This is a genomic window from Candidatus Eremiobacteraceae bacterium, assembly GCA_035710745.1.
GTDB lineage: Bacteria > Vulcanimicrobiota > Vulcanimicrobiia > Eremiobacterales > Eremiobacteraceae > JANWLL01.
On the sequence record DASTCX010000003.1, the window covers coordinates 1 to 115343 of the forward strand.

Consider the following 115343-nt stretch of genomic DNA (forward strand, 5'->3'; position numbering starts at 1 on the left):
AGCGGTCGCACCGGCGTCAAGCTCGTGCAAAATCCCGATGATCTGCTGCTCGCTGAATCGCTTCTTCATGGGCGTCTCCTCCAGGTGAGTACGCCCAGAAAATCACAGTCTCATTCGGCCCGAGTCTCGGGGGTCAGCGCAGCCGCAATCGGATGAGCTGGATTCCACCATTGAGACGGCTGGGCTAGAGACTCTTGAGTACAGCAAGCGGTGGGGGCAGTATCGTCTCAGGCTGACTGCTGACGACATACGCAAGAAGCCAGAGGTCCTTAGAGACCTCATAAGGATGGCCTACGAGCGACGCTCCGCCAATTGAGGCGCGTCGAGACGGTCATGGTAGTCAGGGGATAGTGCCCGCTCGGCTGGATCTGGCTTAAGTCGAGGACGGCACGTTTGGGCGAAACACCAACCGCCTAAGAACCGCGTCCATTGACTCGGCAGTGACGACCGCGAATAAGCATTTCCCGCTGCTTCCTGTTGCCCAGACGTTTCCAAGCCTGGACTTTTCCAGCGTGTCCGTTGATTCCATGTCACTCCTGCGTTTATACTCAACGACTAAGATGCGCTCATCTTTTAGGCGGGCGACAAAATCAGGGAAGAACTTGTCCGTCGATGTTTGCAACCAAAATGAGGTTGAGGACCGCCTAGAAAGATTCCGAACCCAAGTATCGACCTCGGCCATTGAGTCAATGAGGCAGGCGCAGTCGAATTCCTCACCGTTCGACCCTAGTTCACCAACCTTTGGATAAAAATGAGATTGAAAGACGTATCGACCTTCATAGAAACTTGTGGCCGGATAAAAATCGACTTCCGGCCTATACTCAAATACCACCTTGCTGTCGACTGCAATGTTTTGGCTGTCTTCAATCAGGCGATCCCAACGGATCTTTCGGGCGTTGCTCCTCAATCTATCAAGTACTCTAGCCACAGACGACCTGAGACGAAACCGATCAGTAATAAGTCGCTCTAGCGAAACGCCTTGACGTACGAGAGTTAGGTTCAGGGTGGAATTGATAAGCGATACCGCTTGTTCGCGGGGCAAGTCGGGATGAGAAATTGAGCGATCAATCCAGAGTGCCAGATCGCGAAGGCTCCAGTTGGGGACTCCCTCGAGCAACGATTGTTGGTAAGCGAGGTCATCCGACAAGGATCTAATGCTTATGCGACCTTCGTTCCCAACATCTATAGTACCGGTCCCCCCCTGCGCACCACTAATCGACAGCTCTTCCGAAGCCACGGCGACTAAGGTTTCATCGGAGATGTCGCCCCAAGCTGCCTGAAGTAAGCTATCATCGAGAACGTGCCGACCACTCCCTAACTCAATTGTCAATTGCGGAATAGTGACTGGACGCCTTGGCTCCACTGAGGTCGTCGGCGTGCCGGTAGCCCTAAGCCTGGCGCAAAGCTCATCGACTAGCTCTCGATCTTGAGGTGACGTAAACGAATTCCTAATATGTTCTTGTTCCCATTCCGTTGGCGTGGTTAGCAAAGTAAGCGTCAAGTCAGCGGGGTTAAAATTGATGCTACTCCTAACGGAGGCAGGTAAGGACGAAAAGATAGGCGGTTGCGAAACCTGGGTAGTTCGGTCCCGTATCTGCTCAGGGGTCAATTGCAATGGGCTTGTGACAAGTACTTGCTGCGCAAGGAATCTCTCGAATCCATTTTCTACAAGGGCATCGGCTAAAGTGTTTGCCGTGTTTGAGAAAGAATCCGACGTTGCTATAGCGTAAGCTCTACACAGCTCAGGGTGAGCCTGCGGTCGCCCATAGGGCATTCTAAGCACCCTGCCAAGTATTTGTTCCACAGCCGTTGCTGAATTCAAATTCGCAACGGTGAATAGCACGTACGCGAACGAGCAGTCCCAACCTTCGGCGAGCGCTTGAACCGTCACGATGTAGCGAATGTGGCAATCAGACGAGAACAAGTCGATACCCGTGACTTCATGCACGCTTGATGTTTGCTCCGCGACTTGTTCCCGAGGTACAGCACAATCAGATACTAAACTGTTGATTATCCTTTCTACGGTGACGTTCGTGCCTGACTGAGATCGAGGCTGTGCTTGAATCAAGAGTATTGGTCTTACATACGAAGAACGGTCTTGTGACGCAGAGATGCTCTCAAGACGTGAGCGCAGCTGAACGGCTTGCGCAAGACCTGCCTCCCATGATGCCTCCGTGTGAAGCTGAATAGGAAGCTTGATCATTCCCTCAGATTTCAATTCGAGAGCTGATACGTGCCACAAGATGTTGCTTGCGAACGAGTTCCGCGTGGGATCGTGAGTGGTTTGAGGCGTCGCTGTGAATTCAACTATACTTATGGGTCTCAACCGGGCTATTGTCTCGAACGACAAGGGCGTTCGGGCATTGTGAGCTTCGTCGACAATCACTAGCGGGCGATGAAGGCGCAGCACATTGCAGAGAGATGCGACCGGCGTTTGCTCAGATGTAAGCTCAAGCGCTTCTATGAGCTCAGGTCGTAGCCTTTGGAAGTGTTCGAGCAAAGCGCCATTCTCTTGATACACGCGTCGACCGTCAGTATCGGTGACGCGGAGACTCGCGAGTGTCGCTACGACCACCGTAAGTCTGTTCTCTAGGATCGCTCTTTCTACGGCTAGCGCCTCTCTGATGTCCAAAACCGTAACTCGGCTCGGATACGCCCTCTCCAGGACAACCCGGTAGGGGTGGGTGGGATTCCGGAGGGAACTCAAAGTCTGTGTGCGGATCGCATTCGAGGGGACAAGCCAAACTACGACGCAAGTTCCCGCGCCGAGTACCTCAGTGCCGACGGTGACGACCGTATTGGCGGCCATAAAAGTCTTGCCGCCTCCGGTGGGCACGCGAAGACATACATAAGGGATCTCTGGGAGATCGGGTATCGCAATAAATGGAACGGCGGCTCCCGTTAGAGCTTCGGTTGTTTCACTGAACGCTCTCGCGGCGTCACCGGACTGCACGAACGACGTGAAGTACCGTGTCACCGCGCTCATCGCCTCTTGCTGGTATTGTTTCAGCTCAAACATCACAGATCAGTGATTGACCAAAAAGTCATATGGCAACTGTCGAAAGGTTATACCCCTACTCTTGAGGAGTCGTCCATCAAGATGACACGCCTCAGCGTAGACGACGTGCGAGGTCGCTTCTTCTCTCAGCATGCCGAGTGAATCTAGATCAAGAACGAGTCGCTCTCCCTTGGAGCCAGGCCTAGGACTGCAGAGATAGTACGCCACGCCGTCTGCGGTGTCTAAGTACTCATCCGAGGAAATCGGACGCGTTATCGACCTTCTCGTTTCGAGATAATACACGTACTGCGCTAACTGTTCCCGGGATACTTTCGAGTTGAGGTCTCCATCCTCGGTGAGGAGGCGCTCTCCCAAGGTTGCGCAATTAATAGACCCGCCCAACCCTGGTACGTGCTGGCCGGATCGCGTGCTATAACCACTCATCACATTACGCAGCCGTGGTACCGTAACGTTCTCAAAAATGTGAGGTTCTAACTCAACGAGTACAAACCGGCGAGTTCCTCCGTCTTCACTGTTGAGCTTCAAAACAGCATGACCGGTCGTGCCACTTCCCGCGAAGGAGTCCAAAACGATAGCGGTTGGATCGGTCTTTGTAGCTGCGCGTACAAGGTAATGGATAAGGCTAACTGGCTTGGGATAGGGGAATGCTTGCCCCTGTTCTACCCCGAGTATTTCTGAAAGTTCGCGCGAAGCGTCTTCGTTCGTCCCAATGCCAAGTTTTGTCCCAAGCACGTCTAAGAGCTCCTCGCGAGCGACTTCGGAATCATCTACGTTGGCATCTTCGTCGAGCAACGTTCTTGGTCTCTTGAACTTCTCAGCCTGATTCCAGCGCAGCGCGTTAAACCCAAACTCATTGGAGAGCGTGACCTTCGTCCCTAGTGTAATCTCTTCGTCTAGTTTCTCTTGAGTCCAGACAAAATTTGCACGCGCCCTAAAGGCGCAGGTTACGATCCCGCCCTCGATGACGAGCTCGTCTAGAAACTCAACTGCCGTGCCGCCTTCGCCGCGAATGCCGGGTGCATACTTACCGTCGCCTAAGCCACCGCGAGCGCTTCCATTCTTCCTCGCAACGATCAGGTTAGCCGGGAACGTCAACGTCTTGCTCGCGTTCGTACGCTTTACGAGCGGTTGAAGTTTGTCAGAATATGCCGGTTCCCCAAAAAGGCTCGTATCTTGAATCTCCTTCGCGTAGGCGAAAACGAAGTCTGTCATCTTGCGCATCGTGCCGGAAAGGTGACTTCCCTTTTTCTTACGCACCCAAGTTAGAATTCCGATCCGATTGCGCTCGAGAAAGATTTCGTCCATGAGGTTTGCAAGATGACCAGCCTCATTTTCGTCAATGGTTACGAAGATCACGCCGTCATCGCTCAAAAACTCACGAAGCAGCCGCAACCTCGGATACATCATGCAAAGCCACTTGTCGTGCCTTGTAAGATCTTCGCCGACCGGCCCGACCACCTGCCCCAACCAACGACGGATCTCAGGTGAGTTGACGGCATCATTGTATATCCACTTTTCGGTTCCAGTGTTATACGGCGGATCAATAAATATGCACTTTACGCGCTTCGCCAAATAGGGCAATAAAGACCGCAGTGCGATGAGATTGTCCCCTCGTACGACAATGTTGCCTCCAACAGAGCTATTACCCGCCAACCCAGGCAACCAGTCGAGGAGCTGGAACGGCACATCCTGGTCGTGATGGATGACCGCGTCTTTCCCAATCCAATCCAACGAAGGCATTGCTTTACCCCGTCCGGGTGGAATGCGCTGACAGAAAGTCTATCGTTGCAACATCAATAGTGAACAAGGCGGGCCACGACCTGCGCGTTGCGATGGCTAATTGCCGCCGATTCAGCGACCGACGGCCCGTCTCATCGCGGTAAGACTCGGTTTTGACTGGAGCCACGGCGGCGGATCGACAAGGATGTCGGCACTCAGGTTTCAGTGTCTTCGACCTTCCCCGCAACTAATAACCGAGCCTCCGCGGCTAACCAAGACGGCAAACTGATGAAATTTGTGCTTTAACTGTTGGGTCTTGCGCCTTTCTTGGCGGTACCGGCCATATCGTGCGCAGCCCGTCGGGCATCCGGGATACCAGGCGATAAACGGCGTTGCGAAATTAGGTTTGCAAAGCGCTCCGCTGACTGTGTACTAACGCGCCTTAAATTCTGATCCTCATCGAGATTGATGTGGAATAACCCAAAGTCGCTGTTGTTGTCAAAGGGAAGACCCCATTCACGGTTTGACGTGATGCTCCAGCACAGGTAGGCGATGATCGGAGCACCGCGGCGCCAGGCGTGTTCGACCTGCTCGATGTGCGCGTTGAGATATTTGGCGCGCGAGAAGCCATCGGCTGACGTCACACAACCGTTCTCGATGACCATGATCGGCTTGCCCGGGAACTGGTCTTCAGCTTCCCGGATAAGGCCGTCGAGCACGCCAGGCCAGACGGGCGCCATCGCGTAGTGACATTCAGCAGCGGCCGACAGTCGTTGCAGCTCGCCTGGCCAGATCGAAGAGATTCCCCAATAGTAGTCGAGGCCGACATAGTCGAGCGTGCCGACGCATTCGGACGGGCACAAGAACTTCGGTAGCTTTCCGGCCATTCCGAGGTTCCACCAATTTGTGCCTACGAGCGTTCCGAACATCCCAAGTGACTTGCGGAAATCGTCGAACGCGCCTAGAAGCGAGCGCGTCGCGTTCCACCTATGATCGCCGGTGAGCTCAACAAAGCGGACTTTAGCGTCGCCAGCGCCGAAGATTCCTCGCGCGATGACGCGAGCCAGGTCCGGCTCTAGCCCACGATAGCCGCCGGCGCCGTCGGGCATGCACAAGCCCTCGACTCCTGGCCGTATGCCGACGCGAAGCACGCCTCGCTTGCGGATCATGTCGATCGTTCGATCGAGGTCGGGCACGCCGGATGGGCCATGGCTAGGTGGCGCCTCGTCGCCCGGTCCGGTCAATGCGGCCATATCGGTCATCCCGATCGTCTTGCGGTTCACGCCGCGCGGCAGCTCCGGATGCTTTCTCTTGTACTCCCTCAAAGTGCGGTCGACTGCGTTGAGCAGCGTCCGGCTCCCTAGCGCCATGACGATACCAATGGGCCAGCGTCGGCCGAAAACCGGCGTGAGCACGAGTCCGTCCGAGGCGTAGGGCTTCAGGAAGAGATCGAGATCGAAGACGGCATCGAGCTTGCCCGCCCGTAGCGCCGCGACCGCCGATGCCGGATCATCGAAATACTCGACGTCCGCAGCGGTGAAGAGCCCCCCGCACGTCGAGGCGGTGACCGCCTCGTTGATGACGCCGACACGGGCCTTCCATGTCTGAAAATTCGCCGGCAGCGCAAGCGATGACGCGTGGAGCAGAACGGGACTCGCCATCGCGTACGGCTCCGAGAAGAGCACCTTGCTCATCCGCTCCTGCGTCATGGCCACCTGCGCGATGGAGATGTCGACCGAGCCCGTGTTGAGGATCTTGTGTTGCGACAATCGCACCGCTTGCTTTATCGCCTGCTCGGGCGATTTCAGATGCGTCGCGTTCCGATCGACCAGTCGCTGAAGCCAGCGTGGCAAACCCAGCACGAGCGGATTTGATCCGACCTTCGCCCGCGGATGCAGCACCTGAATCGCCGCCCGAGCGCGCGCATGCGCGCGAAAGAGATTTGGGATCAGCTTTAACACGGCTTCCATTTGTTGCTCGCCGGTCGCATACGGCGGCAAGCCCGGCGGCACCGGATACGAGCGCATCCAAAAACCCTTGATGTAGCCGTAGACGAGTTGGTTCGGTTCGTTCAGCGTCACGTAGTAGTCGATGAGATCACCGAGCCGCCGCGCGACCTCCGACGCGTACTTCTCCATCCGCGCGGGAAAGCCCGCATCGAGCATGCCCGCGCCGTCGCCCGCCGCCTGCACCCAAAGCGGCCACGTGTTGTGATGAAGCGTGACGACCGTCCACATGTCAGCGTCGCGCATATACTGCAGCACGTCGCGGTAGTGCGCGAATGCGGCGTCATCCCAAACGCCAGGTTCCGGCTGTAACCGCGCCCAGGAGAGCGATAGCCGAAACGCGCGGCAGCCTAAACCTTTCGCGAGATCGACGTCCTCGCGATAGCGGTTCCAGAAATCCGTCGCCTTGCCGCGCGGCACGAGGCCTCGCACCCGTTCCCACACGTCGCGGATATCATCCCGACCATCATACGCCTCGCACTGATGGTCGGCTGTGGCTACCCCGAAACGGAAATGCTCGCGCATCGGCGACCGACCTTCGCCGGAAAGGCTGCGCGTCTTGCTGGTTTGGAGAGGTCGCGGCGGTCGACCGTTAAGGTCGAGCGCTCCAACTTCGAACATGGTTGAGTGATAGAGCGGGCGAACGGCTTTGCCATGAGATTCACGGGCAAGACGTGCATCGTCACGGGTGGCGGATCGGGGATCGGCCGCGCGACATGCCTTCAGATGGCCGCCGAGGGCGGCAAGGTCGTCGTTGCGGACCTCAAGCTCGACGCAGCTCAAGCAACTGTGGACGACATCACCAAGGCTGGCGGCACAGCGATGGCCGTCGCAGTCGACGTCGGCGACTCGGCGCAGGTCCAGCAGGTCATCGCCAAGGCCGTTGCCGCGTACAATCAGATCGACGTCATCGTCAACGACGCCGCCATGATGACGTTCACGCCAATCGTCGACATCGCCGAAGCCGACTTCTTCCACGTGGTCACCACGAACCTCGGATCGGTGTTTTACTTCAGCAAGTACAGTGCGCCGCGTATGCCGGCCGGTTCCGTGATCGTCAACATCAGCTCCGTCCACGCGCATCAGACGACGCCGAACGTCGTCCCCTACGCGGCGAGCAAAGGCGCGATCGAGGCGTTCACGCGCGGTTTCAGCATCGAGATGCTCTCAAAGGGTATCCGCGTCAACGCCATCGCACCGGGCGCGGTCGACACGCCGATGCTCTGGAACAACCCGAACGTGAAAAGCGGTGCCGAGAAGATCGAAGGCGCGATCGGTAAACCGGAAGACCTTGCCAATGCGATCTGCTTCATCGCTTCAGACGACGCGAAGTTCATCAACGGCACGACGCTCGTCGTCGATGGCGGCCGCCTCGACACGCTCTAGGTCGCGAAGCTACCTCGGATTTACGCCCCTCGCTTTCGCCTTAGGCGCGGTCTATACGCGCGCTTCAGACGATCGAGGGCGACATCAAGGCGCCGAGCCGCCTCCGGCAGGCTCACGTCGAGCTGGCGGAGCGCGGATTCAACCGGCGCCCACCGAACCTTGGATGCTTGCGCACGGAGCGCTCGCTCAGCGATCTCGAGTGACTCGAGATCTCCCCAGTGCAAAAACGCGGCTATTCGGTCCGCGATCGCATCCTCAAACTTATAAACCGTCACGGGCCCATGAGGCGTTTTCACCGTGACAAAGGTTGTCACGGGCCGCCGGTCGATGTAGGGCGTGTCAGCGACGAGGTCAAGGGTAAATGGCGTGTCGTCGTGCACGAAGTCTCGGCCCGAAGCGGAAAAGCCGAGGGGCGCGACAGCCTCTGCGAATGCGCGCCTCGTCGTGCCGCGGAGGGCCGCGAAGTCGATATCCTTGGATGTGTAGACATCGGGCGCGTGCAAAGTCACGGCGCTTCCCCCGACGACGGCCACCGGAATGCCCGCATTTGCCAATGCTCGGCTTGCCTCAGCAGCAACCTCGGACAGCGAAGCCCCCTTTAGGCTCAAAGAGCTTTCCCCATCGCGCGCGGGCGTCGACGTATCGCTTTCCACATGCGCGCATAGTCGGGTCGATCGCCCATCTTGAGAAGTAGATCCAAGAGACGCTCGTATTCCGGGTAGCGTCGATTGAGCTCTGCAGTGCGGATGGTTCCGACACGGCGCGTCTGAACAGCGCCGGTCAGCTCGAGCGACGCGAGCGCCCGCTGGACCTCGATCGGCCGGCGTTCGATGACGCGTGCGATTTCGGATACATACGTCGATCCAAGCCTCGCAAGCGCTACGAGGGTATCGGTCCTCGCCTTCGATCCGAACAACTTGTCCACGGCCCTAGGATAACATAAATGTAGCTGTATTGCTACATAACCGTTATATCGTCCGGGACGCGGTGGGCGCGACTCTCGCAAAGATCGAAACGACGCTGGAGCAGGTCCTCGACGCAGTTACGCCTCGAACCCGCTCTTCCGAATCGCCGGGTCACCCCTAAATTCGCTGGATTAGGTACCCGCGGCAGATCCGAATCGAAGCACGTACTTGATGATGAGCCGATCGAGGGTCGCCGCCGCTGACGGCGAGCCGTAATTGATGTAGAGGTCGCCGCTACCAGTCCGTGTGTGGAAGCCTGCCGCCAGGTTCGTTCCGGTTTGCGTCGAGAACCCGCCCAGGCCATTGATGCCTCGCAACGATAGCGTTAGATTCGTCGACGGCCCCACGTTCCAACCGAGCGAGACGCGTCGCAGCCATTGCGAGTCGAGACTGCCGGTCGAAAGCCCGCGCTCGTATGAACCGTCGTATTCCAAGCCGAGCGTGTAGCGCGAGCCGAGCGGCTGCGAGGTCGTCGCGCTATATAGATGAAGCCAGTTGCCACCGAACGACCCCCAATTCACGAGCACGTCGAACGGCTTGGGCGTCCCATCACCAAACCCGAGCGGTACGTACATGAGGTTGAACGGCACGTTCGAACCGTCGGTATACGTCGGATAGCCGCTGAAGAAATTGCCGCCGTAGCCGCGCAGCTCGCTCGTCGACGGTCCGATCCCGTTGATGGAAAGCCCGTTCTTGAAGACCGCGCTGAAGAAGATGTTCGAATCGGCCTCGTGCACGGCGCCGCTGCGGTCGAGCAGCCGATCGCCCTGGAAGAACATGCTCCAGCTCTTCACGCCGGGCGTGCTGCCGTTGAAATTGACGTAGCCCGTCGGCCCGCGGATGTCGGAGATCGTCGTGAATCCATCGATCGGATCGTAGTTGGGTCCCACGTCGGCGTATTGCGCGATGATCTGGTAGTCAGGCTTTTCTAGATACACCCAGTCGTTCGTCGATTGCGTGACGCCTTGCGGCACCCACGAGCCGCTCTCATCGGCGCCGTTGAGCGACCACACGAATCCGCTCGTCCGATTGAGGCCTCGAGCTCCGACCTCTTCGGTCGAATCGGTCCCCGCGATGCTATGGTGCGCGAGCACGCCATCCGCCCAGTACATGAACGAGCGATCGTCCGTCGCATGCTTGTAGCCGAAAGCCTGATCGTCGAACGTGTCGCCCGTCAGCTGATCGTAGCCGCGGAACGAGAGTAGGCCGAAACTTTGGAGGCCGAACGTCCCTTCGATCTTCGCGCCGCGGTCGAACGGTCCGATGCTGGGCGAGTAGAAGACCTCGTCTTTCGGCGCGTTGAAGTCCGTGTAGCCATCGGGGTTCGGATCGACGAAAGCGGCGCCTTCGGCGAAGAACGGCCGGTACTCGGTCAGCTGCCGAGCGAATTCTTGCGGCGCGATCGTCTGCTGGTCGATTTCGACGTTCGAGAAATCCGGATTCGCGGTGCCGACGAAGTTGATCGTCGATGTCAGCGGCACGCTCGCGTCGACGCCGGCCGAGCGCGTATGCTCGGGCTGGAACGTGCCGTTGGCTTGCTGGTAGAGTCCGCGATCGACACCCGCACTCGTCAGGCCATACACCTCGAGCCTCGGCTTCGGTCGTGCGCCGACGTTGCTCGCGAGCGTGACGCCCGTGACGTGCGGCCAAAAACGCAGGTCAGCGAAGGACGGCCAGGCGGCCCCGACCATGTCTATCATTATCGGATCGAATGCCCAAGAGATGTGCTCGCCTTTCGCGGCGATACCGCGGAAGAATCCTATGCGCCAATTCTGCCCCGCACCCGCATGCAGCCGCATGGAACGAAGCGGGATGATCATGACCGCCCGCCACGTCTTGCCCTGCACTGCCGTTACGACTTTCCAATCCGGCCGATAGCGCACGTCTTCGGTCGATTGTTGGTAGCGGATGCCACGCGGCGTCGTCTCGAAGAGGTACGCTTGCGAGCCGTTGCCGCTCGTGTCGATCCCGACCGCGACGAAATCGTCGACGCCGAAACCGACGTCGTTCGCCGTCTGCGTGGCGACGATCGGTTCGGACGATTGCGGCACGACGAATCCGACATACACGTTCGCGTCGTCGTAGAGTATGCTCACCTGTGGCCCATCAGCCGGCTGCCGGGTCGTCACGTTTTCCCACTGTCCGACGACCGGCACCGCGCCCGCTTGCCACGCTGGGTCGGTCATCGACGGGTCGGCGCTTAGCGGATGCGGCGCGCGGACGAGCTGAAACGAATATGAGGATGTGGCGGCGGCATGCGCCTCAGCGGTAAATCCCAGCAAGATCACAGCCACCGCGAAAAGCACGGAAATCGGTCTCATGGGTGGAGTATCGCGCAGGCAGCCCTTGCGCGTCTTCAGAACCGCCATCAAAATCCTATGATGGGCTTCGGATGATGATCGTATACCGGATCGGGCCCTTCGAACTCCAAGCGGAGCGGTTGGTCGCAACTTGCGACGGCGCGGCACTCGGCTTCGGCCCCAAAGTCGCCGAAACGCTTCTCGCGCTCGCCGAGCAGCCAGGTCGCACCCTTTCGAAGTCTGAGCTCCTCGACCGCATTTGGCCCGACCGCTTCATCGAAGAGGCGAATCTCGCTCAAAACGTCTACGTCATCCGCAAGGCGTTCCGGGCACACGGTGTTCCTGATGCTATCGAGACTGTTGCGCGCTACGGCTATCGCCTGACCGTTCCGATCGTCCGCGTGGCGCACGTAGCGCCGGCGGCCGAGGCGGTGCGGTCGTCCGACTACACGCGACCTCTCCGACACTTCGCGAACCGGATGGTCGTTATCGCCGGTGCCGCCTCCATGATAGCAGCGGCCCTCTTCATCACCGGGAGCGGTGCGCTCGACGGTCGCGCAGCGTCGCAAAAGCATCTCTCGACTCGCGGCGCGCAACTCTACGCGATCGGCACGTACTTCTGGAACGAGCGGACGCGCGACGGCGTCCGCAAGAGCCTGACGTATTTCGCACAGGTCGTCAATAGCGATCCAACCGATCCGCGCGGCTACGCCGGTCTCGCCGATGCGAACGCGATGATCGGCGCGTACTGTTACGGCACGCACGGACCCTCGGTCTACTTCGCGCGCGCAAAGGCGTACGCGAACGAGGCTCTCGCCCTGGATCCGGATTCGGCGGAGGCGCACGCGGTGCTCGGTGTGCTCGCGCTTCAAGACGCCGACACGCGACGCTCGGCCGCCAAGCCGCCCGAGACGCAGGCGTCAGAGAAACAGCAGGCCATGTCCGAGCTGGAGCACGCGATCGCGCTCGACCCCAACTACGCGCCGGCACAGGAGTGGTACGGGATCGCACTCGTTGAAGAAGGCAAATTGTCCGACGGGATCGCGCACTTGAAGACGGCGTCAGCGCTCGATCCGCTTTCTGTTTCGACGACGGCGTGGCTCGGCGCAGCGGCCTATGAAGAGCATCGCTTCGATGACTCGATCGCGTACGGACACCAGGCGCTCGAGTTATCTCCGAAACGAGTCGATGTGCTCGGCATGCTCGGCAAGGCGTACGAAGCGAGAGGCGACATCGATCTAGCTATTGCGTCCTTCAAACGCTACGCCGCAGTCGATCCGTACTATCGGCCGGAAGCAGCTGCGCTGCTATCGCGCGCATACGTGCTCGAACGACGGGTGCCGGTGGCGCGCGCGGAATTCGCATTCGCATTGGCGCACGCAGACGCGACCAACCTCGCCGACCTCGAGGCCGCGGCCGTTGCGCTCGGCGATCGAAAGAGCGCCGCGGATATCCTGCGCCGCACGCACGGGCATTTCTTCAACCTGGCCTGAGGCTGGTCCAGCCGAACACCGCGCCAAGTCCCCTCAAACGCTCAGTATCAACCGACATGCGCCTTCCCTAGGGTCATGCCACGAGCGTGACGCTTCCACGCCGCGGAGCCTGACCGGGACCAAATGACTACGCCGCTAAGAGGGCGGCCTCTCAGCAAGACGAGAACTCAATATCGGACCTTCTAGTCATCATTCTTTCGTCAGAAGGCTGTTGCTTTATGTTCGGTCGACGTCGCATCGGTTCTATTGCAGCCGTTGTCTTTTTCATTGGCGGCGTTCTGTCGGCAAGCGTGCGGCCGGCGGAAGCGCAGCCCTACCTGGGCACAGTCAAGGCGATAAACGGCGACTACTACGGCGTTCAAGCGATCACGTACGATCCGATTAAGAAGCACATCTTTGCTCAATACCTTCAGTCGGGTGAATGGGTCGTCGCTCGCATCACTCAAGCCGGCATCGCGACACCCCTCGTCGTTCTGCCATTTTCGGTTTTCGATCTCGCTTTCGACAGTCAGACCGGCAAGGTGTACGCCGGATACGGTTGCGAGATCATCCAGATATCAGCCGCAAACGGCGCGACGACGGTACTGGCCGGCAGCACCACGTGCGGTACAGCCGACGGTAAAGGGCCGCTGGCGCAATTCCAAAAGCCGAACGGAATCGCGGTCGATGGCACAAACGGTGATCTATACGTCGCCGATAGCGATCGCGTTAGGAAGGTCACTCCCCATGGCGTCGTGACTACGCTGACCGCCCCCGGCAGCATCGGAGGCGGCAACTGCCAGCCTTTCAATCGCGGCTTCCAAGGCGTCGCCTACGATGCGCTCGACGGAAACCTCTACGTCGCCGACTCGTGCCCGAACATCATCCGGCGAGTGACCGTCACAACGGGGCAAGTCACGAACGCCTACGGCCAGTGTTTTCTCGATCAGTTCTTCGACTGTGAAGCGTTGTCGCGCGACGGAACAGGCACGAGCGCGCTGTTCGCAAGCCCTAGCGGGATCGTATACAGCGCCATCGACCAGGCACTTTACGTTGCTGACGCTCTGAACAACCAGATCCGGCGAATTTCGCCGCAGGGCGTGGTGACGACACTCGCCGGCAGCGGACATGCCGAGTTCGCGAACGGCATCGGCAATCTCGCGTCGTTCGACGAACCCGACGGTGTCGCGGCCAGTGCGAACGGCGTGCTCTACGTCGCGGATACCATCAATCAATCGATCCGCACCGTCGCGAGCACTGGACCGACGCCTCCGCCTCCGCCGCACAGCTTCAGGCTGATGGACGTTCCCGACATCGGAGCTCATCCGTACGGCATCACGTTCTCGACCGACGGCTCACTTTGGTACACGGAGACCGATTTCGCCAAGGTCTTGAAGATCGATACTACGGGGATGCAGCACTCGTTCACGCTGCCGTCCGGAAGCTTCCCTCAGGACATCGTCGGTGACGCGTCGGGCAACGTCTGGTTCGATATCGGTCTCGGCCCACCGCCGTTTTCGCCGACACCGTCGATCGGCGTCATTCGGTCCGACGGCACCATGAACACATACAGCGTGCCGGGCGGTGTCGACGTGACGTCGATGACCCTCGGGCCTGACGGCAACATCTGGTTCGTCGCATCGAACGTCGACCTGCTTGGATTCATAACGGGCACCGGAACGGTAACCGAGTTCACCGTCGATCCGGCGAATTACATCTCAGGCGGCTTGTCCGGCGATATATGGACGACAGGGACGGGTTTCATCGAGCGCTTTTCGACGAGTGGCACGCTGCTCAAGAAATACGTCACGAACCAGTTTCAGATATCGGAGTTCAACCCGATCGCGCCCGGGCCAGTCGATCGGATGTGGTTCGCGCAAGCGGTCGACGTCGGCGAAGTCCTCAAATCGACGGTCGCGACGTTCCAACTGCCTCCGCAACCGCAGCCGTTCGGTTGGGATCCGCAGGGCGTCGTTGAGGGCTCGGACCGAGCCGTGTGGTTCACGTCGGGCTCGAGCGGCGACCTCGGCCGCATGACCTCGACAGGAGTTTTCAAGGCGCTCGAGATTCCCGCACCACGATCCTCGCCGACCCGGATCGTCTTGGCGCCCGATGGTTCGCTTTGGTTCGTCGACTTCGGCGCGTCGAAGATCGGACGGTGGTTCTGATGGCTGTCAATAGGCAAAAGGTTGCCGGCGCTGCGCTCGTCGCGGTACTGCTCTTGACGGGATCGGCTGCATCTGCGAGGCTTTCGCCTCGCGGGCAGGTATTGCCGGCGTTGATGCGCGTATCGGCCACGGTCGTACGCGCGCGTCTCGTGCCCGATGGATATTCGGCAATCATCAATCGAAGCGGGACCGCTTATCAGGGCAAGGTCACGACCATTCCGGGTGTCTTCCAAGGTCTCGGACCGGTCGCGTCAGATCCTGACACGGGTGGCCTCATCGCGACCGTGTCCGGCTCACCGACGATATTGGAACTCGTCGCCCTGAACGGCAAGACGTCGCAGATAACGACGTTCAACGGTTCATTCCCATTCATGGTGTACGACCAAGGCTCGCAATTGATCTACGCGCCGGAAGGCTGTACGGTCGTCACCGTTTCGCCGAGCACGGGCGTCATCTCGACGCTCGCGGGCAGCTCGACGTGCGGCACGAACGACGGCCAAGGAGCAAACGCGCAATTCCAAGGTCCGACCGGCATCGCGCTCGACGGCACGAACAAGATCCTCTACGTCGCCGACAAAGATCGCATCCGATCTGTCAGTGAATCCGGTCTCGTGAAGACAGTCACGGCGCCCGGGTCGATCGGACCGCCGAATGGGTTGTTCTGCTTCGACGGCCCGAGCCTCTTAGGGCTGACGTTCGATCCCGACAATGCGAAATTGTATCTCGCCGACACGTGCTCGGAACTGATCCGTCGGATCGACCCGACCCACGGAAGCGTTGCGACGCTCGCTGGGCAATGCATCTTGCTCAACTCGGCCGAGTGCGAAGACCTATACCGGGATGGGCACGGGACGTCGGCTTTCTTCTCCTTTCCGTCCGACATCACGTACGATCACGCCGACGGCTTTCTTTACGTTTCGGAATACCACAACAATCTGGTCAGGCGCGTGAGCACGACCGGAGATGTCACGACGCTCGCGGGAAACGGCCACAACGAATTTCGTAACGGCGTTGGACCGAGCGCCGCATTCAACGCGCCGATCGCGATCGCGGCGAACGTCGACGGCACCATAGCCGTCGCCGACGTGAGTAACAGCGCCATTCGCCAAGTCGTCGCCGACGGTCCGACACCTCCGCCGCCGCCGCACGGCATGACCTTGCTCGATCCACCGACCCCAGGGGAAGCGCCGGTCGGCATCGCTGCGGCTCCGGACGGTTCTATGATATACACGGCGCCGGCATCTCATATCCTCGGCCGGATCGCGACGAACGGCGCGATTACCGAGGTGCAATTGCCTTCGAACGTGTCACCGGGGATGGTCGCCGTCGACGCCGCCGGCGATGTGTGGTTCACCAACAATCTCTTCATCGGCGAATACACCGCGGGCGGCACTTTGCTGTCGTTCCCGATCCCCTCCGGCAACAGCGCATCGGACATCGCGATCGGAGCCGACGGGAATCCATGGTTCGTCGCAGGTCAGTCGATCGGTGTCGTGATCCCATCCGGCTCGGTCGTTCAATACTCGATCGACGCCGCGTCGTCGCTCGCCGCAGGCTTTTCCAGCGATCTTTGGACATTGGGAGCAATCCAGTCCGTCGGCGGTTTCGTCGACCGCGTGTCGACCCAAGGCGCCGTGCTGCAGCGCCTGGAGTTCCAAGATATCACGATCGGACCGATCGCGAGGGGCCCCGGTAACAAGATGTGGATTGGCCAGGCGGGCGCGATCGGCGCCATCTATCCGCATAACATTCTGTTGTATCAACTGCCGATCTCCCCGTACGCGAGCGGTGAGTGGGGGCCGCTCGGGTTGGTCGAGGGTCCCGACAAGGCGCTCTGGTTCACCGCGAACCTGCCGGGTTACATCGGGCGAATGACGTCTCAGGGTGCGTTCACGCCGCACGAAATACCGGCGCCTCGAACGGCGCCCGAAAGCATGGCGGTTGGCGCGAACGGCGCGATCTGGTTCACGGATCCAGGAGCGCTCAAGATAGGCAGGTGGTTCTGATGCTCCGCCAAACGATGGGCGTCGCACTCGTGTGGTTTGCGATCGCTGTCGTGCCGCAATTGGCGCCTGGTCCTGTGTCGGCGCACTTGCTCGGTCTGCACACGCCCGCAGCGATACAGACGCACCCACAGCGCGTTCCGATAAGAGTCGCGCCGATCGCCCGTCGGAGCCCCGGTACGACGGACGCCGGAACCGTCACGACGATAATCGGCAATACGAGCCAGTACCTCGGTGCGGCCTATGACCCCCAAAACAAGTCATACTACCTCATCGCGGGAGAGATCCTCGATCAGCTCTCCAATGGCCAGATCTCACGGCTGACGAATTTCTTCGCCTACAGTTCTCCGACGTCAATAGTATGGGACTCGCATAGCGGCGTCATGTACGTCACCATCCCGTTCCTCTACGAGATCCTCCAGGTGACGACAGGCGGTTCCATCTCACTATTGGCCGGGGGCACGCGGGGCACGAACGATGGCACCGGCGCGGCCGCTCAGTTCGTGGACCCGGGGGGTATCGCGCTCGACAGCATTCACAACGTCCTATACGTCGTCGATAACGATCGCCTTCGCGCCATCACTGAATCGGGTGTCGTCACAACGGTCGGACCGCTCGGGTTCTTCAATAACATAGGTGTCGCTAGCGTCACCTACGACAGCACGAACGGCGACGTCGCGATAGACTCTGTCGCTCTTGACGACATCATTTTGTACCAGCCGGTGACGAACACGTACAAGACGCTAGCAGGACGATGCATTCCCGCACAGTTCCCCAACAATTGTCTGCAGCTGCACCAGGACGGTCGAGGCAAGAAAGCGCTCTTCGCATATCCTTCGTCGATCACGTACGATGCTGGTTCAGACTCCTTTTATATCGCGGATTGGTTCAACTACGAAGTCCGTAAAGTTGATGCGAGCGGGAACGTGACGACGTTCGCCGGGAGCGGTGCGCCGATCATTCAGGATGGCATCGGCCTTGCGGCGAGCTTCGGCGGTCCGGACTGCACGACCATCAATTCGGACCTCGACGAGCTATTCGTTTGCGACTACGGCGCTCAACGTCTTGCCACGCTCTCCGGACCGCCGGCGCCCCCGCCGTCGAACGCGATTGCTATGCAGCCGACGAAGACGCTTCTTTCGTCGCCCAGCGGCATCACGTCCACGAGCGACGGAAGCGTTTGGTACGGCGAAGGCGGCCCGGGTTACATCGCGCGCATCTTCCCGACGGGAAAGACGACCGAATTCGCACTACCGGCCCGCTACGCGGAGCCGAACGACTTGGCGACGGACAGCGCTGGCAACATTTGGTTCGAGGACGCCTATGCGCCGAACAACTTCGGCCAGCCCACCTCATTGTCGATAGCGCGGATGCGCACGAACGGCGCGGTGAGCGAGGTACCCTTGACCGGGACGTGCGGCTTTGCCCCGCAATCGGCTTCTTCGCTGACGCCCGATGCGACCGGCGACATTTGGTTCGCATCGAATTGCCCGTCAGCGCTCGGCCAAGTCACTGCGCAGCTGAAGGTAAGGCTGTTCTCACCCACAGGTTTGAACTCGATTGTGATCGCGCCAGACGGCACGCTCTGGGGCGGCGCTCAGGACGAGATATACCACTTCAACTCCGACGGTTCGATCCGCGCGACGTACACCGGTCTCGGTTTGGACGCGGGGATTGCTTGGGGCTCCGATGGCAGTGTTTGGTTTCTATCAAACGGCCGCAACGAGATCGGAACTCTCAACCCGTCAACGGGCGTAGTAGTCGAGTTCCAGCTGCCTCCGTGCGGATGCAACGGTAACGTGCGCGGTCTTGGCGACCTAAAAGCGGGTCCTGACGGCGCGCTCTGGTTCACCGAGGGCTACATATTTGGATCGTCATGGTTCTACGGCGGCGTCGGTCACGTGACCACTGCGGGGACGTTTACCGAGTTCCGAACGTATGAACCGCGAAGTCAGCCGACGGGTCTGACCTTCGATCTGTCGGGCAGGATGTGGACCGCCGACGGCGGCGCGAACAAGGTCGGTCACCTATAACCGCAGCGTTGAATAGGCCGATAACCTATCCATGGAACCTTCGCCCTCCGTAGGCCTTGGCGTTCAGAGATACGTCGACTCGCCGGTCTTCATCGATATCGTCCTCGCGCTATTCGGTTTCGCGCTCGCGTTCGGCGCGTGGTCGAAGTATATAGAGCCCGACCATAACCTCATCGTCGTCGGCGGGCTCATCGTGGGCGCGCTGCTTTGCCTGGTCTCGATCTTCGCTCAGAAGCGGCGCACTTTTGCTTTTGACGCAACGGCGCGAAAGTTGGAGTGGACGTCACATGGCCTTCGCGAACGCACGGGCGGCACGGTCGACTTCAACGACGTCCGCATCACGCTCGATCCGTCGATCGATGAGTCGCATAAGGGCTACCGCATCATGATCAATACGCCGCAAGGGTCTTGGCCGCTCACGACTGGCTACGATGCGAACGAGAAGAATGTCGAAGCAAAGGCGACTCAACTTCGGTCCCTATTGGGCCAAAGCTCGGAAACGCTGCTCGACGACAGCGTCGCCGAGCTGAAGAAGCAAGGGAACCTCCTATCCGCCGCGACAATCGTCGGCCGTCAGCGCGGCGTCCCCACGGCTCAGGCATTCGGGGACCTCACCCAAGCTCAGGGGCCTGACATGCGCCAAACCTAGAAACGCACCCGTCATCAGTCGTCGCCGCCGAACGAAGCAATCACCTCGATCAGTCCGACGATGTGGCTGATAAAAACGTCCAGTTCAGTTGCGGGTATCCAGTACTCCGTATGGATCCTCGCACCGACTTGTTGCGGTACAAAGCGCCTAATGTAGTCCGTGTCGATGGAGAAGCTGGCGACGAACCCCTTCTTGCCGTCGCGCGCGCTCCAGTCGCGCGCGATCTGCCGAGCGTATTCCTCAGTCAAAACCGGGTAAAAGATCGGCTGCTCCGATAGGCGCGCTCGAAACCGACGCCACTCAGCTCGCTCGATAAGTCGAAGCTCCGCCTCGCCTACTGGGCGATAGAGGACGATCATAGGTCGCATTCTCGTTTTGTCTTCGCGTCAGGACGAGGTCCCCTTACCCACCCTCATCGCTCAAGATCGGCACCTGGTAGTACTCGGTCACGGTGACCGTCCTCAGTTCCCAGTACGGCGCATACGCGGTACGGTAGGGGAGTCGAACCCCTCGTGTCGCGCTGACACGACCAGGAGAGCAGTTTTGGGCTCTGCTCGTGCCCTTGATGCCCGCATCTCGATCGACTACCAACTCGTCCACTTTAGTCTGTCAGTTCGGTCGACCAGTTCAGTTCCTGAATCAAAGCATCGAGCTGACGATGCTTGCGCGACAGGTCGTCTGCGCGCTTCAAGATAGCTGCCGCGTCAACCGTCCGCACGACTCGGATTTCCGAGCGCATGTAGCGCTGCTGCGGCTCCGCGGCCGCCTTTGCGATGCCCTGCAAAGCGCCACGCAGCGCCAGGTACGCATCACGCTGAGCGAGCGCGTCCGCTAGAACCGAGCCATCGGACAGGCGAGTCGCCACGTTCGTACGGTTGATACGCTGGATCAGATCGGTCGTCTCGCCTCGGAGACGCTCGATTTCAGCGATCAATTCGTTCGAATCGTCAGGCGGCTTCGTGCCTTCCTGGATCTGCGCGCTCGCTACTGCGCGAACCCGCAGCTCTTCGATCTTGCGCAGATTGTCCGAACGCAGCTTTAGCGCTTCGCCTAGCTTCATATCACTAGCACCTCTCAAAGAAAAATTGGCACCCTCGGAGGGAATCGAACCCACACCCATCGCGTTCGTAGCGCGCCGCTCGTCCTTCGAGCTACGAGGGTACGCTTTAGTGGCGCCGGAACCTGCGATCGAATCAGGCTCTCGCGGGTTTCAACCGCGCGCTCTACCACCTGAGCTATTCCGGCAAAGGTCGAAGCACGTGCGTCTCGTTCGTGATGACGGAGCCGCCAAGGTGCGGTGACGCAAACCAAGAGTAGATCTCCTTCGTTCGCGGATCTGCCTGGAACGCCGCGAGGCTGGCAGCCGAGTCGAAGATGAGCATGCACTCGGTGTTGTTGGCACCGACATATCGTGGTGACAAGCCGCCCTCGTTCAGCGTCGACTGGAGCGGACGCGTCGCGTAGTTCACTAAGCCGCTGGCGACGATGCACAGCGCCTCGAAACATTCGGCGATCTTTTGCGGCGGCTGGTCGTAGAAGCGAATGACCAACCAATGCTCCGCGACCTTTGACTTTGACACTTTCTCCTGTCCATGTATTGAGACTCAGTCCCGCGCGGTTCCGACCCGCGTTCCCCGCGTTGAAGGCGCAGGATCCTAGCCACTAGACGACGGGACCCTGGTGCCCGCGGAGGGATTTGAACCCCCACCTCGCTCGCGCGAGACTGCGTTCTGAGCGCAGCGTGGCTTCCGGTTACACCACGCGGGCGACTTGGTTGGAGAAGCGAGATTCGCACTCGCGGCCTCGTCGATCCGAACGACGCGCTCTGCTAAGCTGAGCTATTCCCCATCATGGCGCTCCGGACGGGTGTCGATCCCGCGGCCTCCCGCTCGACAGGCGGGCGCTCCACCGTTGAGCTACCGAAGCACGTTTCTTTAGTTCTTTGGAGGTCAGGGCCGGACTCGAACCGGCGATCGGTGGGTTGCAGCCACTTGCCTTTCCTCTTGACTACCTGACCAATCGTTGTCGTCGTCGTCATTGGCGGAGAGCGGAGGATTCGAACCCCGCGCCCTTGCGGGCGCCACGAGTTTTCGAGACTCGGTGCCGACCCGTCGGCGGCACTCTCCGAATCGCCGAGCTTCGTTCGGCCTACTACATCCATATTGGTAGCGGACCTCGGAACCGCCCCGAGCCATCCGGCTTATGAGACCGGCGTCGTATCATCTCGTCCGCCTCAATGGCCCATCGTGAACCCCCGGGCCTCCGATTTTCGCCGGCGCTTCCCGCAAAGACGCCGGGCGGGTTCGTGTCGGTTGCGCGACCTTCGCAGTCGCGCTGAGCAATGTTGGCAGGCCGTGAGGGATTCGAACCCTCGTGCGCGAGTTTTGGAGGCTCGCCTGATCCCCGAGCCCGACCTACGTTTGGAGCGATCGGCGGGATTCGAACCCGCACTGCCGCGTTGGTAGCGCGGCGGTCTTCCGCACGACGTCCGATCGCGTCAGCTGCCCCGGAGCGATTCGAACGCTCATCGTCGCGCTTAACAAGCGCTCGCATTGCCGCGATTATGCTACAGGGCATCACTGGTGGAGGTGCAGGGAGTCGAACCCTGATCAGCTGTTTGCAAGACAGCCATCCTACCGTTGAACGAAACCCCCGTGTACCAGAGTTGGGGCGAGCATCCGGTATCGAACCGGAACCTGCGCGGTCACATCGCGTCGTGCAGCGCCACTACACCATGCCCGCCACGTCGTCGTCGATCGTCGTAGTCGTCGTCTTTGGAGCCGCCACCTCGACTTGCACGAGGCTGTCCGCATTACGAGTGCGGCGCGTCGCTCTCTACGCTTTGGCGACCGATCTACCCGAGGAGGGATTCGAACCCCCACGCCGCTGTGTGTAAGACAGTTGCACGACCGTCGTGCTGCTCGGGTCCATGGGTGGGGCAGGATTCGAACCTGCGCGGCGCATCGCGCAACGGGGTTACGGCCCGCCACCATCACCTCTCGGTCACCCACCCATCGTCGTCGTGCGTCGTCATCCTTTCGGGATCGTCGGAATCGAACCGACCGCCTTCGCCATATCAGAGCGACGCTCTGCCTTCTGAGCTAGATCCCAACATCGTGCCCTCGCCAGGAATCGAACCTGGAACCATCGGCTTAAGAGGCCGTTGCTCTACCTTGTTGAGCCACGAAGGCGTGTTTGAATAGACCGAGGCCTCGGTCGTCTCCGACCGAGGCCTCACATCGACTGTGATGATCCCGAGTAGGAGCTACGTCACCTTCGCGCCGCCGACGAACGGCAACGCGGATCCAAGCGCTGCGACGTCGCCGCCGCGCTCGATCATATTATGTTCTGTATATAGCCGTTTCACCGTGGTATGCTCCTTAGAGAACAAGCGAGGGCTATTGTACACGGACGTCAAGCCCATTGTCAAATGAAATTTCGACGAGCGAGCTGGTCGTCAGATCACGGTAGCGTGGTCAAAAATGCCAGGCGTGAAGAGCCGACATTGTTACGATCCCGATCAAGGTGTTGTAAACGATGTGCAGTGTGATACTAGCAGTCAATGACCTGCGCCAGATGAACAATAAACCTTGAACTACACCTAGGGTCGCGGCGGTTGCCATCGAGCTAGCGCCTCCCACCCAATGAGCAAGTGTGAATACGAGGATGCTCACTCCGAGCGCGATCGGCGCTCCGGTGCGCTCAAGCATACCGCCGAGAAGAAGGCCGCGGAATTCGATCTCCTGCGCTAAGGGCGAATATATCCCGGACACGAACAGCAGCCAAATCCTGTCCTCAAAATCGCCCGATTCGAAGGCCTCCCTTATCTGGTTGACCTGTGTCGGTGGAAATATTCGCACAACTTCAGGACCAACGAACAAAAAGAACACTGCGGCGCCCACGACACCGAGAAGAATATCACGGAGCGTCGGCTTTGTCAGCCCGAGATCCGCGAAACCGGCGCCGAGGTAGCGCCTTGCAACAAACCAGATCATCAACAATGCGGCGCTCTCGCGTAGCGCTACAAGTGTCGCAAGCTCCGATGCATTGAACGGATGTCCGGGCAGCACGCCGACGTAGCCTACCGCAATCCGGTCGACCAACAAAGAAAAGACCAGCACCGCAAGGCATGATGCGAGCCAAGCCGATTCAGTCCATCGCGGCCATGCCTTGATAAGCTAATCCTTCGAGACTGCGGCGCGCGTCGAGTCTTAGTCGACCGTGAGATCGAACACGGTTTAGCGCGCGATATGTCTTGTTCCTAGGCTTCCTGGGCTACGCCGTCCGTAGCCGGTGATGCCGTCTCTCTAGTCCGAACATGTTCCGGCAGGAAGCCTATGCCGATCGTACGCGCGGGAATTGCGCGCAACACAGGCAGTAGGTTGAACAGCCGGATGAACCACGGAAGCGACACTTTCTCCGAGCTGCCAAGAACGCGGTTGAGGATCCGCTCTTGCAAGAACACCTGAAGGGCCTGCGTTTGCCGCGTCGGGCGCTCGCGCCGTTCTTGAACCCGCTGCAGGTCGTTATCTGACGCGGCGCCTCGGAGCAACGCCGGAGTCAAAAGGTTTGAGGACGCCACCGCGTCTTGGATCGCGAGATTGATCCCGATGCCGCCGACGGGAGACATCGCATGGGCCGCGTCACCGATGAAGAGCAAACCAGGACGATGCCATTGCTTGAGCCGGTTCACCGCGACGGTCAAAAGCTTGACATCATCCCAGTCCTGGAGTTCGCCAACGCGATCGGCGAGATATGGTGCGATGCGCCCGATGCTATTGCGAAACGAGTCGAGCCCGCGACTCCGGATGGTGTCGAACCCGCCTTTCTTAATGACCATCGCGCACTGATAGTACTCGACGCGGTCGATCGCAACGAGGATTCCGCCGGCGACGACGTTGCCGAACGTGTCGCGGGGGTCGCCGGGACGCTTCGAAAGCCGAAACCATAGCGCGTCGATCGGCGCGCCGATATCGATGACCTCGCCGCCGCATTGCTCCCGGAGCGTTGAAGTCCGTCCGTCTGCGGCGACCGTCAAGTCGGCTCGAACGTGCAGCTCACCTTCCGGCGCCTGCGCGACGATGCCCTTGACGATGCCGTCCTCGGTGATGAGCGATCGAGCCTCGGTTTCCATGAGGAGATGGAAGCTCGGATATCGTCGACCGTGCTCGGCGAGGAAGTTGAGCAGATCCCATTGCGGCACGAACGCGACGAACTTGCACGGACCTGGTACGTAACGGAGATCCGCGAACGTGACAACGTCTCCCGACACGTTGACAGAAATCGTGCGGACCTCTGAGTGCCGCAGCTTGAGAAATTCGTCGAGCAGCCCGAGCTCCTGGAGCACCGCGAGCGTTGACGGATGGACCGTGTCGCCGCGAAAATCGCGGAAGAAGTCTTTGTGCTTCTCGAGGACGACGACGTCGATGCCCGAGCGCGCGAGCAGGTAACCGAGCATGACACCAGCCGGGCCGCCGCCCGTGATGCAGCACCGCGTTGCGAGTTGATTCATATTGATCGCGTATTTTTTTGCGCTGAGCGACTCGCCTGCCACTTTACAAAGGAGAGAGAACCCCGGTCATGCGCGGGGTTCTCTCGGGGTCACGATTTAGCTGCGGTCACCGTAGCGCAACGGTCTGCTGCGCCTCGAAGACGACCTGCGAACCCTGCGTCAGCGAGACGTTAGTCTTCTTGTTCGAAGCGTAGAGCGCGCCTGCGACCAAGCCGACCGCGCCGCCCGCGTTCGATTGGAAGACCGCCTTGCCGACCCAGTTGCCGACGAGCATGCCGGCCAGCGCCGATGCCGCGACGTTCGTCGTGTTGTCGTGACGCTGTGTCTCCTGCGTCTGCACCATCAGGATCGGGTGTCCGGTTGCGCCGTTCGCCAGCGCGATCTTGTCGATCGCAAATGCGAGCTCAGGATTCGTACCCTGGCCGGCCGGCACGACGTTCGTCACGTGGCCGGTGAGGGTCGCATTCGCGAATTGCCCGTTGCTCTGCGGATACGGCGCGACGACGGTCATGGTGAACCGCTGGCCGATCTGGGCGCTGCCCGAGTCGATCGTCTGGTTCATCTTCGCATCGACCATCGATCCGCTCGCGAGCGAAACGACACGCGGAGCCGATGCGACGGCCGGCGTCATCGTCGGCGCCAACAGTAGCGCGGCGACCGCCGCGCTCATCGCGATTCTTGCTCTGGTGTTCATAAGCGATATCAACCTCCGTTACCCTACAGATAAGGGTACCCCTTAAGCTGCATGACCGGCGCCGTTCCGGACAGCGATAGGGGACATCGGTCCCGGAGGGCAGGCGGTCCCGAAGAACGCGAATATCGGTTATGTGTCGCGGGCACGAAAGAGGCATGCCGAAGAAACATCGATATAGCGAAAAGGAACATCGACAAGTCGAGCACATCAAGGAAAGCGAAGAAGCGCGCGGCATGTCGGCGGATGAGGCCGAGGCGATCGGCTACGCGACGGTCAACAAGCAAAATCCATCACGCCATCGCTACACCGCGAAGGAGAAGCGGCAGGCCGAACACATCGCCGAATCCGAGCGCGCTCGCGGCAAATCGGCGACCGAAGCGAAGAGCATCGGCTACGCGACGGTCAATAAGCGCGGTTCGTAGCGCGCCTTAAACGACGAGCCGGCCGCTCGAAGCGGCCGGCTCAAACTGACCCTACCTACCTATCACCTCCTTCTCATCGGGATCTGCAGCAGCGGTGCGCCGACGAGCCCGAGCCAAAGGATGTCGATCAGGGGAAATGCGCCCGTCAACATGTCACGCTGCCTTTCCGAGACGGCGCTGATACAAGTACGACGCGCAGAGCAGCGCAACGCCGATCGCCAGGAACGAAAGGATGCGATAACCGACGTCGACCGCCGCCAGATCGAGCAGCGTCAGCTTGAGCGCCGCTAACGCGTACAGCGCGAGCCCCTGCCAACGGACGTATGCGGCATCTCGACGCAAGCCGCTCACGACGAGCACCGTAGCATACACCGTCCAGAGCACCGTCAGCGCGAGCTGCTGCGCAGAGATGCCACCGATCGACATCGCTGCAGCGATGCCGCCCGGAGCGAACGCGTCGTTGATCTCGAGCGACAGCGCGAAGACCGCAAGCGCGTTCGTCATCGTTTCGACACCGTGGTAGAAGCGTAGCTCATTCGGTTCAAGGTTCGCTTGGAATCGGTGCGCGAGCCAGCATACAGCCGCGAGACAGATCGCAAGCGTTCCCAGCGTCTCGAATCGTGGGTTGAGGAACAGATGCCCGCCGCTCGGCCACGCGGCCTCGAGCGCGAGCAGCGACAGAGCGAACGCGCTGATCCCGCCGACTCGCATCAACGTCATCCGCGCCGCGAGCCCCGTACCGGCAAAGGTGAGGCCCTCGACCGCCCACGCGGCCGCGAGACCCGCATCGCTCAGCCGGATCGGCAACGCCGCGGCAGCGAGCGACATGCCGAGCACCGCGCAGGCCGGTCTCGCTGCGACGGCACGTACGCCCGGCTCGATATTCGGTGTCGCCGGCAGTATGCAAGCCATGATGACTTGGATCAATCCAAGCACAAGCATGACTGCCATGCCAGCCGTTCCATGTATCGGATGAGCGAGCGCGCACACGACGAGGACGAACCAGCCGCCATTGATCGCTGCAAGGCCGAGGACATCGAGCGCCATCCGCCCGGACTTGAAGATCGAGGCGATTTGGAACGCGAGGAACTCTGCGTAGAGCGCCGATGCCATGAGCAGTACGATTGCGAACGACGGCTGATCGTTCGATCTGAAGTACCACACGAACTCGTAGGCGATCGTCATGATGCCCGCGAGCGGCAGGGACCGCCAACCACGGCGGAGCGAGACCCAATACAACGCACCGTTGAGCGCGAGCAGATACGCGAACAACGTCGTCGTCTGATCCAGGCCGCCGACGAGGTATGGCGTCGCGTAGCCGCCGCCGAGCGCCAACAGCGCAAGGCGTTGTGAATCGCGGCGCAGTGCCGTTCCGATGAGCACGACTGTCAATCCGCACATGGCAGTAGCCGCGACCCACGAGGGGACGAGATGATAGATGCCCCACGCCGCGAACATCGCGAGATAGAGCGTACCCGCTCCAATCGCAGCGATGCCTTCAGAAAAGTAGACATGGCCGCGTCGGAAGAGTTCCCTGCTATATAAGAGCATGCCGATGCCGGCGGCGATCGCTATGAGCTCTCTCTGTTCGGGTCCGATCCATTTGCGCTCGCTTGCGTAGGTGATGAAGAATCCGGCAGCGGCGATCATCGCGACGATTCCGCCGATGTTGAGCCAGCGTGCACCGATGATCGACTCGATATCAGGCCGGCGCTTCTCGGTGAGTGATTCCATCGTGCATCCCTCCTATGACTTTCCGAACGGCAGCGAGATCCAAAACTCCCGCAGCTCGTTGGCTCGCTCGTAGGGATCACAGCCATTGTATTGCTGGTACGTAGGCGCAAGCGGCGCACTCAGCGACATCGCTATACCGAAATGGAAGAGGGCCGGTAGAACGATCGCCAGCCCGACACCGATCGCAAATTTTATGGCCGTAAGCATTGAGGTAACCCCGCCTTTCCTGTCCGGCGGCGCCAAGCGCGGCGCCGGCGCTTATAATGGTAAGCGCCGGGCGCCGTGCGGACGTCCGAAGGACTACGTATCCTGCGGGCGGATGTCCCGAATCGGGCCGAAGTCGGCGGGCTTAGGTCAGGCCAAGCCGCGAGATCATAGAGGCTGCCCGCGTCCGCGATGAAACGCCAAGCTTCCCGAGTATCCGATCGACGTGCGTCTCGACCGTACGAACGCTCAGCGTCAGCTTGTCGGCCATTTCGCGGTTGGTCAAGCCCTCGGTCAGTAGCGCAGCGACTTCGATCTCACGCGGAGTCAGCCCGTGCGTGTCGACAGATGGAGACGGTGGGCCAGAGATCTCGGCGACTTGGTCAAACTCGGCGAGAGCGCCGAGCGTCGCCGGGAAGCGCGCCCTGAGTTCCGAAAAGTCGTCGGATTTGAGCTTGCCGGCGATCGATGGCCGCCCGCGAGCGAGCGAAGCGAGCATCGCGAGGATGACGATCGCTTCGAATCGCGGACCGCGGCCGCAGAGCTTCGAGAGCGTGCGAGCCATAAGGGTCAGGGTGACGTTCAATTCGCGCACGGGCTCGCTCGCGATCACCCGCAGCGCTTCCGCTGACGCCGCGAGCGCTCCCAAGTCGTGACGTCCTGCGAGCATCGCATCGAAGTGCGTGTCCTTGGTGTCGTCGGCCGCGCGGTCCATGAGCCTGATGCCGCGGACAAGGGCCAGCTCGGCGCGCCCAAGCGCAAGGGCCGACGCATCGGCGCCATCGACGATCACGGCAGCCGCGATCGCTCGGTCAGCGTCGATCACTGGTGACGGATCGACCGCGCCGGCGAGACATGAATAGAGGGCAGTGTCCGCGCACAAAGCGGCACGTTGCACAGGCGTCATCGCGGGTTCGCGGTGCTTGCCGGCCTCCGCGAGTGCCGAGACCGGATCACCGCGTAAGAACGCGACGCGATTATCGAGTACCACGGTCGCCGAAGCGAGGCGATCGCGATCGACTCCATACCACGCGCGGTCGGCGAGGCGGCGCACCGCGGCGACGGCCTCCGCACACCGATCGAAGTCGCCGGCGTTAAGCGCGGCCTCGGCGAGGCAGGCGTACGCGGATGCCAGTTCGGTCGGGAGATCGAAGTGTACGCCGAGCCGCACCGCAGCCGCTGAGTAGTCCGCGGCAGCGGCGACATCGCCTCGGAGCAAAGCCATTCGCGCCGCCCAGGCCAAGAAATACGAGCGAACGACGCCGTGGTCGCTCCTCTCGAGGGCCCCAAGTGTGCTGCCGATCAGATCTTCGGCGCCGGCGAAGTCTCCGAGAGCGGTGCGCGCGTAGGCGAGCAGCATCGAAGCGTCGACTCGTTGGCGAATGTCGGCAGTCGGGCCCAGAACGTCGAGAGCCCTCTCCGCAAAATCGCGCGCTCCGGTGAAGTCGAAGTGGATAGCGCGCACCCAACCAGCGAGGATAAGAGAGAACGCTTCGATCGCGCCGCCGAAACCTTGCGTGTCGGTCAGCAGTTTGGCGATCGCTCTTCCGTCAGCACGGGCGTGCGTCGAGAGTTCATCTTGCATGATGAGCTGGCGTAGGCGCAACGTGAGTGCCCGATCGTGGGAGCCCGTGGCGTTCTTCAGCGCTGCTTCGAACAGGCCGGACGCGCGCGCGTCTCCGCGTTGGCGCGCGATAATCCCGTCGAGCAGCCCACAGAGCGCGCCGAAGGACCCATCGGCAGTGCGAAGGTCGGCGACGAGCGTCGCCACGAGATCACGCCGCCCGGCGGCGATCAACGATTCGCCGTGCATTCGGAGTACGTCAGCGATCGAATCGGTCGCATGTGCGAGCGCGAACTGGTGGAGAGCGGCGACGACCTCGTGTGTCGCAAGCAGAAAATCGCCCGCCCACCTTTGACGCTCGACAAGTGCGTCTGCTCCCTTGTCGGCTTCCAAACGTCTGGCGAGAGCGTCGCGCAAGAGCGGGTGGACGCGATAGACCGAACCTGGTACGACCGCATCGACCATGACTCCGCGCTTTTCGAGATCCTTGACGAGAAGAGTCGCCTCAGCGATGCGTCCGGTACGTTCGAGCGCATGGACGGGTAGGTTTTCGAGCGCGCATGTCTGCTCGAGAAATGCGACGAATGGTTCGGGCAGCCGATTGATGTTCTGCTCGAGCAGATATGCGGATATGGCGGTGAGGCGGCCGTCGCTGCTCGGTGTCGGGCGCGCACCCGACGTCAACGACAAGGCGATCCCGGCGGGCCATCCTTCGCAAACGTCGCACAGCAGGGCGGCGTTCTTGTCGTCGATCGTCTCTCCGCGCTTGCGAGCAAGTTCGGAAGCGTCGGCGGGCGCGAAGACTAGATCCTCGGTCGAAAAGACGGCAGCCTTGTCCCCTGCGAGCCATCGGGCGACGCCGATGTCAGGTAGCGCGCGGCCGATCAACCAGAAGTACGGATTGGCTCTGTCCGCCCGAAGCGCGCCGATGATGAATCCCTTGAGGGCCGGATCTTCGGCGAGGAGTTGGATGTCGTCAAGTACGACGATGAGCGGTGCGCGATTCGATAATTCGCGCGCGAACTCGGCGCCGATACGTTGAGCCCACGGATCGACCTGTTCTGCGGTTTCCGGTCGTTGGCTGCCCATCGAACTGACGAGGCGCGCCGCGTCAGGATCGCCGGTAGTCTCACGGACGACGGCGACGAGCGGAGAAAAGAAGTCGCCGACATGCCACGCTTCGCATTGGTACCACGCTACAGCAGTACTGCTTTCGCTCAATGCGACTGCGGCCGCCGCAGACTTACCGTAGCCGGGCGGCGCTTGAATGACGACGAGAGGCTTGTCCAGCGCACGCGTCAGCCGATCGGTCAGATCGTTTCGCCGGATGAGGCCGCGCAGAGCTGGGATCGGCATCTAGCACTAGGAGTCCACCGAGGGCCGAGCCCGGACCTTCGAGACGGCATACCGCAAAGACGGGTATCTACCGTGCGGAGAGGACGAAGGGTGCGGCGTAGACCCGCGAGCCGCCGGTGAACTCTACCCACACCTTGTAGAGCCCGGGATGGGGAAGCACGATGTGGACGGGCATCGTCGCGGGTACGGCCGCCGATGCGGGGAGACCCGACCCACTCGCCACATGCGCGCCCGACATCATCGAATCCATATCCATCGCGTGGATGTGCGTGTACGAAAGATCTGCCGCGCCGATCGCGACGATGTGCGCGTACGCGCCAAGGTACGGATGCAGATCCGACGCAGGTTCGCCGTCCTTCATGATCGAGATGAGCATCGGCGTGTCGACGCTCGCTTTTACGCGGTCGGTACTGAGACGAACGACGTAGTCGCCAACCGTCGCCTTGTCGATAGGCGAGAACCGCCGAGACGATGTCGCCGGCCGCGCGTCGCCGACGGGAACATCGAAACGGAAAACCGCGTGACCGAAGCCTGCGGGGTCTGTGTCGGCATATAAATGGTAGACTCCAGGCCCCGGAAAGGTCGTCGTGATCCGGAAGGTCCCGGCACTGTCGAGCGTCGGGTGGATATGCATGAACTGCGACAAGTCCTCGCTGACGATGATCAAGTGTATCCGCTTCTGCATGTCGACGTCGAACGAACGCACGCGGGCGCCCGTATGCACGCCTTGCTCCTCGATCGCGAGTGACCGAGTAAGACCACTACCTCCAACGACCACGGTTGCTCGAAGCGCCGCCGCGGCCGGCGTCGCTGACACCCCGTTATACGTCGTCGCATCGTCCGCTGATGCGCGCGTCACAGCCGCCAACGCGAAAGCCGCGACGCAAAGCGCGGCGGTCTTGAACGGAAGTTGCACTTTCATCATCATTCTTTCGCGCAAGCGGCGTTAGCGGCGGAGGCCTTGCGCACTGCTTCCCAAGAAATCACTGCCTGAGATGACGCAGCCGCTCGAGCCAGGTCAGTTCTACGGCGAGACACACTCGATCCGCATCGCCGACGCAATCCTCTCGGAGGTGACGCACAGACAGCCTCGCACGATCGAGGAACACTTGCATGCGCTGCCGTTCTTCCTCCTCCTCCTCGACGGATCGTACCAAGAGACATCCAGCGACATTACGATATCCTACACGCCACTGACCCTCGGCTTTCACAACAAGATGATGTCGCATTCGGACGCGATCGGGCCCAGCGGCGCGCGCATGTTCACGATCGAGCTGGGCAAGACGTGGGAGGAAGCGATCGCGTTCTACGGCCGGATGCCGGCCCACATCTTCGAGCTCCATGGCGGCGAGCCGCTCTGGCTCGCGCTTCGCCTCTACGGCGAACTCGGGAAACCCGCCGACCTCGCGTTCTTCACGATCGAATCACTGCTCTTCGAACTGTGCGCCTACTTGAGTCGCGCAGGTGGTGACGACGTCAAGGAGCCCGAGTGGCTTGTCGACGTCGTCGACGAATTGAACGAAAGGTTTCGCGACAAGCTCGAGCTGCGGTCGCTCGCGAACGGTGCGTCGGTGCACCCGTCGCATCTCGCGCGCGCGTTTCATCGCTTCAAAGGACGGCCGATCGGCGACTACGTCACGGGGCTGCGCGTGCAATACGCGGCTCGGAACATCGCGGAGGGGAAGGCGTCGTTGCGCGAGATCGCGGCGGATGCGGGCTTTTCCGATCAAAGCCACATGACGCGTCTGTTCAAAGAGTTCACTGGCATGGCGCCGGCCGAATACCGGCGATATATCCCGACGCACAAGCTCGACCAGACCTAGCGTAAGGCCGCGCCGGTCGACCGTCAAGGTCGACCGCTCCGTCTATTTCTGCGCCCTGACGTGGGTTGCCAGCGCGAGCGCGTCTTCCGGCGACCAGTCGCTCGTCTTGAGGACGCCCGCGACGTGTCCGGTCGCGTCGATGACGAAGAGCGGCTCGTCTTGTTCGAGCTTCCGACGACGCGACGCGCCAAGCGTCTTCGCGAGCAGATCTATCTGCCGCCGGTCGCCCGTGAGGAACGACCACAGGCGCGGATCCGATGCGAAGAGCTTGGCGTAAGCGCTAAGGCGTTGCGGCGAATCGCGTTCCGGGTCGCGCGTGATCTCGAGCAAACGGTAGCCGCTCGCCGGTAGATGTCGCTGTAGATACAGAAACTTACCGGCGACGGCCGTGCACGTGCCTTGCGCGGAGTCGGTCGAAGAGAAGAAGCTGATGAGAACGACTCGCCCTTTCAGTGCGGCGAGCGGCGTCAGTACGCCGCGTTCGTCGATAAGCGTCACGTTCGGGATGAGCGGTGCGGACGTCGGGGGCGCCGCGGCTTGGGCCTGGGCCGATCCGTTGATTGTGAAGGCGGCCATAAGAATCGCGATCACACTCAGAACGACTTCACGACGACGGGCACGTCGACCCAACCCGCGTGCGCGAAATGGAGTCCGATCGTGAAGTGGTCGCCGACACGAAGATCGTGCTTCAGCCCGATGAGCATGATATGGTAGCCGCCGGACTTGAACACGACTGTCGCACCCGCGGGAATCGCGAGCGACGGGATGTGGCGCATCGCGTCGCCGCCGTCGACATGGTACGTCTCGTGCACTTCGGTCGCATCGGCGACGTCGGAGCGCGCGCCGTCGAGCGCGTCGTCAGACGCTCCCGCATTGGCAATAGTAAGGAAGACAGCGCCCATGTCATTGGCTGGACGCGAGAACGCACCGCTGACGGAAATCGAAGCCGAGCTCGACGGAGCAGCCGCGAGGACGGCGACAGTGACGAGGGCGGAGACGGCCATCGAGGCCGTGCGGATGACAAAGCGCTTCATTGATATAGCTTTCTCAGGTGAGCGGCAATGGTGGCCGGAGACGTGTGCCAATCGTCGATTGTCCGGACGACACCGGTCTTGTCTATCATATATATGTAGGAACTGTGCGCGAGCAGGTAGCCGGCGGCACTTCCTTGGTTGGGTAAACGGGTGAACCACACATGGTACCCCTTGTAGATCGGCGCCAACGTAGTGCTCGCTCCGTCCAGGCCCATGAAGTACGGGTCGAACAGCGTGACGTAGTTGCGGAGCGTCTTGAGCGTGTCGCGTTCGGGATCGTCCGTGATAAACGCGACCTTGATGTCGCGGTCCGCCGTCGGTCCGATTTGTCGTAGCGCGCTCGCGATCGCGGCGAGGGTCGTCGGACAGATATCGGGGCAGTGCGTGTAGCCGAAGTAGAGCACCGTGACGTGTCCACGTTGGCCCGCGAGCGAAAACGAGTGCCCCGACTGATCCGTGAGCGTGAAGTCCGGCGCGGCGGCATTGAGGAGCGCGCTGATCGCAGCGGCGGCGGCGAAGATGATTGCTGTCATTGCTACGCCGGCCGTGCGGTCCGCACGTGCTCCATGTAGAAGGCGACCTGATCGGCTTCTTTCTTGCCGTTGTAGCGCTCGATGACGCGAAGAGCGAGATCGATGCCCGAGGTCAGGCCGCCCGCGCACGAGACCTGTGGGTTCTCGACGAACCGAGGACCACGCACGAGGTGGATGTTCGGAAATTCTTTTGCGAAGTTGTCGTAATAGTCGTGATGCGTCGTGGCATACTGGCCGTCGAGTAGGCCGGCACGCGCGACGATGAACGCGCCCGTGCAAACGGACATGACGACATCGGCGCCCGGGGCGACCTTGCGCAACCATGTGAGCGCTTCCGGCGGGGCTTTTTGAGCTCCGACGACGACGACGTTTGGTTGCGGGGCGGACTCGAACGTGTACTCAGGCACGATCTTCAGGCCGTTCGTCGCGGTGACCGTATCAAGCGTTTTCGAGACGACATGCGTGTCGAAGCCGTCGTCTTGGAACGTCTCCCACGGACCCGCGAAATCGATGACCGTCGCCCTGTCGGAGATAAGGACGGCTACCTGGATGTTGCCCGTAGCTGGCTTCTTCAGGGGCTTGCCGAGCAGCGGCGCTGTGTTATCGGTTGCACCCATGTCGAGTCCCGCGAGTCCGACGACGCCGGCCGCGGCTGCGAGCACTTGCGATCTTTTCATGAAAAAGCACCTCGACGCTAGTATCGCACGTCGCCGCCCACGATTCTTGAACGTGCTTTGCATGCCGCGGTCTTACACGAAGACGCGAGGGAGCGGTCAATCACGAAGAGGTAAGGGGAGCGGTCGAGATTCATCTCGACCTCCGCGACCTCGCATTGCGAGAAGGGAGCGGTCGACCTTTACGGTCGACCGCCGCGGCCTTGCAATTGAGGAAGTGTGGTATGCCGAGCGAAGCTCGGCCTCCGTTCGGTGCTACCGCCCCGTTTGCGGCAGCCCCGCTACCGAGATCGGAATCTCGATCGAGTTGTTCGCCGCGTCGGCTAAGACCATAGAGCAGCGACCGCTCGCGATCGGTGAGACTCGCAGCGCGGCGCTTCGTCGACTCACGTCGACCGTCCGAACGCTCACGATCCCCGCGCACGTGCCCGACCGATGGACGGCGCCGATACCGGTCGCATCGTAGAGCGAAACATATCGATCGAATTGTGAGCCGAGGCCGGCGAACGTCAAGGAATCCGGTGCGTAGTCGATCGGACGCGGCGAGGCAAGCACGACGGGTGCCGGCGACGGCGCGGGCGGCTTGACGCTTGCGGCCTGCCAGACGGTGCCGTTCCTGAAATGGACCGACGCGACGCTGCAGTCGAGGGCGACGTGCGAGAGGAGCGGCGAGAACATGAGGTGGCCGCTACCTTCTCTATAGTGATGCGTGATCTCGATTCCGGGCGTGAACGTACCGACGTCGCGGATCATTCCCGACTCGCTGCCTGCTACGACTTTGAAGTTGATGAGATCGGCGGTCAGTGTGCTGTCGTTGGTGAACTTGAGGTAGACGCCGGCCGATTCGCCCGCGACGTCGTTGCCCGAATAGAGCAGTTTGCATTCATCGATTTCGATCGGCGGTCCGACTGCGCCGGTCGGCGTCACCGGAACGGCGATGGTCGGATCGGCGCTGCCGCATAGCGGAGAACCGATCACCAATGTCGCCGCGATGGCGCCAGCAAACAGGAAGGGTCGTCGTACGCGGTTCATGTGCGCGCTCCTCATCGACATCCCACCGTTGTCGCTTACTAGCGGATGAACGCTTGCGATGCGCCGAGCGGTTCCAGAGTCCCATCACACAACCCACAAAATCTCATATGAGAATGCGGTTTTTCGAAGGGCGCTCGGGTACAAGGTTGTCGAAGGGCGCCGCAGTGGCTTAGTCGTGGAGGTTTTCAGGATGCGAATCGGCTTCGCGGTCGTCGCCGTCCTTGGGTTGGGCCTCATGGGAAGCCGGCCGCTAGCGGCCGACATCACGGGGACGTCCTCAACGGGCACGGTGGTGGTTCAGCTCGATCAGATGTCGAGTTCCGGTCAAACGGGTACGGCCACGCTGACGTCGACGATCGACAACAAGACACAGGTGACAATCCAGCTCACGGGCGAGCCTCCGAACGCCCAAGAGCCCGCGCACATCCATACAGGGAAGTGCAAGAAGCTCAACCCGAAGCCGGCGTATTTGTTGACGAACGTCGTCGGCGGTACGTCGACGACTACCGTCAACGCATCGCTGACGTCGTTAGAGGCGGGGCGGTTTTCGGTGAACGTGCACGAGTCGACTCAGAATTTCGGCACGTATGTCGCTTGCGGAACTATTCCAGCCGGCTCTCAGGCACCGCCGGCAGGTGGCGCGACGCCAACCCCGGCGCCGATGTCGACGTATAGGCCGCGCTGGTAAGGCCGCGGCGGTCGAGATAAATCTCGACCGCTCCCATTCCTAGTGTAAAGGCCGCGGCGGTCGAGATAAATCTCGACCGCTCCCCATCCCTAGTATAAGGAAGAGTCTTAGTCCGGACGCTTTTCGGCGGGGTGGGTGGCGCGCTCGGCTGCGGCCTGCCCATCACGGGTCCAGTCGTCCGATGCATTCCATGCGAGAAACGACGCGGTGTCGTTGACGCGCGGGAACGGCTCGTCCGGCACCGGAACGCCGAGGAAGTCGCAGAGCGGCGCCCATCCCTCTTTCACGCTGTAGACGAACAGGCGAGACGGCGGAACAGTCTTGCGCACTTCATCGTTGTGGCGTTCGAAGACCTCGAGCGCATGCTTCTTATCCAAAAAGCGTCCGCCGAACGTCTCTTTGAGCACGATCTTCCGCGTCATCGCGCGATGCCGGCGCTGCCACTCGGGCGCGTCCGGCGCTACCGGCGTCGTGATGCGACCGTAAATCGTGTCGCTCACGCTCTTGTACCAGCTCTCCGGATCGCGGATCGAGAGTACGACCTTGGCCTTTGGGTAGTGTTCGATGAGCTCGCGCCAATAGTGGACCGCGGGCCAGTCGACGACCGATCGATAACCATCGAACACGCTGTAGTCGACCGAACCGCCATGGCACGCTTTATACCACGCTTCGGCATGCGCGGGATTCTCGATGACCTCGACCATGTGATAGCACGGGCCAAAGCCGAGACGGTCGAGCGCCGTCTTGAGCGAAAGCGTTCCGGTTCGGCCAAATCCTGCGCCGATGACTTGCATATCCACGTCGCGGCTGTTCTATGACACGGCGGCGTTGTTTGCCTTTGGTATCGCTACCCCACGGCCGACCGGGCGCAGGCTCGAGGATTGTAGCGCGCCCCGCAGCGGGGTAGATGAATGACGTACCCACTCTCTGGAGGTCTCCATGAAGCGATCAACCATTGCGATTCTGCTCTTCGCGATCGCGCTCGCAGCGGTTCCGCGCCTCGAATCGATGGCCGCGTCCGCCCCCGCGCCCGCGCCGGGCACGATCGTCGTTCCCTTGCAAGCGATCGGCGGTTCGAACCAAACGGGTTCCGCAACGCTCACGAGCGCCGGTAATAAGACGAACGTCGTCATCGCGCTCAACGGTGTCGCGGCGGATGCGGTCGAGCCTGCCCACATCCATCAAGGCACGTGCGCGAAACTCGATCCGAAGCCGACCTATCCGTTGACGTCCGTGGCCGGCGGCCAATCGGCGACGACGCTCAACGTGCCGCTGAGCGCGTTGCAGACAGGCGGATTCGCCATCAATGTCCACCAGTCGATGACGAATATCTCGACGTACGTCGCCTGCGGCAACATCCCCGCAGCCGTCACGACACCGACGCAATCGATGGGGGCGCCGACGCCGATGCCCACGTCGCCTCCGAGGTAAAGAGCAGCCCGCACCAAGCAGTACGGCCGGCCTGTCCGAAGCAGCCGGCCGTACTCATGCTTTACGCCTCGGTGATGTGACGTGATGCGAAACCGTGGGAGGAACCAGTTAATGCAGATCGAGCCGACCTGGCGACCGTTCGACGGTCCAGCCGATACGCCGAGGTCGAAACTTCCCGATTCCGCCTTCGCATTTCCCGCCGAACGTTCGGAGCCCTTGACGAACGCGGCCCACGTGCGCAGCGCGATCGCGCGCTTCGGTCAAGTCGACGGCGTCACCGATGCCGAGCGCGACGTCGCTTTCAAGAACATCGAAAAGGCGGCAGCGTACTACGACGTCGTCCTGCGGACTGACGACTGGCACGACCTCTAAGCGGGATCGTATCTTTCCAGCGACTCGTAGCCGCGATCGCCGAATGTTATGAGGCGCGGTACGTCTTCCGAATGCCACACCATGACGCGCCCCGCTAGACGCTCGTCGGTCGCCAAGCGATAGACCGCGTCCGCGACGTCATCGAGCGGGAGCAGCCGTGACGGAACGACCTGCGCCTTGCGTTCGTCCGGCGAAAGCGATTCCCAATATTCACGCGGTCCGGTCGACGCGATCCAGCCGGGCGCCAGGCAATTCAGTCGGATGCGATCGCTCTGCGCCAACCACCAAAGGCCGCATGTCAGTCGCATAAGCCCGCCCTTCGCGGCGTCGTACGCCGCGACGTCGGCCATGACGTCGCCGCCATATGGCAGCGAAGAGATCGAGGTCATGTTCACGATCGCTCCGCCTCGGCCGTGAGCCCGCATGGCGTCGATCGCGTGACGGGTAAGAAATATCGGACCGAGGAGATCCGTCTCGACCGTCTCTCGCCAATATTCGAGCCGATCTTCGGGATGGTACGGCGCCGACGCGTTGTTCACGAGAACGCGAAGCGGACCGAACGTTTTCTCCGCTCGCGCGATGAGATCGCGGCAACTATCATCGGATCGGACATCCGTCGTGTCGACGACCGCGCGGCCGCCTTCGCCCGCGATGCGCTCAACAGTCGCCCGCGCGCCGCCTTCGTTGACGTCACATACGACGACCGCGGCGCCTTCACGCGCGAAGCGGCATGCGATAGCGCGACCCGAGCCGTCGCCCCCGGCGCCGGTGACGATGGCCGTCGCGTCACGAACATCCATGGTCATGCCGTCAAGCCGCGCTGATAGACCGCGACGTCGATATAGCGATCGAACTTGAATCCGACGGCCTGCAGCAAGCCGGCTTCCTCAAACCCTAGGGAGCGGTGGAGCGCTATGCTCGCCGGGCTCGGCAGCGAAATGAAGCCGATGGCTTGTTTGAACCCCTTAGCGCCCGCCGATCCCAGCAGCGCCGCGTAGAGTTGTCTCCCGTAACCTTTGCCGATCTCATCGGGGTCGACGTAGACGGTCGATTCGACCGTATGGCCGTACGCCGGGCGGCTCCGGAAGCTTCCATAGTATGCGTAGCCGGCGATCCGCCCGTCGACGTCGCCGACGAGCCAGTCGTGACGTTCGAGCCGTTCGCGCATACGCGAGGCGATCGTCGACGTATCGACCGGCTCGGTTTCGAACGTGGACGTCGAGCTGACGATGTAGTAGTTGTAGATGGCGGCGACCATCCTGGCGTCGCTTTCGGTCGCACGCCGGATGATCATCGCCTCGGGCGGCTCAGCGGCCGTAGCGGCCGACGAGAACGGCCTTCTCGAGCACGTGGTCCTTGATCGCGTCGTCGAGCTGCGGTCCGTCGAAATCGCCCTTCGGCATGAAATCGAGCGCGTAGAGCGTGAATATGTAGTGGTGCGGCGTGTCGCCGGGTGGCGGACACGGGCCGGTGAAGCCGGTCTTGCCGCGTCCATTCGTGCCATCCATCCCTGCATTTTGGACTCCGGCGACAAGCGACGAGACATCCGGCGAAATGTCGTACAGCACCCAGTGCCAAAAGCCGGCGCCTTGTCTGGCATCGGGATCGAACACCGTCAACGCGAATGACTTCGTCTTGTCCGGCGCGCCCGTCCAGCTCAATTGCGGCGAGATGCTTTTCCCGTCGCACGAGTACACTTGTGGGATCGTCGCACCGTCGTTGAACGCATCGCTCTGCAAGGCGAACGTCGTCTTCGCGCTTGATTGGGCGAGCGAGAGGGCGATAATTGCGAGCGCGGCCGCGATCGAGATCGTCATTTGCTTCATGTCGGAAACCTCGCAGCGGCCCTTCGACGCGACGAACCGCATTCCCAGGCCGCTCCTCGACGCGAGGTGAACGCAGGTAGCCGGAGGTTGAATCGCTCTATGCGCGTCGGCGTCACGGGAGCGTCCGGATTCATCGGCCGCGCGGTCGTCGCGGCCTTACGTGCGCGCGGCGACGTCCCCATCGTTTTCACGCGCTCGGCTGAAAATCCAGCGAGCAAGCCGGTAGAGGCTGGCGCGCAAACACGCTTTTTCGACGTCGGTGATCCAAACGCAGATCCGAGCGCGCTCGAGGGACTCGACGCGATCGTCCATCTCGCCGGCGAAAGCGTCGACGGACGTTGGACGGAGAAGAAGAAGCGCGCGATCTACGACTCGCGCGTCAAGGGCACGCACAATCTCGTCGCCGCCCTCGAAAAACTCGAAAAGCGACCGCGCGCGCTGATTGCGGCGTCGGCGACCGGCTATTACGGCGATCGGCGTGACGAAATACTCGATGAACAAAGCGCCCCCGCCAGCGATTTTCTCGCTCGCGTTTGCGTCGACTGGGAGCGGGAGACACGCGCCGCGGGTGCGCTCGGCATCCGCCAGTGCAGTTTGCGCACCGGCATCGTACTCGGCCAAGGCGGCGCGATGGGGAAGCTGCAGCCGATATTCTCGCTCGGCGCCGGCGGACCGATCGGCAGCGGACGTCAGTGGATGCCGTGGATCCACATCGACGATCTCGTCGCGATGTACCTGTTCGCACTCGATCGCAGCGATATCGCCGGAGCGATCGGCGCGGTCGCACCGGACTACGCCTCAAACGCGCGCGTCATGGCCGCGTTGGCGGGTGCCCTCGGGCGGCCGTCGTTCGCGGTCGCGCCTGCGTTCGCGTTGCGGCCCGCGCTTGGCGAATTCGCGGAATCGATACTCGCGGGTCAGCTGCTGATGCCGCGCCGCGCGTCCGAGCTTGGGTTCGCGTGGCGTCACCCGACGCTCGAAGCGGCGATGGCCGATGCGCTAGGCGGTGGTTCGGGGCGAAAGGCTGCCCTGCACGTCTTCGAATCCGAGAAGCGCATCGCGTCCCCGTTGGAAGAAGTTTTCGCATTTTTCAGCGAAACCCGCAACCTCGAACGCTTGACGCCGCCGGAGCTCAAGTGGCGGATCCTGAGCATTGCATCGACGATGCGGCTCGGCACAACTGTCGACTATTCGCTGCGGGTGCACAGCGTGCCGATCAAATGGCGATCGCTCGCGACGGAATGGGTTCCGGACCAAGGCTTCACGGACGTGCAGGTGCGCGGCCCCTACCTATGGTGGAAGCACGTGCATCGGTTTGAAAGGGAAGGGAGCGGTACGCTCGTGCGGGATCGGGTGGAGTATGCGCTGCCGTTGGCGCCGCTCGGGGAAATCGCGCGGAGCCTCGTGCGCCGCGACATCGAATCCGCCTTTGCGTTCCGACGTCGCGTGCTCGGAGAGATCTTTCCTGGTTAGGCGCCGATACGGACGCCCCAGCCTTCAAATCCGCTCGACGGGTCGTTGGACACGATGACGGTCGGGTGGCTCACCAGCAAGAGCATTTGGGTGGTCATGATCATTTTCGTCCTCCGATTAAGTATATCGCGTATCGCTCGATTTGTTTCAGGTGCTGCGACGACTTTCGGCACTCGCGGAAGCCTCGGCGCCGCGACGTTTCTCGCAGTTTCGCTTGCGTTTGTGACCGCGCTAACCTCGGGCTGCGCGTCGTCGGGCGGGGGTTCTAGCACACCTTCCAACGACAAGGTCATCATCATCGGCGGCGATTTCGCGACGAGCGGCGCCGACACGACTGCGGGCGTTCCGACCGAAGATGGCGCTTTGCTCGCGATCGAGCAGGAAGCGAAAAAGGGATTGCCCGGCGGTTACCTCTTGCGCGCCCAGATGCTCGACGACACGGTCAACGGCGTCCACAACGATGGGCAGGGCGTTCGAAACGTGCAGTCATTGATCCAGGATCCGCGCGTCCTCGCGATCGTCGGCCCGCAGAATTCGAGCGTCGCGCGCGCCGAAATACCGGTCGCGAACGCGGCGAAGATCGCGCTCGTGTCGCCGACGACGACGTCGGTCGGCCTCACCGATGATGCATCCGGCGCCGCCGCGTTGCGTCGCACGAACCCGGCGTATCGCACGTTTTTCAGAACCGTGCTGCGCGACGATCTGCAGGGCTCCGCCGACGCGGACTACGCGTATAATGTCCTACGCGCGCGGCGCGCTTACGTCATCGATGACAACGAATCGTACGGGCTGGGCATCGCGGACGTCTTCGCATCGGCGTTCACACGGCTCGGCGGGACCATTCTCGAGCGTTCGCACCTCACGGCGCAGCAGCAAGATTTCGTTCCGTTGCTCACGCGCGTCGCGGGTAGACATCCCGATCTCATCTATTTCGGCGGCGTCGTCGCGAGCGGCGCGGGCGAGTTGCGACGTCAGATGGTGCAGCTCGGGATGACGTCGGCGTTCATGGGCGGCGACGGAATCAAAGAGGACGGGTTCGTGCTCGCGGCCGGCAAGTCGGCCGACGGCATTTATTGCTCCGACGGTTCGCCGAATCTCAACGCGATGCCCGAGGCAGCGCAGTTCTTGAAGGACTACTCGGCGCGTTTCCCCGGTCAACTCCTCGGAACGTACTCGGCGAATTCGTACGCAGCAGCCGAAATCGTCGTCGAGTCGATCCGAAAGCTCATGGAGTCGAACGGTGGCGTGCCGCCGACCCGCGAGCAGGTCGTCGATGAGATCGCCCGCTCGACGACGCCGGACACACCGCTCGGCTCCATCGCGTTCACACCGCAGGGCGACGTGACGACGCCGGTCGTCAGCTTCTGGACCGTGCGGAACGGGAAGTACGTCTTCATCTCGCAGCAGCGTAAGGTGCTGCGTTGACGGCCGACGAGCTAACGGCCGCGCTCGCCGGCACCGATGTGGAGGCGACGATGAAATCGCTCGGCTTCACGACCGAGTTCGTCGCGAAAAACGTCATGTCGGTCGACGGCCCGGTGACCGTCGCGCAGGTGGCGATGCTTTGGATGGGGATGCCGAACAAGCACGACCGCAAGCGAACGCGTCAGTTGCTCGACGCGCTCACCACCGCCGGCCTCCTGACGAACGCGTCGGAAGACACCTACCTAAGAAAATAACGCGCAACGTTTTTTGCGAGCGGTCGAGATTTATCTCGACCGCCGCGGCAATGCCGCTACGTCGGTCGATCCGACAGCAGTCGCTCGATGTTCTCGAGGCGCGAATCGATGGTGCCGAGCAGCGCGGCCGAGCTGGATTCGCGCGCCCCATTTCCAAGACCGTCGAGCGCCGAACCGACGCCGTGAGCGAATTCCGAGAGCGCCTCGATCTCATCCGGCGAGTACGCCTCGCCGCTCGCTCGCTCGCCGAAGAGAAGAACGCCGACGAGATGCCCGCGCGCGACCATCGGCACCGCTAGATCACCGCGCATCTCGGTCGTATACGGGTGCGGATCGAACGGCTTATGTCTCGCCTTGAGGGCAAGTATCGCGGGATCATTCTCGTCGACCGCGCCTGGAACGTCGCCGAATCCACGAGCCGCCTTGTACAAGTCGTTGTCGAGTACGAGAAGCGCGGCGTTACGCGCGTCGGTGTGCGAACGGATCTTGTCGACCGCCTGATCGAGCAGGACCTCGCGTTCGGTGACGAAGGCCGCTTCGTGGGAGAAATCGCGAAGCGCACGTTCGTCGTCGTAGCGCTTTCGGAAGAAGACTGCATCGACGAACGAGTCGACTCGACGATGGATGAAGTTCATCGAGACGCCAAGGACGAGAGCGAGCGCCGCGTTTGCGATGAGACCTGGGGCATGGCTGGCGCCGGCGACGGTCAAGCCGAGAAGCCACTCGAGGAGGACGAACGCGGCGACGACGATGAGCGAGACGATGCCGAAAACGAGCGTCCGACTCAACAAGAAACCGGCGTCCAGGACTCGTCGCTTGAGCAAGGCGTACGTGACGAAGAACGCGCCGGCCAACAAGAACACGTCCGACATGATGGCAAACGTGATGTTCCAGACCCACGATTGGGCGAAGGCCTGGAGGTTCTGCATGAGCTGGCTTCCGACGAGCGAGATCGGGACCGGAAGCAGGAGCCAGGCCGCGCGGGGCTTTTCGAGCTTCGGCGAGCTCCCGACCGCGGCGCAAGCGATGATAAGTACGAGGAGGGCCACACCGATCGCGGCGTTGGACATGATCGGATTGATCCAGGCAAACGTGCCGGGGTCGACCAGGAGCGTGACCAAACCGAAGTCGCACAACGCGACAGCGCCCACCATCGAGCCGATGGCGGCATAACCGGTCCACTGAAGCACCGCGCGCCAAGGCGATCGCGCACCGATCCGCGACGCCAACCAGACGATGAGCGCGAACGACGTGAACCACAAGAACCAGATCGCCGACCAAGCGATGAGGCTGATAGCCGGGCTAGGGAATGAGACGTCCGGCGTTTCGGTCATCCCCACTCCGACCGACGTCAAGACCACGGCGAGAACGCGGCCCTCTAGCGACCACCAGCGCCGCGCGGCGATGAGCGCCACACAGCCAAGACACCAGAGGCACGTCACCATCGGAAGAATGATGGTCGCGAGCTTGAGGCCGTTATCACCCGCCGGACTCGGCACGAGCGTCGTCGAAATCCGCTTGCCGCCACGGATGGCGATTATTTTCAGAGGCTCGGTGGTCACCGGCTGCGCCATCATGTAGACGCGCGTGGCGAAAGGTTGTTCGCGCAAGTCCACACGGTCGCCAGTTCGGAGGCCCGCACGTTCGGTTGCACCACCCGGTTGGACTTGCACGATCGTTTCGATGTACGCCATCCCGGGAGTGGTGACTTGGCCGCTATCGTAAAACCCGTAGATCTGTCGGCCTCCTAAGCCGAGGTCGCCGATCGCTACGGTCATCACGTCGATCCCGAGCAGTGCACAAAGAGCGAATAACGCCCACTTCCAACGAGTATCGTGAGCGGAGCTCTGAGCGCCCGCCGGTCCGACAGATGACATGGTGTTCGCTACTCCGGTAGGCGGTTGCGTCCCTCCGGGCGTGACTCTACGACCGCCGAGGTTCGCTCGGCCGGTCGAGCTAAAGCTCGACCGCTACAGAAGTCCTATTTCTTGATCCAGTCGGCGGCGTTCCAGGTCGGCGAGAACGGCGTCGGCTGAACGCCGGTCACGTCGTCGCGCACCGCAAACCCGTACGTGGGAGCATACAAGAAGAGGTACGGCAGACCGCGCGCCATCCGCTCCTGGACTTCCTTGTATAATGAAGCGCGCCGAGTCTGGTCCGAGCTTCCGAGCGCCTTCGCCTCGAGCGCATCGATCGCGGGGTCGCAGTAACCGGCGAAATTCGAAATGCCGCGGCAGGTGACCAAGTCGGAATCATCCGGATCTTCGCCGCTCCGCCACGCGAGGTACGCGAGGTCGTATTCGCCCGACAACAGCAATCCATGCTGCGACTTCGGCAGATAGAACTGCGCGACTGTCACCTTCTTCACGGTGACGTCGATGCCGCGCGTCCGCAGCATCGCCTGCACCATGATCGACGTCCGGACGGCGGTGTCGCCTTCGGGAAACGTCGCGAAAACGATCGAGAGCGGTTTTCCGTCCTTTTGACGCACCCCGTCCGGTCCGCGTCGCCAACCTAACGCGTCGAGCGCTGCATCAGCGGCTGCCGGATCGAAGCCCGGCTCCTTGGCGGTTCGCGAGTAGGCCCATGAAAACGTCGGCTGATCGACGTCGGTCACCGGATACTGGCCGTGGGTGATATCGCGACTGAGCGTTGTCCGGTCGATCGACATCGCGATCGCCTCACGCATTCGCAGGTCGTCAAAGGGCTGACGACGGCAGTTGAACGCCATCGCGCCGAATCCAGCGAACGGCGCGAAGACGAACCGCATGCCCGGCGCATCCCCGAGACCGATGCGCTGCGCCGGCGAGAGCAGCGACCAATCGAGATCGCCGGTGCGAAGCATCGTCAAGTCGGTATTGATATCCGGCACCTCGCGGACGACGATCTCATGCGTCTTCGGCGCGCCACGATAGTAGTGAGGATTCGCCTCGTACGTGATGTGGTCGCCGCGCTGCCAGCTCGCGACCTCATACGGCCCCGTGCCGATCGGGCGCTCGTCGAACGATGCGTTGCGAAGGGTGTGTCCTTCGAGCAGGTGGGCTGGGATGATCGGCACCGGGTGCACGCCGTAGGAGAAAAAGGTCGAAACGGCAGGCGCCCACGGCTTATTGAGGCGGACAATTGCGGTGTACGGGTTGGGCGCGTCGATCGATTCGATCAGATCGTATCCGCGCGTCGATGCGATGTCGTTGCGTGGATCCATGATCGCTCGCCACGTGAACCAGACGTCGTGTGACGTGAACGGGGCTCCGTCTTGCCACTGTACGCCATGACGAAGGTGGTATGTGATCGTGCGGCCGTCCTGGCTGATCCCGCCGTTCGTCGAACTGGGCACGGCTGTCGCAAGCGCGGGCACGAGCTTGCCACCCGGATCGACGTCGACAAGCATGTCGAAGGCGAGATGAGCGATCTGCTGCTCATCGTCGCTTTGCGCGAGCAGCGGATCGAGCGAATGCGGATCCTCGCTGATGTTGAACGCGATCGCGGTACGGGTCTGGGCAGGCTGCGAACAACCCGCTTGCATCAGTGTCGCGAGCGCCGCAAGTACGACGATGGTCGATCGATCTCGCATTAGTGCGGCCTTCGGCGACATCTGGGTCGATTCCGCATGGCCGCGGCGGTCGAGATAAATCTCGACCGCTCCCAAACCAGTGATAAGGAAGGTAGCGTGAGTCGATTCCCCATAAGCACGGGCGATGCCCGAGAGCGAATCAGAGCGACCCTGGCTGACACGGAGCGTCTTCGCGATCGCGATCGCGAGCTTGCTTTCCGACGCATGCTACGAGCTAATCATCCCTCTGTTGCCCGCGTTCATCACGTCGCTCGGCGGCGGTCCGGCCGCGCTGGGTCTCATGGAAGGCCTAGCCGACGGCATCGCGTTTCCGCTGAAGTTGACCGGCGGTGTCCTCGCGGATCGCACGAAGCACCGCCGCGCATGGACAATGGCCGGCTATCTCGGCGTCGGCATCTTCATGCCTGCGATCGCGCTCATGCAGTCGACGGTCGGCGTCATCACGATGCGCGCGGTTGCGTGGGCCGCTCGCGGATTTCGCAGTCCTATCCGCGACACGCTCCTCGTCGACGACACGAACCCGAAATATATCAACCGCACGTTCGGTTTTCAACGCTCGCTCGACACGGTCGGCGCGGTCATCGGGCCTGCACTTGCGATGACGTTCATCGCCATCGGCATGCAGACGCGCGACGCCATATTGATCGGCGTCGTCCCCGGTGTACTCGCCGGCTTGTCGTACCTGTTTGTCAAAGAGCGGCCGCGTTCGACCCCGCCACGCGCTCCGTTGCATCTCGCACTCGCCGGCCTTCCAAAAACGTTCCTCCGCTATCTCATCGCCGCCGGGGTTTTCGGGGCCGGCAACTTCTCCGCGACGCTGCTCGTCCTCGTCGCGATGCGTGCTTTCGCGCCGCACGTCAGCGGCACGCTGACCGTGACGTATGCGACCGGTCTCTATCTCCTCCACAACACGATCCAAGCGGCATCGTCGTTTCCCGCGAGCTTGCTCAGCGAGCGGATAGGCGCGGGCCGCCTGCTCGCCATCGCATTCGCGCTCTTCACGATCGTCGCTACCATCATTGCGACGGCGTCGGCTTCGATCGTCGCGGTCGTTATCGCGTTCGTGATCGCGGCGATCGGCGTCGCGATCGTCGAACCGATGGAAGGGACGTTTGCGACCCAGTTATTGCCGGCGGATCGGCGCGGTACAGGATATGGAGTACTCGCGTCCGTCAACGGCGTCGGCGACTTCGTCTCGAGCGCCGGCGTGGGGCTGCTGTGGCAGCTTTTCGGCCCAGGAATCGCCTTTGGCTCAGCGGCGGCACTCTGTGGCGCCGGAACTTTGCTGTTGCTGCCTCTCGCTATTCAAGCTCGCCACGTGAAAAACGACTGAAATCCTCGCGAGTGGTGACGGACGGGAGTGTCGAAGCGTTGACGTCTTGGGCGACCAATCGATCAGGTCGACTCGTAGGAGGACCCGAATGACAAAGAACTTCAAGACGATCGCGACGTTCGCGCTGGCCGCCGTTGCTGCGGTCACGGTCGGACGCTACGCCGCGTCGGCCGATTCATCGACGACGGCGGCCGTGACGCCGACGGCGACGCCGATGCTTGTCACGATCAAAGATTTCGCGTTCAATCCGAGCACGTTGTCGGTGCCCGTCGGCGGCTCGGTGACGTTCAAGAATCTCGACACCGCGTCGCACACCGCGAGCGACGCAGCCGGCACGTGGGATTCCGGCAATCTCGACACCGGCCAGTCGTGGACGTATACCTTTGCCAAGGCCGGCACGTACAAGATCATCTGCAAGTACCATCCGTCGATGAAGGGGACGATCGTCGTCGGCGGACCGGCGCCATCTCCGTCGCCCGCGGGCGATTCCGGTTACTAGTCGACGGTCAGTCACACGAATGTAGTAGGCCGAGCGAAGGTCGGCGTATGGTAAAACCGCAGCGGTCGAGATAAATCTCGACCGCTCCCATTTTTCTCGGTCACACGAATGTAGTAGGCCGAGCGAAGCTCGGCGTATGGTAAAACCGCGGCGGTCGAGATAAATCTCGACCGCTCCATTTTCTAAGGGTCTTGCGTGCCTCAGATCTTCCAACGCTCGAGTACGGCCTGCAACGTCCACGTACCAGCTGCATTTCGAGTCCAGCGCTCCCTTTGGCCCTCCACGTTCAGCGGTCCCCGCTCGAGCGTCCGCGTGACTATCGCAGTGTCGCCATTCAAAGAGCTAATGATCCTCGCGATAGGATATGGCATCCACGCGTACTCCAGTTGAAAGCGCTGCAACGCCTCGGGCGTCATCCAGCGGCAACATCTTGCAACTCCCGGTGTGTCGTCACCGACGATAGTCAATGTGTTCGCGAGCGACACCATGCTTGGACGCGTGAACGGTCCGCCCGCCTTATCCCCAAGGCTAAATGGAAGACGCTCGTCGAGGAACCGCTGGGTATTCCCGCCACTCGTGAGCGCAGTCGGATCGAGGTGGAGAGCGACGAGGGCTCCGGATGTATCGTCGCTCCGAGTTCCCGGCTCGCCACCGCAGACGAGATACCATTCACCTCGAAGGTCGGCGAAGAAGAGATCCTCGCCTGCGTAGATCGCACCGGTCGGTTGCCGGCGGACAAAGCCGTAGGTCTGGCCACTAAATTCGGAGAGTTCGACACCCGGGCCATCTCCTTCGTACGCTGATAACGCGGCCCAAAGTCGACCTCCAAGGATTGCTACGGCGCCGGGGCTGCCGTCGACTTCGCCCACGCTCGTCCAGTGGATGCCATCGCGGCTCGACCATACTATCGACGCGCTACGCGCTACCGGGCCACCGCGTACGAATATTGACTTGACGGATGCGCCCCAGATGCGTCCGTCGTCGGTACGGCTGAGCACCGCAAACGGGAACGCAGGCTCGTGGATCTCGTGGAAGCGGCGGTCAGCGCCGCTGGCGTATACCCGGCCGAGATAGGAAGCTACCCAGCCTTGGCCCGTCACATCACCAAGAGGATAGATTCGCCATTCGAGGATCGCCGCGTCGAGCGCGTCTTGGTCCGGATGGACCGGTGGCCACACGCGATCGCCCGATGTCAAGTTCGATAATGCCGAGAAGAGCCGGTTCGTGTCGCTCACATCGTCAGGGAACGTCAACGGAAATTCGACGTAGCGCCCGTTTCGCCAGATCTGAACGACGCGGTTCTCGGGATCCGCGAAGTAGAGAATACCGTCGGCGCCAGCGCCGAGCCCGTCGCCGACCGTATAGTCCGGTTGTGCCGGGATCGTGGGATACGAATAGTTGACGAAGTCGCTTGTCGTTGCGACGATTCGCCGCAGCCCATACGAAAACGCGAAATACGCTATGCCGTTTCGATACGCCCCTTGATATGTGAGATGGCCGAGGGGCAGCACCGGTGTCAATGTTTTGCCGTACGCGTCATCAGTGAACGACGGCGGCAACACGTCATCGGGTCCGACGCGCGCGAACGACGTACCGTGGCCTTTCGACCCATCGATCCAGACGACAAACGAACCGACGAGCGCGCGGTGATGGTCGGCCGACATCGCGATCGTCCGCAAGCGCACAGCGCCCACCTGACCGACAGCGTACGAGCCATCATCTTGCTTGAGCACTTGCAGACGGAATTCGTCCGCGGGCGAGACGAGCGCGCCGGTGGTCGCCTCGGTGACGCGGTCGAGCCGGATGCTCCCGCGAATCGAGGTTGCAGCCGGACTGCCGACGTCGAACGACGTAGACCGGCCACCGTCGACGACGATAACGCCCGACGAGCCGGACCATCGGACCGCTGTCGCAAGACCATCTGCCGTCAGCTCGGTCAGCGTACGGCGGCCGACATCGAATTCGTACGCCTGCGTCGGCGAGGCGCGGCGCCAGTCTCCGTCGATGGATCCGTTCGAAAAGCGAGCGAGCAGTACGGCGCGCGTTCCCGAAGCATCGAACGTCGCGCCGTCGAGCACGACGCCGTCAAGGCGGGCAAGCGGCAGTTCGAGCACGTGAAGAACGCGGCCGTCGCTCAAGGCGACGTCGCTATCAGCTGATGGAGGGACGCTCGAGACCCGCGGCGCCGCGCCGCATAAGCTGACGACCACGGCGATGGCGAAAAGCAGATAGCGCATGCGCATGCACGGGTGATTACCCCGCGAGTACGGGAAACCCCCGGGCTCTAGAGAATCAGCGAGCGATGCGCGTCGTCCAGATCTGGCGCTACCCGGTCAAGTCTTTGGGCGGCGAACCGTTGCGCTCGGTCGAACTCGGCAATGGCGGCATGCCGTTCGACAGGCGCTACGCCCTCATGGATTCCGATCCGAATCGCGCCGGCAGGCCCCTGACCGCCCGGATCGAGCGACGACTGCTCGGTTATGGCGCATCGGTCCGCGACGGCAAAGCGTACGTCCGCACGCCGGCGGGCGAAGAGCACGACGTACACGCCCCCGGTTGGCTCGAGGCGCTCAGCGCGGAGATCGAACGGCCCGTTTCGCTTCAGTCGTTCGAGACTGCGATCCACGATGATGCCGACATCCTCGTCGTCAATGCTGCATCGCTGCGAGCGCTGACGGACGATTACGGCGCATTCGTCAATCCATGCCGATTTCGGCCGAATTTCGTCGTCGACAGCAGCGGCCTGCAGCCGTTCGTCGAAGACGCCTGGGCGGGTCACGATATCGCTGTCGGCGACGCGCTATTGCGCGCACAATACCCGTGCGATCGCTGCGTGCTCACGACGATCGACCCCGAAACGCTCGCGATGGATCCGGCGTTCTTGAGATTGGTCGTCGAAAAACATGGGGGCCGCTTTGGGATGTATTGCTCGGTCGTGCGATCGGGCTCCGTCGCTCTCGGCGATGAGTGGCGCCCGAAACGCAAGTCGGAGGTTATAGTATGACGGATCGCAAGCGCGCGAAGAAGTCGATCGTCGTCATGACGGTGCTTGCATCGCTTGGCGGACTTTTGCTTTTCGGCCACGCGGCGAACGCCGATTCGCCTGCGCCGTATCGGTCGATGCCGAAGCAGGGCGATAACGTGCGGCTCGATGGTACGCTCGGCGGCGCTGCGACAGCGTGGGCATATGCCGATCGCAAGTGGCTCGAGCGCTACCTCCAGGTGACGATCGATGCCGCCGCGGCGAATCGCTCGTACTCAGACTCGCAAGTGCAAGGTCAGCTCGCGACCGTCGCCGATCACGTCATGCCGGTCCCCAACGGAACTGCAGCGCAGGTCGAGACCGTCCAGTCGTTTTCGTACGGCGGCCGAGCCGATACCGAAGTCCGCGTGATGATCAAGGACGGCCCTCTCAAAGGACGAGAGGTTTGGACGACCTGCGCGGAATTGGTCGACTCTGCGGGACACCCATTTTTGCAAATGTGACCGATGTAACAAGCAGGGGGTGTCCGGGGTCACACGGCCAGAGCCGTCGGTGACCTGACGCGCAAACGTGGGTTTGCCAGGGTCGGGACATCCGGCGAATCGAACGTCGACGGCCTGCGATGGAGCGCTCGGGATCGAGCGGCAAATAGGCGGCCGACAAAGCCACTGGCTAGTTTCGTATTTTATCGGAGCGATACGTGCACACGGACGAGCGGATCCCGGGAATCCTTCGAATGCGACGCGGCGTTGGCCGTGCGCAGACGCTCGTCGAAGTGATCGTCGCGATCGCTATTCTTTCAGTAATCGTCGTAATGATCACGGCCGATCTGACGAACATCACGAAGGCCGATTCGGCCGCTGACCGCAGCATCGAGATCTCGAGCGCCAACTTTCTCCTCGGCGTGATGAAAGCAGATCCGGGATTCTGGAAAGGTCCGAACGGCGGCGTCGATTGGGACACTGGCCCCGACGATTCGTGCTACGTGGCACTTGGCCCATATACTGACTCAGGGCCAAGTCCCGCGCCGAGCTGGCACTCGATACCACCTCCGCAACCCGGCTGCTCATTTCCGTACTCCGATGTCGGCGCGCCGCAGCAGGGCGAACCGAATCAGGGCGCGAGTCCCGCGCCGGTCGGTGATGAAGTACAGTACATGTGGAACGCGAGCGAGCACAACGGTGACCCAAATGCGGCAGACCTAACCGTGTGGGTCCGCCGTGACACTGGCTCGCCCATATACGAGTACCACGCGATTCGCTACACGTCGCCCCCAGCCGGAACGCCAAGTGGACCAACACCAACGCCCAACCCGACCAGATCGGGCGGCGGTGGTGGCGGTGGCGGTAACCATAGTCCAGGCCCGTCGCCCTCACCCACCGGTATCGGTGTATGACGGTGCGAAGGAGATCGTGCCGCCGCGCTTTCACACTCGTCGAAATGCTCGTCGCGATGGCGGTCATGGGCGTCGTGATGTCGTTCGCCGCCCTCGAGTTCAGAGCCGTTGTCTTTAACTACCTCGGCATCGACTCTCATCTTTCGGCCGAGCAGCAAGCGCGAGTAGCTATCGCAAAAGTGGATGACATTTCGCGCCAAGCAAGCGTTGTGGACAGCGTCGATCCCGCCGCTCTTCCGTCGCCGGCCATTGTTCAGCCGGCGAGTACAGCCGGACCAACATTGCAATTCACCAAGACGCAGTGCCTTGACTTGAGCTGCATTCCAACCCAGAACGGCGTGCCGAAACCGTGCTATGACACGGTCACGATCTTCGTCGTGCCGGATTCGTCAGTGTCCAATAGCGATCCGATCTTCCAACCGCACAATCTTATCGAGCAGACCGCGCCGATCGACCCAACGCGAAGCGACTGCACGGGCGGTGACAAAGCGGCGTCGCGCCTAATCGCCCGCAACGTCGAAAATTTTACGGTGCAGAAGGCCGAGTGTGGGAATGGAGGCGGGAACTGCACGTACGGCCAGGGCTACAGGATCGACATTTCAATTTTCGACTACGATGACCACAGCGCGAACAGTCACGAAGGAACGCTCTATCACCTGTCGTCTGTGATCACGCCCCTCACGTTCGGTGAGTCGAAATGAACGCCGCACGCGCGCGAAATCGCAAACCGCGGCGGGGAGCGGCGCTTATCCTCGTCCTCCTGCTAGTCTCCGTTTTCCTCATCCTAATGGGTTCGGTCATCGACGCGCTTGCACTCGAATCGCAAAGCTCAATCGAGAGCGCCGACTCCGCCTCCGCAGTAGCGGCCGCGTACTCGGGTGTCGACCTCATGATCCTCTCCATCGAGGAGTTCTACGACAACGGTATCCAAGGAGGCCAGCCCCCTCAGACCGTATCATGCCAATTCGGCCGACCCGGCGGTGGCAGCGTTTCATCGTCGTGCACTGCGACGATCGCGAAGACCTGGAATGGCAACGGTATCAACTACTATCTTATCCGCTCGAACGGAAGCGCGTTCCCAACCCCCGACAAAGAAGTCGATCGGCAAATCGTCGCGCTCGTCAAACAAGTGCCGTTCGGCGCCTACGCACATTTTAGCGAGTCCGAGCACAGCAACACCGGCGGCCCGATCTGGTATTCGTCGAAGCAAAGCTTCGACGGCCCCGTTTACTCCGGCGGCAACATGCACATCATGTACGACAGCAATTCGACGACGCCGATCTTCCCGATGGGTTTCACTACCGACCAACCCCAGCAAAATCTCCAGTGGATGGACATCGAAGACGGCAACCACAGCAAGCCGAACACGCAGCAAGAATATTACTCGGTCTTCGGAACGAGTGGCCCTTCGTTCACGCAGAGCGCCGTCAATCTGCCGGGGTTCGCGCAAAATCTTGACATTTTCAGCGAGGCGTTCTACGGCGACAACCAACATGGCGACCTGACTGACTTGCAAAACGCCGGACAGAACGCGGGTGTCTACGTAAACGGTGGTGACCCTAACTGTCCGTCAAGCACGCTCTGCAGCGGTATTTTCGTATCGGGCAGCAATGTGACCATCTCGTCGACCAGCGTCGCTAGCCCGAACGGTGACCTGTCCTCAGGAACGCAAACATGGACGATCAACAGCCCATCGTTCGCTACAACGACGGTCACTGTTGATTTTGGCGCAAACACGACGACCGTCTCAGTCAATGGCGGTTCGACGAAGACGTACACGGGCGTCGCGTCGGGCGAACAGTCGGATTCCAGCCTTGGTAATGGTGCCATCTTTGTCGATGGTAGCCTATCCATTAGCGATGGTAGCACCGTGCACGGACAATATACCGTTGCCGTGCCTGACCCACCGGTCAACAACGAGGGCATCACGCTCGGCGGCAGCGTCACCGATGCAAGCGACCCGCGAAACGGTCCATCACAAGATGAGTTGGCGTTGTGGGCTGACACGGTCTCGCTCAAGTCCGGAAATAATAACCCTCTGATCGAGGCTATGGTATTGACTGGTTATGCGAACGAGTGCATTGAGAATAACTGCGGCGGCTGGTTCGCCAATGGCTATTGCAGCGCAAAGGGCTGCAACGGCGGTGGCACTGGAACACTGACGCTTTACGGCAGTGACATCGAAAATCTGCGCGGCAAGATGGGAACCGTCGATACCAACGGCGATCCGATCGCAGGTTACTTGCGAGCTCAGACGTACGACCCACGCCTTGGCGCCGTCCCGCCGCCGTTCTCACCGACCACAAACCTCTACTCGATCGTCGCGATTCAAGATGTCGGCTGGGGCGTTTCGGCTCCGCGCTAGATCGAACGCCGAAACCTTCTCCGAAACATAGAGATATCGGTTTAGGCCGATAGATTTTGTGTCGCCGACCGGTGTGCGAGCGCCATGATCGTCAGCATCGGATTGACGCTGCTCGATAGCGGGAAGACCGACGCGTCCACGACTATCAAGCCCTCGACGCCATGCACTCGACCGGTCTCATCGACGACGCCCTGCGCGGGATCGCGATGCATCCGGCACGTTCCCATTTGATGCGCTGAGTAGACTGCGAGCCGGTTCGGCGCAACGCCCCGTGCGTGCAGCGTGCGTGCGAACGACGTAAGATTCTTATCGGACGCGCGGCGGCGCTCGAGCTCGATCGGATCGGTGTGGAGCGTCGTGACCGAACGAGCTCCCGCCGAAAAGGCGAGGCGGACGAGCCCGGCGAGCGCCGCGAGCATGTGGGAACCGTCGAATGAGTCGACGCGATAACGGACGTCATCGCGGCCGTCGTCGCTTACCGAGCCTTCGCCGCGATCGCGGGTCAATACGATGAGCGCCGCTGCGTTACGAAGTCGCGCCATGACCGCGGCGTGCGACTCTTGCGATCGCCAAGCTATCGCAGAGGCCGCAAGGCCAGGGTGGGCGGGCACCGCTTCGAACTTCGCACCGTACCCGTCGTCGATATCCTCGAACTTGTCGCAGACGATCGTCTGCATCGGTCCGTGCCACATCTCGACCGGTTCGTCGAATTCGGCGAAGATAGCGGTCGTCGGATGAAGGCGTAGGTGCTTGCCGAGGTGCGGCGACTCGACGCCGCTGCGACGGAGGATGCCAGGCGAACGTAAACTGCCGGCACCTAAGACGACCGTCGACGCTCGGACATGCATCTGCCTGCCGTCGGTAAGGGTCGCTTCGACGCCGGCAGCGCGTCTATTTTTGATAATGATGCGCTCGACGCGCGCACCGGCGACGATGCTCGCGCCGGCGGCGACGGCGTCACGAAGATACGTCTGAGCGGTCGAGCGCTTGTTGCCGTACGCGCATCCGAATCCGCAATAACCGCAGCCATCGCCGCAATGCGACGCATTTCTCGGGATCTCGGAATGCGGCCACCCGAGCGATCTCGCGCCGCGCAGCAAGGCGGCGTTGTTCTCGTTGTGGAGATGAGTCGTTGTGATGCCGAGTCGCTCGCTCACGGCCTGGTACGGACCGGCAAGCGATGTGCTGAAGTCGATCCCGCCGGAGGCCTCTGACCACTGTCGGGCCACTTTGTCGGTCAACCGGAGCGACGTGCACCAATTCACCGTCGTGCCGCCGCCGATGCATGAGCCGGCAAGCACCGAGATCGAAAGGTCGTCGGTCGCGCACAAGCCCGACTCGAGATAGAGAGAACCGAACGCGTCGGCCTCGCGCTGCATCGATGCGATAGTGTCGGGTGCAGGTCCCGCCTCGAGTACGACGACCCGACGGCCCGCTTGCGAGAAGAGCGCCGCGGCAACGCCGCCTCCGGCACCAGACCCGACGACGACGACGTCGCAGTCGATATCGCCGGCGGCCTCAACGACTGTAAGATCCGAAATCGTACGGATGTCCGACCGCGAGCCTGGGTAACCGATTGACGGCCAAAGCGGATTTGCGCCGGCCTCATCGGTCGCAGCGTACGTGACGAAGCCGCACAACCGCTTGAACACCTGAAAACCCATCCGCAGTTGTGCGAGCCGACTGTCGGCCATCGCGAGCAAGACGCGCTCGCGACTGCGAAGATCGAGCGACGCGAACGATTGCCATCTGCCGCTCAGCGCGAACGTCAGCAGCGGTCCATCGAGCATGCCGATGAGAGTGCGGATCTTCGCGAGCCGGTGGGGAGCTAATCGGCGCAGCGCAGTGCGAAGCGCCTCGCCCGCGATGGAACGGTCCGCGTCCGGCGGCGCAAACGTCGCAAGCAACGCATCGAGAGTCGCTGATTCTCGGTCGGTGAAATCGCCGATCGTCACGCGCCGCACTCCGTGGGGCCGCTACTCGCTTCCTGCGCTTCGCGACCGCGCTCGAGGGACAGGCGTCTCGAAGCGCGGTGATTAACCTGGGCCGTCATGGCGCTCATCGCTGACGCTCTCAATGCGCGACCGGGCCTTCAACGCAGGTTGTTCTTCCTCGCGCGCCGCTTCGTGCCGGGCGAGACGATCGACAGCGCGATCCAAGCGGTCAAGCAGCTCAACGGGTACGGCCTCACCGCGACTCTCGATTTTCTCGGCGAAGACGTGCTCAACGAACGCGAAGCTGTGCAGACGACGCAGACGTACCTCGAGATGATTGACCGGATCAACGCATCGGGCGTCGATTCGAACGTCTCGGTGAAACTGAGCGCCATCGGACAAGCGATAAGCGAAGACCTCGCCGTTTCGAATCTCGAGCGGATCATCGCGAAGGCACGACCGACGGGCATGTTCGTCAGGCTCGACATGGAAGGCTCGGGAACCGTCGACTCGACGTATCGGATCTGCGATCGCGCGCGGGCGTCGTACGAAAACGTCGGACCGGTCGTCCAAGCTTACCTGAAGCGAGCGGCGGACGACGTCGTGCGCCACATCAGGTCCGGCGTTCGCGTTCGACTCTGCAAAGGCGCCTACAAAGAGCCGCCCGAGCTCGCATATCAGAAGATGTCGGACATACGGCGCAACTACATGGATCTCGCCCGCTCGCTCCTTTCGAACGGGGAATATCCGGGGATCGCGACGCACGACGACAGCTTGATCGATGGCGTCCTCGCCTATGTGAGAGAGCAGAAAATCCCGGCCGATCGCTTCGAGTTCCAGATGCTCTACGGCATCCGGCCGGAGAGACAACGCGCGATCGTAGCCGGCGGTCATCGGCTGCGCGTCTACATCCCCTTCGGCACGCACTGGGCCGGGTATTTCGCACGACGTCTCGCCGAGCGAAAAGAGAACGTATTTTTCGTCGTGCGCAGTCTGTTCTCGAAGTGACGTGATGGCGTTTCGCTTCGGTACCGTCTATGTGAAAGAGCGTCCCTTCGGCGAGGTGCGCGACGCGCTCGTCGACCTCATGGCCGAATCCGACCGCACACCAGTCTACGAGCGCGGCATCGAGCCGACGCCCGACGATACGACATCGGCGAAGATCGTCCGCAGTTTCGCGGTCTTGCCGCCTGAAGACGACTGGATCGCGGTCCTCGAGGACGGCCATCCGGTCGATGACGGCGGCGTCGCCGAAGGACTCTCCGATCTGCTCGGCGCTGAGGTCTTACATTTCTCGTACGACGACGAAGAAGGCGCATGGTCGTACGAGTCCTATTGGGAAGGCCAGCCGCTCGAGTCCGGCGGCGCCGACGATGAGGATTACGACGTGAGCGCGGCCGAGTTCATCCGCTCGCGATCGCTGCCGCACTTCGGCGTCTACTATGAGGAGGTCGCGGCCGCAGCGGGTGACGCGCAGCCGGTCGTCGGCGCGCTCCACTTCATCGGTACGATCGTCGCGCGCGTGCCTATGGGCACCGAAATCTTGACTTTCCGCCGCGGGGGTGCGCCAGTCAGTTAGGTCGTTGCGACCTTTCCACAACGCCTCGCCTCGGCCGTTTTGACGAGCGGACTCACGTGAAGGTCGACCGCTCCGACGGCAGCAAAGGCGTACAGAACCAGCGATTTTGATGAGGACTGACATGAGCGTCAACGGCAACCCGAAGACCCGAACCGAAAAAGACTCGATGGGCGAGATGCAAGTCCCCGTCGACGCACTGTATGGAGCGAGCACGCAGCGCGCCGTGCTCAACTTCCCGATCAGCGACCTGCGCTACCCGCGGCGCTTCATCCGCGCGCTCGGTCAAGTCAAGCTCGCTGCGGCCGAGACGAATTCGGAGCTCGGGCTCGTCGATCGCGAGATAACCTCGGCGATCGCCGAGGCGGCTCGCGACGTCATCGACGGCAAGCTCGACGCGCAGTTCGTCGTCGACATCTTTCAGACGGGTTCGGGCACCTCGACGAACATGAACGCGAACGAGGTCATCGCGCACCTCGCGGCGTCGAAGAAGAAAACAGAGAAGAAGATCCACCCGAACGATCACGTCAACTTCGGACAGTCGAGCAACGACGTCATCCCGACGGCGACGCACGTCGCGGCGGCGAGCGCGATGAACGAAGACCTCATCCCCTCGCTCGAGAGGCTGAAGACCTCGCTCGATAAGAAGTCAAAAGAGTTCTGGGGCATCATCAAGACCGGGCGCACGCATCTGCAAGACGCGACGCCGATCCGCCTTGGGCAAGAATTTCTCGGTTACAGCGGTCAGGTCGAACGCGGCATCGCGCGTGCCAGGGCGGCGATCGCCGAGTTGAGTGAGGTCGCGCTCGGCGGCACGGCGGTCGGCACCGGTATCAATACGCACCCGCAGTTCTCACACAAGGCGTGCGCGAGGCTCGCCCATATGACGGGCCTGCCGATCCACGAGACGATGAACCACTTCCAAGCCCAGTCGACCCTCGACAACTGCGTCGCCGCGAGCGGGGCGCTCAAGACGATCGCCGTTTCGCTGACGAAGATCGCGAACGACATCCGGTGGCTCGGTTCAGGGCCTCGCGCGGGCATCGGGGAGCTCGATCTGCCGGCCGTGCAGCCGGGATCGTCGATCATGCCGGGCAAGGTCAATCCGGTGATCTGCGAGTCGGTGCTCATGGCATGTGCGCAAGTGATCGGGAACGATGCTGCCATCGCCGTCGGCGGTCAGAGCGGCAACTTCGAAATCAACCTGACGATGCCGATCGTCGCCTACGACCTCCTGCAATCGATTTCGATACTCGCGAATGCGTCGAAGAATCTCGCCGCGCAGTGCGTCGACGGGTTGAAGGCGACATCGCGCGGACCCGAGATGGTCGAGCGCGGGCTTGCGATGTGCACGTCGCTGGCGCCGATCATCGGCTACGACGCCGCCGCGGCGATCGCGAAGGAAGCCGCGAAGACCGGCAAGACGATCCGCGAGGTCGCACGCGAACAGACGAAGCTGTCGGAGCAGGAGCTCGCGAAGATCCTTGATCCGGCGCTCATGTGCGAGCCGAGCGCGGATCGCGTCGGCGCCGGCGGGGGCTAGCCGCTAGCTCGTAAAAACCGCGGCGGTCGACCGTAAAGGTCGACCGCTCCCCCTTTAAATATCGAGGCCGCGGCGGTCGAGCTAAAGCTCGACCGCTCCCTATTTCTAGTTGAACGCGTTAGACGGCGATCGGTTCGGAGGGCGGAGAGTGCGAATCGATCTCCTTGACGTTTTCGCGCGCTTGCGAGAGCGCTTCGTCGAGGAGATCACCGACGGGCCGCGGCCCGGTCGGATCGACGACCGTCATGCCGACGCGCAGCCGTTCGTCGTCGCCGAGGCGGCGCTTAAGCCAGCCGAGCGAAGGCCTCGATCCGGGCGTCAAGATGATGCCGAATTCTCGCTCGGCGGTACGTCCGACGATGTCGGACGCGCGGAACAGCCGGCGCATCATCGGAGCCGCATCGGCAGCATCCGGCACCTCGACGACCGCTACGGTCAAGCCTGAACGGTCGACCGCGGCGAGCTGAGCGATGCGGCCGAGCTGTATGACCAAACCTTGCCGGTTGGCAAAGCCGGTCTGCTGATCGGTCAATGAGGGATCGAGCGTCGAGCTCGCTTCGCCTGCGAGCAGCTTCTTGCGAAGATCGGCGAGCAGCACGATCGGCAAGACGATCGCGGCGACGACGCCGCACGCCTGCGAAAAGTACCAGCCGATCGTCGATGGCCCGTTCGACCACGAGACGGCGATGACGTCGGCGAACGACGCGGTCGCGGCGAGAACGAGCCATGCGCGAACGATGCTGTCGCGACGCAGCGCGACTGCGAGCAACCCGATCGCGACGAGCCACAAGAACAAGAGCGTCGCGACCCATACCGGCGGCAGCACGGTCGCACCGAACCACGACTTGAACAACGAGGGATCTCGCCACAGCCACACCGCCGAGCCGCAGACGAGTATGACCGCGAGCAGAAGCGGACCGCGCATGAACGCGCCCGCGTCGCGCAAGAACACCCGGGTGACGACATTGCGAGCTCCGGCATCGGGGATCTCGAGCGCGCGTCTGCTCGTCCACTCGTCGTCGAGCGCGATGAATCCGATGATGCCGAGCGCGGCGGCGCCATGCCACACGACCCAGAACCATCTCGACGCCGCCGGTCCGAACGGCCACCACTCAGGCGCGACGCCCGGATACGTCACGGTGTACGCGCCGATCGCGATGCCGCAGATGATGTACGCGGCGGCCAGCAAGACGAGCGCTGGCGAGCGGCTGATGACTAGGCGGTTCGACAGCAAGAATGCCGTCGCGAGATACGCGACGGCCGTTACGGCTCCGATCGCCGAAACGAACGCACCGGATGCCGGATACGACGAAGTCCAGGCTGAGAGCGCGAGAATGGCGGCGATCGCCATGACGGTGAAGCCGCCCCAGACCCCGGCCCACCCCAGCGTCGCGGAATCCGTTTCGGGCGCGAGCGGTGGCGCCGTTGCCTGATCCATACCTAGTAGTAATTCCCTTCCTGGAAACCGCCTAGACCCGCCTCGCAGGCAGCCGTCCGAAGGGTCGGACGGAGGGCGTCCGCAACCGTCACAGGATGGAACGTATAGGCCTCATCGGCGTCGGCGCGATGGGCGAACCGATGGGTGCATCGCTGCTGCGCGCGGGCTTCCCGCTGTGCGTCAGCGCACACCGTTCGCGGGAGCGGGTTGAACGTCTTGTGAAAGCCGGCGCGGCTGAGGCGCCGGATCCGGCGGCAGTCGCCGAGCGCTCGGATGTCGTCATCACGATGGTGCCCGACTCGCCACAAGTCGAAGACGCCTTGTTCGGCGAGCGCGGCGCGGCGACGACGATGAACAAAGGTACCCTCGCGATCGACATGTCGACGATCTCGCCGCTCGCTACGCGCGCATTCCACGCGCGCCTCGCGAAGCAAGGCGTCCAGCTCGTCGACGCGCCGGTCTCAGGCGGCCCGAGCCGTGCGACGACCGGCGAGCTGACCATCATGGCCGGCGGCGATCAGGCCGCGTTCGACAAGTGCGAGCACATCTTGCGCGCGATGGGAACACCGACGTACCTCGGCGGACCTGGGATGGGCGAGACGGTCAAGCTCGTCAACCAGATCATCATCGCGACGATCATGATCGCCAATGTCGAGGGTCTCGTCTTCGCGAAGAAGGCCGGCGCGGATATCGCCGACGTCCGCTCGGTGCTCGCGACGGCCACGGCGAACAACTATCTGCTCGAGAAGTGGCTGCCGCAGACGTGGTTCGCGGGCAAGCGCGACGGCGGCTTTGCGCTCGATCTTCTCCGCAAGGATCTGAACGCCGCTCTCGACGCCGCCAGGCAGATGGGCCTCGGCCTGCCGTCGTCGGGCCTGACGTACCAGCTCTTCACCGCCGCGAGCGGCGCGGGTCACGGCCGCGAAGACTACAGTGCCGTGTCGGCGCTCTACGAAGAACTCGCACAAGTCAAGGTCAGCTGAGGTCGACGATTCCACCCATGCCGCCGAACATCGAAGAATTCAACGCCTATCGCCGCAAGATGAACGAGAAGATCCTCGCGTGCGGGCATCTCGGCATCAGCCGCTTCTTCAACCTCGACACACGCGCGTACGAAGACGGCGCGCTACCGGGCAAGACGAAGGAGCTGCTCGGGCTCGTCGCATCGCTCGTGTTGCGTTGCGACGACTGCATCACGTATCACATCGGACAGTGCGTCGCCCAAGGCGTCACCGACGAAGAGTTCTACGACACGTTCAACGTCGGCCTCGTCGTCGGCGGCTCGATCGTCATCCCGCACATGCGCCGCGCGTTCGACACGCTCGAGCAGCTGCGAGGAGCGTGAGTTTGCGTCAAGCCCATCTCACGGCGCCCCGGACGATCGAGTGGCGTGAGTCGAACGCGCCGAAACCCGGACGTGGCGAACTGCTCGTGCGCATCCGAGCCGCGCTCACGTGCGGCACGGATCTCAAGACGTATCGCCGAGGTCATCCGAAACTCGCCTATGGGCCGTTCGGCCACGAGGCATCGGGCGACGTCATCGCGGTCGGCAAAGACGTCGATCGATTCGCCGTCGGCGATCCGGTCATGTGGGTCCAGACCGCGCCGTGCGGCGCGTGCGAGAAGTGCGCGCGCGGCTTCGAGAACCTGTGCGAGCATCTCTTCGACGACATCGCGCTCGGCGCGTATGGCGACGAGCTGCTGCTGCCGGCGAAAGTCGTCAGACAGAACGTCTACAGAAAACCCGAAAAGCTTTCGTACATAGAAGCGGCGTTCTTAGAGCCGTTTTCGTGCGTCGTGCACGGCTGGAACGTGCTACGGCGCGCCGATGCCCGGCGTCCGCTGCCGCCCGACGTCACGATCATCGGCGCGGGAACGATCGGCTTGCTCCATCTCATCTACGCCGTTCGAGCCGGCGTCAACGCGACCGTGATCGCTCGGGGCGCGCAGCGGAGCGAGCTCGCGGCATCGCTGGGAGCGAAGACCGTCATCGAGGCGGAAGACACGAAAACCGTCGACGCGCTCGCCGGCAGCGCCGGCGCAGTGTTCGAGTGCGCGGGTACGCAGTCGACATGGACCCTCGCCGCCGCGCTCGCACGCCCGGGCGGTCGCGTCGTTCTCTTCAGCGGCTTGCCGTCGGGTGCCGTCGCGCAGTTCGATGCGGCGAAGATCCATTACGGCGAGATCGCTTTGCTCGGAGCCTTCCACTTCACACCGGCCGATGTCCGCGAGGCATACGAGCTCCTCGGGCGCGGCGGCATCGATGTCAAGCCGCTCGTATCCGGCGTCGAGAAAATGGATGATATCATCGACGTCTTCGAGCGGCTCGACCGTCGCGAAGGCCACAAGTTCGCGCTCGTGCCTGACGGCGAGGACCCTCGATGGACGTGACCCGCGCCGCGATGTACGACCGCGACGGGTCGATCTCGATCCGCGAAATCGAACTGCCGCAGATGAACGACGGCGAAGCGCTCGTCCGCATCACCGCGTGCGGCATCTGTCCGGGCGAAGCGATGGATTGGTACGTCGCCCGCAAAGCGCCGTTCGTCCTCGGACACGAGCCGGTCGGTATCGTCGAGGCGATCGGAGCGGGCGTCGATCGACTGAGAAAAGGCGACCGCGTCTTCATCCACCATCATGCGCCGTGCATGACATGTAAGTGGTGCGAGCGCGGCGACTACGTTCAGTGCGAGACGTGGCGACCGGCGCGGCTCGTTCCCGGGGGCATGTCCGAGCGAGCGGTCGTCCAAGCGCAAAGCGTCGCCGTGGACATGCTCACGTTGCCCGACGCGGTCGATGACGACGTCGCCACGTTCGTCGAGCCGCTTGCGACCGTCGTCAAGTCGCTCGATCGAGCCGGCGACGTCCGAGGCCGTTCGGTGCTCGTCATCGGGCTCGGCGTCATGGGCTTGCTTCACGTCATGCTCGCAGGGCGACGCGACGCGGCGCTCATCATCGGCGTCGACGGCGTCGACATCCGTCGCGCAAAGGCGCTTTCGATCGGTGCGCATGCCGTGTTCGCGCCCAGCGAGGCAGTTGCTCGCGTCAAGGAAGCGACCGGCGGCGGCGCGGACGTCGTCGTCGTCGGCCCGGGTTCGACGGCAGCGATGGATGCCGCAGCCGCCTCGGTCGCGCCCGGCGGCACGATCGTCTTGTTCACGCCGCTTCCGCCAGGCGAGCGCTGGGGTATCCCGGTCAACGACTTGTTCTTCAAAGACGTGCGCATCACGCATTCGTACAGCGCAGGTCCTGGCGATACGCGCAAAGCGTTGGAATTGCTCGAAAACGGCCTACCGGTTGCCGATCTCATCACGCACCGGCTGCCGCTGACGGATGTGCGAAACGCATACGATCTGGTCCGCGACGCGGGTGAAGCGCTGAAGGTCATCGTATATCCACAGCGATCGTGAAGAACGCCTTCAGTCCCGATGCGAACAGCTGGTCAGGCATCGAGCCCGTCGGCTATCGGGCGGGCCGTCGAGACGAACCGGGTCAAGGCTATCGGGGCGTCACCAAGCACGTCATCTCCGGCGACCGCGGCGAGCCATCATCTTTCGAGGTCCGTTATTTTGAGATCGAGCCAGGCGGCTACACGCGGCTCGAAAAGCATCGCCACGTGCACTCGGTGACCATCATCCGCGGACGGGGCTACGCCGTCGTCGGCGCCGACATCCATCCGCTCGGGACGTTCGACCACATCTACGTCGGACCGATGACGATGCACCAGTTCGTCAACGACGCGGCCGAGCCGCTCGGCTTCATCTGCGTCGTCGACGCCGAACGCGACAAACCGCAGCCGGCGACCGACGACGAATTCGCCGATCTGTCGCGCTCCCGCGCGCTCGCGGGGAAGATCCACCGGTAGTAGTAGGCCGACCGAAGGTCGGCATGCCGAGCTTCGCTCGGCCTACTACAATCTTGCAACTGGAGAGGCCGCGGCGGTCGAGATAAATCTCGACCGCTCCCTATTTATTAGTTGGGCAGTAAAGAGATCTGTTGAGGAGCAGGGGCGGCGAAGTCCATGCACGGTGCCGCGCGATACGGACACGTCGCGCACTGCGGTCCGGCCTTAGCGGTGAGGTCAGCGTTGCGGATCCCGGCCGCGACGGCCTCGACCTCTGCGCGCACCGTATCATCGTCCGGCAGATCGACGCGCTCGAGGCTCACGCCGCCCGCGCCGATCCGCAGGATGGCGCACGATGCGATGTCTTCGCCGTACGCCCTCGATGCAGCGATGCGATAGAGCGCCAGTTGAAGAGCGTAGTGCTCTATCGCGGTGATGCCGGTTTTATAATCGATGATGAGGCGCCCGCCGGTTGGATCGTCCGCGATGAGATCGATGAAGCCGGTCACCTCGACGCCGCCGACGTCGAGTGTGAACGGCGCCTCGACGCGCACCGGCTTCCAACCCGCGAGCGCGGCCATGACCGCCTCGACGCTTGCCGTGGCGCGATCGCGCTCGGCGCGCGACGGTTCGAGCGCGAGATCGCGGATCGCAGCGTCGATGTACGCGGCCGGCGATCGACCTTGCGCGCGGCCCCAGGTCTCAAGCGCCCGGTGGACGAGATCGCCGTACGTGCCGGCAGAAAGCAGCGAATCGCGCGACCGTTCCGAGGCGTCCAGCTCCTGCGGATCGGCATCGTCAGCTGTCGAAGCCGAACGGCCAAATCCGGGCAGACCGTACGCGAGCCGGTACGTCACCGAACGCGGGCATTGCTCGAACTGCGAGATCGATGAGAACGAGAGCGCCGGTACTTCGACCTGAGGCCGAATGGCGCGTTCGAGCACGAAATCGCCGACCGGCAATGGCGCAGCGGACACGGCCGGCGATGAGCGGACGAAACGCGCGCCGGTGCGAGCCGGTTCGTCGAGCGTCTTCCAGCCTCGCCGCTTGATCCACGAGAGCGCGTGCTCCAAGAACTCATGGACTTTGCCATCGGGGTTCTTGCCGGACGCTGGTCGTCGAAAGCCGCTGACGAATAGCTCGTCGCGCGCTCGCGTAAGGGCGACGTAGAACAGCCGACGTTCCTCGCGCTCGCGCTCGAGGTCGCGCTCCCGCTCGCCCGACGTCAAACCGCCCGCATCCGCGGCAAGGTCGACGTACGTCGTGTGGAACGGCCGTTTGAGGTCCGGCCCCTCGCCGGCGAGCAGCGCCCCGCTCCTCGGATCGAGGCGTACGGCGGCGTAATCCGGCGGCATCTGCGGCCAGACGTCGATGACGAACACGACCGGCCATTCGAGCCCTTTCGCCGCGTGAATGGTCATGACATTGATCGCATCGGCGGATGGCGGATCCGCTTCTTGATCGTCGGCCTCGGCCAAACTCAGCTCGCGAACGTATTGGTCAAAGTCCGCAGCGCGCGAGCCGGGATTGCGTTCGGCGAACGAGCGCACCATCGCGGACAGCTTTTCGACGTTCGCGCGCGCCTGATCGCTGCGGTGGCCCGACCGTGTGTCGGCGGTCAGCAGCAGGCTGGCGCGATCGACGACCGCTTCCCAGGCGATGACGAGCGGTGCGCCGCCGAACTCCTCGAGCGCATCGATCGTGCGGCGGAACCGGTCGAGCCGGTTACGTGCATCGGCATCGAACGAGTCGGGAAGGTCTTCGACGACGGCTCTGCTCGAGAGGTGCGAACCCTCGATGCGCATGTCGCCGCACAGCGCGGCGATCGAGGCATCGGAGAGGCCGACCGACGGTGAGGAGAGGACGCGAGCGGCGGCCGCATCGTCGAGCGGATCGGTCACGAGCCGCAGCCACGCGAGTGCGTCGAGCACCTCCGGCGCCTCGTAGAAACCTGCGCCGCCGTACTGGCGGAACGGCACGTCGCACGCGTTGAGCGCCTCGATGAGCGGCTGGAGCTTCGTCTTGCGCCGGCTCAAGATCGCGATGTGGCGCGGCGCGAGCGGTTCGAACTCGCCGGGCCGGTCTTGGCGTTCGACGCTCCGTCCGCTCGCCAACAGCTCGACGATCTTCGCCCCGACCCATTGCGCCTCGAGCTCGCGCGTCCGCGCGGCGTTCGGCGGCTCGCCGCCGACCAACCCCCAATGGCTTGCGGCATGGACGACCGGAGTATCCGCTTCACCGCGCGTCGCCTGGAGCGGCTCGCGATCCTCGAAATGCGATCCGATGACCGAGTGCGCGAGATCGAGGATCTCTTGCCGCGAGCGTCTGTTCTCGGTGAGCGCGAACGTGACGCAGGCCGGCTTTCGGCCGAAGAGAGCGAGATTGAGCGGATCGATCCCGCGGAATCCGTAGATCGTCTGACGAGGGTCGCCGACGACCATCACGCGTTCGCAGCCCTCGCCGAACATCGCCTCGAGCAGACGGATCTGGCGCGGGTCCGTGTCTTGATACTCGTCGACGATGCAATGGCGGAAGCGGCCGCGCAGCGATCGTCCGATGTCCGGCCGCTTCACGATCATGTCGTGCGCGATGTTGAGCAAGTCGGCATACGTGAGCGCGTTGCGATCGCGCAGGCGTTCATCGTAGCGCGCGAACAGGCCGGCCGCGGCTTCGACGCGAGCCCGCTCCTCACCGAGCTCGCGCTCGAACGCGCGATCGCCGATCTCGGCGATCAACTGTCGCGTCTTGCCGACCTTGAAGATCTTGCGACACGGGTTCGCGCCGAACGCGTCGGCGGCGGCGAGCGCGCGGTCGCGAAACGCGGCGATCGACTCGCCGCGATCGCGCAGCCGCTGGCAGATGTCGAAGAGCGCCGTCCGGACCTGATCGACGACGAAGAACCGGAGCGCAAACGATGCCGCATCGCCGCGCACCGCGCCGCGGATCATATCGTCGAAAGCATGCCAGAACTCGACCCGCGCGTCGATCTCGTTGATGAGCGTGCTATCGGGCGAAAGATCGAGTTCGAAGCCATGCTCTTTGAGCAGCGACAACGCGAAGGCGTGGAAGGTGGCGCATTCGGGCGGCTCGACCCCCGGCCCCAACCGGTTCATGATCCGCCCACGCAGCTCGGCCGCCGCCTTCTTCGAGAACGTCAGAAGCAGGATCGACGAGGCGGGGCAGCCGGCGGAAGGATCATCATTCAGCTGCGCCACGCGCTCGACGATCGTGAACGTCTTCCCCGTGCCCGCGCCGGCATCGACGAGCGCCGGGGCGGTGAGCGGGTGTCCCATGACCGATCGTTGTTGCGCGGAGGCGGTCGCGTGTTTATCCGGCGCGATCATCACGTTCACCGTACGCGATCGAGCCGGCGCCCGGGCAGATCGATTTGTAGCCGCACCACTTGCACGTCACTTCGTCGGCGGCGGTGACGAACGCGGTGATGCCACCGCTCGAGACCTCTCGGACGACGCCGGCGGCGATGATGTCGTAGATCTCGTCGAGTTGCGCCCGGGGCAGCGCATCGCGCTTGCCGTCGCCGAACACCGTCGCATCGGCGTGGATCTCGCCTTTGTCCTTGTCGTTGCCGCCGAGGTAGAGATATTCGACCCGCGATACATGCGCACCAAACGCAGCCTCGACAGCGCGAACGTAAAGGTAGGTCTGAAGCTTGAGACCGTCCGGGGCGCTCCCGAACAACCCGATACCAGGAGACGCTACATCGAGCTGGCCGATGACCTCCGCAGCGTATTCCGCGCTCCCTTTTACCGTGCGCATTTTGCCGCTCTTATAGTCGCGCACGACGAGCGTTCCGTCTTCGAGACGGTCGATGCGATCGACATAGCCGACGAGCTTCGCGCCGCCGACCTGGATCTCGATGCGGCGCTCGCACGCGAGGACGGTGAACGGGTTGTCGCGTGCTTCATCGACGAGCCAGCGAGCGTAGGCGCCGAGCTGTCGCATGATGCGAGCCAGCTCGTAACGGAAGAGCGGAGCGTCTGGCGTGATTCCGCTCTCGACCGCGGCGCGAACCGCTTCTTCGCGTGCGATCGGTGCAAGCGCGTCGACGATGTCGCCCGCGACGAGTACCGGCGCTGCGGCGCGAGAGAAGTCCGTCGCCTCGAGATGGTAACGCTCGAGCACCCGATGGACGAAGCGCCCCATCCGAGTCGAGTCGTCATCATCGGTGGACAACTGCATCGGATATTTGTAGAACCAACGGCGCGGGCACGCGACGTAATCCTCGATCGCAGACGGCGAAAGGCGGTCGAGCGGCCATGCGAGCGCGCGAGCCGGCTCGTCGACGAGCGTGCGAGCGTCGATGTATGCGCCGAGCACCGGGCGTGACGCGAGATAACGCTGCACCTGCGGCAACGCGCGCTCGCTCGCTCCGGCGGCCGCATACGCCGCCGCGAAGCCGTCGTAGTCGGTGCGATCGGCGGTCACGGGCGCGGGTGAGCGCTCCGCGATCAGCTGAGCGAACGTCGAGAGCGGTTGTTCCGCCGCATCGTCGCCGAGCCGCGCCGCCGTCGCGATGACGTCGAGGCGAGCTCTCGTGAGGGCGACGTACCAAAGGGAGGCCTCTTCGAGCTTGCCGTCGTCGGAACTGCGGACGTACGGCAACGGCCTGTTACCGAGAAGAGGATCGGGTCGCGGACGAGCCGGCAGCACGCCGTCGACGAGTTGCGGCACGACGACCATGTCGAACTCGAGCCCCTTCGCGGCATGGATCGACATGACGGGGACGCCGGCGCTTTCCGCCCGCGGCTCTTGATATGGATCGCCGAGAAGGGAGACGAGCGGATTCAGTTTCGCGACGAAACCTGCCGCATCGAGACGTTCACCTTCGCTCGCGGCGATGTCGGCGACGTCGCGAGCGGCCTGCACGAGCGTCGCGAGCCGGGCCGGCGACGCCGTCGCGTCGAATCCCGGCACGTCGCGTTCCGCTCGCATCGGCCACAATAGGTCGAGTTCGCGGACGATCGTCTGGATTAGGAACGCGGGATCGAAGCGGTACCTGGGCTTGACGGCATTGCGGCACGCGTCGAGCCGAGCGGCAAAGCGCGACCACTCCTCGCGGCCGCGCGGCGGCGTGGCATCGAAGGCGCGTCTCGGCGCTTGAAAAAGATCGGGGTTCGCGCCGAGCGCGATGCTGACGGTCAGTGGACGAAAGCCGACGAGCGGATTTGTTAGCAACCGGCGCCACGCGTCTGCATCACCGTCGCCGGTGAGCACGTCGATCGTCGATAGGACGGCTGCTACGAGCGAATCGTCGTGAAAGCCCGCGGTCGATTGGGCGGCGACGGGGATGCCCCGCGCTTGGAGTTCGCGCGCGATCGCGCCGCGATACGGTTCGACGACGCGCAGCAGAACCGCGACCTCGCTCGGCTTCGTGCCGGCGCGCACCCGTTCGGCCACCGCGTCGGCTATCGCGTTCACCTCGTCGTGCGTCGTCTCGACTTGCATGAGGCGCACCGAACCGGAACCTTTGTTGTGCGGGTCGGCGGTCGTCAGCGACTCAGGTCGAAGACGAGGCGTCTGATTCGCGACGTCGAGGATCGCCTTCACGGAGCGGCGGTTGAGGCGCAGCGTCAGCTGATCGCAGTCGAACAGCGTTATCGCCTTCTCGACGTTCTCGGGAGCCGCGCCGCGGAAGCGGTAGATCGATTGGTTGAAGTCGCCGACGAAGCACATCGCCGGCGTCGGCGGCTTCGCGTGCGCGGAAGCGCCGCCGAAGACCTCGAGCAATCGCAGCTGCATCGGATCGCTGTCTTGGAACTCGTCGACGAGGACGTGCTCGAACGGAAGCCGCGCGCGAAGCCACACGTTTGCCTGCGACTTCGGATCTTCGAGCGCGCGCACGGCATCGACGACAAGATCGCGGAAATCCGCCAGTCCGAGCCGCGTGCGCTCTGCGTCCATCATCGTATAGAGCCGCGCGAGGTCGGCGAGCCGGGCGTCGCCGTGCGCCTGTTCGGCGAACGCGTCGGTCGTCACGCCATCGCCTTTCAGTCGTGCGATGAGATTGAGCGCAGCCGTCGCGAACGCAGCACTGTGAACGACGTCGTCGTCGAATGTCTCGAGCTTGACGTCCTTGATGAGGCGATCCCAGATGAGACGCTCTTTGACCGGTGTCAGGAGGTCGCGGCCGGCACCTCGCGGTGCGTCGCCGTCGAGCAGCCGCTTGCAGAAGCCGTGAAACGTGTAGACGTGGAGCTCGGGGACGGCGATCGATCCGCCGGAACGCTCGCGCATACGCTGGACGATGCGACGCCGCATGCCCGCCGCCGCACGCCGGGAAAACGTGAGCACGAGGATCGCTTCCGGGGAGATGCGATCGTCGTGGACGATCGCGGCGAACCTGCGCGCGAGCGTCTCAGTCTTGCCGGTGCCCGGCCCCGCGAAAACGATGAGATGATTGCCGCGGTGCTCGATGACGAGCCGTTGCTCAGCGGTGGGCTCGAAAAGCTGCATCGCTGCAGTTTTCTGCGAATCTCCGTTCCGACCTATGCTGCGGCAAGCATCGGCTTATGGCAGGCTATCACTCGGGGCCGCTGCGAACTAGTGATGGCTATGACCGTGTCAACTTTTTCGGCCTCTGCCGCGTTATGAAGGGTATGATCCGCTCGCTTGCGTTCGTCTTCGCCATCGCGCTCGCGATGTTCGCGTCGGCTGCTGTCATCGCCGACCCCGCGCCGACGCCCGACGCGCTGACGATCCTACGTAATGCGGAGGCCGCTGCTCGAGCAAATCCCGATCCGCCCTACACGGTCTACGACATGCACGAGATCTTCATCCATCATGGGCACCAGTTCACGTACGACTACCACGTGTGGTATCGCGCGGACGGGAAAGCGCTCATGCAGAACGTCGTCACCGATCGAGCCGGTCATCACGAGCAGCATTTCGGCTACCCGTTCCCGTTCGCACCCGACATCAATATCTTGTTGTACTCGACGCCGCCGCCGACTGCAACTCCGGCCCCCGTGGCGTCGCGGAATCCCGGGGTGTCAGGTACCGCCCCCCCAATAGTCTCTGTGCAGGTCATCACAGCCAACCGCTACTACTCCGTTACGTTGGTCGGGGTCGAGGACTATCAGGGCCACAGCGTCTATCATCTCGCCCTGACGCCCGCACCGAACGTCGACCAAAAGGCGCATCCGTGGCGAGATCTTTGGGTGGATACGCAGACCTACGAGGTGTGGAAGGCGCACGCCCTTGGGTGCTGTTCGATCGGCCTGGCGACCGGAACCATTGAAGGGACCGCGGAGTTCGAACCCGTCGGCCAGTACTGGCTGCTCGCTCATGCCAGTGGTTACGGCCAAGGCCACATCGCCTTTATCAGCGACAGCGGCCAGTACGAATACTACTTCTCAGGGTTCGACTTCCCCGATTCGCTGCCCGACTGGTACTTCGACCCGAACCTGTTCCGCCACCACTAGTCGCCGTTTTCGATTCGAAAAAAGGGAGCGGTCGAGATTTATCTCGACCGCCTGTCAAAGCGGCGAAAAGGGAGCGGTCGAGATTTATCTCGACCGCAGACGACCTTGCGATTGAAAGACCGCCGCGGTCGACCTTGAAGCTCGACCGCTCCATTTTAATTTATCGTGACCCGCTAGGCGCCGATTTGGGCGATGATCTGCGCGCACAAGGACTTGAGCACCGGGTCAGACGCGAGACGCTCAGCCGATTCGAACTGCTGGCGTGCGCCGTCGCCGTCGCCCTGACGGAGCCGGATCGCGCCGCGCAGGAAGTACGCCTTCGCGTACGACGAGTTGAGCTTGAGCGCTTCGGCCGCTTCCTTGTCGGCCGCGACGAGGTTGCCCGTGCGATACTCCGCCAGCGCTTTATCGTAATGCGCCTGCGTGTACTGCGGATGGAGAAGCGCCGCCACCGCGAACGCCCGCGCCGCCGCGTCGACGTGACCCGAGACGTACTGCGTCAGGCCGAGGTCGAAGTTCGCGCGCATCGACGTGGGATGGCCGGCGAGGATGTCCGTGAAGATCGACTTGGCGCTGTCCGTGTTGTTCAACGCGAGGTCTGTGACGCCGAGGTTGAACTGCGCCGGCACGAGGTCGGGCTGCTGCTTCAAGCACGTGTTGAACTCGCCCGCGGCGTCCGTATACCGCGCGAGCGCGTAGAGCGCCAGACCGCGATCGTAGTGCGCTTGGACGTCGTTCGGTGAAAGCGCGATCGCCGAATCGAGGCGGTCGAGCGACCCCGAGAAATCGCCCTTGTGATAGAGATCGATCGCCTGGCCGACGAGCGACTCGACCTTCAGCTGGCTGAAGAAGTTCTGTGCGTACGCCGCGGTCGCGGTCGCGCCGACGATGCCGGCGAAAACGATCGTCGCAGCTAGGGCTTTGCGAATCGAAGCGTTCATCGCTCACCTCCGCCGGTCGAAGAACCGCCACCCGGCTGATACGGATGGCCGGTCTGCGGCGGCCCAGGCTGCGGTGCGAACGGATCGCGATAGGACCGCCAAGCGGTGTACTTGCCGCCTTGCAGCGTCGATGCGAACACTTCGTCTGCGGCCTCGGTCGTCTTCACGCCGCCGGGTCCGATCGGATCGATGAGCGCGTAGTCGCCTTCGTCGTCGGGTCCCGACACGGTCGAAAGGCCGTGATCGGCGAGTTCGAGCGCGGATGGCACCGAGGCGCCGGCCGGCGTCGCTCCGGCGTGCCGAAGCCCGCCGCTCGATCCGAACGCGACGAGCGCAGTCATCACGACCGCCGCGGTCACGAGCCCCATGAACTTCTTGAGCATGTCTGTCTCCGATCCGTTCAGACGATTGCCGGCAGCCGAACGGTAAAGGTGCTGCCGATGCCCTCGTGGCTTTCGACCGAGACCTCGCCTCCATGCGCCCGCGCGATCCAACGACAGAGCGGCAGCCCGAGCCCGTGGCCAGAGCGTCCGTTGACGCCGGTTCTGTCGGCGCGATGGAAGCGAAGAAAGATCCGCTCGGTTTCCGCCGGCGGGATCCCCATGCCCTGATCGGTCACGGTCAAGAATGCCGCATCGCGGTTTTGCCAGACCGCGACGTCGACCGCCGTGCGGTCGGGGCTGTACTTGATCGCGTTGTCGACGAGATTGCCGACCATTTGAGATAGCTTCAATTCGTCGCCGAGCACGACGGCGCTTTCGCTGCGCGCCACGCGCACGTCGATGTTCTTCGCTTCGGCGAGCGGTTTCAGGTCGCGGACGACGCCGTTGACGACCGCCGAAAGATCCGCCGGCTCGCGGTTGAGCGCGCTATCGGCATCGACGTGCGATAGCGTCAGCAGCTGATCGATGAGCCGCTCCATGCGTTTTGCCTGCTCGTCGATGATCTCGAGCCGCTGCGCCGCCTCGCTTGAGAGCGGCGCCCCGTTGCCGAGCGCCGCCGATGTCTCGGTCCTGATGACGGCGAGCGGCGTGCGCAGATCGTGCGAGGCGTCGTTCGTGAACTGCTGCTGGAGCGCGATCGCCTGCTCGAGCGGGCGCAACGTCACCTTCGCCAGCAAGAATGCGGCGCCGGCCGCGAGGAAGAGCCCCGCGACGTTTGCGATGGCGAGCCGCCACGCATAGCTCTCGAGCATGCGCTGACCCGCAGCTACGATGCTCGGATCGTCGCGGAAAGGCTCGACGTCTTGCCACACGAGCATCGAGAGCAGTGCGAAGACGACGAACGAGAACGCGACGAGCAGAAGCACGAGGATGCCGGCGTATGCGAGCGTCAGCCGCAGTCGAGGCGACCCGACGTTATCGAGAGCGAGCCGCACCGGTTTCATGGTTTGTCGATGGTGTACCCCACTCCACGCACGGTCCGGATCCACGTGCCGCCCGAGCCGTCGTCGAGTTTGCGTCGCAGCATCTTGACGTAGACTTCGAGGATGTTGCTGTTTCCCCCGTGGTCGGCGCCCCAGAGGCGGTCGATCATGGAGTCTTTCGTAAGGACGATGCCGGCATTCTCCATCAAGTAGAGGAGAAGCCGGTACTCGGTCTTCGTCAGCTGGAGCGGCTTGCCGCCTTTCGTCGCCTGATGGCGCAGCACGTCGATCGACAGATCGCCGACCGAGATGACGCGCGGCCGAAGGTCGTTGTGCGGCCGGCGAAGCAGCGCGTGCACGCGAGCGAGCAGCTCGGGGAACGCGAACGGCTTCGGGAGATAGTCGTCGGCGCCGCTGTTGAGCCCGGCGACTCGATCGTTGACCGAATCGCGCGCGGTGAGCATCAGGATCGGCGTCGTGATGCCCTGTTTGCGCGCTTCGGTGCACAGCGAGAAGCCGTCGCGTCGCGGCAGCAAGACATCGAGGATCGCGAGCTGATAATCGTTGCCGCACAGCTCCGACAATCCCGAGTCTCCGTCGGCGACCGCGGTCACGGCGAATTTCTGTCCTTCGAGCGCTCGGCGAAGCGATGCGCTGAGGCTTGGGTCGTCTTCGACAAGAAGTAGGCGCATACAGTGTAGTTCGCCGTCATCGAAAATGTGCGCCTGCGTTGGGCGCGATTGTGTTTCAGGGAGTTTTCAGGCTATCCGTCGCTCGCCGGCTCCAACTCGCCGTCTTGGAATGCGAACGTGCCCTCCTCGAAGCGGACGAGAAACGGCATGTACGGGCTGTTCGTGACGCTTTCGAGCACGCCGATCGCGCCGCGCCCGATCTTGCCGTCGCTGCCGAGATCGAGGGCTTTCAACGTCCGGACCCGGTCGCCGACTTCCATCGGCTCCACGCTTCGCGCCGCGCCCGGACGAGTCCTCAAAAGGGCGCAGGAGCGCTTCGGAGCAATCGGGCGGCATATGGCATTTACGCCCCGATCCGAACAATCGTATGAAGCCGAGCTTCGCGGAGAAGACGGGGCCGTCGAGGCGCCGCCGCCCGTACGCAACGGCATCGACGTGCTCGAAGACGACGATTTCCGCGTGCTGCGCAACCAACGCGTCGCTCTCGTGACGAACCAGAGCGGCGTGACGCTCGATGGCCGTCGTTCGATCGACGCGCTCGCCGCGAACGAAGACGTCTTCCTCGCCGCGATCTTCACGCCCGAACACGGCCTGCTCGGCGCCGATGCCGATGGAGCCGCCGTCCGTGATAGCGTCGACGCGACGACCGGCTTGCCCGTCTTCTCGCTCTTCGGCGATCGCGACCGGCCGGAATCCGATCAACTGCACGGCATCGACGCCGTGCTCTACGATATCCAAGACGTCGGCTGCCGCTTTTACACGTATATCGCGACGCTCGGCTATCTTCTGGAGGCTTGTGCCGAGAACGGCGTGCGTATCTACGTGCTCGACCGGCCGAACCCGCTCGGCGGCAACGAGATCGAGGGGCCGTCGAGCGATCCGTCTTTCGAGTCGATGACGAACTACCACGCGCTCCCGCTGCGCTACGGCATGACGATCGGCGAGCTCGCGCGCCTGCTCAACGTCGAGCGCGAGATCGGTGCGAATCTGCGAATCGCGACTTTGGCCGGCTGGCAGCGCGACTACTGGCAAGACCAGACCGGCCAGACGTGGATCGACCCGTCCCCGAACATCCGCGATCTCGACGCAGCGGCGCTCTACCCTGCCATCGGCCTGCTCGAGCAGACGAACGTTTCGGTCGGCCGCGGCACGGAGTCGCCCTTTCACGTCGTCGGTGCGCCGTGGATCGACGGCGCCGCTCTCGCCGCGCGGCTCGAGAAGGCGGCGTTGCCGGCGGTCAAATTCGAGGCAGTGACGTTCGTGCCGAACGACAAGCGCTATCCGCACGCAGGCGTGACGTGCAACGGCGTGCGATTCGTCATCGCGGAGCGTGCCGATTTCGTGCCGACCGCGCTGGGCGTCGAGCTGATCCGCTCCCTGCGCTCCGATTATCGGCAGTGGGAGTTCCATAAACTCGAAGGTCTGCTCGCCCGCCCGGACCTGATCGAAGCGATCGAGGACAACGCCCCCGAACTCGAAGACCTTTGGCAGCCCGATCCCGACTTCTTCGAGATACGTGCCAAGTATCTGCTGTACTAGGACTCGTCAGGGTGTAGTAGGCCGAGCGAAGCTCGGCCAAATAGGATGTAGTAGACCGAGCGAAGCTCGGCAAAGACGCAGGAGCAGTTCGATGAGCGATCGCGAGCAATACGCGCCAGGTCCGGCCAGCGGTGCGCGGGTCGAGAAAGACGGGGAGAAGTGGACGCTCGTCCTCGTCAGAGATCTGCACCATCCGCCGGAAAAAGTTTGGCGAGCGCTCATCGATCCGGTGCAGCTGCGCGAGTGGGCGCCGTTTGAGGTCAGTGGGAACCTGGCGACCGTCGGAAGCACGGTGAAGCTCTCGTGGGTGAGTACGCAAAACGTCTCCGAAGCGTCGGTGAAGCGGGCCGACGCCCCCAAAGTGCTCGAGTACGGCGAGACCCGGTGGGAACTCGAACCGATCGGCGGAGGAACGCGCTTAACGCTGTGGCACAACATCGATCGCCGCTTCATCGCGATGGGCGCCGCAGGCTGGCACATCTGTTTCGACGTCCTGGATCATCTTCTGGGTGGAACTCCGATCGGGCGCCTCGCCGGCGGTGACGCGATGAAGTTCGCCGGCTGGCAGCGGCTCCACGCGGAATACGCCAAGCAGTTCGGGAGCGAGTCCTAGGCGAAGTTTTCGGCATTTCCCAAGCCTTAATATGCCTTGACACGCATATACCCCGCGTGGTATATTAAGCGCGTGGAATCTGTATTCGAGATCATTGCGGAGCCGAACCGTCGCGCGATCTTGAGCCTCCTCGTATCGTCGCGACGGTCGGTCGGAGACATCGAGCGTCAGCTTCGCATGACGCAGCCGACAGTCTCGAAGCACCTGCGCGTGCTTCGAGAGGCCGGCTTCGTGGAATCTACCGTGGACGCACAGCGCCGTCTCTATCGCCTGAAGCCCAAACCGCTCCAGGAGTTGGACGCCTGGCTGATCCCGTTCCGCCGGTTCTGGTCCGCCCATGTGGATGCTCTCGAACGCCACCTCGACCGTATGGATCAACCGACACCGACGAAAAGAAAAAAACGCGAGAAGAAGGCGCGGTCCAAGCCGCGACATCAGAAAGGCGAAGCGAAATGAAGATCAAGGTGACGAGCGTCTACGTGGACGATCACGACAAGGCCCTGCGCTTCTATACGGAAGTCCTGGGCTTCGCCAAGAAGGCGGACTTCAGCAATGGACCTTATCGCTGGCTGACCGTCGCCTCGGCGGAAGAGCCGGACGGCACGCAGCTCCAGCTGGCGCTCAACGACGACGCCGCGGCGAAAACGTATCAGCAGGCGTTGTTCCAACAGGGCAAACCTGCGGCGATGTTCTTCACCGACGACGTCAAGGGCGACTACGAGCGGATCAAGGCCCGCGGCGCCGAGTTCACGATGCCGCCGACCGACGTGACCGGGTCGACTATCGCGATGCTGAAAGACACCTGCGGCAACCTCATCCAACTCACGCAGCTAGCCCACTACTAGCCCACTACTAATGTAGTAGGCCGAGCGAAGCTCGGCGAGGTAAAGACCGCGGCGGTCGAGCTAAAGCTCGACCGCTACAATTCTTCGCCTAGTCGCGCTTCTAATTAGTTGTCGCAGGAGTGGAGCGGATCGCTCGGGGTCGGGGTCGGCGTCGGCACCGGCACGTTGAACTCGAAGTTGTCGAAATTGCCGTCGCCCTCGGCGCGGATGTGATGGAGCTGGATCGTCGACTTCTGGATCGTCACGACTTTGTAGCCGTTGACGATGGCGTAGTACTGATCGAGCGCGACGTGGTCGCCCTCATTCCAGTAGTACCAATCGATATGGTGGATCGTGCCGTCGTGCCGGTCGACGACGACGTCCATCTCTCTGACTTCACCGCGGATCTTCGGGTGCATCGTCAGGTTATAGGCGTCGTTGTTGGCCGCCGCGGTGATGTTGTAGCAGTGCATCCAGCGGCTCGCGAGACCCACCGCACCTTCGACCTTCGTGATGCCCTTGAGATACGCCGGCGTGTGCGGGAAATCGTACGTCGTAAAGCCCGGCTTGCTGAAGAACTGCGATCCGTCGAGGATCGGATGGAGCCACGGGAAGTTGACTTGGCGGACGTCGAGGTGCGCGTGCGCCTTGTACGAGTCGAGCCCCGGATTGTCGTTCAGGATCAGATCGATGACGCCTTGCGGTGTCACGGCGGACGGGGACGGCGCGGGCGTGGTCTGGCCCGCCGCGCCCACCGCCATCGCGGTGGTCAGCACAATCGCGGCGATCGCCGCGGGTAGAATCGTCTTGATCTTGCTGTTGGTCACGAATAAATACGCCTCTGGTATAGTGAACGGCCGTATACGTCCCAAAGTTCAGCGATTTTGCCCATTTTAGCCTATTCTCACGCTCCAGAGCATCCCTCGCACGCGCCGGGTACGTCCCTCTGATAGGGTCATGGCAGAAACTGGTTAGCCGACCATTCTGCCGGCTGCCTTTTTCCAGGGGTGGATGCCATGAAGAATGTCTTGGTCTCGTCACTGTGCACCGCATGTGTCGCAGTGTTCCTCGTCACGCTGGCGCGTCCGGCAGACGCGGCCGTGCGGACGTACTACATCGCCGCCGACGAGATGGTCTGGAACTACGCGCCGAGCGGGCGCGATCTCATCGACGGCGGTGCGCTCCAACCGCTCGGCCCGAGCCAGCTCGGGTGGTCGTATCGCAAGGCGCTCTACCGCGAGTACACCGACGCGACGTTCAAACGCCTCAAATCGCGTCCGGCGAACGAGGCGTACCTCGGTCTGCTCGGGCCCGTCCTTCGAGCCGAGGTCGGCGACACGATCGTCATCCACTTCAAGAACGACACGCCGCTCGCGCTCTCGATGCACCCACACGGCCTGCTCTATGCGAAGACGTCGGAAGGCGCACCGTATCGCGACGGCACCTCGACCAACGGCAAGCTGAGCGGCGCGGTCGCGCCGGGCGCGACGTACACGTATGTATGGAAGGTGCCCGAGCGAGCGGGTCCGGGTCCGATGGACGGCAGCTCCGTCGTCTGGATGTACCACTCGCACACGAATGAGACGCAAGACGTCGACACGGGGCCGATCGGGCCGATCGTCGTCACCGCGAAGGGGATGGCGAGACCTGACGGCTCGCCGAAGGACGTCGGCACCGAGATATTCACGCTCTTCGCCGAGTACGTCGAAACGCAGAGCCGCCTTTTCGGCGCCACGCTCGCCGATCCGAAGCTCAATCCGCACCACCTCACGATGAAATCGCCGGCGCTTGACGATTCGAACTCGATCGTCAGCATCAACGGCTACGCGTTCGGCAACATGCCGATGATCGACCTGAAGCGCGGCGAGCATGTCCGCTGGTACGTCCTCGCGACGATGAGCGAGTTCGACTTCCACGCGCCCGACTGGCACGGCGAGACCGTCATGTCGGACGGCAACCGGACGAACGTCATCCAACTCGGGCCGATGGACATGAAAGCGGTCGACATGTGGCCGGACAACCCCGGCACCTGGCTGTTCAACTGCGATATCAACGTGCACCGCATGGGCGGCATGACCGCGCGCTATACGGTGACGCCATGAAACGCGCATTGCTCGCGCTCGCTGCGGTCGCAAGCGTCTGCGCCTTTATGGCTCCCGCCGCCGCTCGCGCCGCCGTGCGCACCCATTACATCGCCTCCGACCCCATCGTGTGGAACTACGCTCCGTCCGGAAGCGACCTCATCACCGGCAAGCCCCTGTCACTGCTCGATCCACAGCAGCTCGGGTGGACATACCACAAGATCGTCTATCGCGAATACACGGACGCGACGTTCACGCACCTCGTGCCGCGACCGTCGAGCGATGCGTACCTGGGTCTGATCGGCCCCATCATCCACGCCGAGGTCGGCGACACGGTCGACATCGTCTTCAAGAACGACTCGCCGGTCCCGACGAACATCGCGCTCGCCGGCGGCGCTTCGTCTCGCGTAGCACCGGTGAAACCGCACGCGACCGCGCGCTACGTCTGGCGGATCACCGACGCGCTCGGTCCAGGCCCGCACGACGGCAGTTCGGTCGCTTGGCGCTACTATTCGACGGTCGACGAGGCGAACGACGAAAGCGTAGGTATGTTCGGACCGCTCGTCGTCACGCGGCACGGCTCGGCGCGTCCGGACGGATCGCCGGCGGACGTCGATCGCGAAGCGTTCGCCGCTTTCACGCAGCAGGAAGAGGGCTTTAGCCGACTGCTCGGCACGAACGTCGCCGATCCTGCGATCAACAAGCGGCATCTCAAAGAAGGTCCGCTGTTCTCCGACTTCACGTTCGCCAACGACTTCTTCACGATCAACGGCTTCGTCTTCGGCAACATGCCGATGCTGATGCTGCGCGAGGGTGAGCGCACGCGCTGGTATGTCATCGTCACCGGAAGCAGCTTCGACGCGCACACCCCGCACTGGCACGGTCAGACGGTGCTCGACCGCGGCATGCGCACGGACATCATCGACGCGCAGATCAACGAGATACGCGTCGTCGACATGGTTCCGGACAATCCGGGCGTTTGGCTGTTCCATTGTCACGTTCGGCTGCATCTGGCGGGCGGGATGGAGGCCCGGTTCGCCGTCGTGCGCTGACCAAGTCGGAGGTCCGGTTGCTGCAGCCACCGTATTAGAGCCTCAGAACGGAGGCTGCTCGATATGAGGAGAGTCCTACTCTCGCTTTTCGGCGTTGCATTGCTTTTCGGGGCGTTCGCGCGCCCCGCGCAGGCGGCGGTCCGCACCTACTACATCGCCGCGGACGAAGTCATCTGGAACTACGCGCCGAGCGGCATGGACGAGATCACCGGCAAGCCGCTGCCGCCGCTTCAACCTAAGCAACTGGGTTGGATGTTCCGCAAAGCCGTGTACCACCAGTACACCGACGCGACGTTCAAGCACATGACAGTGCGTCCGGCGGACGAGTCGTACATGGGACTGCTCGGGCCGATCATCCACGCGGAGGTCGGCGATACGATAGTGATCCATTTCAAGAACCAGACCCGCTTCCCGTTGAGCGTACATGCGCATGGCATGCTCTACGATAAGAGCTCGGAAGGCGCGCTCTACCAAGACGGCATGCCGAAGAGCACCAAGCTCGGCGACGGCGTGCCGTCCGGTCAGCAGTTCACCTACTCGTGGAAAGTGCCGGACCGGGCCGGCCCCGGACCGGGCGATCCGAGTTCGGTCATGTGGATGTTCCACTCGCACGTCGACGAGGTGCACGACGTCAACACGGGCCCGGTCGGCGCTATCGTGATCACGCGCAAGGGGATGGCCAAGCCGGACGGTTCGCCTAAGGACGTCGACCGTGAGATGTTCGTCGTGTTCGCTGAAGAGGACGAGAGCTCGAGCCTTTTCTTCCCCGCGAACGTCGCTGACCCGACGATCAACAAGCGACACGTCAAGGCAGCCGGCCCCTACCTCACCGATGACGAGCTGTTCTCCATCAACGGATTCGTGTACGGCAACATGCCGATACCGACGATGCGTGTAGGTCAACGCGTCCGCTGGTACGTCATGGCCACTATGAGCGACTTCGATTTCCACACGCCGCACTGGCATGGCAACACGCTGTTGATCGACGGCATGCGCACCGACATCACGGACATCTCACCGATGGAAATGCGGGTCGGGGACATGGTGCCCGACGCCGCAGGTGTCTGGCTCCTGCACTGTCACGTCAACCTCCATCTCGACGCGGGCATGGAGGCCCGATACGAGGTGCTGAAGTGAGGCGCGCCGTGCGTCTGGTCGCAGCCGCAGCGGCGCTTGCGACGGCGCTGCTCGCGATCGTCGTGCAACCGGCAGCGGCGCGCGAGCGGACGTACTACGTCGCCGCAGACGACGTCGTTTGGAACCCGATCCCCTCCGGTCGCAACCTTGAAGGGTCGCGTCCGATCGGCCCGATCCCGCCGTCGACGCTCGGCTGGAAGTTCCACCTGCTCGTGTATCGCCAATACACCGACGACACATTCAAGGTGCTTGCGAAGCGCCCGGATGACCAGCTCTACCTCGGCATCACCGGTCCGCTCATGCGGGCCGAAGTCGGCGATACAATCGTCGTCGTCTTCAAGAACGACACGCGCTTCCCGGTGAACATGCGGCCGAACGGTTTGAAGTCGACGGGTGGCCTAGCACTCGTCGCACCTGGCTCACGCAAGACGTATCGCTGGAGCGTGCCGGCAAGTTCGGGCCCGGGCCCGTCAGACGGCAGCTCGATACTCTGGACCTATCAAGCCGACGGTAAGGACCTCGCGGACTCGGGCCTCTACGGACCGATCATCGTGACGCGCCATGGAATGGCGCGGCCGGACGGTTCGCCGAATGACGTTGACCGCGAGTTTGTGGTGTGGTTCCACGAGATCGAAGATACGGTCTCGCCGACTTGGACCGAGAGCCTCGCTGATCCGGCGACGAATCCGCATCACCTCAAGGCGACGTCGTTTCCGCCGCCGGTGCTGTTCAACAACAACATCTTCGTGAATCTCAACGGCTTTGCGTACGGCAACATGCCGATGCTGTTCATGCACCGAGGCGAGCGCGTGCGGTGGTACGTGTTCACGTCGAGCTCGAGCTTCGACTTCCACGCGCCTTCGTGGGAAGGTCAGACGGTGCTTTATCGCGGCACGCGATTGGACGTCATCCCGCTCAACCTCAACCAACCAGCGGCCGTCGACATGATCCCTGACAACCCAGGCGTGTGGCAGATCTATTGCAGCGTGAACATCCACTTGGACGGCGGAATGGAGGCGCGGTTCACGGTCCTTCCCTAGCATCGCGCCGGGGAATCACCGTCGGCGTCGCGAACTAGGGCGAAGATGTCGTTCAATCCGTCGACGATCGAACCGACCGAGCGTATCGATCTCAGGCCGCTCCCCACGTGGGAGCGGCAAGATCGCATGGTCGCGGCGTTCGATCGGCTCAATGCCGGTCAGATGGTCGAGTTCACGAACGATCACGAGCCGAAGGCGTTGCGCGCGGCGCTCGACCTTGCGCGCGAAGGCGTCGCGCTCTGGGATGTCCGCAACGCGGGCGACGGCCGCTGGGTCATCCGCCTCACGAAGCTTCCGGAAGCGTCGACGCTCGGCGATACGCCGCGCATCTCATTCCTGCGTCGCTGCACGATGTTCCGCAACGCCCCGAAAGAGATTTTGCGCGAGATCGACCGCGTGTCGAAAGAACGAACGTACCACGACCGCATGGTCATCGTCGCTGAGGGCACGAACTGGCCCGACCTCGGCATCGTCCGCCGAGGCGTCGTCGAGGTGACGCGCGCGACCGATGAAGACCGCGAGATCGTTCTCTACGACGTCTCGCCATATAGCATGTTCAACGAAGCGGCGGTTTTCGACGAAGGTACCGCGGAGGTGACCGTCATCGCGCGCGGCGACGTCGACACGGTCGAAGTGCCGGCGCAATTCGTACGCCAGCTCATCGTGCGGAGTCCTGAAGTCGCAGCCGGCGTCGCACGCTACTTCGCGCAACGGCAGCGGCGGCTGACGGGTGCGGCGGGCAACCTCGCATTCGGCCGCGTGCTCACTCGGATCGCGCGCGTCTTGCTCGACTACGCGTCGCCCGATAACGGTATGGCGCGGGGCGTGAGCGGCGTCGAGCGGATCACGCAATCGGATCTCGCGGCGCGCGTCGGCACGGTGCGCGACATGGGCAGCCGCGCGCTCTCCCATCTCGAGTCACTCGGCGCGATCGAACTGCGGCGCGGGCGCGTCATGCGCCTCGATCGGGCAAAACTCGAAGATGTCGTCCGCACCAACAAATAACTAAACGTCTTATAACGGGGAGCGGTCGAGATTTATCGGCGCTTCAGGCTTTGTGGTGGCTCGGCGTTTGCCTTCATCTTCCTCATGGGTCCCTTGGTGATCATCACCTCGTCCACGACCAACAGTGCCGAATGCCTATAACCATTGGCCAAAACCGCAATCTCGCTTGTTTCGGCGTAAAATAGAGCGGGTCGGGGATATTCCCCGAGCCACCAGAATTCCCGAACACCCGATTTATCTCGACCGGAGACGAGCGTTCAAGTTAGTTTGAGCGCGCCCTAAAAAGCCAGGCGGCGAGCCACGCCGCGATCGCGCCGCCGAAGAAGCCGCATGCGACATCGATCGCGTTCGACAGCAGCCCTTCGGGCGGCGGGTCGAGGAAGAACTGCAGCACCTCGATGACCGCACTGTAGCCGGCGACGACCCAGCCGATAGAGGACGCGGTCGCAGAACTGCCGGTCAGCTGTCGAGCGCGTGCGATCGGGAATCCGACGACGGCGAACGCGACGACGCTGTACAGCTTGCGCAACAGGACATGGTAGGAAAGCGATGTCGGCGACGTCGCCTCGTACACGCCGTTGTCGACCGCAGCGACGAGCAACGCGACGGAGAACACCACCGCCATGCCCCACCACGTCGCTGGCTTCGAAAAGAATTCGCGAAGGCTCACGAGACCTTGGCGATGGGCGAACGAACCCTGCTCCGCTGAGCGTCTGCGATGTATTGCGCGACGGCCGCGCCGAGTCGCTTCACGCCTTCCATGATCTTGGCGGGTGGCATCGTGCCGATCGCGAGCCGGAACGAACGTTCGTGGCGATCGCTGACCGCGAACGCGCGACCAGGGATGAACGAGATGCCCTTGTCGAGCGCACGGCCGAGGAGTGTCTCTGCAGAGCAGCCCTCGGGCAAGGTCAGCCAAAGCGCTCCGCCGGCGCGCGGCCGGGTCCACCGGACGGCGTGCGGCATCGAGCGCTCGACCGCGCCGACGAGTGCTGCGAGCTGATCGCCCCATTGACGGCGCATCGACTGGTCTTGGCGCGCGATCGAACCTGCTTCGAACAGCCGCTTCAAGACGAGCTGTAAGAACACGTCCGAGCCCCGATCGATGATGTCTTTCGCATGGACGAGATGTTCGAGGATGCGGCCCGTCGCGACCGTGGCGCCCATGTTCATGAGCAGCCCGCGCGACACCGGCCTTGCGTAGATGACGCGCCCGTCGCGATCGCCGCAGAAGAGCGGCAGCTGCGGACGGCCGCGATGAGTGAGCGGCGCGAACGGATCGCATTCGAAGATGAGCCAGTTGTGCTTGGCGGCGAGTTCCATGAGGTGCTGCCGTCGCGGCGCGACGAGCTCGAGGCCGGTCGGGTTCTGAGCGCGCGGCGTCGTGATGACGAGACGGATCTGCTCGCGCGCTGCGACGCTCTCGAGCAGGTCGGTGCGCATCCCTTTGTCATCCATCGGGATCCCGAGCACCTTGAGCCCGCGCATTCGTGCCGCGTCGATGAGGCAGAACTGGTTCGGGTCTTCCATCGCCACGGCATCGCCTTCGTGGCAGAAGCTCAAGAGCGTCAGCACGAGCGACTCTTCGTAGCTGTTCGTGACGAGCACGCGATCGGCGCCCGCCTCGATGCCTTCGGCATGGAGATGGTTGGCGATCGCCGCGCGGAGCTCGGGAAGGCCCTGCGTGTCGGTCGGATGGATCCCGCCGATCTCCGCGTCCAGTGCGATGCGGCGCATCGCGCGCTTCGTGGCGGCGTGGAGCTCGCCGCCGTACGCGGGCACGCTGAAGAACGGGAACTGCGCCTGGCTGCACGTCTGCGGCAACCGGTAGATGTAGCCGAGGTTCGTCGGGGGCTTCGGCCGATTGAACGCCTCCTGCCACGCAAGGCTTTGCGCGTCCGGTTGCGGCGCGTCGAGCGGCCTTGCGGGCGGCTCCGCGACGAACGTGCCGACGCCCGGCCGGCCCGCCAAGAGTCCGCGCTCGCCGAGCACCCGATATGCGTGGTGCGCGGTGACGATGCTGACGGTCAGCCCTTCGGCGAGATCGCGGACGCGAGGCATCGCCGCGCCGCGCGCGAGCGAACCATCGTCGATGAGGCCGGCGATTGCTTCGGCCACGCGCAAGTACAAAGGGCCGCTTCCCTTAAGGGGAGCGTTTTTGATTAAGAATAAGGAGGGCTGTGCTTGGTCGACGGCCATGATTCTCTCAATATATCGGGCCGTAACGACTCAAGTCAAGCATAATTACTCGACTAGAGCACAATGAATCACTAAACTAAAGTGCCATGGCTAGGACACCATGGTATAATCCGGACCGTGAGAACGAAGAAAACGGAGCTTTCGCCCCTGATTCCGCTCGACCGCCTCAAGACGGTTGTGAAGGGCTTGGTCGCGGTTCCCAAGGCAAAGGTTGCGCAAACAACGGCGAGGCCATCTGGGAGAAAGAGAAAGAAGAACTAGCCGCGATGCCCTGGGCCGAACCTGCATATTCTCGTACACAGATCAACAAGTCTGGCAAGGCGCTCATCGACCCGGCAGCAACCGCCGACGAGATTCAATTCGCCGAGGCCGTCATCAACAACTGGCGTTCCGCTCACGGTTTGCCGCTGTTGTGGCTTAGTATGGACTTACGCAGGTTGGCAGCTAAGGTTGATGATCATCGAATCGTCGCGCAGAGAATCAAACGACTTGCATCCATCAAGTTGAAACTTTCCACTCAGGGGCACATGGATATGGCGCGGATGCAAGATATTGCGGGTTGCAGAGCCATCGTTAAGTCAACGAAGGACGTAAAAAGGCTGGCGAAGCTTTTCCAGGGTAGCCGGATGCACCACACGCTCTATGATACGGATGACTATCTTAAGCATCCGAAGCCATCTGGTTATCAAGCTATACATCTAAAATATAAATACCAAAGTGAACGATATGTAAAGCATTGTGGTCTCTCGATCGAAGTGCAACTGCGTTCGCAACTTCAGCATACCTGGGCGACGGCTGTAGAAATGGTTGGACTGTTCACGGAACAAGCCCTTAAGTCGAGTCTAGGCGATAGCGACTGGCTACGCTTTTTCGCATTGATGGGTGCAGTGACAGCCAAGATGGAGAAAGGCGTTCCTGTTCCAAATACGCCGACTTCCCTGAAAGACTTGACCGACGAGCTTCGCGCTTATGAAGCAAAACTAAGTGCGCTGACGCTACTGCGAGGCTATGGTACGGCAGTACGGCTAACGGTCCCGGCGGCGAAAAAGACGGGTCACCCGTTCTTCCTACTGACGGTCGATGCGAACACAAAGAACCTTACCTGGCAAAGCTTTGGTAAAGATCAGTCAACCCAAGCTGCAACCGCGTATCTAGCGGCCGAACGCAAGATCGAAGGAAAGCCTGGCATGCAGACCGTTCTGGTCTCTGTCGAGCGTATCAAGACATTGCAACGCGCTTATCCTAGCTACTTTCTTGATACAACCGCCTTCGATAAGCTCGTCACCGACGCGCTAAATCCGTCTGCCAGGCGGTTGCGCGCCGGGTAGCCGGGTCTACGATAGCTCTAGATGATAGGGGAACAGGCGTTCGAACAAGAAAAATGACACAGGCCCCGCGCAAAGATTGGTGATCGAGCGCGAAGCCTGATGCCTCAGGATTCAGATTCGGCCGACGGCCGCTACGTTTCCTCTAATCACATAGAGCCTACGCAGACCAAATCCGAACCCCGTGGCATATGCCAACGGTCACCGTTGCTTTCCGAAAGGGAAGGAAGCGTATGTCAAAACTCAGCGTAACGTGGCACAAGTGTGGCGATGACCATCACTGGTGCTCATTCGAGAATCTTACCCTCGACAAGATGACCGACAAAGGTGTCTACGTCATTTGGCACCAGGGGAATCCCGGCAAAGTTGTCTACGTCGGTCAGGGTGATGTCGCAGATCGCATCACCGCACACAGAAGCGACAAACGAATTACGAAGTACGCCGACCGTGTTCTGCGCGTCACATGGGCAGAACTGTCGGTGTTCCAGTGGGATGGCGTTGAGCGTTATCTTGCGGATCGTTATTCACCACTAGTCGGAGATGCTCATCCGGATTGTGGTCCGATAGAGGTGAATGGCCCCTGGGATTAACCGTGACGGCGGATTGCGATTCAACGATCGCATCCGCCGTTTCCATCAGCTTCATGTACTGATACCAGGCCCACGGGGGTTCCTCGCCGGCCTGTATCTTTTCTTGCGCCCACTCGCGTAGACGCTTTAGCTCGGCCTGGGCCTCAGCATTAGTCATGACATAAGCATACCCAGGACAAGATGTTTTGTGCCGTGCGCTCCGTCACCCGCTAGCCTTTCCGATCAGGCTCTTGTACGTCAGCCGCTTGCCGTCAGCGGCCTTCGCCGCTTGTGCGAACCGTGGTCCGTCCTGTTCATCGCGACGGTTGAACCGAAAGACTAGCTCCTCGACATACCGCTGCAGATGCTCGGGCGCAACGTGAACCTGCGTTCCCCTCAGGTTCCTTTTGAGAAGCGACCAAAACGCCTCGATATGATTTGTATGGATATGCCCGTTGACGTATTCCGTCGCATGGTTGACGACATAGCGAACGTAGTCGGCAGATAGCGGACCATAGGCTCCATCCGCATCCGTGTAGACAACCGCGCCAGGCTCTACGTTCTCGCGAACCTTTTGGACAACGGTCTTACCCGATGCGTCAGGAACGACAAAGGCGCGGACCTTGCCGGTTTTCTTGCCACGTTGGACAATGCCGAGAACGATCGTCTTTTTGTCCTGCCAGCGTTCGGCCGCTTTTCCCGCAGATCGTCCAATGCTCGGACGACGGGGCTTGCCACCAACGTAGGTCTCATCTGCTTCAACGGGACCCGCGAGCTTCGTAAAGGCTTTGTCCGTCATCGCCTCGCGGACGCGATGCAGAATGAACCATGCCGTCTTTTGCGTGACGTGCAAGGCGCGAGACAATTCGTGCGAGGATATGCCGTTACGATTGCTTGCGACCAGCCAGATCGCCGGAAGCCACTTATCAAGGCCAATGGGCGAATCTTCGAAGATCGTCCCCACCTTGGCCGAGAACTGCTTTTTGCAATCGCGGCAGTACCAGCGGAAATACTTTTCAAGGTAGGCGACCTCGCCCGATCCGCAGCCGAAACGCGGGCATGCCACGCCATTGGGGAAGCGGATTTGAACGAAGAAGTCGTGCGCAACCTGCGGGTCCGCAAATTGACGGACCGCATCAAGCATCGACTGTGGAATCGGGTGCTTATCCATATCCTAAAGACCACCAGCTTCGAGCATCAAAATGTAAACCCCGATGAGCTGCGCTACAACGACAAACGCCTTCGCGACGATCGGCGTCGAGGCAGGCTTCAACCACCACCAGACTGCACAACCAAGGTACACACCGTAGATGGACGCCGTGACGAGTACCGATTCAAGCAAGTACGTCTGCCGTGTTTGAAGATACAGAGTGAACGCGGAAGTGAGCGTCGAGCCCTGGAGTACCAAGGGAACAAACAACAGCGCGATAGCACCAAGAACCCGAAGAATAACTCGCTTCACGCACCAATTCTAGCAGAGAAGGGCACTTTAGTCAAGTATGTCATTCCGGACTAGAGGACTACTTGTCCTTGAAAAGGTCCTCTGGACGGTCGATTTTTGAGACGCGCTTCTGCCACTGGCGCATCTTGCGCCTCTGCTGCCAGCGGTCGAAGCGCTCCTTCATCGATGGCCCCTGATCCCGGCCGCCAAGATTCGGCAACGACACTCGGCGCGTCGTGAAGAAATACGCGTACACGCATGCGACGGCTATCGCCAAGAGCGCTTGGATCGGACCGCCGTAGATGAAATAGTTTCCGAAGAGCGCGAAAGCGATGATGACTGCCGCCATGATCCGCGCTTGCATCGGGATGAACCAGAACATCACCGTCGCGTACGGGTTCATCGAAGCGAACGCGACGGTGATGCCCACAAAGCTGCCGGCCATGCCGATGAATAATGGTGCATTCGGCGCGTACGCCGTCTGTGGGATTAGCACGAGGCCTGGTAAGATCCCGGACGAGAAGTAGAAGAAGAGGAACTTCCCCGAGCCCCACGCGCGCTCAAGCGACGACCCGAACCAGAAAAGCAACAGTCCGTCGAACAATGCCCAGAGGATGCCGCCGGCATGGACGAACGTGAAGGTGAAGGGCCGCCAGTATTGTCCGCTGTGCAGCCACGTGACGGACGGGGGCCACGCCAGCAGTTGCGTCAGGCTCTGCGAGGTGAAAAAGTCGATGACGAATGCCGCCGCCATGACGGCGATCAGCACGTACGTCGCGGGGCTATCGTAACGGTGCGCGTAATAGCGCATCTTCCACATCAGGCGGCGTTCCGTCTCACACATTCGAGCACGATGCTCGCGCTCGCGTAGAAATCAGCGAGATCGAGCCACTCGTTGACCGTATGGATGTCGCGCATCCCGGTGCCGAGCACGGCGCTCTCGATGCCGCGACGATTGTAGACGTTCGCGTCGCTGCCGCCGCCGATCGTCGCCGTCGCGACGCTCCGACTGACCGCTTTCGCCGCCTCGAGCACGAGTTGGACGGTCGGCGACGCGTCATCGAGCGCCATGCTCTCATAATCGCGCTCGGTCCGTTCTTCTATCCAGGCGCGATGGAGCTTGCCGGCCGCCATCGCGGTCGCTCGCGAGGCCGCGTCTTGGAAGCAGGCGCGGATCGCCGTCATTGTCGCGTCGAGCGTCGCATCGTCGAGCGACCGAGCTTCACCGCGCACGACGCAGCGATTCGGCACAACGTTCGTCGGGCCGTTACCGTCGACGATGACGACGTTCGATGTCGTCCGCGGGTCGATCCGGCCGAGGGGCATCGCGGCGATCGCTTCCGCCGCGACGCGCACGGCCGATATCCCGGTCTCCGGCGCCATACCCGCGTGCGCTTCGAGGCCATGGACGACGAATTCAAAATGATCCGACGATGGCGCCCGCGTGAAAAGCTTCGAGGCGTCCGTCGCGTCGAGGACGATCGCGCGCCGCGACTTGATGCTCGCCGCGTCGAAGTGCTTGGCGCCCAACAGACCGATCTCTTCACAAATGGAGAAGACGACGTCGACATCGCCGTATGGCAGCGACGACTCGCGCAACGTACGGATGATCTCGAGCGCGATCGCGCAGCCGCTCTTGTCGTCACCGCCGAGAATCGTCGTGCCGTCGGTCCGGATCCGGTCCGCTTCGCGCACCGGCTTGACGCCCTTGCCGGGCGTCACCGTGTCCATATGCGCCGACAGGAGCAGGGGCGCTGCCCCGGCTTTCGTCCCCGGAAGCCGACCGATGACGTTGCCCGTGTTGCCGCCGACCTTCTCGCCCGCGTCGTCGACCCGGACCTCGCAGCCCGCCTCCCGGAGCGCGCGCCCGAGGTAGTCGGCGACCTGTTTTTCCTCTTTGCTGTGGCTGTCGATGCGGACGAGGTCGAGGACGGTGTCGGTCATGCGTTCGCGGTTGATCATATAGCGCGGGCTTTTCACGGCTTCAGGCGTGTTCCTCCGGCTCCCGGTACCACGGCGTTTGTGCCGGCAATCACACCGTTTTCTGGGCCAAAGGCCCCGTCACAGACCGACCCGATACTATTACTAATGTGTAGGGTACGAAATCCATTCCGTACGATTCGAGGAACGACATGCGGGGAGATCTTGTGAGGGGCTTGGGCGTTCAAACGCCGCGCGCTGCTTTGTTGCAGGCGGCGGCTGTCCAATTTTTCGCGGTCGCCGTTTGCGGCACGATCCTGACGGCGGTCATCGCGCTGTTCGCATACGCGAACGCGCCGAACCCCGACTCGCACGATCTTCTTTTCTTCACGATCATGATCTCGGGCCTTTGCCTGAGCGTCATCGCCGGCGCACTGGCTGCACGGCGCGCGATCCGAAGCGAGTCGATCTCGGCCACCGCGAGCGGCGCCGCGTACTCGCTCCTCAAGAAATACCGTCGCGCCGATACGCGTCCGGGCGCCGACGGGCAAGCCGGTCAGTACAAGATCGGCGAGAGCTACCTGCGACAGCTCCTCGGCCGTCGCGGAGCCTGACGGAGTGATCGATTTAAAACCTGTTCCGCGTCCGCGCCCCCATCGACCGCGATCCGTCCACGTACGGCCTGAGGTCTTGTCGGCGCGGCTCGAGCGCTTCTACATCGGGTGCATCGCGTTCGTCGTCGGCGCGGCGGGCACAGCGGTCGGGTTCACGTTCGGCATCGTGCCGTACTACGGCGCGACCGATGCGTCGACGCATGACCGGTTCTTCGCGATGTGCGTCGTCGTGGGAACCCTGATCGGTTTCCTCATCGGCCTCGCGAACGGCGTGAAGCTCTCGCGCGCGAGCCGTCCGTCGGCGACGACGCAAAAGCGTCTGCTTTCGTACATCCGCCGGCGCGCCGATAGCCGGATGCCGCAGCGGACGATCCACCGCATCAACGTCCAGCCCCTCGGTCAACGTCAGGTCTAGTCCCACAAGATTCGGCACCCGCGGCGTCTAATCGGCGCGGATGGCCAATGGAAAAGGACGCGTGGCCGTTTTGAACCACGCGTCGGATGTATTGCGCGGCAACGCGCTCGGAGACCCGTACGAGCGCGAGGTCTGGTGCTACCTCCCGCCCGGCTACGACGGCGGCGACGCGCGTTATCCCGTCATCTACTTCTTGTCGGGTTTCACCGGTACGGGCCGCATGCACGTCAATTTCGATCCGTGGGTCGAGAGCATCGATCGGCGGCTCGACCGGCTCATCAACGCCGGAACGATGCCGCCCGCCATCTGCGTGCTGCCCGACTGCTTCACGTCGCTCGGCGGCAGCCAATTCATCAACTCGACAGCGACCGGCCGCTACGAGGATTACCTCATCGGCGAAGTCGTGCCGTTCGTCGATTCGCAACTTCGAACGCAAGCGTCGCGCGATCACCGCGGCGTCACGGGCAAGTCGAGCGGCGGCTACGGCGCGATGGTGCTCGCGATGCGACACCCGGACGTCTTCGGCGCGATGGGTTCGCATGCAGGCGACGCGTATTTCGCCTATTGCTATTTGCCGGATTTCACGAAGTTCGTCCTCGGCATCACGAAGCACGGTGGCGTCGAGAAGTTCTTCGAGCACTTCAAGTCGCTGCCGAAAAAGACGAAGGAAGCGCTCGATGTCCTCAACATCCTTGCGATGTCGGCGTGCTACTCGCCAAATCCGGCGGCGACCATGGGCATCGACCTACCGATGGTCCTACCGTCAGGCGAGATCCGCGGCGAAGTCTGGAACCGGTGGGTCGAAAACGACCCGGTTCACATGGCCAAGGCGCATGCCGATGCGTTGCGGTCGCTCAAGTGCATCTATCTCGATGCCGGACTGCGCGACGAATGGAACCTGCAGATCGGCGCCCGCATCTTCTGTTCCCGGCTCGACTCGCTCGGCGTGAATTACATCTACGAAGAGTTCGACGACGGGCATCTCGGCATCAACTACCGCTACGACCGCTCGCTGACGGAGCTCGCCCGCGCGCTAGGCTAGCGCCGCGCCGCGATCTACTTCGACGTGTCTTTCTCGAACGGCAGAGCGAAGAGGAGCTGGGCTTGCAACGTCTGCGGGGCGGCGCCGAAGCCGATCGGCTTGAGCTGCTCGAGCACGAGGCGCGCGTGGATCGTCGGCGCCCACACGGCGTAGAAGTCGTAGTCGCGTTGCGCGAACGGGTTAGCGGCAGCGTCGTAGCGGACGCCGATATACGAGTTGTGCGTCGGGCGGTACTTCACGGTGAGAAATCCACCGCTGGACAACATCGGCGTTCCGGAACCGTCCGAGTCGTCGTCTTGTCCCCAGAGCTGTTGGCCCGTCACTTCAAACCTGCGCGACGGAGACGTCCACATCCCTTCGATGCCGTCTCTATAGTAAACGTCGGAAAAAGTCAAACCCGTCGTCCGTGAGGTAAAGTCGCGCTTGCCATTGAGCCCGATGACGCCGACCGTGAGATCCGGATTGACGGAGACGTTCGCCGTGGCGAACAGCTCAGGCCGAGCAAATGATTGCGCGAGGTCGGAAGGCGGCGCGGGGGCTCCATACGCGGCGCCGTGATATTCGTCGAACGACGCCGCAAATTCAAGATCCACGGTGTCGGTGCGCTTGCCGAACTCGACGCCGAGACGCGGTGTCGAGAAGTTCGCAAGGCTATGGCCGACCGTGTACGTGTATGCCGACTGTGATGTGATCGTGTCGAGCCGCTGCGTCGCGTTCGCGATCGTCTGGAGCGGCAGCAACCCGACGCGCTCGAAGTCGCCGTTGCTCACCGTCACGTGCTGCAAGAAGCCGTAGTAGAGGCTGCCGGCCGCGCCCTGGCTGCCGAACAGGTAGCGCGCGAAATACGAGTTCGAGTCGTCTGGGCCGAAATTCGCGGTCGAGATCGCGATCGCCAGCGCGTTGAAGCGCCGGTTCTGCGACGGCAGCAGATCCTTCGTCCACGTGTCCTGCAAACGCAAGGCGATCGGCACGACGTGGTTTTGCGGGACGTTCGGGAGACGGTAACCGGCGCGCCGGAAATGTTCGCCGAACGAGTTCAGCTCGGGCACGGCGGTGTGGCACTGCGTGCACTTGAATCCGTAGCGCTCGGCGAAGATCGGTACCGCGGACGCCCGCGACGGAAGCGCGAGCGCCAGCGCTAATGATGCGACGACCGCGAAGAGCGCGAGGCGTGCGTTCATTGGACGGTGACGACGCCGCGCATCGGCGTGTTGTAGTGGAAGTAACACCCGTAGTAGTACGTGCCGGGCGTCGACGCTTTGATCGGCTGGGAGTAGGCGTCGGGCAGGAGATCGCCGCTCGTCCAATTCGTCTGCGACAGATCGCTTCCGGAGCGCGTTCGCGCGTTGAACGACGGTCCGTTCGGCGGGAACCCGCTCGTTCCCAGCGACGATGCGGTATGCGTGAAGCTATCCTGGTTGTGGAACTGGATGACCGTGCCGACCGGCACTGTGAGATCGGCGTTGTTATATCCGGCCACCGTGCCGAACTTCGTCTGCTGCGGCTGATACTTGATGAGGCTCACCTGAATCACGACCGCACCTGGAACGAGCGCCTGCGCGCCTCCGGGCGGCGTCGGTGCGCTCGGCGTGCACCCCATGAGCATCGACATCAGGCACGCGAGAACCAGGCCCCGTGGATTCCTCATGCGGCGCATCGTAGCCGACGACGCTGAAACGCGAATGAAATTAGGGCTGCGCCGGACGATGCTCTTGCATGAGTGTCGCAATCGCGCGCGGTTCGACCGACCCCATCGAAAGCAGTCGCGCGTTGAATCCAGCGACGCTGAACCGGTCCCCGAACGAGCGCATCTCGGCGTTTTTCTCCTGCGTGATCGCATCGAGCCCGACGAAGTATGACGACAGCTGATCGTGCGAAAGCTCGAGCCGGTGCCATTTCGTCGAGGCCTGCGAGCTGTTTTGGAAAGCCTCTCGTTCGAGGAAGTCGACGCATTGCGCTTGGGTCAGATCTCCCGTGTGATACTCCGCGTCGATGATCGCGTTCGAGTATTCGCGTAAACGCCACTTGAGCTGGAAGAGCTTGAGGCGCGGATCGTGACCGCCGTAACCCGCGTCCATCATCATCCCTTCGGTGTAGACGGCCCAACCCTCGACGAACGATCCGTTCGCGAAGACGCGCCGTACGAGCGACGGCACTTGCGAATTGTAGCGGAACTGCACGTAGTGCCCGGGCACGGCCTCGTGGAGCGACAGTATCTGCATCTCGTAGTCGTTGTGGTCGCGCAGATACGACGTGACTTGATCCTGTGTCAACGACGCCGGAATCCGATCGACGTAGTAGAACGACGTCGCGAGGGGCGTGAACGGACCTGTCGGGTCAAGACCGGCGCCGGCGAACCCCGCCTTGAACGGCGGCGTCGGCACGACTTGCAGAGTGTCGGGCGATGGCAGCACGACGACCGGGTCGTTGCGGAGGAAGTCCATGAGTTTAGCGACGTCGACCTTCGCCGTCGAGAATATCTGATCGCGCGTCGGATGATTGTCGGCGAGTTTGTCGAGGACTTCACCGACGACGGCGTCGATGAGCGCATTGCCTTTCTCGGCATGCACGCGTCCGGGGAAAAGCTGCGCGTCGAGCGGCTGCGCGAGGGCGAACATCTGCGCCCGCGTATGTGCGAACGCCGCCTTCGCGCGCGCGACGAGGACGGCGCGCGGCGTGTCAGTGCCGTCGACGAGCTTGAGATCGCGGTCGAAGACCGCGGCGCCGACGCGCGGGTTGCCGTCGGAGCGCTTGAGCAGCGGACCCGATAGGAAGGCTTGGAGATCCTTGAGACTGGCGATCGTCGAGGGCATCGCAGCCAGCACGGCTGCACGGGTTGCCGGCGACGCGGAGGCGCTCATATGCGCAACGTCGTTCTGATAGAAGTCGATGTTGCCGGCGTTCTGGTCGATCGCGAGCTGCGTGAATACGAGCGGCGGCCGCTCGAGGTTCGCTTCTGCGGCTTTGACCAGCGCCGGGATGAGACGCATGCGGGCGGCGACGTGCTTCATGCGCGCGTCGAGAGGCGCGTATTCGCGGCTCGTCAGTTGGTAGGCGGCGTCGCCGATCGCGCCGACGTAGAGCGTCGGATCGGTCTGTTCCGGGTGGAGCGTCCCTTCTTCGAAATTCTGGGCGTCGATGCCGTCGAGCAGCGTGCGGCGATCTGCGGCGTCGTCCGGTCCTAAAGCCGACGGGTCGTACGCCGCAAACCGATCGCGCCACGCGGCGCTCCATTTCGAAGACGCCGCGATTCCCGCGGCGGAGTAGTCTGGCAGCGCGTCGTCGTGCGTGTGGATGCCGATCGAATCGGCGAAGAGCGGATCGCGCGCTTCGTACTCGCTGAGATACGCGTGAACGTCCTTGGCGAACGACGTCGCGCGCAGATCTGGCGCGGCCGACCCTGGCGCGGCGAATCCGATGAGCGCGACGATGAGCGCGAACGCGAGTCTACGCATGCGGACGTCCTCCTGCGCGGTGATTTGAAGGGGACGTCGCGCGGGCCTGCGCAATCCAGCCGCATGCCGAAAGTCGCTTATCCGTTCACGCCGGACGAGCACGCGAACGAGCTGCTCGCGTCGAGCGGCACGGCGCTCCTCATCGGTCTGTGTTTGGAGCAGCAAGTGCGATCGGCGAAGGCGATGTCGGGGCCCTACGTGCTCAAACAGCGCCTCGGCCATCTCGACGCGGCGAAGATCGCGAAGATGCCGGACGCGATGATCCAGGCGGTTTTCCGCAAGCCGCCGGCCATCCACCGGTTTCCCGGGATGATGGCGAAACGCGTCAAGTCGCTGTGCGCGCGGATCGCCGACGACTATGGGAACGACGGCGCTCGCGTGTGGGCGCGCCTGCGCTCGTCGGAAGAAGTGTTTCGGCGTTTGAGAGATCTGCCCGGGTTCGGCGACGGCAAGGCGGCATCCGGCGTTCGCATCCTCGCGAAGTTCGGCGGACGTCCGCTCGACGGTTGGCGTCGCTATTCGAGCGACGAAGATCTGCCGTGGCTCTACAAAGACGGCGAACGCCTCGACTGATGCCGCCGAATCGCTTTATCAAAGGGAGCGGTCGACCTTTACGGTCGACCGCCGCGGCCTCACCAACTGCAAGGCCGTCTCCGATCGAGCTAAAGCTCGACCGCTACATTTTTTGAGCGAGCGCGAGAAGGGCGGCGGTGACTTCGGCGGGCGCTTCGACTGGAGAGAGATGGCCGGCGCCGGCGATCGGCACGAACGTCGAACCCTTGATGGCGCTCGCCATCGTCTGACCCTCCGCTAGCGCGACGACCGGGTCGTCGGTGCCGTGGATCACGGCGACGGGAACGCGGATCGCGCCGAGCACGGGTCGGGAATCTTTTCTGCCCGCCATCGCGCGCTGCGCGACCATGATGCCCGCGGCCGTCGCGTCTGCCATCATCGACTTGATGAAGGCGACCGCTTCCGGTCGCTGCGACGCCGTTTGCGTGCTCACAGGCGGTGGAGACTCTTGTAGAAAGCCGGCACCCTCGTGGCGAGCTCGCTCGACCATCTCGTAACGCGCGCGCTTGCCATCCTGCGAGTCGGCGGTAGCCCGCGTGTCGACGAGTGCGAAGGCACCGGCGAAAGTGGGATGGAGCCGAGCGATCGCCAGTGAGATGTACCCGCCCATCGAGCAGCCCGCGACGAGCGGGCGTTCGACGCCGCCCGACTTGCAATAGGCGACGATCGCGTTAGCGAGGTCGTCGATCGAGGGGGTCCCATCGGGCAACGGCGCCGAGCCGAATCCAGGCATGTCCGGGACGATGACGCGATGATCGGCCGCGAAAGCCGCTGCTTGGGCGCGCCACATCCTACCGTCGAGAGGAAAGGCATGGAGCAGCAGGGTCGCCGGGCCCGCACCTGAGTCCGAGTAACAGATGCCGAGCGTGGCCGGGGTGACGTCCCTCACTAGTCGACGCGCTTAAAGGTCGTTCCGCCGCACGCGCAGGGCTCGACCTCGAACGAAAGGGCGTACTCCTTGGCCTCGCGGCCGCACGCCTGGCACTGGTACGTCCCAGGCCCGGCGAGCTGGCCTACGACAAACGTGACATCGTCCATCGGCTGATTTTTTCCCGGGCGCTGGCACAAAACCGCTTCAAAGTCCATCGTATGTGCATGGACGCCGTAGACCGCCTGCTCGAGAACCTCCTCCAAGGGCAATCCCAGCCCTCGCCCGACGCATGGAACCGCTTCGGCGAGCATGGCGAGTCGACGTTGCGCTGCCCGCTGTTCAAGACCGAGACGATGTGCTCCGCGTGCTGCGAACACTTCACGCGCGATCTCGTCGAAAAGCCGAGAGTCCAAGCCGCCTTCGACGACGCGTACACCCGCTTCCGTCTTACGGCGCGGCGCGAAGTGAGCCGCGAAGTCTTCCGCCATCTGGCCGCATACGCATGCCGGCGCTGCCCGAACAATCCGATGCGCGGCGTGCACGCGACGGAAAAGAAAAACGAAAACGGTCGGTCGAGCTAAAAGCTCGACCGCTACATTTCTAGAGACAGGCCGCGGCGGTCGAGATGAATCTCGACCGCTCCCAATTTCAGCTGGAGACAGGCCGCGGCGGTCGAGATGAATCTCGACCGCTCCCTATTTCAGCTGGAGATAGGCCGCGGCGGTCGAGATGAATCTCGACCGCTCCCAATTTCAGCTGGAGATAGGCCGCGGCGGTCGAGATGAATCTCGACCGCTCCCTATTTCAGTTAGAAACAGGCCGCGGCGGTCGAGATGAATCTCGACCGCTCCCTTTTCTTTCGCGATGCGTTGTCCGCCGTAGGCTACTTGCCCGTGTCGGACTGTTCGGCGAGCAGTAGCTCTTGACGAGCCTGATTGAGCAGGTCGAGCGCCTTCAGGCGGTGGCCGGCGTAATCATGCTGGTCGTGTTGAAGCTCGTCGATGACGTGTTCGAGATGCTTGCGGATCTCGTGGATGTTATGATTGCTAGCCGCGCCGTTGCGGCGATGCATGCGAGGCTGCATCGTCGCGGACGGCGTTGGCGTCGATCCAACCGGGACCGGTGCGCCGAGCGCGGCCGATACCGCCGCTATCGACGCGCCGAGACCGGCTGCCGTCGCGAGAAATGTCTTGCGTTCCATCAGTGGTGTAGTCTCCTCTCCCCAGACGCTAGATGAAGTTCAACGACGTGAACGAGTCGCCGAGCACCGCGCTCGCAGGCACATCGAGCCAGCCTTCGAGCACGGTGGCGTAGACCGACCTGAAGTCGGTGTGCCACTTGAGATTGCCGTAGTCAAGGTCGGTGAGGCTCGGGTGGTCGCCGTACACCCCGCCTTTCACTCCTCCCCCGACCACGAACATGGGGGCCGCCGTTCCGTGATCGGTGCCCCGGTTCGCGTTCTCCTCGACGCGACGTCCGAACTCGGAGAACGTCATCGTGAGAACGCGGTCGTCGGCGTTGTGTGCCGCCAAGTCGTCGTAGAACGCTTCCAAGCCGTCCCCGAACTGTTGGAGCAACGCGTCCTGTCGCGGGCGCTGCGCCGCGTGCGTGTCGAACGATCCGATGCTGACGTAGAAGACTTTCGTGCCGAGATCCGAGTTGACGATCGCGGACACGAGGTTGAGCCCCTGGGCGAACGGCGTCTTCGGATAGTCGACGGCCGGCTTGTAGCCGGCGACCAAGTGCGGCAGTTTCGAAGACGCGGCACGCGCGTCGCGCTCGACTTCTTGGACGAGCTGCAAGTACGGGCTGTCGAACGGATAGCGATCGCCGTCGCCCATGAGGATGCGATCGGCCTGCGCCTGCTCGTCGGCGCGTCCGTTGAAGCGGAAGCCGCGCAGGTCGCCGATCGCCGGCACGTCGGTCTTGTCCGCGACGAGCATCTTCGGCAGCAGCGGTCCGATCGCGACGCCCTTGAACAGGTTATTCGCCGGCAGCTCCGCTTTGTCAAGGTAGCGGCCGGCCCAGCCGGTAGTATCGTACGAATCGGGCGCAGCGGTTTGCCAGATCTCCGTGCCGCGGAAGTGTGACAGGACGTAGTTCGGATAGTGAACGCCTTGCAGAACCGCGACGCGATGGCGGTCGTAGAGCGCCTTGAGCGAAGCGAGCTTCGGGTTCATGCCGATCGAGGAGTCGATCGCGAGCACGTCCGACTGCGCGACGTTGATCGTCGGCCGGACATTGTAGTACGCAGGGTCGCCGTGCGGCACGATCGTGTTGAGGCCGTCGTTGCCGCCCTGAAGGTTGACGACGACGAGGCAACGGCTTGCAACCGAACCGGCTTTCGTCACCTGCGATGCCGCGCGCGCGGCGCGCGCGAAAATCGAATCGACCGCGAGCGCGCCGCCGAACGCCCCGATGCCCTGGACGATGAACTGTCTTCTCGTGCTCATACCATCGTGCCGTTCATTCCAGTTGATATGCTGGAAGGGCCATCGCGAGACTCATCGCGCCGCGCACCTTCTCATCGATGTTCTCGCCGTTGAGCTCGACCGGATTACCGACGCCGTCCGTCGTGAGGAAGCCGACGATCGATTGTCGCTGCTCGTCCGTGGCGTCGTCCTGCACGGTCAGATCGAGCACGCGGGCGGCGACCGCGGCGGCATCGGTCTGCGAGACGCCGGCTATCCACGCGACCGGCCCTGCCGCGGCGGGCATCGCTTGCATCTGCTCCGACACCGGCGCGCGGAACGAGACCAACTGATTGAGGAAGTTGAGCCGCGCGAGGATCGTGCCTTGGTTGAGCCATTGCGATCCGCCGGGCCAACCGGCGACGTTCGGAGGCCGCATGAGCACTTGGTCCATGGCGTTCATCGCGCCGATGATGCGCGGCGTCGACGTCGTCACGCCGATCGTGCGAAGCGAACCGACGACGAGGTCGACCGGGCTCTTGACGATGCTCCGGTATGCGCGGTCGGAATAGAAGACGTTGGAGCGCAGCAGCGTGTCGAGCAGCGCGGCGACGTCGTACTTCGCGTCGCGAAACCGCCCCGCGGTCGCGTCGACGAGCTCTTGCTCTGGATCGTCGTAGACGAAGTTGCGCAGGAACTTGCGCGCCATGAACTGCGCCGTCGCCGGCTGACCCATGATGATGTCGATGATGTCGTCGCCCGCGAACGCGCCGGTGTGCCCGAGGAACGTCTTCGAACCGGCGTCGTGGAAGCGAGCGACAAAGCTCGAGCTCGCGCCGTCGCGCGGCACGATCCAGCCTGTGAACGCGCGCGCACTTTCGCGGACGTCTTGCTCGGTGTAGTTGCCGACACCCATCGAGAACAGCTCCATGAGCTCGCGCGCGAAGTTCTCGTTCGGATGCTGCTTGCGGTTCTGGTTGCCGTTCAGGTAGAGGAGCATCGCCGGATCGCGAGCGACCTGGTGCGTCAGGTCGGCGTAGTTCCCGAGCGCATTAGCGCGGAACAACCGGTTTTGCACGACCATCATGGCGGGCGTGATGCCGCCTTGCACCCCGCTCGTGAAATGATTGTGCCAGAAGTAGGTCATCCGCTCGATGAGCGGATTCGGCGTCTGGAGCATACGGTCGAGCCACCATGACGCCGCGCGAAGATACGCGTCGCGCCGCTGCTGCGGCGGCGCCATCGGATCATAGGTGAGATCGCCTTGGGGTGCGGCCGGCAACGAGTCGGGCCGTGGGTCGAGGAGACCGTCGACTGCGGCGTTCATGCCGGCGTTTGCGGCAGCGTCGGTCTCGGCCGGCGAGCCCCCGAATCCCGCGCGTCTGAGGAGGTGAGCGGCGAGTCGGGGACTCCACGGCCCGCGATACGGCAGCAGCGCGCTCGATGTGTCGACGCTGCCCCTTGGTCTGAATTTGTCGTCCTGCGGCTGTGAGATCATCGGTAGTCGCGATGATTGTACTGCGGTTGCCGTGAGGGCGACTTGAACCAGGCGTTAGATTTCGGTGAGAAGGGCCTACGCGGCGTTATCCCGCCAAAAGGATGCGCGCCGTCACGCTCCTTTTTCCCAATCTCTTCGGTTGAAATGAGCGCTGCGCGCGCGAAGCGAATCGTCGCACGTTGCGCAATTCTTTGTGAGGGCGTTATGGCTGCACGGTACGACGCGATCGTCATCGGCGGGGGGCACAACGGTCTCGTGACCGCATGCTACCTCGCGCGCGCGAAATGGAAAGTGCTCGTGCTCGAGCGGCGCTACGTCGTCGGCGGCGCGTGCGTGACCGAAGAGAAGACTTTCCCAGGATTCAAAGTCTCGACCGCCGCCTACGTCAACAGCCTTTTCCGGCCGGAGATCATCCGCGATCTGCGCCTGCACGATTACGGCTTTGATGTCGTCGAACGGAACCCGTCGTCGTTCTCGCCGTTCGCCGACGGCCGTTATCTGCTGCTCGGACCCGATGCGGCGATGAACCTGCGCGAGATCGGCAAGTTCAGCGCGCGCGACGCGGACAACTATCCGAGATACGAGCGGATGCTCGAACGCGTCGCCTCGGTCGTCGAACCGACTTTGACGATGACGCCGCCCGACATCATGCATCCATCGCTCGGCGACCTCTTCAAGCTGGCGCCGATGGGCAAGGCGATGCGCAAGCTCGGACCCGCGATGGGCGAAGCGATCGAAGTGCTCACGGGTCCGGCGCGGCCGATCCTCGATCGCTGGTTCGAATCCGAAGAGCTCAAGGCGACGCTTGCCACCGACGCGATCATCGGCGCGTTCGCGTCGCCATCGATGCCGGGAACGGCGTACGTCCTATTCCATCACGTCATGGGCGAGACGAACGGCAAGCGCGGCGTGTGGAGCTACGTGCGCGGCGGCATGGGAGGTCTGACGCAAGCGCTCGCGCGGGCCGCGAAAGATCTCGGCGTCGAGATCCGCACGGAGGCCGAAGTCGCGAAGATCAAGACGCGCGGCGGAACGGTCACGGGCGTCGCGTTGACAAATGGCGACGAGTTTGACGCCCCGCGCGTCGCGAGCAACGTCGATTGCCGCCTGACGTTCACGAAGATGCTCGATCCGAAGACGCTCCCCGACGACTTCGCCGCGGCCGTCGACCGCATCGACTACTCGAGCGCGTCGGCGAAGATCAACGTCGCCTTGTCGGCGCTGCCGAATTTCACGTCGTGCCCCGGTTCGACGCCCGGACCGCAGCACCGCGGCACGATCCACCTGTGCCCGGATCAAGACTTCATCGAGCACGCGTACGACGAGGCGAAGTACGGTGCGATGTCGACCAAGCCGATCGTCGAGTGCACGATCCCGTCAGCCGTCGACCCGAGCGTCGCGCCCGAAGGCAAGCATCTCATGTCGATGTTCTGCCAATACGCCCCGTACGATCTCAAAGGCGGATGGAACGACGCGAACCGGAATGAGTTCGCCGACCGCTGTTTCGCGATCGTCGAGGAACATGCGCCGGGCTTCACGGCATCGGTCATCGACCGGCAGATCCTATCGCCTGTCGACATCGAGTCGACGTTCAATCTCGCCGGCGGCAACATATTCCAAGGCTCGATGGGACTGCATCAGCTCTTCGCATTCCGGCCGGTGCCCGGCTTCGCGAACTATCGGACGCCCGTGAAGGGTCTCTACCTCTGCGGCGCAGCGGCGCATCCGGGCGGCGGTGTCATGGGTGCGTCGGGATGGAATGCTGCGCGCGAGATGCTCAAGCGGTGAAGCACGCTCAGCCGTACGACGCGGTCGTCATCGGCGCCGGGCACAACGGCCTCGTCGCGGCCGCGTATCTCGCGCGTGCCGGTCTGCACGTCTGCGTCGTCGAGCGAAGCGAAGTCATCGGCGGTGCGACGATCAGCGAAGCGGTGTGGCCGGGTTGGACCGTATCGGCCGCCTCGTATGTCTGCAGCCTGCTCGATCCACGCATCGTCGAAGAACTCGACCTGCCGGCGCACGGCTATTCGGTGTATCGGAAGTCGGCCGCGTCGTTCACGCCGCTCCCCGACGGACGATCGTTGCTCCTCACGCGCGACGAGAACGAGAACGCGCGCGAGATCGCCAAGTTCTCGAAGCGCGACGTCGATGGGCACGCGCGCTTCGCCGAAGAGGTCGCGCGGCTCGGCGCCGCGTTGAACGCCACCTTCGAAGCTGCAGCGCCGTCGCTCGAGGCCTTCGATGCGCGCGCGCGCGCGACGTTCGATGGTTCGGCCGCCGAACTCGTCGAGCGATACGTCGAAACGCCCGTCCTCCAAGCCGAGATGGTGAACGACGGACTCATCGGCACGTACGCCGGTCCACGGACGCCCGGCACGGGTTACGTCCTCGTCCACCACAACGCAGGCCAGGCGCTTGGCATCCAAGGCGCGTGGGGCTTCGTGCGCGGCGGCATGGGCGCGGTCGCGCGAGCGATCGCGGGCGCGGCTCGCGCGGCTGGCGCGACGATCGCGACCGCATCGCCGGTCGCCCAGATCTTATGCGATGGCGGTCGAGCGCGCGGGGTCGTCCTCGCCGACGGCACGGAGATCCGGTCGCGCGCGGTCCTCTCGAACGCAGATCCGAAAACGACGTTCCTGCGGCTCGTTCCGGATTCAGAGCTCGGCGACTCGTTCGTCCAGCGAGTCCGCGACTGGCGCTGCATCGGCGTTTCGCTCAAAGTGAACTTCGCGCTCGGCGAGCTGCCGGACTACACGGCGCGGCCGGGGACGAACGCGCAGCCGCATCATGGCGCGACGATCCACGTCGCGCCCGACGTCGACTATCTGCAAACCGCGTATGAAGACGCGGTCGCGGGGTCGGTCTCGCGACGGCCGCTCATCGAATGCTACATGCAATCGCCGAGCGATCCGTCGATAGCGCCGCCCGGCAAGCACTTGCTCTCGGTGTTCGCGCAGTACTTCCCGTACGATCGTCAGGACGGGCCGTGGACCGATGCGATGCGCGAAGCCGCGGCGGACACGATCGTCGCGGAGCTCGCGAAGGTCGCGCCGAATCTCCCGAATGCCATCGAGGCTCGTCAGATCCTCGCGCCGCCGGATCTCGAGCGCCGTTTTGGTCTGAGCGGCGGGCACATCTTCCACGGCGAGCTGCTGCCGGATCAGATCTTCGAGCATCGTTTCGCGACGCGGACTCCGCTGCTCGGCTTATACCTCTGCGGCTCCGGTGCGCATCCAGGCGGGTGCGTCACCGGCGTCCCGGGTCTGCGTGCGTCAAGAGCGGCTCTTGCCGAGCTGGCGACCGCCCGCTGAAACAAAGACCGCCGGTAACGCGTATCATCAGACACATGAACCCATTGCTCTTGTTCGAAAAATCGAAGCTGTTGTTCTCGCTGCCGAACTACGGCCGGCTCATCATGCGCCTGTACCGCGATGGCCGCGTTCCCGTTTGGCTGAAGATGGCGGGCATCGCCGCGGCAGTGCTCGTCGTGTCGCCGCTGGATCCGTTCGCGGACATCCCGTTCCTCAACATGCTCGACGATGCTGCGCTGCTCATGCTCGCGGCGAAGCTGTTCATCAACCTCGCACCCGCAGCGGTCGTCGCCGAACATCGCACCGCGCTCGGCATCGCCGGCGCGGTCGCCGGTATGAAGAACGTCACGCCCGGCAAGGCATGACGCGAACAGGTTTTGCTCGTGGCCGGCCCGATGGAGCCGGCCTTCTTCATTTGCGGCCCTAGACGCGCTCGAAGACGAAGACTCGGCGATGCTGATCCGGCGTGCGATATGACTCGACGAACCGGAACCCGTTGTCTTGGGCGAGGTTGAGCGCCGCTTCGACCTTTGCGGCATTGCTCGAAAGCATCTCGAGCGCCATATAGCGCGGATCGGTCGTCGGCTCGCTGTTGACCCCAGCGGTGGCGCGCTCGGCTAGGCGGGCTATGCAGGCCAGCAGCGCGGAAGCGATGGGCTCGCCGGCGATGAAAAGCTTGCATCCGACGCGTTCGATCGGCATGCGGCCCACCGACGGATCGACGAGATAGAGGCTGCGGCGGTCTTTCGGCCGCACGATCGAAAATTTGTGCCCTCGATAGACGACGTCGATCGTCTGGCTTCCATCCGGAAGCGCGAGCCGATCCTTTTCGTGTACTTGCGCGTCGTTCGGCAGACCGGCGTTGAGCTCGTACAGCTCTTCCGCCAGCACGTTCTGCACGATACGCCACGCGCTGTCCGTGCGTTCGACCTCGGATCCCGTCGCTTCGTCGGAATACTCGCGAAGACGGTCGCGGATATCCGAACGCAATCGATCGATGATCGGTGCGGGTCGAAATTCTTGTAGCACGATGTCGAGCCTCCGGACGTCGGAGAAGTGAGACGACGTCGCGGCATTGTACGATGCCGGCGAGAGTGGCGCGTGTTCGCACCAAGCTCGACGATTCTCCTGGTCGCGGCGAAACGAAAGATTTTTTCCATCACCGGGGAATCACGAGCGCATGCCCGTCGGTCTTTCACCGGTGAGCGTCGCACGTTTCGCAGCCGGGATCCTCACCGCTCTCTGGGCGATGGCGGCGCTAGCGACTGAATATGTGACGCTCGCTGCCGTCGGACCCTCGCCGATGCTCATCATCGCGATCGTCATGAACATCGGCCTCATCGCCGGCGCTTCACTCGCGTTCCTGCATGCGGGCGGCTGGCGTACCGTTCTGCTCATCGCGCTTTGCGCGGCGACCATCGACCGCATCGTGAATGCTGCGATTGCGGGAACGCCGCTTCAAATCGTGAGCGCACTCATCGGCTTCGCCGCGATCACCGCCGTGGCGCTCATCGGTACACGTCGCAAGCCATGATCCCGTAGCGGTCGAGATTCATCTCGACCGCCGCGGTCTAGCATGGAATGTGAACGCAGATACCCGAGTTTTCTACTAGCGCGGACGGGACAGAACAGCGTTGAGCTCTACTGGGTCGCTCGTCTTCGCGAAACAGGAGCGTTCGTCGCACAGGTACGCCGTAGCAGCGCGTCCATTCGAGTGCCCGAGCGCTCGCATGCGCGGCGCGTCTCGATCCGGATCAACGACTTCTATAGTAAGCGCGGTGGGAGCGACTCGCCGGGCGGTCTCGCGCAGCGCGAGCGTCGCGGAATCGGACGCCGCGCCGACGATACGCACCTCGACTGGCGGTGTGAACCAGTCGAGCGCCGCCGATCCATACTCCGCAGCGAACATCCCATAGCCGCGGTACGAATCTGCGTTCGCCTCGAGCAACGACCGAGCGCGCTCGCGCCGCTTGTCATCGCCCGTTAACGCCGCGAGCTTGATGAGCACCCGCGCCATCAGTGCGTTGTCATCGAGTGGAAACGTCTGTTCCGCCATACGGCCGCGTTCGTCGCTCGAAGGGAGGCGGTCCGCGTAAGCTCCCGCGCCAGCGTCGAAAAGCGGTTCGCTCGTCGCTACGATCGTAGACGCTCGCTCGAGCCACTTCGAGTCGCCGGTCCCTTCGTATGCCGTGAGTGACGCCCAGCCGGTCCAAGCCTGATCGCCCAGCAAGCCGCGGATGTGGCGTTCACCGTCGTAGTAACGGCAGACGAGTCCATCGTCGACCAGCAGGTCCCATAGCGAGCCGAGGACGGCCGTTCCGCGCGCGGTCCACTCCGCTCCGTCGGCTCCGAAGCGTTCCAGCAGCGGACCGGCGGAGATAAGCGCCCGCGCGGTCTCGGCGTTCCACGACGCGTAGATCGTCGGATCGACGTACGGCTGCTCGAGCGCAGCCCTTCCTGCGGCGTCCAGCCCGTAGTACGACTCGTCCGCGTCTTGGCTGCCTCCGTACGCTGCGAACGTCGCGTTCCAAAGCCGCTGATCGAGATACGCACGCACTTCTATCGAGACGCGAGCGAGTTCCGCGTCATCGAACATCGCGGCGGAACGCGCGCAGGCGAGCAGCAACCCGCCGAGGTCCTCGAGCATCTTCTCGAAATGCGGTACGCTGAAGTCTCGCGTCGTCGAGTAGCGATAGAAGCCGCCGTGGACGCGGTCGTACATTCCCCCGCCCGACATCGCGTGAAGCGAGCGAACGACGATCTCGCGCGAGCGCTCGTCGCGCACGCGCTGCCAGCGGTCGAGCAGGAAATGGAGCGCGGCGGTCATCGGGAACTTCTGGTCGGTGCCGAAGCCGCCGAAACGCTCGTCGAAGTTCGAATCGAGGAACGAGAACACGCGATCCGCGATGTCGGGTTTGGGGGCGTCCGACGGTTGGGGCTTGGCGTCCTCGCGGAGCGACTTGAGCTCGGTCATCCGGCGGGCGATCGCCAGGCGGTTCTCCGGTTCGGCGAAGAACGAACCGACTTGCGAAAGCAGACTGAACATCTGGTCGGGCGGGACATAGGTCGCGCCCTTGAGTATCTCGCCGTCGGGCGTGAGGATCGCCGTCGTCGGCCAGCCGCCCTGATTGTAACGGGCGTTGATGTCAGGACGCTGGTCGTTGTCGACGCGGACCGGTACGTATCGCCGGTTGATGAGCTCGATGACGTCGTCGGACGAATACGTCGTTTCGTCCATCACATGGCACCAGTGGCACCAGACGGCTGATATAGCGAGGAGTATCGGTTTGTTCTCCTCGCGCGCCTGATCGAACGCGGCATCTTCCCACTCGCGCCATCTGATGTCCGACGCCCGGTTGGGGCGCGGCGAGAAGTGAAAGCCGCTCATGCGTCGCTGTTCTACCGGGGCCGCGGCTTGGCCCCCGCGAAGCGGCGACGCGACATGCTCGAAATCGACATCAAGCCTGTAGGCGATGCTGCGCTCCAAGTCGTCGTCGGCGACCGCATCGATGGCGAGGTCGTCTCCCGCGTCTGGTCGCTCGCTCGCGCCATCGACGCAGCGGGAGGCGGCGCGTTTCTCGACATCGTTCCAGCCTACACGTCGGTCCTCGTCCGCTACGACCCGCTGCGCGTCGACCAAGCGATCGCCATGGCGCTCGTGCGAGGCGCGTCCGAGACAGCGACCGAGTCGTTGAGCGCGAACGCGCGGACCGTCACGATCGGCGTCCTGTTCGGCGGCGAATGGGGCGTCGACTTCGAGACGGCCGCTCACGAGCTCGGCATGCGCGAGGCGCGCTTCCGAGACGCATTTTGCAAACCGGACTACCGAGTCGCTTTCCTCGGCTTTCTTGCGGGCTTTCCATATCTGCTCGGCTTGCCTCCCGCGCTCGCCCTGCCGCGACTCGCGACGCCTCGGCCGCGCGTCCCCGCCGGCAGCGTCGGCGTGGCTGCGCTTCAATGCGGGATCTACCCGCGGCAATCACCTGGCGGATGGCGATTGCTTGGCCGGACTCTCGCGCCGCTTTTCGATCCGTCGCTTCCGGCGCCGGCGCTGCTCGCACCAGGCGACGTCGTGCGATTCGAGCCGGCGGCGAGCATCGAAGAGACGGCGCGCGTCGACATCACGGGCGGAGCGGCGTGAGCGAGACCCGCCGGCTCGTGGTGCGCGACTCCGGTCTACTCGCGAGCGTCCAGGATTTTGGCCGGCTCGGCGTCGGTGCGCTGGGCGTCTCGCCGTCCGGGGCGGCGGACTGGTTCTCGGCTCGCGCTGCGAATCGGCTCGTCGGCAACGCCGACGGTCGCGCGCTCATCGAGACGACGATGAACGGCGCGACGTTCGATGCGATGGATCGCATGACGATCGCGGTGACGGGAGCTGATGCGCCGCTGTGGATCGACGGGAAGCGAAAGCATTCGTGGCGGTCGTTGGCAGTAGAAGCAGGCGACCGGATCGCGATCGGACCGCCTGCGAGCGGCTTGCGATCGTACCTCGCGATCGCCGGCGGGATCGAGATATCCGACGTTCTCGGAAGCGCCGCCACCGACGTCGGCGGAGGATTCGGCGGACGTCGACTCGCGGCGGGCGACACGCTCAGCGTGGGAGTCGCTTCGTCCGAGCCCGTTGCGGAATCCGCGTATGAGTCTGGCGCGATCCTAGCGCTTCGTCCGCCGTTACGGCTTCGCGCGCTCGCCGGTCCCGATGCGTCGCGGGTCGGGGCCGCTGTCATCGACGAGCTCTTCGCAAGTGCTTTCCGTGGAAGCGCGCGCTCGAGCAGGCAGGGGCTGCGGCTCGAGGGCTTGGCGATCGCCGGCGGCGCAAGCGACTCGATCTCGGCCGGAGTGTGTGCGGGCTGCGTGCAATTGCCGGGCGACGGTTCGCCGATCGTGCTGCTCGCAGAACACCAGTCGACCGGCGGTTACCCGGTCGCCCTATGCGTCATCACGGCGGACATCCCGCTCGCGGCGCAAGTGCGCCCAGGAGATGAAGTCCGGTTCGAGCGCGTCGACCGGACCGGCGCACGAGATGCGCTTGCCGCCGCGGCAGTGAGTCTACGTGCCATCCGACCGGCCGCAAATGCGACAACGAAGGACCCGGATACCGCACACCTCGGACGCGGTTTTGCCGAAGGAGCATCGTCGTGAACGCCGCGCTTCGCATCGACCTCAACTGCGACGCGGGCGAGTCGCTCGGTGACGACGACGCGATGTTCGATGTCGTCACGTCGGCGAACATCGCTTGCGGGTTTCACGCGGGCGACGAGTCGACGATGGAGTCGACCGTCCGATCGGCGGTCCGGCACGGCGTCGCCGTCGGCGCGCATCCCTCGTATCCCGACGTTCAAGGTTTCGGACGCCGCACGATGCGCGTCTCACCCGCCGAGGCCGAGGCGTTCGTGTTCGAGCAGATCGAAGTGCTCCGAACGATCGCCAAGGCGAACGGCTCGCGCGTGACGCACGTGAAACCGCACGGTGCGCTGTACAACGATGCTGCGCGCGACCGATCCCTTGCCGATGCGATCGCGGCAGCGGTGCGTCGATCCGGCGATCTGCGGCTCGTCGGTTTGGCGGGTTCGGCGTTCGCGGAAGCGGCGAGATCAGCCGATGTGGCTTTCATCGCGGAAGGCTTTTGCGATCGTGCATACGGCGAAGACGGCCATCTCGTCTCGCGCTCTGTCGCCGGATCGCTTATCACCGATCCTCAGGCCGCCGCCCGCCAAGCCGTCGATATCGCCGTCCGCGGCCGCGTGCGCAGCTCATCGGGCAACGAAATCGCAGTCGTCGCGCAGACGCTTTGCATCCATGGAGACACGCCCGGCGCGGTCGACATCGCCCGAGCGGTACGCGCGGCGCTCGAAGGTGCCGGAGTTCGCGTTGCGCGGTTCGAGGCGGCTCCTTAGATGCGCGCGCAACTCGAGGAGATCGCGGCTTCGGTTCCCGGCGCGTTCGGCGGCGTTGAGGTCTTGCGGACGCAGCTGGGTCGCGAAGGGCGCACACAAATCCTAAGCCTCATCGTCGACCGGGAAGGCGGCATGGACACCGATTCGTGCGGACGGATCAGCCGCTACATCCGCAACCGGATCGATGCGCTCGACCCGCCGATCGAAGACTATCGCATCGAGGTGGCGTCAGCCGGTCTCGAGCGCCCGTTGCTCACCGCGGAGCACTATCGCCGCTTCCGCGGCCGGCCGGCGAAAGTCATAACGTCGCTTCACATCGGCAATCGCGTCGAGTTCAGCGGTCCGATCGACGCCGTGACCGACGAGGCGGTGACCATCCGCGATCCGCACGCGGGTCCGACGCCGATCCCGTTCGCAGCGATCAAACGCGCGCACCTGATCTACGATCCCTCGACCGATCTAAAGAAGAAGCGCTGACAACGGTCAGAGGGGGAGCGGTCGAGATTCATCTCGACCGCCGCGGTCTTGCTTATCGGCAATAAAATGGAGCGGTCGACCTTCACAGTCGACCGCGAACGACCTCGATGTGAACGACCGTAGCGGTCGAGCTAAAGCTCGACCGCTACGAGACCTTTTAGCGAGACCGCTCCCTTATCGAGACTACACAGCGCCGATCAGTTCTGCGAATTTGGCGAGATCGATATTGCCGCCCGACACGACTGCGACGATCGGGCCCGTACCCGCCTTGCCGGAAAGTGCTGCGGCGACCGGAAGCGCGCCGGCTCCCTCGGCGACGACGCGCGAGCGCTCGGCTAGGATTCGCATCGCGCGCTTCACATCATCGAGCGTCACGACGATCGAGCCGTCGACGACGTCCTTCATGCGATCCCACATGCGCGGGAAGATGCTCTTGCCGCCGGCCCCGTCGACGAACGTCGCCTGCCAGCGTCCGAACTTCGTCGGCGCTTTCGCCGCGAACGATGCGGCGCCGGGTGCGGCCGTTTCGGGTTCGGCTCCGAGCACTCGGACGCGTTTCGATCGCGCCTTGATGCCCGAAGCGATGCCGGCGATGAGTCCGCCGCCGCCGATCGCAGCGACGACGGCGGAGACGTCGGGAAGGTCTTCCATGATCTCCAAACCGATCGTCGCGTTGCCCGCGACGAAGTCGTCGTCGTCGAACGGATGGATGAACGCACCGCGGACGCCCGGGAACTCGCGCTTCTCCATCGCTTCCCAGCATGCGTCGAACGACGCTTTGACGAGCCGAGCGCCGAGCGCTTGCATGCGCTCGACCTTCGTGGCGGGCGCGGTGTCGATCGTGACGACAGTGCACGGCACGCGCGCCTGACGCGCCGCGTAGGCGACGCCTTGACCGGCGTTGCCGGCGCTGATCGTCCAAACGCCTTCCGCGCGGCGATCGGCCGGGAGCATCGCAACCGCATTCGCCGCGCCGCGAAGCTTGAACGAGTTGGTCGGCTGGAGATTCTCAAGCTTCAGATAGATCTCAGGCTTAGGAACGCCGTGGTCGAGCCGGATGAGCGGGGTGCGGATGACGGTGCCCTTGATCCGCTCGCGGGCCGCCTCGATCGCTTCGATAGATATAGGATGAATTTCAGGAAGCACGTGCTGCATAACGGCGCCTACTACGCTCCAGAAGAAGATGATGCCTTGACGGTGAGACGGTCGAGCAACGCGCCGACGCTCGCCAGGGCGTTGTTGCCCATCTGTCGATGGCGGAGCTTCCCGTCGCGGTCGAAGACGAAGTAGCCGGGCGAGAAAGGGCATTCGAAAATCGCGCGCAGCTCGCCGCGCCG

General features: G+C 62.8%; 110 protein-coding genes and 16 tRNA genes (1 of these 126 running past the window's edge). 54 read left to right on the top strand and 72 right to left on the bottom strand.

Annotated features, from left to right (window positions below; genetic code table 11):
- Positions 1-373: 373 nt before the first annotated feature.
- The 3 genes from VFO25_00060 to VFO25_00070 form a co-directional block, all read right to left on the bottom strand.
- Positions 374-1948 (bottom strand): hypothetical protein, encoded by a 1575-nt coding sequence (locus VFO25_00060; GenBank protein HET9341303.1) that lies wholly within the window; start codon positions 1946-1948, stop codon positions 374-376.
- A gap of 1077 nt (positions 1949-3025) precedes the next feature.
- A complete protein-coding gene (locus VFO25_00065; GenBank protein HET9341304.1) occupies positions 3026-4750 on the bottom strand; it encodes a site-specific DNA-methyltransferase in 1725 nt (574 codons plus the stop codon).
- Positions 4751-5040: 290 nt separating this feature from the next.
- Complete coding sequence (locus VFO25_00070; GenBank protein HET9341305.1) at positions 5041-7269, bottom strand: family 1 glycosylhydrolase; 2229 nt, start codon at positions 7267-7269, stop codon at positions 5041-5043.
- 129 nt (positions 7270-7398) lie between these two features.
- Between VFO25_00070 and VFO25_00075 the strand changes: the two genes are divergently transcribed.
- Entirely contained in the window at positions 7399-8130 is a 732-nt protein-coding gene (locus VFO25_00075) for an SDR family oxidoreductase (GenBank protein ID HET9341306.1), read from the top strand.
- A gap of 20 nt (positions 8131-8150) precedes the next feature.
- Here the strand turns inward: VFO25_00075 and VFO25_00080 are convergent, their stop codons facing one another.
- The 3 genes from VFO25_00080 to VFO25_00090 all read right to left on the bottom strand — a co-directional run bounded on the left by VFO25_00080 (position 8151) and on the right by VFO25_00090 (position 11416).
- Positions 8151-8783, bottom strand: a complete 633-nt coding sequence (locus tag VFO25_00080) for a hypothetical protein (protein HET9341307.1) — start codon at positions 8781-8783, stop codon at positions 8151-8153.
- Positions 8735-9055: a hypothetical protein gene (locus VFO25_00085; GenBank protein HET9341308.1), complete on the bottom strand. Its 321-nt coding sequence runs from the start codon at positions 9053-9055 to the stop codon at positions 8735-8737. Before VFO25_00085 ends, VFO25_00080 begins: the two co-directional genes overlap by 49 nt.
- Positions 9056-9226: 171 nt before the next feature.
- Positions 9227-11416: a hypothetical protein gene (locus tag VFO25_00090; GenBank protein HET9341309.1), complete on the bottom strand. Its 2190-nt coding sequence runs from the start codon at positions 11414-11416 to the stop codon at positions 9227-9229.
- A 71-nt stretch (positions 11417-11487) separates the two neighbouring features.
- Between VFO25_00090 and VFO25_00095 the strand changes: the two genes are divergently transcribed.
- The 5 genes from VFO25_00095 to VFO25_00115 all read left to right on the top strand — a co-directional run bounded on the left by VFO25_00095 (position 11488) and on the right by VFO25_00115 (position 19720).
- The gene (locus VFO25_00095; protein ID HET9341310.1) at positions 11488-12888 is read left to right on the top strand and encodes a tetratricopeptide repeat protein; all 1401 of its coding nucleotides are present in this window, start codon (positions 11488-11490) and stop codon (positions 12886-12888) included.
- A gap of 218 nt (positions 12889-13106) precedes the next feature.
- Positions 13107-15035: a hypothetical protein gene (locus VFO25_00100; GenBank protein HET9341311.1), complete on the top strand. Its 1929-nt coding sequence runs from the start codon at positions 13107-13109 to the stop codon at positions 15033-15035.
- Positions 15035-17041 carry a hypothetical protein gene (locus VFO25_00105; GenBank protein HET9341312.1) on the top strand — a complete coding sequence of 669 codons (2007 nt, stop codon included), beginning with the start codon at positions 15035-15037 and terminating at the stop codon, positions 17039-17041. The genes VFO25_00100 and VFO25_00105 overlap by 1 nt, the downstream gene beginning before the upstream one ends.
- Positions 17041-19071 (top strand): hypothetical protein, encoded by a 2031-nt coding sequence (locus tag VFO25_00110; protein ID HET9341313.1) that lies wholly within the window; start codon positions 17041-17043, stop codon positions 19069-19071. Before VFO25_00105 ends, VFO25_00110 begins: the two co-directional genes overlap by 1 nt.
- A gap of 31 nt (positions 19072-19102) precedes the next feature.
- Positions 19103-19720, top strand: coding sequence for a hypothetical protein (locus VFO25_00115; GenBank protein ID HET9341314.1), 618 nt, complete (start codon positions 19103-19105; stop codon positions 19718-19720).
- A gap of 14 nt (positions 19721-19734) precedes the next feature.
- On the opposite strand, the gene VFO25_00120 is transcribed toward VFO25_00115, so the two are convergent.
- The 23 genes from VFO25_00120 to VFO25_00230 form a co-directional block, all read right to left on the bottom strand.
- Positions 19735-20079, bottom strand: coding sequence for a hypothetical protein (locus VFO25_00120; protein HET9341315.1), 345 nt, complete (start codon positions 20077-20079; stop codon positions 19735-19737).
- 43 nt (positions 20080-20122) lie between these two features.
- Positions 20123-20320, bottom strand: coding sequence for a hypothetical protein (locus VFO25_00125; protein HET9341316.1), 198 nt, complete (start codon positions 20318-20320; stop codon positions 20123-20125).
- A gap of 1 nt (position 20321) precedes the next feature.
- Entirely contained in the window at positions 20322-20834 is a 513-nt protein-coding gene (locus tag VFO25_00130; protein ID HET9341317.1) for a DIP1984 family protein, read from the bottom strand.
- A tRNA-Arg gene (locus VFO25_00135) sits at positions 20807-20881 on the bottom strand. The genes VFO25_00130 and VFO25_00135 overlap by 28 nt, the downstream gene beginning before the upstream one ends.
- A gap of 9 nt (positions 20882-20890) precedes the next feature.
- Positions 20891-20965, bottom strand: a tRNA-Phe gene (locus VFO25_00140).
- Positions 20956-21300: a hypothetical protein gene (locus VFO25_00145; protein ID HET9341318.1), complete on the bottom strand. Its 345-nt coding sequence runs from the start codon at positions 21298-21300 to the stop codon at positions 20956-20958. Before VFO25_00145 ends, VFO25_00140 begins: the two co-directional genes overlap by 10 nt.
- A gap of 98 nt (positions 21301-21398) precedes the next feature.
- Positions 21399-21487: transfer RNA gene (locus tag VFO25_00150), tRNA-Leu, on the bottom strand.
- Between the two features lie 4 nt (positions 21488-21491).
- Positions 21492-21568 (bottom strand) — tRNA-Pro (locus VFO25_00155).
- A 3-nt stretch (positions 21569-21571) separates the two neighbouring features.
- A tRNA-Asp gene (locus VFO25_00160) sits at positions 21572-21646 on the bottom strand.
- 17 nt (positions 21647-21663) lie between these two features.
- A tRNA-Cys gene (locus VFO25_00165) sits at positions 21664-21737 on the bottom strand.
- A 21-nt stretch (positions 21738-21758) separates the two neighbouring features.
- A tRNA-Ser gene (locus tag VFO25_00170) sits at positions 21759-21846 on the bottom strand.
- Between the two features lie 219 nt (positions 21847-22065).
- A tRNA-Trp gene (locus tag VFO25_00175) sits at positions 22066-22136 on the bottom strand.
- Between the two features lie 5 nt (positions 22137-22141).
- Positions 22142-22216 (bottom strand) — tRNA-Gly (locus tag VFO25_00180).
- Between the two features lie 5 nt (positions 22217-22221).
- A tRNA-Asn gene (locus VFO25_00185) sits at positions 22222-22296 on the bottom strand.
- 4 nt (positions 22297-22300) lie between these two features.
- Positions 22301-22374, bottom strand: a tRNA-Ala gene (locus VFO25_00190).
- A gap of 12 nt (positions 22375-22386) precedes the next feature.
- Positions 22387-22462: transfer RNA gene (locus VFO25_00195), tRNA-His, on the bottom strand.
- A 113-nt stretch (positions 22463-22575) separates the two neighbouring features.
- A tRNA-Val gene (locus VFO25_00200) sits at positions 22576-22647 on the bottom strand.
- Positions 22648-22650: 3 nt separating this feature from the next.
- Positions 22651-22733: transfer RNA gene (locus VFO25_00205), tRNA-Tyr, on the bottom strand.
- Between the two features lie 25 nt (positions 22734-22758).
- Positions 22759-22831: transfer RNA gene (locus tag VFO25_00210), tRNA-Ile, on the bottom strand.
- Positions 22832-22837: 6 nt separating this feature from the next.
- Positions 22838-22911 (bottom strand) — tRNA-Lys (locus tag VFO25_00215).
- A gap of 285 nt (positions 22912-23196) precedes the next feature.
- Complete coding sequence (locus VFO25_00220) at positions 23197-23841, bottom strand: type II CAAX endopeptidase family protein (protein ID HET9341319.1); 645 nt, start codon at positions 23839-23841, stop codon at positions 23197-23199.
- A 140-nt stretch (positions 23842-23981) separates the two neighbouring features.
- The gene (locus VFO25_00225; GenBank protein ID HET9341320.1) at positions 23982-25232 is read right to left on the bottom strand and encodes an FAD-dependent oxidoreductase; all 1251 of its coding nucleotides are present in this window, start codon (positions 25230-25232) and stop codon (positions 23982-23984) included.
- A gap of 106 nt (positions 25233-25338) precedes the next feature.
- Positions 25339-25926, bottom strand: a complete 588-nt coding sequence (locus VFO25_00230) for a hypothetical protein (protein ID HET9341321.1) — start codon at positions 25924-25926, stop codon at positions 25339-25341.
- A 155-nt stretch (positions 25927-26081) separates the two neighbouring features.
- On the opposite strand from VFO25_00230, the gene VFO25_00235 reads away from it, so the two are divergent.
- Positions 26082-26348, top strand: a complete 267-nt coding sequence (locus tag VFO25_00235) for a hypothetical protein (GenBank protein ID HET9341322.1) — start codon at positions 26082-26084, stop codon at positions 26346-26348.
- A gap of 153 nt (positions 26349-26501) precedes the next feature.
- Here the strand turns inward: VFO25_00235 and VFO25_00240 are convergent, their stop codons facing one another.
- The 3 genes from VFO25_00240 to VFO25_00250 all read right to left on the bottom strand — a co-directional run bounded on the left by VFO25_00240 (position 26502) and on the right by VFO25_00250 (position 32128).
- The gene (locus VFO25_00240; protein HET9341323.1) at positions 26502-28082 is read right to left on the bottom strand and encodes a DUF2339 domain-containing protein; all 1581 of its coding nucleotides are present in this window, start codon (positions 28080-28082) and stop codon (positions 26502-26504) included.
- 349 nt (positions 28083-28431) lie between these two features.
- Complete coding sequence (locus VFO25_00245) at positions 28432-31206, bottom strand: LuxR C-terminal-related transcriptional regulator (GenBank protein HET9341324.1); 2775 nt, start codon at positions 31204-31206, stop codon at positions 28432-28434.
- Between the two features lie 67 nt (positions 31207-31273).
- A complete protein-coding gene (locus tag VFO25_00250; protein HET9341325.1) occupies positions 31274-32128 on the bottom strand; it encodes a hypothetical protein in 855 nt (284 codons plus the stop codon).
- Between the two features lie 73 nt (positions 32129-32201).
- Here VFO25_00250 and VFO25_00255 point away from each other — a divergent pair, with 73 nt between their 5' ends.
- Positions 32202-33029: a helix-turn-helix transcriptional regulator gene (locus VFO25_00255; GenBank protein ID HET9341326.1), complete on the top strand. Its 828-nt coding sequence runs from the start codon at positions 32202-32204 to the stop codon at positions 33027-33029.
- 42 nt (positions 33030-33071) lie between these two features.
- Here the strand turns inward: VFO25_00255 and VFO25_00260 are convergent, their stop codons facing one another.
- From VFO25_00260 to VFO25_00280, 5 genes are all read right to left on the bottom strand, one after another.
- Positions 33072-33620 (bottom strand): SCO family protein, encoded by a 549-nt coding sequence (locus VFO25_00260; GenBank protein HET9341327.1) that lies wholly within the window; start codon positions 33618-33620, stop codon positions 33072-33074.
- 2 nt (positions 33621-33622) lie between these two features.
- Positions 33623-34063: a copper chaperone PCu(A)C gene (locus VFO25_00265; GenBank protein ID HET9341328.1), complete on the bottom strand. Its 441-nt coding sequence runs from the start codon at positions 34061-34063 to the stop codon at positions 33623-33625.
- Positions 34060-34596: an SCO family protein gene (locus VFO25_00270; GenBank protein HET9341329.1), complete on the bottom strand. Its 537-nt coding sequence runs from the start codon at positions 34594-34596 to the stop codon at positions 34060-34062. The genes VFO25_00265 and VFO25_00270 overlap by 4 nt, the downstream gene beginning before the upstream one ends.
- A gap of 2 nt (positions 34597-34598) precedes the next feature.
- Positions 34599-35273, bottom strand: coding sequence for a DJ-1/PfpI family protein (locus VFO25_00275; GenBank protein ID HET9341330.1), 675 nt, complete (start codon positions 35271-35273; stop codon positions 34599-34601).
- Between the two features lie 252 nt (positions 35274-35525).
- Positions 35526-36302 carry a hypothetical protein gene (locus VFO25_00280; protein HET9341331.1) on the bottom strand — a complete coding sequence of 259 codons (777 nt, stop codon included), beginning with the start codon at positions 36300-36302 and terminating at the stop codon, positions 35526-35528.
- A gap of 190 nt (positions 36303-36492) precedes the next feature.
- Here VFO25_00280 and VFO25_00285 point away from each other — a divergent pair, with 190 nt between their 5' ends.
- Positions 36493-36990 carry a hypothetical protein gene (locus VFO25_00285; protein ID HET9341332.1) on the top strand — a complete coding sequence of 166 codons (498 nt, stop codon included), beginning with the start codon at positions 36493-36495 and terminating at the stop codon, positions 36988-36990.
- A gap of 107 nt (positions 36991-37097) precedes the next feature.
- On the opposite strand, the gene VFO25_00290 is transcribed toward VFO25_00285, so the two are convergent.
- Positions 37098-37784, bottom strand: a complete 687-nt coding sequence (locus tag VFO25_00290) for a sulfotransferase (protein ID HET9341333.1) — start codon at positions 37782-37784, stop codon at positions 37098-37100.
- A 145-nt stretch (positions 37785-37929) separates the two neighbouring features.
- On the opposite strand from VFO25_00290, the gene VFO25_00295 reads away from it, so the two are divergent.
- Positions 37930-38421: a hypothetical protein gene (locus VFO25_00295; protein ID HET9341334.1), complete on the top strand. Its 492-nt coding sequence runs from the start codon at positions 37930-37932 to the stop codon at positions 38419-38421.
- Between the two features lie 111 nt (positions 38422-38532).
- Positions 38533-38793, top strand: a complete 261-nt coding sequence (locus tag VFO25_00300) for a DUF6582 domain-containing protein (protein ID HET9341335.1) — start codon at positions 38533-38535, stop codon at positions 38791-38793.
- Here the strand turns inward: VFO25_00300 and VFO25_00305 are convergent.
- From VFO25_00305 to VFO25_00315, 3 genes are read right to left on the bottom strand one after another with little or no spacing between them, the layout of a single operon-like run.
- Positions 38790-39593: an SDR family oxidoreductase gene (locus VFO25_00305; protein ID HET9341336.1), complete on the bottom strand. Its 804-nt coding sequence runs from the start codon at positions 39591-39593 to the stop codon at positions 38790-38792. The genes VFO25_00300 and VFO25_00305 overlap by 4 nt on opposite strands.
- A gap of 2 nt (positions 39594-39595) precedes the next feature.
- Entirely contained in the window at positions 39596-40087 is a 492-nt protein-coding gene (locus tag VFO25_00310; protein ID HET9341337.1) for a GNAT family N-acetyltransferase, read from the bottom strand.
- Positions 40088-40100: 13 nt separating this feature from the next.
- Complete coding sequence (locus VFO25_00315; GenBank protein HET9341338.1) at positions 40101-40619, bottom strand: YbhB/YbcL family Raf kinase inhibitor-like protein; 519 nt, start codon at positions 40617-40619, stop codon at positions 40101-40103.
- 99 nt (positions 40620-40718) lie between these two features.
- On the opposite strand from VFO25_00315, the gene VFO25_00320 reads away from it, so the two are divergent.
- From VFO25_00320 to VFO25_00330, 3 genes are all read left to right on the top strand, one after another.
- Positions 40719-42092: a TIGR01777 family oxidoreductase gene (locus VFO25_00320; GenBank protein ID HET9341339.1), complete on the top strand. Its 1374-nt coding sequence runs from the start codon at positions 40719-40721 to the stop codon at positions 42090-42092.
- Between the two features lie 222 nt (positions 42093-42314).
- Complete coding sequence (locus tag VFO25_00325) at positions 42315-43517, top strand: branched-chain amino acid ABC transporter substrate-binding protein (protein ID HET9341340.1); 1203 nt, start codon at positions 42315-42317, stop codon at positions 43515-43517.
- Positions 43514-43771, top strand: a complete 258-nt coding sequence (locus VFO25_00330; protein ID HET9341341.1) for a hypothetical protein — start codon at positions 43514-43516, stop codon at positions 43769-43771. The genes VFO25_00325 and VFO25_00330 overlap by 4 nt, the downstream gene beginning before the upstream one ends.
- A gap of 56 nt (positions 43772-43827) precedes the next feature.
- Here VFO25_00330 and VFO25_00335 read toward each other — a convergent pair whose 3' ends face one another.
- Together VFO25_00335 and VFO25_00340 are read right to left on the bottom strand one after the other, a co-directional pair.
- Positions 43828-45648 (bottom strand): GAF domain-containing protein, encoded by a 1821-nt coding sequence (locus tag VFO25_00335; protein ID HET9341342.1) that lies wholly within the window; start codon positions 45646-45648, stop codon positions 43828-43830.
- Positions 45649-45752: 104 nt separating this feature from the next.
- The gene (locus VFO25_00340) at positions 45753-47345 is read right to left on the bottom strand and encodes a peptide ABC transporter substrate-binding protein (protein ID HET9341343.1); all 1593 of its coding nucleotides are present in this window, start codon (positions 47343-47345) and stop codon (positions 45753-45755) included.
- Positions 47346-47469: 124 nt separating this feature from the next.
- Between VFO25_00340 and VFO25_00345 the strand changes: the two genes are divergently transcribed.
- A complete protein-coding gene (locus VFO25_00345; protein HET9341344.1) occupies positions 47470-48678 on the top strand; it encodes an MFS transporter in 1209 nt (402 codons plus the stop codon).
- Positions 48679-48766: 88 nt separating this feature from the next.
- Complete coding sequence (locus VFO25_00350; GenBank protein ID HET9341345.1) at positions 48767-49177, top strand: cupredoxin family copper-binding protein; 411 nt, start codon at positions 48767-48769, stop codon at positions 49175-49177.
- A gap of 200 nt (positions 49178-49377) precedes the next feature.
- Here VFO25_00350 and VFO25_00355 read toward each other — a convergent pair whose 3' ends face one another.
- Positions 49378-51420, bottom strand: coding sequence for a hypothetical protein (locus VFO25_00355; protein ID HET9341346.1), 2043 nt, complete (start codon positions 51418-51420; stop codon positions 49378-49380).
- A 59-nt stretch (positions 51421-51479) separates the two neighbouring features.
- Between VFO25_00355 and VFO25_00360 the strand changes: the two genes are divergently transcribed.
- The 5 genes from VFO25_00360 (at position 51480) to VFO25_00380 (ending at position 55921) form a co-directional block, all read left to right on the top strand.
- Positions 51480-52181, top strand: coding sequence for an MOSC domain-containing protein (locus VFO25_00360; protein ID HET9341347.1), 702 nt, complete (start codon positions 51480-51482; stop codon positions 52179-52181).
- A complete protein-coding gene (locus VFO25_00365; GenBank protein ID HET9341348.1) occupies positions 52178-52663 on the top strand; it encodes a hypothetical protein in 486 nt (161 codons plus the stop codon). The genes VFO25_00360 and VFO25_00365 overlap by 4 nt, the downstream gene beginning before the upstream one ends.
- A gap of 233 nt (positions 52664-52896) precedes the next feature.
- A complete protein-coding gene (locus tag VFO25_00370) occupies positions 52897-53556 on the top strand; it encodes a prepilin-type N-terminal cleavage/methylation domain-containing protein (GenBank protein HET9341349.1) in 660 nt (219 codons plus the stop codon).
- The gene (locus VFO25_00375) at positions 53553-54257 is read left to right on the top strand and encodes a prepilin-type N-terminal cleavage/methylation domain-containing protein (protein HET9341350.1); all 705 of its coding nucleotides are present in this window, start codon (positions 53553-53555) and stop codon (positions 54255-54257) included. Before VFO25_00370 ends, VFO25_00375 begins: the two co-directional genes overlap by 4 nt.
- Positions 54254-55921, top strand: coding sequence for a hypothetical protein (locus VFO25_00380; protein ID HET9341351.1), 1668 nt, complete (start codon positions 54254-54256; stop codon positions 55919-55921). Before VFO25_00375 ends, VFO25_00380 begins: the two co-directional genes overlap by 4 nt.
- Before the next feature lie 41 nt (positions 55922-55962).
- Here the strand turns inward: VFO25_00380 and VFO25_00385 are convergent, their stop codons facing one another.
- Entirely contained in the window at positions 55963-57876 is a 1914-nt protein-coding gene (locus tag VFO25_00385) for a GMC family oxidoreductase (protein HET9341352.1), read from the bottom strand.
- A gap of 96 nt (positions 57877-57972) precedes the next feature.
- Between VFO25_00385 and VFO25_00390 the strand changes: the two genes are divergently transcribed.
- From VFO25_00390 to VFO25_00400, 3 genes are all read left to right on the top strand, one after another.
- Positions 57973-58863 (top strand): proline dehydrogenase family protein, encoded by an 891-nt coding sequence (locus VFO25_00390; GenBank protein HET9341353.1) that lies wholly within the window; start codon positions 57973-57975, stop codon positions 58861-58863.
- A gap of 4 nt (positions 58864-58867) precedes the next feature.
- A complete protein-coding gene (locus tag VFO25_00395; GenBank protein ID HET9341354.1) occupies positions 58868-59434 on the top strand; it encodes a hypothetical protein in 567 nt (188 codons plus the stop codon).
- A gap of 109 nt (positions 59435-59543) precedes the next feature.
- Entirely contained in the window at positions 59544-60974 is a 1431-nt protein-coding gene (locus VFO25_00400) for a class II fumarate hydratase (GenBank protein HET9341355.1), read from the top strand.
- Between the two features lie 118 nt (positions 60975-61092).
- Here the strand turns inward: VFO25_00400 and VFO25_00405 are convergent, their stop codons facing one another.
- Positions 61093-62412, bottom strand: a complete 1320-nt coding sequence (locus tag VFO25_00405; GenBank protein HET9341356.1) for a GGDEF domain-containing protein — start codon at positions 62410-62412, stop codon at positions 61093-61095.
- A gap of 95 nt (positions 62413-62507) precedes the next feature.
- Here VFO25_00405 and VFO25_00410 point away from each other — a divergent pair, with 95 nt between their 5' ends.
- Genes VFO25_00410 through VFO25_00430 form a run of 5 tightly spaced genes read left to right on the top strand, consistent with a single transcriptional unit; the run spans position 62508 to position 66277 of the window.
- A complete protein-coding gene (locus VFO25_00410) occupies positions 62508-63395 on the top strand; it encodes an NAD(P)-dependent oxidoreductase (protein ID HET9341357.1) in 888 nt (295 codons plus the stop codon).
- 17 nt (positions 63396-63412) lie between these two features.
- Positions 63413-63757, top strand: coding sequence for a carboxymuconolactone decarboxylase family protein (locus VFO25_00415; GenBank protein HET9341358.1), 345 nt, complete (start codon positions 63413-63415; stop codon positions 63755-63757).
- 2 nt (positions 63758-63759) lie between these two features.
- Positions 63760-64803, top strand: a complete 1044-nt coding sequence (locus VFO25_00420; protein HET9341359.1) for an alcohol dehydrogenase catalytic domain-containing protein — start codon at positions 63760-63762, stop codon at positions 64801-64803.
- Positions 64794-65822 carry an alcohol dehydrogenase catalytic domain-containing protein gene (locus VFO25_00425; GenBank protein HET9341360.1) on the top strand — a complete coding sequence of 343 codons (1029 nt, stop codon included), beginning with the start codon at positions 64794-64796 and terminating at the stop codon, positions 65820-65822. The genes VFO25_00420 and VFO25_00425 overlap by 10 nt, the downstream gene beginning before the upstream one ends.
- Positions 65819-66277 carry a cupin domain-containing protein gene (locus VFO25_00430; GenBank protein ID HET9341361.1) on the top strand — a complete coding sequence of 153 codons (459 nt, stop codon included), beginning with the start codon at positions 65819-65821 and terminating at the stop codon, positions 66275-66277. The genes VFO25_00425 and VFO25_00430 overlap by 4 nt, the downstream gene beginning before the upstream one ends.
- Before the next feature lie 107 nt (positions 66278-66384).
- Here the strand turns inward: VFO25_00430 and VFO25_00435 are convergent, their stop codons facing one another.
- Entirely contained in the window at positions 66385-69600 is a 3216-nt protein-coding gene (locus VFO25_00435) for an ATP-dependent DNA helicase (GenBank protein ID HET9341362.1), read from the bottom strand.
- The gene (locus tag VFO25_00440; protein HET9341363.1) at positions 69584-72730 is read right to left on the bottom strand and encodes an ATP-dependent DNA helicase; all 3147 of its coding nucleotides are present in this window, start codon (positions 72728-72730) and stop codon (positions 69584-69586) included. The genes VFO25_00435 and VFO25_00440 overlap by 17 nt, the downstream gene beginning before the upstream one ends.
- Before the next feature lie 143 nt (positions 72731-72873).
- Here VFO25_00440 and VFO25_00445 point away from each other — a divergent pair, with 143 nt between their 5' ends.
- Positions 72874-73698: a hypothetical protein gene (locus VFO25_00445; GenBank protein ID HET9341364.1), complete on the top strand. Its 825-nt coding sequence runs from the start codon at positions 72874-72876 to the stop codon at positions 73696-73698.
- A 173-nt stretch (positions 73699-73871) separates the two neighbouring features.
- Here the strand turns inward: VFO25_00445 and VFO25_00450 are convergent, their stop codons facing one another.
- The 5 genes from VFO25_00450 to VFO25_00470 all read right to left on the bottom strand — a co-directional run bounded on the left by VFO25_00450 (position 73872) and on the right by VFO25_00470 (position 76957).
- Positions 73872-74639, bottom strand: a complete 768-nt coding sequence (locus VFO25_00450) for a tetratricopeptide repeat protein (GenBank protein ID HET9341365.1) — start codon at positions 74637-74639, stop codon at positions 73872-73874.
- A complete protein-coding gene (locus VFO25_00455; protein ID HET9341366.1) occupies positions 74636-75022 on the bottom strand; it encodes a hypothetical protein in 387 nt (128 codons plus the stop codon). Before VFO25_00455 ends, VFO25_00450 begins: the two co-directional genes overlap by 4 nt.
- 17 nt (positions 75023-75039) lie before the next feature.
- On the bottom strand, positions 75040-76026 hold the full coding sequence (locus tag VFO25_00460) for a HAMP domain-containing sensor histidine kinase (protein ID HET9341367.1): 987 nt from the start codon (positions 76024-76026) through the stop codon (positions 75040-75042).
- Entirely contained in the window at positions 76023-76697 is a 675-nt protein-coding gene (locus VFO25_00465; GenBank protein ID HET9341368.1) for a response regulator transcription factor, read from the bottom strand. The genes VFO25_00460 and VFO25_00465 overlap by 4 nt, the downstream gene beginning before the upstream one ends.
- A gap of 71 nt (positions 76698-76768) precedes the next feature.
- Positions 76769-76957 (bottom strand): hypothetical protein, encoded by a 189-nt coding sequence (locus VFO25_00470; protein ID HET9341369.1) that lies wholly within the window; start codon positions 76955-76957, stop codon positions 76769-76771.
- Positions 76958-77033: 76 nt separating this feature from the next.
- Between VFO25_00470 and VFO25_00475 the strand changes: the two genes are divergently transcribed.
- The 4 genes from VFO25_00475 (at position 77034) to VFO25_00490 (ending at position 79694) form a co-directional block, all read left to right on the top strand.
- On the top strand, positions 77034-78236 hold the full coding sequence (locus tag VFO25_00475) for a DUF1343 domain-containing protein (protein HET9341370.1): 1203 nt from the start codon (positions 77034-77036) through the stop codon (positions 78234-78236).
- 91 nt (positions 78237-78327) lie between these two features.
- Positions 78328-78849: an SRPBCC family protein gene (locus tag VFO25_00480; protein HET9341371.1), complete on the top strand. Its 522-nt coding sequence runs from the start codon at positions 78328-78330 to the stop codon at positions 78847-78849.
- Between the two features lie 72 nt (positions 78850-78921).
- Positions 78922-79305: a metalloregulator ArsR/SmtB family transcription factor gene (locus tag VFO25_00485; GenBank protein ID HET9341372.1), complete on the top strand. Its 384-nt coding sequence runs from the start codon at positions 78922-78924 to the stop codon at positions 79303-79305.
- Complete coding sequence (locus VFO25_00490) at positions 79302-79694, top strand: VOC family protein (GenBank protein ID HET9341373.1); 393 nt, start codon at positions 79302-79304, stop codon at positions 79692-79694. Before VFO25_00485 ends, VFO25_00490 begins: the two co-directional genes overlap by 4 nt.
- Positions 79695-79798: 104 nt before the next feature.
- Here VFO25_00490 and VFO25_00495 read toward each other — a convergent pair whose 3' ends face one another.
- Positions 79799-80500 (bottom strand): hypothetical protein, encoded by a 702-nt coding sequence (locus tag VFO25_00495; protein HET9341374.1) that lies wholly within the window; start codon positions 80498-80500, stop codon positions 79799-79801.
- Between the two features lie 189 nt (positions 80501-80689).
- On the opposite strand from VFO25_00495, the gene VFO25_00500 reads away from it, so the two are divergent.
- The 5 genes from VFO25_00500 to VFO25_00520 all read left to right on the top strand — a co-directional run bounded on the left by VFO25_00500 (position 80690) and on the right by VFO25_00520 (position 85988).
- Entirely contained in the window at positions 80690-81775 is a 1086-nt protein-coding gene (locus VFO25_00500) for a multicopper oxidase domain-containing protein (protein ID HET9341375.1), read from the top strand.
- Positions 81772-82806 carry a multicopper oxidase domain-containing protein gene (locus tag VFO25_00505; protein HET9341376.1) on the top strand — a complete coding sequence of 345 codons (1035 nt, stop codon included), beginning with the start codon at positions 81772-81774 and terminating at the stop codon, positions 82804-82806. The genes VFO25_00500 and VFO25_00505 overlap by 4 nt, the downstream gene beginning before the upstream one ends.
- Before the next feature lie 63 nt (positions 82807-82869).
- Positions 82870-83943, top strand: a complete 1074-nt coding sequence (locus VFO25_00510) for a multicopper oxidase domain-containing protein (GenBank protein ID HET9341377.1) — start codon at positions 82870-82872, stop codon at positions 83941-83943.
- On the top strand, positions 83940-84983 hold the full coding sequence (locus VFO25_00515; GenBank protein ID HET9341378.1) for a multicopper oxidase domain-containing protein: 1044 nt from the start codon (positions 83940-83942) through the stop codon (positions 84981-84983). The genes VFO25_00510 and VFO25_00515 overlap by 4 nt, the downstream gene beginning before the upstream one ends.
- 45 nt (positions 84984-85028) lie before the next feature.
- Entirely contained in the window at positions 85029-85988 is a 960-nt protein-coding gene (locus VFO25_00520; protein ID HET9341379.1) for a DUF2249 domain-containing protein, read from the top strand.
- Between the two features lie 262 nt (positions 85989-86250).
- Here VFO25_00520 and VFO25_00525 read toward each other — a convergent pair whose 3' ends face one another.
- Positions 86251-86658 (bottom strand): hypothetical protein, encoded by a 408-nt coding sequence (locus VFO25_00525; GenBank protein ID HET9341380.1) that lies wholly within the window; start codon positions 86656-86658, stop codon positions 86251-86253.
- A complete protein-coding gene (locus VFO25_00530) occupies positions 86655-88106 on the bottom strand; it encodes a PLP-dependent aminotransferase family protein (protein ID HET9341381.1) in 1452 nt (483 codons plus the stop codon). Before VFO25_00530 ends, VFO25_00525 begins: the two co-directional genes overlap by 4 nt.
- 167 nt (positions 88107-88273) lie before the next feature.
- On the opposite strand from VFO25_00530, the gene VFO25_00535 reads away from it, so the two are divergent.
- Both VFO25_00535 and VFO25_00540 read left to right on the top strand, forming a co-directional pair.
- A complete protein-coding gene (locus VFO25_00535) occupies positions 88274-89515 on the top strand; it encodes a RelA/SpoT domain-containing protein (protein HET9341382.1) in 1242 nt (413 codons plus the stop codon).
- Positions 89516-89745: 230 nt separating this feature from the next.
- Positions 89746-90102: a hypothetical protein gene (locus VFO25_00540; GenBank protein HET9341383.1), complete on the top strand. Its 357-nt coding sequence runs from the start codon at positions 89746-89748 to the stop codon at positions 90100-90102.
- Between the two features lie 202 nt (positions 90103-90304).
- On the opposite strand, the gene VFO25_00545 is transcribed toward VFO25_00540, so the two are convergent.
- The 4 genes from VFO25_00545 to VFO25_00560 are packed head-to-tail and all read right to left on the bottom strand — an operon-like array spanning position 90305 to position 93484.
- Positions 90305-91252, bottom strand: a complete 948-nt coding sequence (locus tag VFO25_00545) for an IS1595 family transposase (protein ID HET9341384.1) — start codon at positions 91250-91252, stop codon at positions 90305-90307.
- A gap of 3 nt (positions 91253-91255) precedes the next feature.
- Positions 91256-91543 (bottom strand): hypothetical protein, encoded by a 288-nt coding sequence (locus tag VFO25_00550; GenBank protein ID HET9341385.1) that lies wholly within the window; start codon positions 91541-91543, stop codon positions 91256-91258.
- 58 nt (positions 91544-91601) lie between these two features.
- Positions 91602-92342 carry a rhomboid family intramembrane serine protease gene (locus VFO25_00555; protein ID HET9341386.1) on the bottom strand — a complete coding sequence of 247 codons (741 nt, stop codon included), beginning with the start codon at positions 92340-92342 and terminating at the stop codon, positions 91602-91604.
- Positions 92342-93484 (bottom strand): M20/M25/M40 family metallo-hydrolase, encoded by a 1143-nt coding sequence (locus tag VFO25_00560; protein ID HET9341387.1) that lies wholly within the window; start codon positions 93482-93484, stop codon positions 92342-92344. The genes VFO25_00555 and VFO25_00560 overlap by 1 nt, the downstream gene beginning before the upstream one ends.
- 194 nt (positions 93485-93678) lie before the next feature.
- Here VFO25_00560 and VFO25_00565 point away from each other — a divergent pair, with 194 nt between their 5' ends.
- The 3 genes from VFO25_00565 (at position 93679) to VFO25_00575 (ending at position 95513) form a co-directional block, all read left to right on the top strand.
- Complete coding sequence (locus tag VFO25_00565; protein ID HET9341388.1) at positions 93679-94056, top strand: hypothetical protein; 378 nt, start codon at positions 93679-93681, stop codon at positions 94054-94056.
- Between the two features lie 76 nt (positions 94057-94132).
- Positions 94133-94471 carry a hypothetical protein gene (locus VFO25_00570; GenBank protein ID HET9341389.1) on the top strand — a complete coding sequence of 113 codons (339 nt, stop codon included), beginning with the start codon at positions 94133-94135 and terminating at the stop codon, positions 94469-94471.
- A 61-nt stretch (positions 94472-94532) separates the two neighbouring features.
- Positions 94533-95513, top strand: coding sequence for an alpha/beta hydrolase-fold protein (locus VFO25_00575; GenBank protein HET9341390.1), 981 nt, complete (start codon positions 94533-94535; stop codon positions 95511-95513).
- A 14-nt stretch (positions 95514-95527) separates the two neighbouring features.
- Here VFO25_00575 and VFO25_00580 read toward each other — a convergent pair whose 3' ends face one another.
- From VFO25_00580 to VFO25_00590, 3 genes are read right to left on the bottom strand one after another with little or no spacing between them, the layout of a single operon-like run.
- The gene (locus VFO25_00580) at positions 95528-96694 is read right to left on the bottom strand and encodes a hypothetical protein (protein HET9341391.1); all 1167 of its coding nucleotides are present in this window, start codon (positions 96692-96694) and stop codon (positions 95528-95530) included.
- The gene (locus VFO25_00585; GenBank protein HET9341392.1) at positions 96691-97161 is read right to left on the bottom strand and encodes a hypothetical protein; all 471 of its coding nucleotides are present in this window, start codon (positions 97159-97161) and stop codon (positions 96691-96693) included. The genes VFO25_00580 and VFO25_00585 overlap by 4 nt, the downstream gene beginning before the upstream one ends.
- 40 nt (positions 97162-97201) lie before the next feature.
- Positions 97202-98968 (bottom strand): DUF885 domain-containing protein, encoded by a 1767-nt coding sequence (locus VFO25_00590; protein HET9341393.1) that lies wholly within the window; start codon positions 98966-98968, stop codon positions 97202-97204.
- A gap of 63 nt (positions 98969-99031) precedes the next feature.
- On the opposite strand from VFO25_00590, the gene VFO25_00595 reads away from it, so the two are divergent.
- The gene (locus tag VFO25_00595; GenBank protein ID HET9341394.1) at positions 99032-99541 is read left to right on the top strand and encodes a hypothetical protein; all 510 of its coding nucleotides are present in this window, start codon (positions 99032-99034) and stop codon (positions 99539-99541) included.
- A 103-nt stretch (positions 99542-99644) separates the two neighbouring features.
- Here VFO25_00595 and VFO25_00600 read toward each other — a convergent pair whose 3' ends face one another.
- Both VFO25_00600 and VFO25_00605 read right to left on the bottom strand, forming a co-directional pair.
- A complete protein-coding gene (locus VFO25_00600) occupies positions 99645-100430 on the bottom strand; it encodes an alpha/beta hydrolase (GenBank protein ID HET9341395.1) in 786 nt (261 codons plus the stop codon).
- Positions 100430-100579, bottom strand: a complete 150-nt coding sequence (locus VFO25_00605) for a hypothetical protein (protein ID HET9341396.1) — start codon at positions 100577-100579, stop codon at positions 100430-100432. Before VFO25_00605 ends, VFO25_00600 begins: the two co-directional genes overlap by 1 nt.
- A 57-nt stretch (positions 100580-100636) precedes the next feature.
- On the opposite strand from VFO25_00605, the gene VFO25_00610 reads away from it, so the two are divergent.
- On the top strand, positions 100637-100993 hold the full coding sequence (locus tag VFO25_00610) for a hypothetical protein (protein ID HET9341397.1): 357 nt from the start codon (positions 100637-100639) through the stop codon (positions 100991-100993).
- Positions 100994-101295: 302 nt separating this feature from the next.
- Here the strand turns inward: VFO25_00610 and VFO25_00615 are convergent, their stop codons facing one another.
- The 3 genes from VFO25_00615 to VFO25_00625 are packed head-to-tail and all read right to left on the bottom strand — an operon-like array spanning position 101296 to position 104321.
- A complete protein-coding gene (locus VFO25_00615; GenBank protein ID HET9341398.1) occupies positions 101296-101613 on the bottom strand; it encodes a hypothetical protein in 318 nt (105 codons plus the stop codon).
- Between the two features lie 28 nt (positions 101614-101641).
- A complete protein-coding gene (locus VFO25_00620) occupies positions 101642-102865 on the bottom strand; it encodes a DUF1501 domain-containing protein (protein HET9341399.1) in 1224 nt (407 codons plus the stop codon).
- Between the two features lie 13 nt (positions 102866-102878).
- Complete coding sequence (locus VFO25_00625; protein HET9341400.1) at positions 102879-104321, bottom strand: DUF1800 domain-containing protein; 1443 nt, start codon at positions 104319-104321, stop codon at positions 102879-102881.
- 204 nt (positions 104322-104525) lie between these two features.
- On the opposite strand from VFO25_00625, the gene VFO25_00630 reads away from it, so the two are divergent.
- The 3 genes from VFO25_00630 to VFO25_00640 are packed head-to-tail and all read left to right on the top strand — an operon-like array spanning position 104526 to position 107997.
- Complete coding sequence (locus VFO25_00630) at positions 104526-106109, top strand: NAD(P)/FAD-dependent oxidoreductase (protein HET9341401.1); 1584 nt, start codon at positions 104526-104528, stop codon at positions 106107-106109.
- Positions 106106-107632 carry an NAD(P)/FAD-dependent oxidoreductase gene (locus tag VFO25_00635; protein ID HET9341402.1) on the top strand — a complete coding sequence of 509 codons (1527 nt, stop codon included), beginning with the start codon at positions 106106-106108 and terminating at the stop codon, positions 107630-107632. Before VFO25_00630 ends, VFO25_00635 begins: the two co-directional genes overlap by 4 nt.
- A gap of 35 nt (positions 107633-107667) precedes the next feature.
- Complete coding sequence (locus VFO25_00640; protein ID HET9341403.1) at positions 107668-107997, top strand: hypothetical protein; 330 nt, start codon at positions 107668-107670, stop codon at positions 107995-107997.
- A 58-nt stretch (positions 107998-108055) separates the two neighbouring features.
- On the opposite strand, the gene VFO25_00645 is transcribed toward VFO25_00640, so the two are convergent.
- Positions 108056-108661: a hypothetical protein gene (locus tag VFO25_00645; GenBank protein ID HET9341404.1), complete on the bottom strand. Its 606-nt coding sequence runs from the start codon at positions 108659-108661 to the stop codon at positions 108056-108058.
- 151 nt (positions 108662-108812) lie between these two features.
- Here VFO25_00645 and VFO25_00650 point away from each other — a divergent pair, with 151 nt between their 5' ends.
- Positions 108813-109166 (top strand): hypothetical protein, encoded by a 354-nt coding sequence (locus tag VFO25_00650; GenBank protein ID HET9341405.1) that lies wholly within the window; start codon positions 108813-108815, stop codon positions 109164-109166.
- 75 nt (positions 109167-109241) lie between these two features.
- On the opposite strand, the gene VFO25_00655 is transcribed toward VFO25_00650, so the two are convergent.
- Positions 109242-111020, bottom strand: coding sequence for a DUF255 domain-containing protein (locus tag VFO25_00655; protein ID HET9341406.1), 1779 nt, complete (start codon positions 111018-111020; stop codon positions 109242-109244).
- A 54-nt stretch (positions 111021-111074) separates the two neighbouring features.
- Here VFO25_00655 and pxpB point away from each other — a divergent pair, with 54 nt between their 5' ends.
- The 4 genes from pxpB to VFO25_00675 are packed head-to-tail and all read left to right on the top strand — an operon-like array spanning position 111075 to position 114006.
- Entirely contained in the window at positions 111075-111773 is a 699-nt protein-coding gene (pxpB, locus tag VFO25_00660) for a 5-oxoprolinase subunit PxpB (GenBank protein HET9341407.1), read from the top strand.
- Positions 111770-112774 carry a biotin-dependent carboxyltransferase family protein gene (locus VFO25_00665; protein HET9341408.1) on the top strand — a complete coding sequence of 335 codons (1005 nt, stop codon included), beginning with the start codon at positions 111770-111772 and terminating at the stop codon, positions 112772-112774. The genes pxpB and VFO25_00665 overlap by 4 nt, the downstream gene beginning before the upstream one ends.
- A complete protein-coding gene (locus VFO25_00670; GenBank protein HET9341409.1) occupies positions 112771-113529 on the top strand; it encodes a 5-oxoprolinase subunit PxpA in 759 nt (252 codons plus the stop codon). Before VFO25_00665 ends, VFO25_00670 begins: the two co-directional genes overlap by 4 nt.
- Positions 113530-114006 carry a hypothetical protein gene (locus tag VFO25_00675; protein HET9341410.1) on the top strand — a complete coding sequence of 159 codons (477 nt, stop codon included), beginning with the start codon at positions 113530-113532 and terminating at the stop codon, positions 114004-114006.
- Between the two features lie 183 nt (positions 114007-114189).
- Here the strand turns inward: VFO25_00675 and VFO25_00680 are convergent, their stop codons facing one another.
- Both VFO25_00680 and VFO25_00685 read right to left on the bottom strand, forming a co-directional pair.
- Positions 114190-115161: a pyridoxal-phosphate dependent enzyme gene (locus tag VFO25_00680; protein ID HET9341411.1), complete on the bottom strand. Its 972-nt coding sequence runs from the start codon at positions 115159-115161 to the stop codon at positions 114190-114192.
- Positions 115162-115172: 11 nt separating this feature from the next.
- Positions 115173-115343 carry the end of a TlpA disulfide reductase family protein gene (locus VFO25_00685; protein ID HET9341412.1) on the bottom strand. 294 nt of this gene lie beyond the right edge of the window, so the window shows 171 of its 465 coding nt (coding positions 295-465); the start codon falls outside the window, past its right edge — the gene reads right to left on this strand; it ends in the stop codon at positions 115173-115175.

Coding starts and splice junctions, on each gene's coding strand:
- VFO25_00465 (HET9341368.1), bottom strand. CDS start 76,697: ATGCGCCTACTTCTTGTCGAAGACGACCCAAGCCTCAGCGCATCGCTT.
- VFO25_00370 (HET9341349.1), top strand. CDS start 52,897: ATGCGACGCGGCGTTGGCCGTGCGCAGACGCTCGTCGAAGTGATCGTC.
- VFO25_00505 (HET9341376.1), top strand. CDS start 81,772: ATGAAACGCGCATTGCTCGCGCTCGCTGCGGTCGCAAGCGTCTGCGCC.
- VFO25_00395 (HET9341354.1), top strand. CDS start 58,868: ATGGCGTTTCGCTTCGGTACCGTCTATGTGAAAGAGCGTCCCTTCGGC.
- VFO25_00375 (HET9341350.1), top strand. CDS start 53,553: ATGACGGTGCGAAGGAGATCGTGCCGCCGCGCTTTCACACTCGTCGAA.
- VFO25_00340 (HET9341343.1), bottom strand. CDS start 47,345: ATGCGAGATCGATCGACCATCGTCGTACTTGCGGCGCTCGCGACACTG.
- VFO25_00295 (HET9341334.1), top strand. CDS start 37,930: ATGAAGCGATCAACCATTGCGATTCTGCTCTTCGCGATCGCGCTCGCA.
- VFO25_00410 (HET9341357.1), top strand. CDS start 62,508: ATGGAACGTATAGGCCTCATCGGCGTCGGCGCGATGGGCGAACCGATG.
- VFO25_00555 (HET9341386.1), bottom strand. CDS start 92,342: ATGTGGAAGATGCGCTATTACGCGCACCGTTACGATAGCCCCGCGACG.
- VFO25_00315 (HET9341338.1), bottom strand. CDS start 40,619: ATGAAGCAAATGACGATCTCGATCGCGGCCGCGCTCGCAATTATCGCC.
- VFO25_00105 (HET9341312.1), top strand. CDS start 15,035: ATGGCTGTCAATAGGCAAAAGGTTGCCGGCGCTGCGCTCGTCGCGGTA.
- VFO25_00455 (HET9341366.1), bottom strand. CDS start 75,022: ATGCTCAAGAAGTTCATGGGGCTCGTGACCGCGGCGGTCGTGATGACT.
- VFO25_00320 (HET9341339.1), top strand. CDS start 40,719: ATGCGCGTCGGCGTCACGGGAGCGTCCGGATTCATCGGCCGCGCGGTC.
- VFO25_00415 (HET9341358.1), top strand. CDS start 63,413: ATGCCGCCGAACATCGAAGAATTCAACGCCTATCGCCGCAAGATGAAC.
- VFO25_00425 (HET9341360.1), top strand. CDS start 64,794: ATGGACGTGACCCGCGCCGCGATGTACGACCGCGACGGGTCGATCTCG.
- VFO25_00230 (HET9341321.1), bottom strand. CDS start 25,926: ATGAACACCAGAGCAAGAATCGCGATGAGCGCGGCGGTCGCCGCGCTA.
- VFO25_00285 (HET9341332.1), top strand. CDS start 36,493: ATGCGAATCGGCTTCGCGGTCGTCGCCGTCCTTGGGTTGGGCCTCATG.
- VFO25_00075 (HET9341306.1), top strand. CDS start 7,399: ATGAGATTCACGGGCAAGACGTGCATCGTCACGGGTGGCGGATCGGGG.
- VFO25_00630 (HET9341401.1), top strand. CDS start 104,526: ATGGCTGCACGGTACGACGCGATCGTCATCGGCGGGGGGCACAACGGT.
- VFO25_00405 (HET9341356.1), bottom strand. CDS start 62,412: ATGGATCAGGCAACGGCGCCACCGCTCGCGCCCGAAACGGATTCCGCG.
- VFO25_00275 (HET9341330.1), bottom strand. CDS start 35,273: ATGAAAAGATCGCAAGTGCTCGCAGCCGCGGCCGGCGTCGTCGGACTC.
- VFO25_00500 (HET9341375.1), top strand. CDS start 80,690: ATGAAGAATGTCTTGGTCTCGTCACTGTGCACCGCATGTGTCGCAGTG.
- VFO25_00240 (HET9341323.1), bottom strand. CDS start 28,082: ATGGAATCACTCACCGAGAAGCGCCGGCCTGATATCGAGTCGATCATC.
- VFO25_00100 (HET9341311.1), top strand. CDS start 13,107: ATGTTCGGTCGACGTCGCATCGGTTCTATTGCAGCCGTTGTCTTTTTC.
- VFO25_00090 (HET9341309.1), bottom strand. CDS start 11,416: ATGAGACCGATTTCCGTGCTTTTCGCGGTGGCTGTGATCTTGCTGGGA.
- VFO25_00625 (HET9341400.1), bottom strand. CDS start 104,321: ATGATCTCACAGCCGCAGGACGACAAATTCAGACCAAGGGGCAGCGTC.
- VFO25_00435 (HET9341362.1), bottom strand. CDS start 69,600: ATGATCGCGCCGGATAAACACGCGACCGCCTCCGCGCAACAACGATCG.
- VFO25_00365 (HET9341348.1), top strand. CDS start 52,178: ATGACGGATCGCAAGCGCGCGAAGAAGTCGATCGTCGTCATGACGGTG.
- VFO25_00520 (HET9341379.1), top strand. CDS start 85,029: ATGTCGTTCAATCCGTCGACGATCGAACCGACCGAGCGTATCGATCTC.
- VFO25_00390 (HET9341353.1), top strand. CDS start 57,973: ATGGCGCTCATCGCTGACGCTCTCAATGCGCGACCGGGCCTTCAACGC.
- VFO25_00610 (HET9341397.1), top strand. CDS start 100,637: ATGGACGCCGTAGACCGCCTGCTCGAGAACCTCCTCCAAGGGCAATCC.
- VFO25_00510 (HET9341377.1), top strand. CDS start 82,870: ATGAGGAGAGTCCTACTCTCGCTTTTCGGCGTTGCATTGCTTTTCGGG.
- VFO25_00235 (HET9341322.1), top strand. CDS start 26,082: ATGCCGAAGAAACATCGATATAGCGAAAAGGAACATCGACAAGTCGAG.
- VFO25_00255 (HET9341326.1), top strand. CDS start 32,202: ATGACGCAGCCGCTCGAGCCAGGTCAGTTCTACGGCGAGACACACTCG.
- VFO25_00460 (HET9341367.1), bottom strand. CDS start 76,026: ATGAAACCGGTGCGGCTCGCTCTCGATAACGTCGGGTCGCCTCGACTG.
- VFO25_00560 (HET9341387.1), bottom strand. CDS start 93,484: ATGATCAACCGCGAACGCATGACCGACACCGTCCTCGACCTCGTCCGC.
- VFO25_00440 (HET9341363.1), bottom strand. CDS start 72,730: ATGCAGCTTTTCGAGCCCACCGCTGAGCAACGGCTCGTCATCGAGCAC.
- VFO25_00615 (HET9341398.1), bottom strand. CDS start 101,613: ATGGAACGCAAGACATTTCTCGCGACGGCAGCCGGTCTCGGCGCGTCG.
- VFO25_00305 (HET9341336.1), bottom strand. CDS start 39,593: ATGGATGTTCGTGACGCGACGGCCATCGTCACCGGCGCCGGGGGCGAC.
- VFO25_00400 (HET9341355.1), top strand. CDS start 59,544: ATGAGGACTGACATGAGCGTCAACGGCAACCCGAAGACCCGAACCGAA.
- VFO25_00250 (HET9341325.1), bottom strand. CDS start 32,128: ATGAAAGTGCAACTTCCGTTCAAGACCGCCGCGCTTTGCGTCGCGGCT.
- VFO25_00070 (HET9341305.1), bottom strand. CDS start 7,269: ATGCGCGAGCATTTCCGTTTCGGGGTAGCCACAGCCGACCATCAGTGC.
- VFO25_00595 (HET9341394.1), top strand. CDS start 99,032: ATGCCGAAAGTCGCTTATCCGTTCACGCCGGACGAGCACGCGAACGAG.
- VFO25_00675 (HET9341410.1), top strand. CDS start 113,530: ATGCGCGCGCAACTCGAGGAGATCGCGGCTTCGGTTCCCGGCGCGTTC.
- VFO25_00640 (HET9341403.1), top strand. CDS start 107,668: ATGAACCCATTGCTCTTGTTCGAAAAATCGAAGCTGTTGTTCTCGCTG.
- VFO25_00580 (HET9341391.1), bottom strand. CDS start 96,694: ATGAACGCACGCCTCGCGCTCTTCGCGGTCGTCGCATCATTAGCGCTG.
- VFO25_00475 (HET9341370.1), top strand. CDS start 77,034: ATGGCATTTACGCCCCGATCCGAACAATCGTATGAAGCCGAGCTTCGC.
- VFO25_00655 (HET9341406.1), bottom strand. CDS start 111,020: ATGAGCGGCTTTCACTTCTCGCCGCGCCCCAACCGGGCGTCGGACATC.
- VFO25_00345 (HET9341344.1), top strand. CDS start 47,470: ATGCCCGAGAGCGAATCAGAGCGACCCTGGCTGACACGGAGCGTCTTC.
- VFO25_00445 (HET9341364.1), top strand. CDS start 72,874: ATGATCCGCTCGCTTGCGTTCGTCTTCGCCATCGCGCTCGCGATGTTC.
- VFO25_00585 (HET9341392.1), bottom strand. CDS start 97,161: ATGAGGAATCCACGGGGCCTGGTTCTCGCGTGCCTGATGTCGATGCTC.
- VFO25_00335 (HET9341342.1), bottom strand. CDS start 45,648: ATGTCATCTGTCGGACCGGCGGGCGCTCAGAGCTCCGCTCACGATACT.
- VFO25_00490 (HET9341373.1), top strand. CDS start 79,302: ATGAAGATCAAGGTGACGAGCGTCTACGTGGACGATCACGACAAGGCC.
- VFO25_00265 (HET9341328.1), bottom strand. CDS start 34,063: ATGAAGCGCTTTGTCATCCGCACGGCCTCGATGGCCGTCTCCGCCCTC.
- VFO25_00120 (HET9341315.1), bottom strand. CDS start 20,079: ATGATCGTCCTCTATCGCCCAGTAGGCGAGGCGGAGCTTCGACTTATC.
- VFO25_00535 (HET9341382.1), top strand. CDS start 88,274: ATGGCTAGGACACCATGGTATAATCCGGACCGTGAGAACGAAGAAAAC.
- VFO25_00620 (HET9341399.1), bottom strand. CDS start 102,865: ATGAGCACGAGAAGACAGTTCATCGTCCAGGGCATCGGGGCGTTCGGC.
- pxpB (HET9341407.1), top strand. CDS start 111,075: ATGCTCGAAATCGACATCAAGCCTGTAGGCGATGCTGCGCTCCAAGTC.
- VFO25_00480 (HET9341371.1), top strand. CDS start 78,328: ATGAGCGATCGCGAGCAATACGCGCCAGGTCCGGCCAGCGGTGCGCGG.
- VFO25_00280 (HET9341331.1), bottom strand. CDS start 36,302: ATGAACCGCGTACGACGACCCTTCCTGTTTGCTGGCGCCATCGCGGCG.
- VFO25_00110 (HET9341313.1), top strand. CDS start 17,041: ATGCTCCGCCAAACGATGGGCGTCGCACTCGTGTGGTTTGCGATCGCT.
- VFO25_00450 (HET9341365.1), bottom strand. CDS start 74,639: ATGAACGCTTCGATTCGCAAAGCCCTAGCTGCGACGATCGTTTTCGCC.
- VFO25_00350 (HET9341345.1), top strand. CDS start 48,767: ATGACAAAGAACTTCAAGACGATCGCGACGTTCGCGCTGGCCGCCGTT.
- VFO25_00380 (HET9341351.1), top strand. CDS start 54,254: ATGAACGCCGCACGCGCGCGAAATCGCAAACCGCGGCGGGGAGCGGCG.
- VFO25_00680 (HET9341411.1), bottom strand. CDS start 115,161: ATGCAGCACGTGCTTCCTGAAATTCATCCTATATCTATCGAAGCGATC.
- VFO25_00310 (HET9341337.1), bottom strand. CDS start 40,087: ATGATCATCCGGCGTGCGACCGAAAGCGACGCCAGGATGGTCGCCGCC.
- VFO25_00590 (HET9341393.1), bottom strand. CDS start 98,968: ATGCGTAGACTCGCGTTCGCGCTCATCGTCGCGCTCATCGGATTCGCC.
- VFO25_00470 (HET9341369.1), bottom strand. CDS start 76,957: ATGGAAGTCGGCGACCGGGTCCGGACGTTGAAAGCCCTCGATCTCGGC.
- VFO25_00650 (HET9341405.1), top strand. CDS start 108,813: ATGCCCGTCGGTCTTTCACCGGTGAGCGTCGCACGTTTCGCAGCCGGG.
- VFO25_00270 (HET9341329.1), bottom strand. CDS start 34,596: ATGACAGCAATCATCTTCGCCGCCGCCGCTGCGATCAGCGCGCTCCTC.
- VFO25_00360 (HET9341347.1), top strand. CDS start 51,480: ATGCGCGTCGTCCAGATCTGGCGCTACCCGGTCAAGTCTTTGGGCGGC.
- VFO25_00115 (HET9341314.1), top strand. CDS start 19,103: ATGGAACCTTCGCCCTCCGTAGGCCTTGGCGTTCAGAGATACGTCGAC.
- VFO25_00540 (HET9341383.1), top strand. CDS start 89,746: ATGTCAAAACTCAGCGTAACGTGGCACAAGTGTGGCGATGACCATCAC.
- VFO25_00225 (HET9341320.1), bottom strand. CDS start 25,232: ATGAATCAACTCGCAACGCGGTGCTGCATCACGGGCGGCGGCCCGGCT.
- VFO25_00300 (HET9341335.1), top strand. CDS start 38,533: ATGCAGATCGAGCCGACCTGGCGACCGTTCGACGGTCCAGCCGATACG.
- VFO25_00245 (HET9341324.1), bottom strand. CDS start 31,206: ATGCCGATCCCAGCTCTGCGCGGCCTCATCCGGCGAAACGATCTGACC.
- VFO25_00355 (HET9341346.1), bottom strand. CDS start 51,420: ATGCGCATGCGCTATCTGCTTTTCGCCATCGCCGTGGTCGTCAGCTTA.
- VFO25_00095 (HET9341310.1), top strand. CDS start 11,488: ATGATGATCGTATACCGGATCGGGCCCTTCGAACTCCAAGCGGAGCGG.
- VFO25_00605 (HET9341396.1), bottom strand. CDS start 100,579: ATGGACGATGTCACGTTTGTCGTAGGCCAGCTCGCCGGGCCTGGGACG.
- VFO25_00545 (HET9341384.1), bottom strand. CDS start 91,252: ATGGATAAGCACCCGATTCCACAGTCGATGCTTGATGCGGTCCGTCAA.
- VFO25_00290 (HET9341333.1), bottom strand. CDS start 37,784: ATGCAAGTCATCGGCGCAGGATTTGGCCGAACCGGAACGCTTTCGCTC.